This window comes from Crenobacter sp. CS_VA4 (assembly GCF_055597485.1).
Genome location: NZ_JBVMAE010000011.1, coordinates 1 through 113025, shown reverse-complemented (window position 1 = coordinate 113025; position 113025 = coordinate 1). Strand labels below are relative to the sequence as shown.

Below are 113025 nucleotides of genomic sequence, written 5' to 3'. Positions count from 1 at the left end.
CGCGGCGGCGCGCCCATACCGTCACCTCGTGGCCGGCCTTGAGCAGATTGAGCACGCACGGCTTGCCCATGATGCCAAGCCCGATATAACCGATATTCATTGTCTAGCTCCCCTGGCGTTCCGGCCGACGCCACGCAGACTGGCGTTCGCTTCCGGAAGCGTTGTTGTGAATTCGAATGTGCGTTTAGCCTAATGAAAAGCGGCCGGCTCGGCCAGCGACAGTCGCGACCGAAGCGCGGCGGTACAGCCGCGCGCAAGGGAAGAGTCGGGGTCGGGAAAGTTGGCTCAGCCGGGCAGCGGCGGCCGGCTGTCGCGCCAGTCGTCGATCGTGGTGTCGGCCGCCGCGGCGCCCTGTCGTTCAAGAAAGTGCACGAAGGCCAGCACCTCGGCCACCGCCCGGTACAGCTCCGGCGGGATGTGCTGGTCGAGGTCGACCTGCATCAACAGCGACACCAGCGCCGGCGAATCGTGCACAAACACCCCGGCCTCGCGCGCCCGCGCGATCAGCCTGTCGGCCAGCTCACCGTAGCCCTTCGCCACCACCTGCGGCGCGCGACTGCCCTGCCGGTAACGCAGCGCCACCGCCGAGCGGCGGTCCGACTTATCCGGGCTTGTGCTCATCGTTCACCGTCATCAGGGAAAGGGACAGGCCGGCGGCAGCCAGGCTGGATTGTAGCCGCTCTTGGTGTTCTCGGATCAGCGCGGCGGTATCCGGGTCGTCGGCGTTAAAACGCAACTGCAGCGCGCCGCCGCTCAGGTTCAGATTGGCGTTGATGCCGCCGAGCCTCGGCAGCTGCAAGGCCAGCTGGGTTTGCCAGCCGCGTTCGGCAGCCTCGCCATCCTGCCCGCCGGCCTCGCGCTCGTCCACGCGCTGCTCGGTGATGCTCAGCGCCGCCACCGCGCCCGGCCAGGGTTGCAGCGCCAGCGTCAGCGTATGCTGTTCCAGCGTGTCGAGCTGGCGCTGCACCAGCTGGCCGAGCTCGTTCGCCGCCGCGCGGACATTGTCGCTGGCCGGGCGCAGCGTGCCCGGGGTGTCGGCCGGTTCCGCCTCGACGAACAACGACGGAAAGGAAAACTTCTGCAACGCCAACGGCGAGCTCGGCATCAGCCGCGCCTGCGGCTCGGCGCGCAGCGCCATGAGTGGCAGTTTGCCCTCCAGCCACGCCTTCAGGTGCGACTCGTAGAACAGCCCGCTGCGGCCGATCACGGTCTTCAACGCTTCGGCCAACTGCGCCGGCGCCTCGCCCTCCGCGCTCGCCGCCAGCAGCATCAAGGGCGCGCTGGCGTTACCGGTGGCCGGCTGCATACCCGTTCGCGGCTGTGGATCGCGCGACGCGCTCAATAGCTCGGTCAGGTAGCGCGACGCCGGGCTCAGCGTCACCGCGGTCAGGCCCTTGCCGGGCTGCGCCTCCGGCTCGGCGGCGCCGACCAGCGCGAAGGTCAGCACCGGCGTGGTGCTCGCCACCCGCAGCGTCAGCGTGTCGCTCTTGAGCGAAGCGCGCGCAGGCAGGTCGAGCGTGAACAGGCTGTCCTTGATCACCGCGATGAATCGCTGGCCGTCGAGCCGCTCGGCCACTTGGGCGACCACCTCCTCGCCCGGCTTGAGCGGCGGCAGACGCGCCGGCAGCACGCTCGCCTCGAGCAGCAGGCGGCTTTCGCTCTGCAGGCGCGCGTTCGCCAGCGCCAGGACCGGGGCGAGCGCAGGATTGACGGGATTGATCATTCGGCGGGGCTGTTGCGGTACAACGAGGCGATCAGTTCGGCTTCGCTATGCGAGATGCCGCAGCGCGAGGCGACCTCGCTGGCGGACAGGCCCAGGCGGACCAGGTCGATGGCGTGATTGTAAGGCGAATCGGACGACGACACGGGCACCGGCATCGCGGTCTTGCCGTTGCGCACGGACGTCTGCGCGGTCTTGGCCGACAGCGCATGCACCTGTTCGGATAAGGTATGCAGATCGCGCTGAAGGTTCGAGATCTGGCGCTGCAAGGCGTCCTGTTGGCTAGCGTGCTGGACGCTGCGCAACGTGCGGAACACCCACACGGCCAGCCCGCACGACACCAGCAGGGCCAACCCAACTAGCAACCACAATACTCCGTTCACGCCCGTACCCCTTCTCTTCGCCGTCGCTGACTAGCGGGACGCACCTCTCTCGGCACGACCAGCAGAATCGCGCCCATCGGCACGGCGGTACCGGAGCGCGCTTTTTCACCTATCTCAGTGTAAACCATCACCTTGTCGACGGCGTTAGCGATACGCTGAACCGAGGCGCTGCCAGTTGCGATTGGCTTGCAGGAGCGACTGCTGTTCCGCCTCCAGATCGCGAAACTGCTCATCCAACTGATTCCGGCCCTGTTCAAGCAGTGGAATCAGCGCCTCCAGCCGGGCCGCGCACGCCAGCATCTTGGCCTTCTCTTCCGCCGACGGCGCTTGCCTGCTCAGTTCTGCCAGGCAGGCAGCCTCCAGTTGATGGCGCTCGGCCAGCAGAGCCGGCAGGGCTTCCCAACTCCCGGTCTCGCACACCGGTACCAACTGTTCGGTCAGTACTTGGTAACGGTCGAACAAGGCGGTGCGATCAACCATGCGATGGCACCTCATTGCCCGCCTTGACGTGCTCCTGACGGGCGATCTGCTGCCAGCCTTCGAGCAGCGTCTGCAACAGACCGACTACCTCCTGCAGCTCCTCCTCACGGTTGGTTAGGTGACCATCGGTCACCTTCTGCTTCGCGTAGACGTACAGCTCGTTCAGCGACACCGAGATTTCCCCGCCCTTTTCATAGTTGAGCGTCGCGCGCAGGCCCTCGAGGATGTCACTGACCTTGTTGACCATCTTGCCCTTGAGCGGGACGTTGCTGGTGCGAATCGCCAGCTGCGCCTGCTGCAGCGCCTCGATCGCGCCCTCATACAACAGCACGATCAACTCCAGCGGGGTCGCGCCCAACACCTTGGTTTCGAGCGCATCGCTTTCATAAGCCTTCTGGAACTGCTGCAGCTGTCGATTCATCGCCATTACCATTTACTTATATCCCCAGAGCAGAGCGAACATTGTTAAGCGACGCCTGCATCGTCGCCAGCGACGCGTTCAGTGCCGAATACTGTGCCGTCAATGCCTTCTGACGCTGGTCGAGCTGCGTCTGCATGCCTTGCTGACGGTTGGTCGCGTAGGTTTGCTGACGGGTCAGCGAGGCCTTGCGCGACACCAGCAGGCCATCGTAGCTACCCGGCTGACCGGTGCCGCTGGTTTCCAGGCTGCTAATGTAGTCGACCAGTTTCTGGCCAGGACCATTTTGCAGCATCTTGGTCATGCCAGCCGGATCACTCTGCAGCGCCTTGGCAAACTTGGTCTTATCGAGCGTCAGCTTGCCACCGGCGTCTTGCTTAATACCGATCTGGGTCAGCGGCGAGCCATCCGCCGATGTTGGCGAGCCGTTGGCATTGTACGGAGCGGTCACCTGCGCCAACAAGCCGCTGCGAATCGAGGCCAACATCGAGTCGGCCCCCCAGCTCCCCTTCTTCAAGGAGCCCACATTGTCGATCGCCTTGTTATAGGCATCGACCATGGCCTGTACCTTGGCGGTGATCGCATCGGTATCGGACTGCACATTCACCGCGGCACTACCCAGCTTGTTCAAGGTCAGCGTCAGGCCCGGCATGCCGTCGGTCACCGTGTTGCTCTGGCTCTGCATAGATACGCCGTTCAGCGTATACAGGGCGTTCTGCGCCGCCTGGGTGGTCGAACTGACGCTGGCACCGGGATTGCCGTTCAGTGCGGCGGTCAGGTCCGGATCCAGCGTAAAGGCCCCGGCGGCAGTGCCGGTCTTCTGCCCCATGATCACCAAGTTGTATTTCCCGGTCGGCTGCTTGGTAACAGGGTCCAGCACCGGTGATGCCAATGCGTTGACACCGAGCGCCGAACTATTGATCGCCGAAACCAAGTCATTGAGCGAAGCACCGCCGGTCTTGCCAGACAGGTCAACCGTCTTCCCCGGCAAGACAGTGATTTTCCGGTTCAAGCCCGGGATCACCGCCGCGGGGTCGCTGACGTTCGAGCCAGACAGAGTCGTGGTCTGCGGCGCAGCCAGCTGGTTGACGGTAATCTGGTATTGACCGTTGGGAGTGCTACCGTCCGAGGTGGCACCAACAATGCTGGGATCACTCGAACTGGTCTTGCTGACTTTGAGGAAGTCGACGGCTGTCAGCTTCTGCATCGCACTCTTCAGGCTGTCGAGGTTCGACTGGAACGAGCCCAGATCGGAGATCTGGTTGTTGATCTTGCTCAACTTGGCCTTGACCGCATTGATCGGCCCCTGCTCGGTCGACATCAGCTGCTGTACCAGCGACGTCACATCAATGCCCAGCCCATTGGGGGTAACGTAAGAACTCATGACTTCCTCCGCTCAAAAATAGATGGTGGCCGTCAGGCCTTGTCGCGCACCAGTAGGCCCTGCAGCCGATCGAGAGCTTGTGCCAGCCGCACAGCCTCCTCCGACGGGATTTGGCGAATCACTTCCTTGGTCGAGCGGTCGACGACACGCACCACTCGCTCCTCCGTTTCCTCATCGGTCGTGAATTGCAAGTCACTATTGAACAAGGACACATTGTCATTCAGTTTTTTCAAGCTGTCCTGAATCACTTGTTCATTGGCGGGGTTGCGCTGCTCGCTCCCCAGATTGGAGGCCACTTCGCCCTCGCGAGCGTTCACGACGGGCACGGCCTTGCCGGTGTCGGGCACTGTGGCCAAGGCCTGGTTGCCGGAAAACTGGGGCAACTGCTCGGGGGCCCGTGCCGTGACCGGCTGCACGGCCGGAGTCACTAGCGGCAAGAAATTCGTTTGCATGACCAATATCCTTCAATCAAGCGAAAAAGCCCCGGCACAAACCGGGGCCCCTTGATACGGCTAGCGAGGCTAAGCCCCAGCCAATTAACGCAGCAGGCTCAGTGCGCCCTGCGGCAGCTGGTTGGCCTGCGACAGCATCGCGGTGCCGGCTTGCTGGATGATCTGGTTACGGGTCAGCGTAGCCGATTCAGCCGCGAAGTCGGTGTCCATGATGCGGCTCTTCGAAGCCGACATGTTTTCCGAGTAGACCTGCAGGTTGCTTACCACCGCCGAGAAGCGGTTCTGCACCGCGCCCAGCGTAGCGCGCGCATCGGTGAGGGTCTTGATCAAGGCGTCAGCGTTGGTCAGGAAGGTCTGCGCGTTGGTCTGGCTGGTCAGATCGATGGTGCCAGCCGCGCCAGCGCCGGTCCAAGCGCTCAGGTTGGCAGACGTAATGGTGATTCGGTCGGACGCCGTGGCGGCACCCGCGCCAACCTGGAAGGTGATGCCGGAACCGGCGGCGGTATCGAACAGGGCGGTACCGTTGAACGTGGCGGCGTTGATCACGCGGGAGTTTTCAGCGGTCAGCTGGTCCACTTCTTTCTGGATCTGCGCACGATCGCTGGTTTGCAGCGTGCCGTTAGCCGACTGCACGGCCAGTTCGCGGATACGCGACATGTTGTCGTTCAGCTGCGACAGCGCACCTTCGGCGGTCTGCGCCAGCGAGATGCCATCGTTCGCGTTGCGCACGGCCTGGTTGGAACCGCGGATCTGATTGTTCATGCCGGTGGCGATCGCCAGACCGGCCGCGTCGTCCTTGGCGCTGTTGACGCGCAGGCCGGAAGACAGGCGTTGCAGCGAGGTCTGCAGCGCACTGCCCGAGGTGTTCAGGTTACGCTGGGCGTTCAGCGAGGCGATATTGGTATTAACGACGAACATGGGAAGGACTCCTAATGTCGGTATTCATTGACGGGTGTCGTTGCGCGGCAACGAAACCGTCACCGCTCTCCCAGACTATCGGCGTACCCGACAGCGACTTTAGCGAACGGCGTGAAATTTTTTTCTCCGTTATGCCAAACGGCAGGCAGCTAGAATCGCTCATTAAAGTTAGAAGCAATAATCCCGCTCAGCGCACTGTCACCATCAGCACAAGGAACACGGCAAGACAGGAATACAACACAGGGAAGGTTTTAGCTTCGCTGAAACTCTGCGGCCTCGTCTTGATAGCGACTCTTTAAAGTTTTCGCAGAGGAGGCAGATAGATATTCTATCTGCTTGGCGCTTCGGCCAACCTGAACAAGGACCTCCCATGCCCACCACTGCTCCGGCTGACAGCCAGACGGATTCGCTCATCGCGCACGCACGCGCGCACTTCGACAACTGGCGCTATCAGGAGTGCCTAGACACGCTAGAGGGGGCCGGCGAACCCCACAGCGTCAAGGCACTGGCGCTCAAAGGGCAGGCACTCGCCCAGCTCGGCCAGGACAAGGCGGCATTCGAGGCCGCCAACGCGGCACTCGTTCTCGAACCCGATAGTGAAACGCTAGCGCTAATCATCCATCTACTGCTGAACGCTGGCGAGTACGAGCGCGCGCTGCGCCATCTGAAATTGCAGGCCAGGCTCGAAGGCACATCGTCGTCGCTCAACACCTTGATCTGGGAAAAGACGCTGAAGGCCCGGCTGTGCGACTGGTCGGATTACGCAAAACTCGACGACCATCTCGTGCGCATGCTCGCCGATGGCCACGCCTGCCAATATCCGTTTCATATCCTCAACCTGCCGGGCCCTGCCTCGATCCAGCTGGTGAACAACGTACGCGCCGCTCATATAGGCTTCAGCCGCTATTACGACGACGCGTTTCCCATCCGGCAATTCGACGCGATGCCGAAGCGTCCGCGCATCGGCTACCTGAGCAACGACTTCTACAATCACGCCACCTCGTTCCTGTTTTCCGGCGTGCTCGAGGCGCACGACCGATCACAATTCGAGATTGTCGGCATCACCTGGGGCTGCGCCAACCGTAGTAGCGACGAGTTCAAGCAGCGAACCTTTGCCCAGTTCGACGAGACGATAGACATCGACAACCTGTCTAATATCGAGGCCGCGCGGCGGATCCACGAAGCAGGCATCGACATTCTGGTCGATATGAAGGGATATACCCGTGACAACCGGGTCGATATCCTGGCGTTCCGCCCGGCGCCGATCCAGGTCAACTACCTGGGCTTCCCGGGCACGATGGGCACGCCGTTCCACGACTACATCGTCGCCGACCCGTTCCTGATCCCGGAAGAACAGCGTCACTTCTACACCGAATTCATCGCCTACCTGCCCGACAGCTACCAACCTAACGACAGTCGCCGACCAGTTAGCCCGCGACAAACTAGCCGTGCCGACCATGGCTTGGCCGATGACAGCTTCGTATTCTGCTCGTTCAACCAGAGCTATAAGCTGCATCCGGAACTGTTCGCGCTCTGGTGCGAGATCCTCAAAGCCGTACCGGACAGCCGATTGTGGTTGTGGGTCGACACCATCGAGGCGCGTCACAACCTGCTGCGCGAGGCCGAAGCACGCGGCGTCGATCCGCGACGCCTGGTGTTTGCCGATGCCAAGGCCAACGACGTTCACCTCGAGCGGCTGCGTCACGCCGACCTGTTCCTCGACACCTTCCCGATCAACGCCCATACCACCGCCAGCGACGCGCTGTTCGCCGGCGTGCCGGTACTGACCTGCGCCGGTGAAACCTTTGCGTCGCGGGTGGCGGGCAGCCTGCTCTCCGCCATCCCCGCCACCGATCTGATCTGCAGCGACTTCGACGAATATTTCCAGAAGGCGGTACTGTATGCTAGCGACCGCGAAGCGGCCGCACAGACCAAGGCACAACTGAGCGAGATCATTAAAACGACCCCGCTGTACCACACCGAAAACTACACAAGACACCTCGAGAGTGCGTATCACACCATGATTCAGAACCACATCCAGGGTAGTCATCAAGACTTTTTTGTCCCCCGTCATGATCGGGGCTGAGCAACCGAGCAAGGGCTCTCGAGCGTAGCCCCTTTCGGCAGCCAGCGGCTACACGGCAAAGAACCGGCTCTTTGCCGGCCGCGCAACAATAAATTGGACGCTAAATGAAGGCAGTCATTCTTGCGGGTGGACTGGGTACCCGTATCAGCGAAGAGTCCCACCTTCGCCCGAAACCGATGATAGAAATCGGCGGGCGGCCGATCCTCTGGCACATCATGAAGATTTATTCCCATCATGGCGTGAACGACTTCGTCATCTGCCTGGGTTACAAGGGCTACATGATCAAGGAATACTTCGCGAACTATTTCCTGCATATGTCGGACGTCACCTTCGACATGAAGGAAAACGCGATGACGGTGCACCAGAAGCATGCCGAACCGTGGCGTGTGACCCTGGTCGACACCGGCGAGCACGCCATGACCGGCGGCCGCCTGAAACGCGTCCGTGACTATCTGGACGACGATGAACCGTTCTGCTTCACCTACGGTGACGGCGTCGCCGACATCGACATCGGCGCCGAAATTGCCTTCCACCGCGAGCACAAGCGATTGGCCACCGTGGCGGCGGTACAGCCGCCGGGGCGCTACGGTGCGTTGCGCCGCGACGGCAACAGCGTGGTCGGTTTCCAGGAGAAACCGCCCGGCGACGATGGCGCGTGGATCAACGGCGGCTTCTTCGTGCTGTCCCCGTCGGTGATCGACTACATCGAGGCCGACGACACCCCCTGGGAAGGCGCTCCGCTGGAGACGCTGGCGGCCAAGGGCCAGTTGCAGTCCTACGAACACCACGGCTTCTGGCAGCCGATGGACACCCTGCGCGACAAGACCTATCTGGAATCGCTGTGGCAATCGGGCAAGGCGCCGTGGAAACTATGGTGAGTCCGAATCCGGCGATCTGGGCGGGGCGACGCGTCTTTGTCACCGGCCACACCGGCTTCAAGGGCGGCTGGCTTGCGCTGTGGCTGCACAGTCTGGGCGCCGAGGTAGTCGGCTATGCGCTGCCGCCGACGAGCTCCCCCGACCTGTTCACCCTGGCCGGCGTGGTGGACACGCTGAGCGGCCAGCATCTGGCCGACCTGCGCGATGCCGAACGCCTGACGCAGGCGCTCCGCCAGGCCGAACCCGAGGTGGTCCTACACCTGGCCGCGCAGCCCTTGGTGCGCGCCTCGTACCGCGACCCGGTCGACACCTTCGCGACCAACGTGATGGGCACCGTCAACCTGCTGGAAGCGGTCCGCCAGTGCGCCAGCGTGAAAGCCGTGGTCATCGTGACGACCGACAAATGCTACGAGAACCAGGAATGGGCGTGGGGCTACCGGGAAAACGACCCGCTGGGCGGCCATGACCCGTACAGCGCGTCCAAGGCCTGCACCGAGATCGTCGCGGCCAGCTACCGTCGGGCCTTCTTCCAGCATGGCCCACTGTTGGCGACCGCCCGCGCCGGCAATGTGATCGGCGGTGGCGACTGGTCGGAAGACCGGCTCGTGCCGGATGCGGTGCGCGCCGTGGGCAAGCACGAGCCGCTAGTCATCCGCTCGCCGCACGCCACCCGGCCTTGGCAACATGTACTGGAGCCGCTCAACGGCTATCTGGTGTTGGCCGAACGGCTGCTCGCCGGCGATACCGCTTGTGCCGGCGCCTGGAACTTCGGCCCGGACAGCAGCGCCAACCTGAGCGTCGCCAAGCTACTCGACGGCCTACAGCGCTACTGGCCGCAGCTGAACTGGCGCCTCGACGACAACGCCAGCCAGGCACCGCACGAGGCCAATCTGCTGTACCTCGACTCCAGCCTGGCCCGTCAGCGACTGGGCTGGCAACCGGTGTGGTCGCTGGAAGAGACGCTGGAACAGACCGCCAGCTGGTACCAGCAGGTCACGGCCGAACCGAGCATGGCGCGCCGGTACTGCGAACGCCAGATCCAGCGCTTTAGTGCGGCCGCCCGTGGAGAGCAGCGATGAGCCGCTTTACCACTTCCCGCACCCCGCTTTCAGGACTGGTCGAGGTAACTCGCCAAGTGCTGCCGGATCATCGCGGCGCGTTCTCCCGGCTGTTCTGTGCCGAAGAACTGCACCCACATGGCTTCGATGGCCCGGTTGCCCAGATCAACCATTCGTATACCCGACATCGCGGTACCGTGCGCGGCATGCACTATCAGCGCGCACCGTTCGCCGAGATCAAGCTGGTGAATTGCGTCCGTGGCCGGGTACTGGATATCGCGGTCGATCTGCGGCGCGACTCGCCGACCTTCCTGCGCTGGCATGCCGTCGAGCTGTCGGCCGAACGGCACAACGCCCTGCTGATCCCGCCGGGCTTCGCGCATGGCTTCCAGACGCTGGAAGACGACTGCGAGCTAATCTACCTGCACTCCCAGCCGTATCAGGCCGATGCGGAAGGCGGCATCAACCCGACGGATAGCCGGCTGGCGATAGCCTGGCCGCTGCCTGTCAGCGAATGCTCCGAGCGCGACCGTAACCATCCCCCTCTGACGACTTCTTTTTCGGGGCTAGCCCTATGAACTGCCGCCACTGCGGAACTGAGCTGACACTGCCGTTGATCGACCTGGGCACCGCACCGCCGTCCAACTCCTACCTTGCCAAGGAAGACCTGGGCAAACTGGAAAAGACCCATCCGCTGCGCGTATTGGTCTGCGAACAGTGCTGGCTGGTGCAAACCGAAGACCACGCCCGCCCGGAAGACTTCTTCTCGTCCGACTACGCCTACTTCAGCGCATTCTCGAGCAGCTGGCTGCGCCACGCCCAGCAGTACGTGAACGAAATGAACGAATGGCTTGAGCTGGGCCCGCACAGCCAGGTGGTCGAAATCGCGGCCAACGACGGCTATCTGCTGCAATACGTGCGCGAGCGCGGCATCCCGTGCTACGGCGTCGAGCCGACCGCCAGCACCGCCGCGGCGGCGCGCGGCCGTGGCATCGAGATCATCGAAGAATTCTTCGGGGTGGCGCTGGCCGAGCAACTGGCGACCGCCGGCCGCCAGGCCGACCTGGTCGCCGCCAACAATGTGCTGGCGCACGTGCCCGACATCAACGACTTCGTGCAGGGCTTCGCCCGCCTGCTCAAGCCGCACGGTGTCGCCACCTTCGAGTTTCCCTACCTGCGCCACCTGATCGACGACCAGCAGTTCGACACCATCTATCACGAGCATTTTTCGTACCTGTCGCTGTCGGCGGTATACACCATCTTCGCGGCGAACGGTCTACAGGTGTTCGATGCCGCCCACTTGCCGACCCATGGCGGCAGCCTGCGGGTGTTCGCCCAGCGCGCCGACACCGGTACACGGCCGGTTCGGCCAACGGTTGCCGAACTGATCCATGCCGAAGCGGCCGGCGGCCTGCAGGGCCCCGGCTATTACCTCGAGCTGCAGCAGCAGGCCGAACGGATCCGCGACGAGCTGGTGAGTTGGCTGACCTCCTGCCGCGAGCAGGGACTACGGGTGGCCGCCTACGGCGCCGCCGCCAAGGGCAATACCCTGCTGAACTTTGCCGGCATCACCCCCGAACTGATCGCCTATGTGGCAGACGGCAACCCGGCCAAACAGGGCAAGCTGCTGCCGGGCAGCCATATCCCGATCGTGTCCGAGGCCGAGCTGCGCGCCGATCGACCGGATGTCGTGCTATTGCTGCCCTGGAACCTGAAGACCGAGCTGACCGAGCAACTGGCCTATGTGCGCAGCTGGGGCGGCCGGCTCGCCGTCGCGGTACCGAAGGTGGAGCTGCTATGAGCGCGCCACGAATTTTCTATACCAAGCCGTCGATCACCGAGCGCGAGGTCGAGTACGCCACCGACGCCGCACGAAACGGCTGGGGCGACCGTTGCTACGCCTACATCGAGCGCTTCGAGCAACTGTTCGCCAGCCATATCCAGGCGCCGTACTGCATCGCCACCTCCAGCTGCACCGGCGCGATGCACATGGGCCTGGCGGCGCTGGGCATCGGCGTGGGCGACGAGGTGATACTCGCCGACACCAACTGGATCGCCACCGCGGCGCCGATCAAGCACCTGGGCGCCACCCCGGTGTTCGTCGACATCCTGGCGGACAGCTGGTGCCTCGACCCCGAGCGGGTCGAGGCAGCGATCACCCCGAAGACCCGCGCGATCATCGCCACCCATCTGTACGGCAATCTGTGCGACATGGATGCGCTGCTGGCGATCGGCGAGCGTCACGGCATCCCGGTGATCGAGGACGCCGCCGAGGCGATCGGCTCGAGCTGGCGCGGCAAGCCGGCCGGCTCGCTGGGACGCTTCGGCACCTTCTCGTTCCACGGCACCAAGACGCTGACCACCGGCGAAGGCGGCATGTTCGTCACGCATGACCGCGAGCTCTACCAGCGCGTGCTGGCGCTGAGCAACCACGGCCGCACCCCGGGCGGCAAGCAATTCTGGCCGGAGTTCATCGGTTTCAAGTACAAGATGTCGAATATCCAGGCGGCGATCGGTTGCGCGCAGTTGGAACGGATCGATGCCTTGATCGCCCGCAAGCGTGAGATCTTCGCCTCTTATCGTAAGCGTTTGACACCTCTGCCGGAGCTGATGCTCAACCCTGAGCCGCAACATGCGCGCAATGGCTGCTGGATGCCAACCATCGTGTTCGACACCACGCTTGGACTGAAACGCGAGGCGCTGCTACAAGCCTTCTCCCGCCATGAAGTGGATGCGCGGGTATTTTTCTACCCATTGAGCCAGACCGAGCTGTTTGGCCAAGCACCAGGCATTACGCCTAACAGCTACGACATTGCCGAGCGCGCGATCAACCTGCCGTCCTACCACGACATGAGCCAGGCAGACATCGACACGGTGTGTGATGTGGTGATCGACATCGTCCAGAGCGCCGCAACCGGAGCTGCGTCATGAGCCGCCTGCTGAGCCCAAGCCAGGTCGAGGCCTTTCGCGACGACGGCATCCTGGTGTTGCCGAGCTTCTACCCGGCCGCTCAACTGGAGCCGATCCAGCGTGCGATCTACGACATCATCGGGCTGGTGATCGACAAGTACCGACTGGATATTCCGCGCGCACCGTTTGCTTCGGCCAACTTCGACGACGGCTATCAGGCCCTGATCCGCTGCAATCGCCGCTACGGCGGCGAGGTGTACGACGCGGTCAAGCAGATCCCGGCGTTTATCCGGCTCCTGGCCGATCCGCGCCATGAAACGCTGTTCGCCGAGCTGCGCGACGACGCCCAGCCGGCGATCGCAGCGGGTGGCTACGGCATCCGCATCGACAATCCGTTCGAGGACAAATTCCGCGCCAACTGGCATCAGGAATACCCGGCGCAGCTGCGCAGTCTGGACGGTCTGGTGTTCTGGAGCCCGCTGGTGCCGATCACGCCGGAACTGGGCCCGGTGGTGTTCTGCCCGGGCTCGCACCGTGAGGGACCGTTGGCGGTACGCGCCAGCGACCCCAGCAATCCGGAGAAGTCCGGCGCCTATGCGCTGGTGCTCGATAACGAGGCCGCATACACCTCGCGCTACCCGCAAATCGCCCCGCTGACCCAGCCCGGCGACCTGGTCATCGTCGACTTCCTGGTACTGCACGCCTCGGGCTTTAACCAGGGCCAGCGCTCGCGCTGGTCGATGCAGTTTCGCTATTTCAATTACCGGGAGCCGACCGGTCGCCGCCATGGCTGGAAAGGCTCCTATGCCAGCGGCGTGGACTTCCGGACCGTCCATCCCGAGCTTTGCGTGAAAGACTAATATGGACTCGTTGCAGTGCAATGTTTGCCAGGCCCCGCTGGCGGGCGCTGTGTACACCTCGCTCCCGGATCAGGCGCTGTCCTCGCTGAACCGCAACCTGGATGGCCAGCTCAAGGTGTTCTCGTGCACCCAGTGCGGCCACGTCCAGACCAGCGAGCTGTACAACAGCCAGAGCTACTACGACAACGACTACCACATCCTGACCGGCAGCGAGGACGAGGATCAGATCTACAGCGTCACGCCCGGCCAGCCACCGCTGTTCCGTACTCAGCATCAGGTCAACCTGCTGCTAGCCAAGCTCGACCTGCAAGAAGGCGCGCGCCTGCTCGACTACGGTTGCGCCAAGAGTTCGACGATGCGTGCGCTGCAAGAGCAGCGCCCCGACCTCGCGATTCACCTGTTCGACGTCAGCGACCGCTACCAGGCGTTCTGGGCGAAGTTTCTCACCAAGGAGCGCTGCGCAACCTACGAGCTCCCGCGGCAATGGGCCGGCACCTTCGACGTCATCACCTCGTTCTTTTCGCTGGAACATATCCAGGAGCTGGCCGACACCCTGCAGAAGATGCGCCGGCTGCTGCGCGAGCAGGGCCGGCTCTACGCCATCGTGCCGAATGTGTTCACCAATATCGGCGACTTCCTGGTCGCGGATCACGTCAACCACTTCAGCCACACCTCGATAGAGCAGCTGCTCGCGCTGCACGGCTTCGAGCTGATCGAGCTGGATGAGCACAGCCACCGCGGCGCCTTCGTGATCGTGGCCAAGGCAGCCGCGGCCCCCCTCGCCCAACGGCCAAGCCCGGCCGAGGTCGACCGTGTCCGCGCCGCCACCGAGACCATCAGCCGCTTCTGGCGCAACGCCGAGACCGACCTGCGCCGCTTCGAAGCCGCCCACGCCGAGCACACCGCCGCGATCTATGGCGCGGGATTCTACGGCAGCTACATCGCCAGCCGCCTGGCGCAGCCGGAAAGGGTCCAGGCCTTCGTCGATCAGAACCCGTACCTGCAGGGCACCGTGCTGGTGGAGAAGCCGGTCGTCGCGCTCGATCGCCTCCCTGACGGCATCCGGGCGATCTACCTCGCGGTCAACCCGGCCAGCGCCGCGGCGGTCAAGGCGGACATCGAGCAGAAATTCCCCAACCGCTTCAGCTTCTTCCAGTTTCAGCCATGATCCGCACCGAAACCGTCGTGTTGCGCGCCTGGCAGGACAGCGATATCCCCGCGCTGCAGGTGCTACGCAACGATATTTCGTTGCAGCAGGCGTTGATGAGCATTCCGCGCCCCAACTCGCCTGGAGCGGTGCGCGACTGGCTGAACCGGAAAACGCAATCGGCCGATTCAGTGTTCTTCGTCCTGGCCGATAAAGACTCGGACGCCGTGCTCGGCTATGCGCAGCTCGCTAAGCTCGACACGGTGCATCGGCATGCGGCGCTGGGGATCTGCCTGTCGCCCGCGCAGCATGGCGCTGGCGTCGCCGCCGAGGCCTGCCGGGGGCTGTTTGCCTATGCCCTGCATACGTTGGGGCTGCGCAAGATCGTGCTGGAGGTGCTGGCCGGCAATGGCCGGGCCATCCGGTTCTACCAAAAAATCGGCTTTGCCGAAGTGGGCCGCTGGAAGGACCACTTCCTGCAGGATCAACACTGGCACGACGTGCTGCTGATGGAAAAAGTACTGGTCCCATGAACGTCATCATCTCCCAGCCCATGCTGTTTCCGTGGGTCGGACTGCTCGAGCAGATCAGTCTGGCGGACGTGTTCGTCAACTACGCCGATGTGCAGTTTTCCAAAGGCAGCTTCACCAACCGGGTGCAGATCAAGGACGCGACCGGTTCGCGCTGGCTGACCGTGCCGTTGGAGCGTTTTCATCTCGGCGACGATATCGACCGGGTACGGCCCAAGCCGCGGGCGTCATGGCAAGACAGTCACTTGAGTCTGCTGGCGAGCGCCTATCAGGATGCGCCGTATAGGCAGGACATGCTGAGTCTTGTCGAGCAGGTATACGCCACGCCGCATCAGAACATCGGCGAACTGGCGCTGGCCTCGATGCTGGCGGTATGTGACTACCTGGAAATCCCGTTGCGCAACAAGTTGGCCGATTCGCGTGATCTGGACATCGGCGGCAGCAGCAGCGAACGGGTCCTGGCGATCGTGATGGCGTTACACGGCAAGAAATACATCACCGGCCACGGCGCCCGCCGCTACCTAGCCCATGAACTGTTCGAAGCCAACGGCGTCGCCGTGAAATACATGAATTACGCCATGCAGCCCTATCCGCAGCAGCATGGCGCGTTTACCCCCTATGTCAGCAGCCTCGATCTGATCGCCAATACGGGCGTGTCAGGCAGGCGCTTTATTAAACCAAGCACCGTAGATTGGCGAGAGTTTGCACATGAGTGAAATCCAGAAATTCCAAGCTGAAGTAGCCGAAAACATTCAGTCGCTTGGACAGGACAAAGATTTGCAGGCGCTGTCGCGGGTTTGGTTGCGTGAAATCACCCCGCACAAATACCCTTACAACTTCACCTGGATGGGCCGCCCGATCATCCAGTGCCCGCAAGACATCGTGGCGATGCAGGAACTGATCTGGAACATCAAGCCGGACCTGATCATCGAAACCGGCATCGCCCACGGCGGTTCGCTGATCTTCTCCGCCTCGATGCTGGAACTGCTCGCGGTATCGGGCCATGGAGACGGTCAGGTACTGGGCATCGACATCGACATCCGCGCCCACAACCGCGAGGCGATCACCAACCACCCGATGAGCCGGCGCATCACCATGCTGGAGGGCTCCAGCATCGACGAGAACATCATCAAGCAGGTCAAAGAATTTGCCGCCGGCAAACAACGCGTGCTGGTGGTGCTCGATTCGAACCATACCCACGAACACGTGTTGGCCGAACTGAACGCCTACGCCAACCTGACCAGCGTCGGCAGCTACTGCGTGGTGTTCGACACCCTGATCGAGGACATGCCGAACTCGTTCTTCGACAACCGGCCGTGGGGCGTCGGCGACAACCCGAAGACCGCCGTGCACGAGTTCCTGGCACAGCACCCGGAGTTCGTCATCGACCGCGACATCCAGCACAAGCTGCTGATTACCGTTGCCCCTGACGGCTATCTGAAGCGTATCGCCTAACCACCGGGAGCGAAGCCTTGTCAACCCAAGAGCATAAAGACATCGTTCTTAGCATTTGCATCCCCACCTTCAACCGCGCCCGCTATCTCGAGAGCCTGCTCGGTGAGGTCGTCGCCAACATCCAGAAACTCGAATTCAGTTATGAGATTCTGATCGGCGACAACTGCTCGGAAGACGCCACATCACAGATTGTCGAGCGCTTCAGCAGCCAGTTGAACATCCGGTATTTTCGCCGCCTGAGCAATATCGGCAGCGGCGAGAACCTCAACCAGCTCTATCGCAGCGCCAAGGGCCGCTACTGCCTGTATCTGGCCGACGACGACCTGCCGATCCTCGACGAGGTCAGCAACAATATCGCGACGCTCGATGCCAATCCCGGCGTAGGGGTGATCTTTGCCCCGTGGGCCATCCACGACAAGCCCAGCGGGGAGGACGTCAGCCAGTTCTATACGCTGGACGGCGACTACCTGATCGAGACGCGTGACTACTCGAAGCTGTTGGCCCTCTTGGTGACGCGGCACATCTTCCCCGAGATCTATATGGCTCGGCGCGAAGTGCTGACCTCGCTGTACTTCACGCCGAATAAATACGCGTTCTGGGCCTTCGTGCATATTGCCGAGATGCTCGGTCGCTATTCCGTCTATTTCAGCGCCAAGCCGTTTTATCGCTCGGTTTCACGCTACTTCGAGGATGAGACGCGCACCCAGGCGGGCATGGAAGAAGTCAAAGACGCCTGGGATCGCTACCGCGGGGGGCTGGAATACCTGTTCGGCAAGTTCGCCGGTGACCTGTCGACCGAAGAGAAGGCTGAATGGCAGGGAGCCATCGACCAGTTCATCCTGCTGCGCATGAGCGTCGCGCTGCGGATCAGAACCCAGGAGGGGAAGGACTGGATCGACAATTACTTCATCGCCAACCGGATCAAGTGCCTGGGTGGGGAACAGCACCTGCCGGCACCGTATGATTTTTATCGGGTCAACGCCGCGTTCGAACACTTTGCGACGCTGACACCGTTTCTGCCGCAACAGGCTAAACGGGCGTATCTGCAGAGTGCACCGCCGAAGTTCTTCAACTACGCGCAGCAGTTCGACAGCACCGAGTTTCTGGTGCTTGAAAGCGAGCACGCGGACATCCCGGAGAACACCCTGGTGCTAAGCCAGGAGAACAGCCGTCCGCTGGCGCATCGAGCGCTGCCCGGGATGATCTGCCTGTCGGAAGGCGAACTGCTGGCGCAATTCCCCTAGGCCTTGCCGATCCCGGCCGGGAGAGCCAGCTGCGACGCATCTCGCGCAGCAGCCGGCGCTCCCGGCTTTTTCGCGTCAAAACAGCGCGCCAAACAACTTGCTGACCCGCTCCATCGCCGTGCTGGCATGTTCGGGGTCGAACGCCTCGGCGCTGCCGTTGCCCTCGCCGATCCGCTTGCCCGCGGCCCAGCCGGTCACCCCGCACAGATGCGCGTACGGAATGCCCAGCTCACGCGCCAGCGCCGCCTCCGGCATGCCGGTCATGCCGACGATGTCGGCGCCGTCGCGTTCAACCCGGGCGATCTCGGCTGCCGTGGAAAGTCGCGGCCCCTGGCTGCACGCGTACACGCCGCCGTCCACCACGTCGACCCCGGCGGTCTCGGCCGCGTCGAGCAGGCGCCGGCGCAACGCCGCGTCGTACGGCTCGCTGAAGTCGGCGTGCGTCACCGGCCGGCCGGCGCCTTCGAAGTAGGTCTGCTTGCGCCCCCAGGTGTAATCGATGATGTCGTTCGGCACCACCAGCATGCCCGGTACCATGTCCGGACGGATGCCGGCGACGGCGCCGATCGCCAGCACGCCGCGGATCCCCTGTTCCTGCAGCGCCCACAGGTTGGCACGATAGTTTATTTCGTGCGGCGCCAACGAATGGCCGTAGCCGTGGCGGGCGATGAACACCACGCTCTGGCTGCCGATACGACCGAAGGTCAGCGCGCAGGACGGGTCGCCGTACGGGGTGCGCACGACGCGGCGGTGTTCGACGTCGAGTTCGGGCAGGCGGGCCAGGCCGCTGCCGCCGATAATGGCCAGCATGATGCTCTCCTTATTGACGCCGCCAACAACCCCCTCCTGGCGTTGTTGCACTGCCTTGCCGTACTGCTTGTACTGTCTGGGCAGCGCGCCTAGCCAGGATCGCTGTGCTGGGCTTTGTTAGCGGCTCTTATTCTGTCTTGCAGGATTCGGTGAATGCTGCGCACGGGTGATGCTGATGTAATCCTACTCCGAAAAAACACACCCCGCGCCAGCAACGCCGAGGCGGGGTGTGTCTGTAGCGTCTGAAAAAAACTCCTGAACTAAGGATTCTGCAAGTTCATGCTTTTCACTAGGGTCCCCCGCGACATCTTCTTCATCTCACGAACGCTGCGAGCTGGCATCGTTTCAGCTCCTAGGTTCCAATAGAAAAATCTTCTGAACTGACAGCTCTCATCAAGAGTATTCGGATGAAAGGTTAGCTTAAAGCTCCTCGAGTTTCACCTCGACCGACACCTTGCCATCGGCCAGACGACGCTCGGCTAACTCCTTGAGTTCGGTGTCTACTAATCGGTCGCAGACCGCTTCCCATGCATCCGCCGGTAACAGGTACGCCACCGGTTTATTGCGTTTGAGCACGACCACCGGCATCCCTTCGGCCGCGTTGATAATGGCGTTCGGGTTGATCTTCAGCTCACTGATCCCGACCGAGAACGGGGCAAGGAGGGTGTCCATGACCTTTCCCCATCTCGGGATACCAAACATTAGTTAGCATGATGGCCAAGGAGCCCTCATGCGCAAGTCCCGTTTCACCGAAGAACAGATCATCGCCATCCTCAAGGCAGCCGAGGCCGGCATGACCGTTGTCGAGCTTTGCCGCAATCACGGCATTTCCGACGCCATCTTCTACAAGTGGCTCGCCAAGTTTCGGCGGCATGGACGTGTCCGAAGCCCGTCGCCTCAAGCAACTCGAAGACGAGAACAAGCGCCTTAAGCGGCTGGTCGCCGATCAGGCCCTCGACATCCAGATGCTCAAGGAAGTCCTGACAAAAACTGAGCCGGCCCGCCCAACGTTGTGCCGCTGCCCGCCAGTTGATCGCGGTCTTCGGCATTTCTGAGCGTCGGGCCTGTGCCTAGATGCAGGTCGCACGCAAGACGTTGCGCCGTCAGCCTGCACTGCGCTACGCGTGCGTCTGCGTGAGCTAGCCGAGCAACGGCGCCGCTTCGGCGCACCCCGTTTGCATGTGTTGCTGCAGTGGGAAGGTTGGCGGGGCAATCACAAGCGGGTGGAACGGGTGTACCGCGAGGAAGGCTTGTCACTGCGATTGCGTCGGCGCAAGAAGCGCCCAGCCATCTACGCGTGGTGCTGCCGTTGGCCGACGGGCCCGACCAGCGTTGGGCGATGGACTTCGTGGCGGATGGCTTATGGAACAGCCAGCGTATCCGTCTGCTGACCATCGTCGACACTTGGCACCGGGAGACGGTGTGGATCGAGGTGGATCATTCGCTATCGGGCACCAGAGTGGCAAGAGTACTGGAGCAGCTGCGCTTGTGCGGCCGTTGCCCGGTCTTGATTCAGGTGGACAAACGGGTGGCCACCTCGGCCATTGGATGGCCACGCTCGGTCACCTGCTTGACGGCTTCAATCTTGAATTTTCAGGGAAACGCTTGCTCTTGGCACCTCCTGTTGGGTGATCTGCTTCGGGAATTCTGGACTACGGTGGGCGTTAGTTTTTCGGCAAACTTTTCTGGGTACCAACAGGAGGTTTGTCATGAAGCGGAAGCACTTCTCGGTCGAACAGATCGTGGCAATTCTGAAGCAGGCCGAGGCCGGCCTGCCCGTCGCCGGCCTGATCCGGCAGGTTGGCATCTCCGAGCAGACCTTTTACCGCTGGAAGAAACAGTATGCCGGCCTGCAGTCGGACCAGGTCCGTGAGCTGAAGCTGCTGCAGGACGAGAACGCCCGCCTCAAGAAGCTGGTCGCCGAGCTGAGCCTGGACAAGGCGATCCTGCAAGACATTGCCGCAAAAAAGTGGCCCGGCCCGCGCTGAAACGGGACGCCGTGGCCTACATCGTCGGCCACTACCGCACCAGTACGCGTCGGGCCTGCCGGTTGGTCAGGCAACACCACAGCAGTTACTCCTACCGGAGTGGCAAGGATCCGCAAGTCGCGCTACGGCTCCGGATGCGCGAGCTCTCCCAGATCCGGGTACGCTATGGCTACCGTCGTCTGCATGTACTGCTGAAACGGGAAGGCTGGCAGCTGGGTAAGCACAAGATGTACCGGGTCTACCGCGAGGAACGGCTGCAATTGCGTGCCAAGCTGCCCAAGCGCCGCAAGAGGGTGGTCGCGCGACGGGATCGCTGCCAACCGACCCGGCCCAACGAAGTCTGGGGATTGGACTTTGTGTCGGATCAACTGGCCAATGGCACGCGGATCCGGGCTTTGACCGTGGTAGATCGGTTTAGCCGGGAATCCCTGGCCATTGAAGTGGGACACCGCCTAGGCGCGGAACAGGTCGTCGCCACCTTAGAATCAGCTGGTGACGCAGCGCCAGGCGGCCCCCCGCTACCTGTTCACCGACAATGGCAGCGAGTTTACCGGGCGATTATTGGACCTGTGGGCTTATCACCACCGGGTTCAGCTTGACTTCAGCCGACCGGGCAAGCCCACTGATAACGGCTTGGTCGAATCCTTCAATGGCTCGTTCCGGGATGAATGCCTGAATCTGCACTGGTTTGGGTCATTGGCCGAGGCCAGGCAACTCATCGAGGCGTGACGGCAGGACTACAATGAGAGTCGGCCTCACATGGCGTTGGGCAATATGGCGCCAGCTTTATATGCCCGCCAGTCGGTCCTTCGGAGGCCGGTCGATGGGCGGGATTGCGCCGAAGACTAACGCTGAACCCCGTCTAGAAAATCAAAGCAGATCATTGGGCCTCAGTGTGCGACTCACGAGGTGTCTAGGAAAGCGGGGGCGATTCACGAGATCCAATCCGTACAAAGCTTGTTACTGTCACCTAAGTAATCGAGCACCCAAGATAGGGCGATTGAACTGTTATCACCATGCCAAGCTACGCAGCAGGGACTAGGCGCTTTCGCATTGACTATTTCTTTTTCCAGCAGTGCACCAGACCCGATGTAGGGCCGCGCAATGTGGATGGGAAGGTAACCGATGCCTAGCCCTTCAACAAAACAGTTGATCGCCCTCATCCAGTCCGGTACGACCAATCTTCTTTGTCCCGGCAATAGCCAAGTCGTGCGCTTGGGGATTTGCCTTGATGTATCTTCTAAGCATATAGATGGAAACAATGAAAGGTCTTTGTCAGTTAAGGGAACTTCGACAGTAGCCAGAGGATGCTCTTCACTTACTAAAAAGCTCCATTCGATTGACCCCATATCGCGATAGTGAAAGTCTCCTCCAACCGGAACAGCGGTAGTCGCGCCGATAGCAATATCACTTCTTCCTGTTGCCAGTGCTTCCCAAACACCATTGAAGACTTCGATTCTTATGATGAGCTCGATATCATCGAAATTTCGATAGAAATCTTCTATTAATTCACCAATTTTATTTGCATTAACAATGTTATCAAGAACGATGGAGAGACTGGGCTTCCAGCCATTGGCTACACGTAACGTTTCTCGCTTGACTTCCTCCATCTTGCTCATCAGATATCGCGCTTCAGTCAAGAAGTGCGAGCCGGCATTGCTCAACGTAACGCTACGGTGATGACGATGAAACAGAGCGACTCCCAGCTCTTGTTCGAGCTGCTTGACTGCGTAACTAATTGCAGAGGGCACTTTATGAAGAACCTTTGATGCGGCTGTGAAGCTGCCAGCCCTGGCTACGGCATCAACAAGAACTAAAGACTCTCCAGAAAGCATCAACCCTTCTCCTGTGAATTTTTTTGATGACAGCTGTGAAATTATACTGCTTGGGCTTTTGCGATTGCAAATGGATACTGGCTGCAGTGATGGCAATGCCAATTAACTGCGCCTAATCAGCACTTGCTTGCATGTTGATCATGTACTTGGCCCCGTTCAGCCAGCATGAGATCAACATTATATTTTATCCATTAATAATGAGTATTTGACATGAACAATGTTGTCGGGCTTGGCTTGGTTGCAATCATCGGCGGTTGTGCGGTAGCGCTGCAGGGACAGTTTATGGGGCTTCTGGAAAGAAGCATTGGCACCAGCGGTGGCGTCTTCATTAATTATGCTAGTGGCGCATTGATTGCCACCTTGATGCTATTTTTGTTTCAAGGCGGGAATATTAAGGCATGGTCAGAAGTGCCATGGTATGCGCTTACGGCAGGCATTCTAGGGCTGGTTATTGCCGGATCAATTGGATATACCGCGCCAAGACTGGGGCTTACAACGGCTTTCACTATTATTGTTGCGTCGCAATTCATCGTTTCAATTGCTCTTGACCATTTTGGCTGGCTTGGTGCAACGGTTCGTCCGCTTGAGCTTAATAGAATCCTTGGTGCAGGAGCGCTCATTCTTGGCGTATGGTTAACATCAAAATAAGCCCCCCTAATCTTTCATGCTCTATTTGGGTCGCGCCATTTGATGATCTGGGTATTGCAGAGGGAGAGGGAATATATCTATACGGGGCGAGCTAGCATCATCGCTTTAAGTGGCGTCACTGTAGAGATGTAGTCAATGGTATGCAAGTTTTTTTGCATACCATTGATTATTATTTCGAACCAATATGAATTGACTTGATTGAATTTATTGACGTCATTTCTTGATGTAGTGGTTTGCTTCTGGTGTTTCACCTCCCAGTCTTTGGCTGTCTTTCAGACATAGCTAGCCAACAACAATATAAGCGGTTTCTAATTTGCCATGTGGTTGACTAGTTCACTCAGCCAGGGACGAAATCCTATGCATCTACTAAATTCGTCTAGATTGCGATTTTTTTATTTATTAATTTATTAGCACGTGACTAAATAAAGAAATCATGATTTCTTTATGTTTCCATGTTCTACAGCCCCTGTGGTGTGAATTAATTTAACTATTGCTATGAAAATTTGTCGCTTCACGAACAGGCGGTTCTGACGTAATTTCATCCCTCCAATATGCTATTGGCATTGGCACTAATGAGGTAGCATTAGTGTTTCGTATTAAAGCCTTTGTCTTTTGCGGAGGGGGAAGATGTCTCCCAGTGATACTGTTGTGCGTCTCATTCTGAATACAGACGGGGTCATTACCTTCAATTCTGGCGATCAAATCGAGGTTCTTCCGGGGAGGAAGTCGCCAATCCACATTAATTTCAAAAGCACTCTTTCGCATAATAAGGTGAGAGAGACAATAGCCACGTTGCTTGCTGAAAGAATGAAGGATGATAAAGTTGACTATGTGTGCGGCTTAGAAAGTGGTGGAAGTTACTTTGCTGCCAAATGTTCGGATGTGCTGGGAGTGCCTTTATCCCTTTATAGGAAGGCTGAAAAACAATATGCAGACAAAGGCAAGCTAGCCGGGACTGACCCCAAAAAGGGTAATGTCATTGCAATAGTCGATGATACTCTTGTTTCGGGAAAAACAGTCAGCCCAGTGGTTGAATATATGAAAGGGTTTTCAGATAAGGTTTTTGTCTATGTTATTTTAAGTTACGGACTGGATAGGCAAATTCAAGACTCGCTAAATGTGGAAAGAGTAACTTCAATCTCACAAGTGGCTGATCTTGTAAAGGCAGGGAAAGATATAGGATGCTTTTCCTTGAGAGATGAAATTGAGATTGCATCATTTATAAACAATCAGGCAAAAGAAAGAGAGATGGCGTAATATGAGCGAAGATATCATTGTTATCCTTGATTTTGGAAGTCAATATACACACCTCATCAAGGTTGCCTTCGAGTCCATCGGTGTGGCTACCGATATTGTTCCAGCTGATATTAATCATAGACAATATTCAAGCAATGACTTCCGCACCATTAAAGGTGTTATTTTCTCAGGCGGTGCATCCTCGGTTAAGTATAATGATATAGATTTTGATAAAAACTGGCTTGAGAGTGGAGTGCCGATTCTGGGGTTGTGCTATGGGCATCAGCTGTTGGCAACCCTAAGTGGCGGTACGGTTGGCAAAGCAACTTCGGAATTTGGGGATACCAAGATTCATACGCTCAGCAGTAGCATCTTGTTTGACGATGTTTCGACTGAGCCGTTTACAGTCTGGATGAGCCACAATGATTCTGTACTAGATACTCCAAGTGGACTGAGAGTCACTGCACGCAGTGCAAATGGTGTCATTGCCGCATTTGAAGACAAGGAACGACAGCAGTATGGGCTGCAGTTCCATCCGGAGGTTTCTCACACCGAGAATGGGATTAAGCTGCTTTCAAATTTCGCCACAAAAATTTGCGGCTTTGAGGCAACTTCTGCATGGAGCCCAGCTGCCTATGTTGAACGTAAATCATTAGAAATCAGAGAGGCCGTAGGCAGCAAAAAAGTGATTGTGGGCCTTTCCGGTGGTGTCGATTCATATACGATGACTAAGCTTTTGAGGGAATCGCTTGGTAAGGAACAGCTGATCGCCATTTATGTTGATAGTGGCTTGATGCCTACTCAGACAGAGTCTGAAGTTAGAAGATTTTGTCATGAAAACGATATCAACCTGTCAGTGATTCAAGAGCAAGAGCGATTTTTCCGCGATCTGCAAGGCGTTACAGAAGCATTTGACAAATGCAAAGCTATTGGCAAAGCCTTTATTGATGCATTTGAAGTGGTGGCTAATCAGCATAAAGCAGATATTTTTGCTCAAGGCACAATCTGGTCTGATGTCGTAGAAAGTGGTGTCACCAAATTTTCATCGCAGATCAAGCCCCATCACAACGTTGGTGGCCTGCCTGAGAAGTTAAACTTTGAACTTCTGGAACCATTGCGTGAGCTTTTCAAGAATCAAGTTCGCCAGATTGCAGCATACTATGACCTGCCTGATTATGTAGTTCATAAGAAAGTCTTTCCTGGGCCAGGATTTGCCATCCGTGTGCAGGGTGAGGTAACTCGACAGAAAGTTGAACTTGTTCGAAAGTCCACTGAGATTATTGAAGATGTCGTAAACAACTCCGTTATTTCTCGTGATTTGTGGATGGCTTTTAGTATCATTGTTGATGTTCCTAGCCTTGGCGTTAAGGGGGATAAGCACGTAAAGAATGAACATGCCATTGTTATCCGTGTGATAGAGTCATCCAATTCTATGACTGCGAATTTTTCGAGAAGCATTTTCCCCTATCTGGCGGAAATCTCGAAGAAAATTACGGACGAGATGGAAATTGGCAGGGTTGTTTATGATATTACAGACAAGCCACCTGCAACTATTGAATGGCAATAATTAATTAAGCGACATTTAACAAATTACCTACTCCCCGCTCTTAGAGCGGGGAGTAGCTTTAATTTTTCAATTACAATATGAATAACCTTCTAAGAAAAATTGTTTCCGGCGGTCAAACTGGTGCAGACCGTGCAGCTCTAGATGCGGCACTAAATAATAGTTTTGCGTGTGGCGGTTGGTGTCCAAGTGGCAGACTTGCGGAAGATGGAGTTATTCCTTTGAAGTACCCATTGATTGAGTTGGAAAACTCTGGATATGAGGAGAGGACACTAAAAAATCTATTAGATAGTGATGGGACTGCTGTTATCTACTTTGGGGAATTATCAGGAGGCACGAAAGATACTGTTGAATGGTGTCGCAATAGAAGCAAGCCCGTCTTGACACTTGATGCCAGCAAATTCTCGACTAATAGCGCAGCCAACCACTTGAGAGAGTTTATTAATGAACACCAAATAGCCATCCTGAATGTTGCAGGACCAAGACAAAGCAAACAGCCTCGAGCATATGACTTTACGTATAATTTAATCTGCCTGGCAATCCTGGGACATTAAACCCATAGCATGCAAGAGCACTCACAGCCCTTGAGAAAGATCTATGATGAAAAACATTGGGAGTTTATTGGCCCTGTGCGGAGCTCTGCTTTTGAGCAGTGATGCTCTTGTTATAAGGCTTATTGGATCAACAGATGCTTGGTTACTTGTTTTTTGGCGTGGAGCATTGATGTCTTTAAGTGCTATTTTGGCATGCATAGTTCTTCAGAGTGGTAGATCATTATTATTGAGATCGCTCGGCACGATCAAGTTTTGGATTATATCTAGCTGTTATGCTTTGTCTTCCGCATTATTTATTTTGGCACTTGATAATAGCCCTGTTGCAAATGTACTCTTTATTATTTCTCTTGTACCTTTCTTTTCAGCGATCCTTGCATGGATTTTTTTCAAAGAAACTGTTTCCTTCTCGACATGGATGGTTATGTGTGTGGCACTTTTTGGCATACTATTAGTGCTAGGAGATGGATTCCACGGGGGTGCTTTGTGGGGGATGGTTCTCGCGACGTTTAGCTCAATTGCAATGAGCGTCGCATTGGTGCTATCTCGACACAGTGAAGCAAGTATGGTACTAGCCCCGGCTGGTGGTGGTTTTATAGCCGTATGTTCAATTGCCCCATTTTTAAGTACCTTTCTGTTTTCCAACACCCACCAGTGGAGTTTGATGATCTTAGAAGGAGCCGCAATTGTGCCGCTTTCATTAGGCTTGATAGCGTTAAGTCTCCGTTTTATCCCTGCTTCTAATGTCGGGCTATATTTGCTTCTTGAAACGGCACTAGGTCCGGCCTGGGTGTCGTTAGCACTGGATGAGACACCTTCACGGCTCGCTCTAGGAGGGGGAGGGATTGTTGTTATTTCTTTGCTTCTGTATACAGTTTTATCACTAACAGTACCCCGGCGGCATGACCAGCAAGATATTCATTCCAATAGCTCTGCCCCTGCGTAGATAAGCGTAACTTTGTCTAGGTCCAGCGCCTTCGGGACACCCTTTTTTATGACGCCAATGTTATCGATACTGATTACTTTTTCGAGCACTTCAGCCCCCTAGTTCACAGCCACATGCTTATGTGGGCAGGTTACCATGCTTAGGGCATTTTTATTTCAAGCCGAGCAACGGTCGCCTAATACCGCACAGCGAACGGCAGCTTCTGACCGATTTTGTTGAAAAACTAGCTACCGGGGCTGACCGCCGGCAGAATCATCATGTCGGCGAGCGAAGGGGCATGCAGCATGATGGGGCAGCTATCGAGTGGGCAGGAGCGCCTGTTTTACTCGTTCAATCTGGAAGATCACGTCCCCCTCAACCACCTTTTGCGCAGCATCGATCGTTGTCTTGACCTCAGCGATCTGCGCCAACACCTCGCAGATTTCTACAGCCCGATTGGGCGCCCCTCGATTGATCCTGAACTGATGATCCGCATGCTGATCGTCGGCTACTGCTATGGCATCCGTTCCGAGCGGCGATTGTGTGAAGAGGTGCATTTGAACCTGGCTTATCGCTGGTTCTGCCGCTTGGGACTGGAAGATGAAGTGCCCAATCACTCGACGTTTTCCAAGAATCGACATGGCCGTTTTCGGGAGAGCGGTCTGTTTCGCTGGCTGTTTAATGAAGTGTTGCGTCGCTGCATGGACGCAGGCCTAGTCAAGGGCGAAGGGTTTGCCGTAGACGCCAGCATCATTAAAGCGGACGCGAGCAGACAGCGCGGCGTAGCTGGAAATGAAGAGGTCAACTGGAGCGATCCGGGGCTTCGCACTCGTGCCGTACGTGAGTACCTCCGCGCACTGGATGGCGATGCGCAGGCGGAAACGCTACCTAAGCGTGTTTCGCTGACCGATCCTCAGGCCCGCTGGACAGCAGCGCCGGGCGGTCCCGCCTTCTTCGCCTACTCCACGAACTACCTGATCGATACCGAGCACGGCGTGATTCTGGATGTGGAAGCCACGCCGGCTCATCGCACTGCCGAAGTCGAGTCCACCAAGACGATGGTTGAGCGCGTCGAAGAACAGTTCGACATCACGCCTGCACGCCTCATTGGCGACACAGCCTATGGGACAGCCCCAATGCTGGCCTGGATGGTCGAAGAAAAGGACATCGAACCGCATGTGCCGGTGTGGGACAAAACCGAACGCATGAACGACAGCTTCTCGAGTAACGACTTCCAATGGGATGAAACGGCAGGAGAATACCGCTGCCCTGCCGGCCGCCCCCTGCGCAGTGAGTGGCGGGCCTTCAAGCACCAGCGCTCGCACATCACCAAGGCCAATACCGTCATCTACCGTTCCAGTCAGGCTGACTGCGCAACCTGTCCGATGAAAGCGCAATGCTGCCCCAATACACCGATTCGCAAGATTGCCCGCAGTATCCATGAAGCCGCTCGGGATGTAGCCCGACGCCTAGCGCACACGCCGGAGTACCTCCGCTCGCGCTGCGAACGCAAAAAGGTCGAGATGCTGTTCGCGCACCTCAAACGGATCCTGAGAGTTGATCGTTTGAGACTACGTGGATTGACTGGGGCGACCGACGAATTCACGCTCGCTGCGACGGTGCAGAATCTGCGCCGGATGGCAAAATTGGCACCCCATGGACCACCCGTGACGGGATAGGTGCGCCTGCTTGATGCAGAAACCCACCGATTAACCCCAAACGCTGAGCTTGAAGGCTCTGTGGAACATCAAAGAGCCGCTGAAAGTGGCGCATCGGCCTCGCCGGTTGCCATTCATGCATGTCCGCTTGCCTGCCACAAACTTAGTTTTTCAACAGAATCGACCAAATCCCGACACTCAGAGTCAAAACTTACATATCCAATAAATCTTTTGAAGGTAGCTACGATAACAACATAAAACCCCCTGATGGCGACATCAGGGGGTTTCCGTTAGTGCCGTGCTCGGAACATTCAAGCCGCTCACAGACTTTAGCAAAGGCTAGCAAGCCCAGCTAAACGCCTCCGTTCGCGACATTGTTCTACGTTCGCAAGTTTGTTCTACGTTCGCGACTTTTTTTAAGAGCTACAGTGCCAAGACTTGGCCAAACGGCTTACTTCAGCGCGTAGATCGCCGGCAGGTTGCGCCAGGCGCCACGCACGTCCATGCCGTAGCCGAATACGTAGCGATCCGGCATGTCGATGCCGACGTAGTCGGCCTTGAGCGGCTTGTCCTTGTTGATCATCTTGTCGGCGAACACCGCACAGTGGAACGACTTGGCGCCCATTGCCAGCACGCGGTCGCGGATCGCGGCCATGGTGTGGCCTTCGTCGAGGATGTCGTCGAGCACCAGCACCACGCGGTCGCGCACGTCTTCCTTCGGCGCCATCTTCCACAGCAGTTCGCCGCCCTGGGTCTTGTCGCCGTAGCGAGACACGTGCACGTAGTCGAAGTCGAGCGGGAAGGCGAGCTTCGGCAGTAGTTGACCGGTGAACACCACCGCGCCGCCCATCACCGCCAGCACCAGCGGGTAGGTGTTGCCGAGGTCTTCGGTGATCTCGGCAGCCATCCGATCGACCGCGGCGGTCACTTCCTCGGCGGTGAACAGCACGTCGGCGCTGTTGAGGATACCGTTGGCTTCAGCAATATTGGGCATAGCAACTCCTAACGACAAAAGCGTGAAAACGCCCCTGAGCGGGGCGTCGAATTTGGCCTGACTGATTTCTCTAGCAATCAAGAGACTTCAAGTAACCGGCGAATTCTACTCCGACCTCGGGATGCTTGCAGCCATACGCAATGGTCGCCTTCAAATAACCCAATTTGGAACCACAGTCGTAGCGGATGCCCTCGAACGGCAAGGCCAGCACCGGCTCCTCTTTCAACAGCGCGGCGATGCCGTCGGTGAGCTGGATCTCGCCGCCGGCGCCCGGGCGGGTCTCGCGCAGCTTGTCGAAGATGCGCGGTGTCAGGATGTAGCGGCCGACCACCGCCAGCGTCGATGGCGCGACGTCCGGGTGCGGCTTCTCGACGATGCTGCTCACCTGCTGACGGCCGTCGGCCAGCTGGTCGACCTCGACGATGCCGTACGAGCCGGTCTCCTCGCGTGCGACGTTCTCGACGCCGAGCACCGACGCGCCGGTCGCCTCGTACAGTTTCACCATCTGTTCCATCGCGCCCGGCTCGCCGTCGACCAGGTCGTCGGCGAGGATCACCGCGAACGGTTCGTCGCCGACCGCCGGCCGGGCGCACAGCACCGCGTGGCCGAGGCCGAGCGCCTCGGTCTGGCGGATGTACAGGCAGCTGACGTGCGGCGGCAGGATTTCCTGCACCAGCGCGAGCAGCTTGTGCTTGTTGCGGATTTCCAGTTCGTTTTCCAGCTCGTACGCCTTGTCGAAGTGGTCCTCGATGCTGCGCTTGTTGCGGCCGGTGACGAAGATCATCTCGGTGATGCCGGCGGCGACCGCCTCTTCGACCGCGTACTGGATCAGCGGCTTGTCGACGATAGGCAGCATCTCTTTCGGGCTGGCCTTGGTCGCTGGCAGGAAACGGGTGCCCATGCCGGCCACCGGGAAGACTGCCTTGGTAATCTTTTTCGTCATCTTGCTCACGTCATCGTGTGATTGTAGTACCGGCCATTTTACCCATACGAGGCGGCCGGTCCAAAATCAGATTAAATAGCAGCCAGTCAGCCGCCCAACAGCGCCTGCAGCCCGGCCTCGTCGAGCACCGCCACCCCGAGCTCCTCGGCACGGGCGAGCTTGCTGCCGGCCGCCTCGCCGGCGACCACGTAGTCGGTCTTCTTCGACACGCTGCCGGCCACCTTGCCGCCGGCCGCCTCGATCAGCGCACGGGCCTGGTCGCGGCTCAAGCTGGGCAGCGTGCCGGTCAGCACCAGCGTCTTGCCGTCCAGCACCCGCTGCGCCGACGCCTCCGCCGCCGGCAGTGCGGCGAGCAGCTCGGTGCGCAAGGCGTCGAGCGCGCTCAGCCGCTCGCGATGGCCCGGCAGGTCCAGCCAATCGGCCAGCGCGTTGACCACCTCGGCCGGCAGCGCCAGCTCGATCAGCTGGCGGCGTGGCAGCTCGGCCAGTGCCGCGAGGCCGGCGACCTGCTCGGCCAGCTGCTGCGCGCGGATCTCGGTCAGCTTGGGGATGCCGAGCCTGGCCAGCAGCAGCGCCGGCTCGAGCCGTTCTGCCAACCGGGGCATTGGTGCATGCTCGTCCTGCGGCGCGACGCCGGCTTTGAGCAGCGCGTCGAGCCCCGCCTCGTTGTTCGGCTCGGCGAAGAACTCGGCGATCGACTCGGCGACCACCGCGCCGATGTCGGGCAAGGCGGCGAGCAAGGCCGCCGGCGCGCGGCGCACATAGTCGAGCCTTCCCAGCCAGTCGGCCAGCGTCTTGGCGGTCGACTCGCCGACGTGGCGGATGCCGAGCGCGAACAGCAGCCGCGCCAGCGGCGGCGTCTTGCTGGCGGCGATGCCGGCGAGCAGGTTCTCCGCCCACTTGGTCGCCACCTTGCCCTGCTGCACCGTCTCCGGCACCACGCCGTCGCGTTCGTCGGCACGGCGCTTCATCTCCAGCAGATCGGCTAGCGTCAGCCTGTACAGGTCGGCGACGCCGTTCACATACTCGAGATCGACCAGGTTCTCGACGTAGCGCTCGCCGAGGCCGTCGATGTCCATCATCCGCCGCCCGGCGAAATGCTGGATCGCCTGGCTGCGCTGCGCGCGGCAGATCAGCCCGCCGGAGCAGCGCGCGATCGCCTCGCCCTCCTCGCGCACCACGTGGCTGCCGCACACCGGGCACGCTACCGGCAGCCGGTACGCCGGGTAGCGCGGCTCCTCGGCGATATTGAACAGGTCGGCGCCGTCGGCCGCCGACTGCATCGGCCGGCGCTCCAGCACCACCGACACCACTTCCGGGATCACGTCGCCGGCACGGCGCACCACCACCGTGTCGCCGACGCGCACGTCCTTACGGCGCACCTCGTCCTCGTTGTGCAGGGTGGCGTTGGTCACCGTCACCCCGCCGACGAACACCGGCTGCAGCCGCGCCACCGGCGTCAGCGCGCCGGTTCGGCCGACCTGCACGTCGATCGCCTCGACCACGGTCAGCGCCTCCTCGGCCGGGAACTTGTGCGCGATCGCCCAGCGCGGCGCGCGCGATACGAAGCCGAGCTCGTCCTGCTGTGCGAGCCGGTTGACCTTGTAGACCACGCCGTCGATGTCGAACGGCAGGCCGGCGCGCCGGGCGTGCACCTGTTCGTAGTAGCCGGCGAGCTCGGCGACGCCGTTGAGCACCGGACGCAGACTGACCTCCGGCACCGGCAGCCCCAGTTCGGACAACCAGGCGAGCTCGGCGGCGTGGCTGCCCGGCCAGGTCGCGCCGTCGACCTGCGCGATCGCGTACGCGAAGAACGACAGCCGCCGCCGGGCGGTGATCTTGGAGTCGAGCTGACGCAGGCTACCGGCGGCGGCGTTGCGCGGATTGGCGAAGGTCTTGTCGCCGCGCGCAATCTGGTCGGCGTTCAATTGTTCAAAATCGCGCTTAAACATCAGCACCTCGCCGCGCACCTCCAGCAAGGCCGGCGGCTGCGCGGTATTCAGCCGCAGCGGGATGCTGCGCACGGTGCGCACGTTCGCGGTGACGTTCTCGCCGGTGACGCCGTCGCCGCGGGTGGCCGCCTGCGTGAGCACGCCATTGCGGTACACCAGGCTGATCGCCAGGCCGTCGAACTTCGGCTCGGCGACATACTCGACGCGATCGACACCGAGCCCCTTGCGCACCCGTTCGTCGAAGGCGAGAAGCTCGGCATGTCGTTCGGCCAACGCCGCCAGCGTCAGGTCAGAAAACGCGTTGTTCAGCGACAGCATCGGCACCGCGTGGGTGACCGGTTCGAACGCCGAGAGCGGCGCGCCGCCAACCCGCGCCGTCGGCGAATCGGGGTGTTTCAGTGCGGGGTGGGCGAGCTCGAGCGCCTCGAGTTCGCGCAGCAAGCGGTCGTACTCGGCGTCGGGCACGCTCGGCGCGTCGAGCACGTAGTACTCGTGGCTGTAGCGGTTGAGCAGCGCGGTCAGCTCGGCGACGCGTGCGGCCGGATCGATCAGGGACATGGTGGCCTCGTCAACGCAGCGGGCCGGCGCACTGGCCGGCCCGGAAACTCTCAATGTGTGTGGGTGCAGGCTTAGGCGAACAGCCGCAGTGCGGCTTCCCCGCCCGGCGCCAGCTCGCGCTCGTGCATGCGCTCGTAGATCTGCGCCAGCTGCTGGCGGATCCGCGCCAGGCCCGCATCGGTCAGCGGCCGGCGGTTGTCGTCGACCAGCTGGCCGCCGAACTCGTGCGCCAGGCTGCGCGCGAACGCCAGCGCCTGGTCGAACGAGGCGACGCCGCCCTCGACGCGCGGCACGTCGTAGACCAGCGTCAGCGCGGCGAACGGCTTGTCGAGCAGGGTGTGCGGGGTGAACGGCGTCTGGTCGGAGGCGGTCAGCGTGTACAGCGTATTGCCGTGGTCCGACAGGTAGTGGAATGCGCCGTCCGGCTCCAGCGTGAAGCCGGCCGCCTCGACCACGTCGCGCAGCCGGCTGCCGGCCACCGGCGCGTTCGGCGCGATATTGATGCCGATCATCACGTCGACCTCGGCGCAGAACTGGTCGAGCTCGCGCGCCGCGGTGAGCTGCTCGTGGCGATGCGGGAAGCTCACCGCCGCCTCGTGCGCGTCGGCGAACTGGGCGACCTGCTGGCAGAACTGGCCGAGGTCGGCCTCGGACAGCACGCCGCTGCGGTCGACCAGCTGCAGGCCGATGCGGAACGCCACGTAGCGCACGCCCGGCAGCGCCTCGACCGGCTGCCAGCGGCCCTGCTCGGTGCAACCGATCATCTGCACCCGGCGGGTGGTATTGAAGCGCGGCACGCTGGAAAGCGCGTGCGGCGTGGCCAGCGCCACGTCGGCGATGAAGTCGAGCGAGGCGTCGAGCCAGGCCAGATCGACGTACTTGAGTTCGTCCACGTCCATCACCGGCTCGGCGCGCGCGCGCGGAGCTTCCTCGGCGTGCTCCTCTTCTGCCTCGGCCGGCGGCGCGTCGTCAACGGCCGCCGCTTGCGCCGGCTCGGCGCTGAACGCGGTCGGTTCGATCCGCTCGGCGACAGCCGGCGCGGCCCCCGCCAGCACCGGCTCGAGCCGGTCGGCCTTCACGCCGTCGCGCACATGGTTCTTCGGCACTTCGAGCAACACGTCGGGATGCTGACGCGCGAACGCCTGGCGCGTTTTGCGGCGGAAACGCCATTCCTGGAACACATTGAAGCCGAAGACCAGGGCAATGATGGCGGCGCCGAGCACCAGGAGACCTATTTGCAATTCGCTCATGTCGGGATCCGGACGGGTTCGGTTGGAATGAGGGCCATTATAGCGAAACCCATTTGGGGTGCCACGGCAGTGGCCGCTTTCATTTATTTCTAATTAGAACTAAACTTGTCGGAACTATTTGGATAGCGCTATGACAAATCACGCCAAGGAAGCCTTCCTGCCGCTCGTGCGTGAACTGGCTGAGACCTTCCTAGCCTTCGAACAGTTCTCCGATACGCATGTCCGCGAGCTGGGGCTGACGCCACCGCAGTTCGACGTGGTGGCGACGCTGGGCAATACCGAAGGCATGACCGCCAAGGAGCTGTCGGAAAAGACGCTGATCACCAAGGGGACGCTGACCGGGGTGATCGACCGGCTGATCGACAAGGGCCTGGTGTCGCGCGCCACCCCGCCGGGCGACCGGCGCTGCGTGACGATCCGGCTGACCGCGGCCGGCAGCGCGCTGTTCGATCACGTGTTTCCGGCGCATATGGCGCACATGCAGGCGGCGTTTGCCTGTTTCAATGCAACCGAACTCGGGGAAATCCGCCGCGAACTGCGTCGCCTCGGCGACGCGTTCCGTTCGGCCAACCCCGACCACACGGAGAAACCCCACCGTGCAGATTGACCGCTATTCCCGACCCGCGATCGCGATGCACTGGCTGGCCGCGCTCTTGATCGTCGGCAGCTTCGCGCTCGGCCTCTATATGGCCGGCCTGCCGCTGTCGCCGACCAAGTTCAAGCTCATTGCCTGGCACAAGTGGATCGGCATCGGCATCCTGGCGCTGACCGCGCTGCGCCTAGCGTACCGGCTGCTGAAAGGCGCGCCGCCGCTGCCGGCCAGCACCCGCGGCCTGATGCGCACCGCCGCGCACGCCGGCCACCTCGCGCTGTATCTGTTGATGTTCGTCATCCCGCTGACCGGCTGGGTGATGAGCTCGGCGTACGGTTTCCCGGTGGTGCTGTTCAAGCTCTGGCAGCTGCCCGACCTGGTCGGCCGCGACGAGGCGCTCGGCGATGCGCTGAAGACCGTGCACCAGTGGCTCAACTGGTCGCTGGCCGTCTGTGTGGCCGGTCACCTGGCCGCCGCCGTCAAGCACCATATCGTCGACCGCGACGGGTTGCTGTGGCGGATGAGCCCACACGCGCCGCGCCGTTTGCGCAGCTAACAAAAACCCCTTGGCGTTGTTGTGCTGCCTTGCCGTACGACTTGTACTGTCTGCGGCAGCACGCCTAGCCAAGGCCGCTACGCTGATTTTTGTTAGCTGCGCGTGAACCCGCTTTCCCCCTGACCCTCGATACAGGAACCCTTATGCGACTGATCACCGCCCTGACCCTCGCCGCGCTGCCCGCGCTGGCCCTCGCCCAGCCGATCGACCCGGCCAAGAGCCAGATCGGCTTCACGATGAAGCAGCTGAACGTGCCGGTCGACGGCCAGTTCAAGGCGTATACCGCCAACGTCGACTTCAATCCGGCCAAAGCCGCCGCCGGCCGCGCCGACATCACCATCCAGACCCGCTCGATCGGCCTGCCGACCCGCGACGCCGAAGCCGAGGCGAAGAAGAAGGACTGGTTCAACGTCGCGCAGTTCCCGACCGCGCGCTTCGTGTCGAGCAGCATCAAGCCGCTCGGCGGCAACCGCTACCAGTTCAGCGGCAAGCTGACCCTGAAGGGCGTGACCCGCGACGTGTCCGCGCCATTCACCGCCAAGAGCGCCGGCGGCCTGACGCTGGTCGAGGGCGTGCTGCCGATCTCGCGCACCGCGTACAAGATCGGCGAGGGCGAATGGGCCGACGACGGCACCGTCGCCGACGAGGTGCAGATCAAATTCAAGGTCGCCCTGCGCGGCTGATTCCCGACAACATACCGCCACAACCCACGGAGACACCGATGAAGTTCAGCCAGACCCTGCTCGCCACCGTCCTTGCCGGCCTCGCCGCCAGCGCCTTCGCCGCCCCGGTGACCTACGCGGTCGACCCGACCCACACCTATGCCGGCTATGAAGTCAGCCACATGGGCTTCTCGCTGCAATCGGGTGCGTTCACCCAGACGAGCGGCACCGTGGTGCTCGACAGCGCCGCCAAGAAGGGCAGCGTCGACATCAGCATCGACGCCAACTCGCTGAACAGCTACCTGCCGGCCCGCGACAAGCACCTGAAGAGCGCCGACTTCTTCAACATTGCCAAGTACCCGACCATCACCTTCAAGTCGAACGACCTGGTGTTCAACGGCGACCAGCTCGCCGAAGTGAAAGGCAACTTGACGCTGTTGGGCGTGACTAAGCCGGTCACCCTGAAGGTCACCAACTTCCGCGGTGGTAAGCACCCGATGGCCGGCAAACAGGCCTATGGCGCCAACGCCGAAGCCACCATCAAGCGCAGCGACTTCGGCATGGACAAGATGGTGCCGGGGATCGGCGACAACGTGACGCTGAACATCGCAATCGAAGCGATCGCCGCCAGCTGAGCACGCCACTTCGGCCAAGCTTAAGCCGAACGCATCGGCCCCATCACCAACACCCCGTCTCTACGGGGTGTTTTGTTTGGCCCCCGCCGCGCTACGTAGCGAGCGCTCCCCCGTCATGACCTTGGCGTACAATCCGGGCAACCCCATTACCGCAGCATCACCTCGTCATGCTCCGTCTTCTCGCCCTGCTCGGCGCCCTGATCGCGCTGACCGCCTGCGCCACCGAACCCGCCGCCGCGCCATTGCGCGTCGCCATCGACATCGGCCACTCGCTCGCCCATCCGGGGACCACCGGCGCCAGCGGCACGACCGAATTCAAGTACAACCGCGAACTGGCCCACCGCGTCGTCGCTCGCCTGCAACAGCAGGGCGTGATGCCGACCCTGATCGGCGACGCCGGCGACATGACGGACCCGGCGGAGCGCACTCGGCTCGCCGCCGACCAGCAGTTGTTCGTCTCGCTGCACCACGACTCCGTCCAGCCCCAGTACCTGCCGATGGCCGACCGGTTTCATGGCTACTCGCTGTTCGTGTCGCGCAAGAATCCCAAGCCGGAAGCCAGCCTCGCTTGCGCGCGTGAAATCGCCCGGCGTCTCCAGGCCGCCGGCCTGACTCCGTCGCTGCACCACGCCGAGGCGATTCCGGGCGAAAACCGCCCGCTCGCCGACAAGGCACTCGGGATCTACTGGTTCGACGAGCTGGTGGTGCTGAAGAGCGCACGCCAGCCGGCGCTGCTGATCGAGTCGGGCGTGATCGTGAATCCGAAGGAAGAGGCGTGGCTGGCGTCGGAGAACGGCCGCAACACCCTGGCCGGCGCCATCGCCGGCGGCATTCGCCGATGCCAGCCGCTGCTCGACTGACGCCCGGCCGAAATGGACAAGAGACCCGACCGGGCCCCCTATGGAGTGATGCTTACTGCAGTTTGCTATTCAGGCAGCCGGAACTCTTGCACTCGCGCTTGCGGTCGTTGAGGAATTGCACCCGCTCGATCGTGGTCGAAGCGGCACAGTCGAGGTTGGCGAAGAAACCGCGGCCGTCGCGGTAGCTGCAGTTGTCGTTACGGTTGCGTATCCAGCCTAGCTGGCTGCTCTTCAGCTGTTTTTTGCCGTTGCTGTCGAGCAACTTGGCCAGTTCGCCGTAGCCATCGTTCAGGTCCTTGTCCGCCTGCAGGTAGACCTTGTTCAGACAGTACAGGTCGTCAAAATCGTTTTTCGGCTTGTCGCAGCTCGAATTGGCCAGCGCCGTAGCGGACAGCCCGAGCAGGGCCAGCGCAGCGATGAGCTTCATCATCATCCACTCCCCATCGCCATAAAAGGTGCGTCAAGGCTAACAGCCAGCCGGATCGCCATCAAGACAACGTCATTTCCTGTCAATCGCCTGGGAGATCAGTTGTTCAGCCGGAACGGCATCGGCACGATCAGCCACGACTCGACCGGCTGGTCGCCCTCGCGCGCCGGCACGAAGCGCCAGCGTTCGACCGCCAGTTGCGCGGCACGGTCGAGCCGGGCGAAGCCGCTGGAGCGGGCGACCTGCACCTCGAGCGGCGAGCCGTCGCGGCCGACCCGCACCTTCAACTCGACCCGGCCCTGCTCGCCGAGCTCGCGCGAGCGGGCCGGGTAGTCGGGCGGCGGGTTGTCCAGATACGCGGAACGGAAGCGTGCCGGGGTGAAGTCGCTGCCGGACTGGCCACCGGGGGCGCCGCTGGTAGCCGCCCCCCGCTTGGCCGAAGCGCCGGTGGCACCGGAACGGCCCGTCTCGGTCGGTGTGGTAGCCGGGCCTTGCACCGTGATCATCGCCGGCTCCCGCGGTGCGGATTTCACGGTTTGCTCCGCGATAGCGGACTCGGCGACCAGTGCCGGCCGGATCATGGAAGAAGGCAACGGAGTCGGCGTCGCCCGTTGGCGGGTAGACAGTGCAGTGGCCGGCGACTTGGCCGCGGCGGCGGGACCAGGACCCGTCCCCGGCTCCAGCCCGACCTGCAACGGCGCCGTCACACCGGGCGGCGAGGCAACCGGCCTCGGGCCGAGCAGCAACAACAGCACCGCGTGCGCCGCCAGCGAGACGATGATCGCCAGCAGGAAGCCGCGCGGAGCCAGCGCCCTAGCCATGACTATCTCCATCTCAACAGCACATTGGCCGGATGGTAGCAGCGGCGCACTCGGCGTCGCAGATAGGCAAGAGAGGCACGACCTCAGGCGACCTCGCGCATCTTCAGCGCCTCCACGATGTCGACCGCGACGATCCGGCTGACGCCCTGCTCCTGCATCGTCACGCCGACCAGCTGTTCGGCCATCTCCATCGTCAGGCGGTTGTGCGAGATGTAGAGGAACTGGGTGCGCTCGGCCATCCGCTTCACCAGGTCGCAGAAGCGGCTGGTGTTGGCGTCGTCGAGCGGCGCATCGACCTCGTCGAGCAGACAGAACGGCGCCGGGTTCAGGCTGAACAAGGAGAACACCAGGCTCATCGCGGTCAGCGCCTTCTCGCCGCCGGACAATAGGTGAATCGTGCTGTTCTTCTTGCCCGGCGGCTGCGCGATGATCTGGATGCCGGCGTCGAGCAGGTCCTCGCCGGTCAGCGTCAGTTCGGCGCGGCCGCCGCCGAACAAGAGTGGGAAGAACTCGCTCATCTTGGCGTTGACCGCGTCGTAGGTGGCCTGCAGCATCTCGCGGGTCTCGCCGTCGATCTTGGCGATCGCCTCCTCCAGCGTCGCCATCGCCTGCGCCAGGTCCTCGGACTGGTCGCGCAGGTAGTCGCCGCGCTTCTTCGCCTCTTCCAGCTCGTCGAGTGCCGCCAGGTTGACCGCGCCGAGGCCTTCCAGCGCGCGGGCGATGCGGGCGATCTCGGCGGCGAGCGCGTTCGGCTTCACCGCGTCGGTCAGGTCCGCCAGCAACGCCGCCTCGTCGGCCTTCGCCTCGTTGAGCTCCTCGTTGAAGCGCTCCACCGCGAGGCGCGCCTCCTGCTCCTTCAGCAGCCAAGCTTGGCGCGCGTCGCGGATCGCCGGCAGCGCGGCGTGCGCCTGCTGCTGCTGCTGGGTCAGCTGACGCAGCTTCTCGGTCAGGCCGTTCAGCGTGTCGCGGCTCGCCGCCACGCTCTGCTCGTGCAGCTCGCGCTCGGCCAGCGCCAGCTGCAGCGCATCCTCGGGCAGCGCCTCCTCGCCGGCCTCGGCCTCCAGCGTCAGCGTCTCGAGCCGTTCGGCCAACAGCTCGTCGCGGTCGGAGAGCTCCTGGGCGCGCCGCGCCAATTCGCCGCTCTTCTGTTCCGAGGTCGACAAGGCAAGGCGTGCCTCGTGCACCAGCCGCTCGGCGTCGCGGGTCTTGTTGCGCGCCAGGTTCAGCCCGGTCTCGGCGTCGAGCCGCGCGATGCGCGCATCCTCCAGCGCCTCGACCAGCTCCTCCAGCGTGATCGCGGCCTCTTCGGCGACGATCTCCGATTCGGCGATCGTCTCGACGGCGGCGCTGCGCTCGTCGGCCAGACGCTCGCGCTCGGCATTGATCGCGGCGAGCCGCGCCGCGCCCTGGCGCGCCGCCTGGTCGAGCCGCACGTGCTCGAGCGTCGCCGCGTTCAGCTCCGCCTCCAGCCGGGTCAGCGAGCCCTTCTGCGCGCGCACCGCTTCGGCCAACATGCCGGCCATGCTGACCAGCGATTCGCGGCGCCGTTGCAGCCGCTCGAGCTCCGGTGCGATCGCCTCGACCCGGGCTTGCGCCGCCTCGCAGGCGGCCTTGCGCGCCAAGAGGCTGTCGCCGCTCGCCTCGCTGTGGAACAGCACGCTCGCGGCGAATACCCGGTGGCCATCCGGCGTCAGCCAGCATTCGCCGGCGGCCAGCTCGCCGCGCCGGGCGATCGCCACGGCTAGCGAGTCGGCGCAGTACACCCCGGCCAGCCAGTCGGCCAGCGCCGCGTCGAACGGGGCCTGGACGCTCAACTTGGCGAGCAAGGTTGGGCGGCCGTTTGCCGCCGCAACGTTGGCCGAAACGCCGTCGACCAAGGCCAGCGCCGCCGGCGGCGCCTCGCCCGGCAGCGCGGCCGCGCGCGCGGCCAGCCGCTCGTCCAGCACCGCCTCGAACGCGGTCTGCCACTCAGCCGGCACCGTCACCGCCTGCCAGAGCAACGGCGCGTCGGCCAGCTTCTGTTCTGCCAACCAGCCCTGCAGCGCCTCGCCGGCCGACTCGCGCGCCAGCATCGCCGCCAAGGCGCCCGCCTCGGCCTCGGCGCGGGCGTGCTCGGCACGCCGCTGGCTCAGGTTCTCGTCGAGCTTCTCGCGCTCGCTGGCGAGATCGGCCAGCTTCGCCTCGTCGGCGGACACCCGGGCGCGCACCGCGTCGAGCGCGCTCTTGGCCCGCTCGACCTCGGCCTGCGCCGCCGCCAGCGCTGCGGTTTCGGGCAGGTTCAGATCGGCCAATTCCTTGGCTAGCGCCGCCTCGCGGCCGGCCAGCTGCTCCAGGCTGCGCCCCAGGTGTTCGCGCTGCTGGCGCGCCAGGTCGCGCTCGCGGGTCAGGTTGGCCTGCCGGGCGACCAGCTCGTTCAGCGCCTGCTCGTGGCGGCGGAACTCGGCCTCGGCGGTCGGCAGGCTGTCGGCGCCGTCCTCCAAGCCCATCTGCGCCTCTTCGAGCGCCAGCATCGCCTCCTCGCGGCGCGGCAGCCATTCGTCGAGCTCCTGCTCGACCGCGCTCTTGTGTTCGGCCAGCGTTTGCCGCTCGTTGCGCGCCGCGGACAGCTCGCGCTCGATCCGCTCGCGGTTCTGCAAGCGGTGGCGCTGCTGTTCCTCGAGGCGCGCCAGCTGCGCGTTGGCGTCGGACAGCTGCTGCTGCGCCGCCTGCACCGCGTCGCTGGCGGCATAGTGCTGCTCGCGCAGCAGCTCCAGCTCGGCCTCGACTCCGGTCGCCATCGCGTCGAGCTCAGCTTCCTGCGTTTCCAGCCTTGCCAGCTCGGAGCGCGCCGCCGCCTCGTTGCGCGCCGCCTCCTCGCGCCGTGCCAGCGCCAACAGGTTCTGCTTGTGCGTCAACGCACCGCGCAGGTCGTGGTATTGCGACGCCACTTCGGCCTGTTCGCTCAGGCGCTCGACCTGGCGCTCCAGCTCCTGCTGCAGGTCGGCGATCCGCTCCAGGTTGTCGCGGGTGTCGGCCAGGCGGTTCTCGGTCTCGCGGCGGCGTTCCTTGTACTTGGAGACGCCGGCCGCTTCCTCGAGGTAGGCGCGCAGCTCTTCCGGGCGCGCCTCGATGATGCGCGAGATCATCCCCTGCTCGATCACCGCGTAGCCGCGTGCACCGACGCCGGTACCGAGGAACAGGTCGGTGATGTCGCGACGGCGCACCTGCTGGTTATTGATGTAGTAGCTCGATTCGCCCTGGCGGGTCAGCACCCGCTTGATCGACACCTCGGCGTACTGGCCCCACGGCCCGGTGAGCGCGCCGTCGCCGTTGTCGAACACCAGCTCGACCGAGGCGCGGCCGACTGGCTTGCGCGTGGTCGAGCCGTTGAAGATCACGTCCTGCATCGATTCGCCGCGCAGCTGCTTGGCGCTCGATTCGCCGAGCACCCAGCGCACCGCGTCGATCACGTTGGACTTGCCGCAACCGTTCGGGCCGATCACCGCGACCAGCTGGCCCGGTACCGGGATCGCGGTCGGGTCGACAAAGGATTTGAATCCGGCAAGCTTGATGTGGGTCAGTCGCAAAGCGGCCTCGAAGCGGGAAAAGTCGTCAGAAGCGGCGATTTTAGCAAGCCTTGCGCGAGCCGGGTCGTCCAAGCGTGCGAACGGGCGTACGCCAGCGCGGCAAAATCATGACAAAAGGCTAGCGATGACACTATTTCCATGACTGGTTTCGCCGCCCGCGCCGTGAGGCTGTGCCATAATGCCTGCTATGGAACCGCTATCGCTTGCCGACCAATTTCTGCTCGCCATGCCCAATATGGCCGACCCGCTGTTCGCCCACGCTCTGGTGTACGTCTGCGAGCACGGTGAACACGGCGCGATGGGCGTGATCGTCAACAAGCCCTCGGGCATCGCCCTGGCGCAACTGTTCGAACAGATCGGCCTGCCGATCAGCGACGAACAGGCCGGCCTGCCGGTGTACTTCGGCGGCCCGGTGCACCCGGATCGCGGCTTCGTGCTGCACACGCCGGTGGGCAGCTGGCAGTCTAGCCTCTTGGTCACCGACGACCTGGCGCTGACCACCTCGAAGGACGTGCTCGCCGCGGTGTCCAAGGGTGAAGGCCCGGACACGCTGCTGGTGTCGCTCGGCTATTCCGGCTGGGAAAGCGGCCAGCTCGAGGAAGAAATCTCGCAGAACGCCTGGCTGACCGTGCCGGCCCGCCCGGAGATCATCTTTGCCCACGCCCCGGAAGAACGCTACGACGCCGCGATGGCGCTGCTCGGCTTCGACCCCTCCTTGCTGTCCGGCGAGATAGGGCATGCCTGATAAACCCCCTCACGGCACCGCACTGGCGTTCGACTTCGGCGAGGCGCGCATCGGCGTCGCCGTCGGCGAGCTCGAGCTCGCGATCGCCCACCCGCTCGAAACCATCGCCACCGAGGCCAACGACGCGCGCTTCGCCCGGATCGCCGCCTTGATCGCCGAATGGCGCCCGGCGCAGCTGGTGGTCGGCCTGCCCACCCACAGCGACGGAACCGAGCACGAGATGACCCGGCTGGCGAAGAAGTTCGCCCAACGCCTGAAGGGCCGCTTCAACCTGCCGGTGTGGCTGGTCGACGAGCGGCTGACCTCGGTGGTGGCCGAGTCGCTGTTGGCCGAAGCCGGCCTGAGCGGACGCCGCCAGAAGCCGGCGCTCGACCAGGTCGCCGCGCAGGCGATCCTGACCACCTGGTTCGACGAGCCCGGCCAAGCGCTATAGCGTCACCGATGCGCAACAGACAGCGCCGCCGCTGTCGTTTCCTGGTTCTATACCCCGCCTTACTCGATCGAGACCCGGCCGGCGCGGCTGATTCTCGGCGTACTGACGCTGCCATTCGGCTGGAGCCTGGTGCAGCGCCTACGCCCCAGTGCCGGCTTACTCGCCCGGAGACCCGCGGAGGCCTCGAAAAGCTGTCGTGAGCGGCACGCAGGCGAGGCGGACGGAGCACAGAAACCGGAGTGGACTTAATGTCCATGAGGATTTCTGATCGCTGGGCGTATCACAGATACGCACGCAGACCGTCCAACGAAGCATCCGTGCCGCGCAACAAGTTTTTCGAGGTTCTCGCACATGACTACACGCCTGATCGGACTGATCATCTTCATAATCGGCCTCGCCGCCTTAGGCTATCTGTGGCGGCTCGGCAGCCGCGGCGCCGCATCGGCCAACTGGCCGACCGCCACCGGCACCGTGCTCGACAGCCGAGTCGACATGCGCTTTCGCACCGGCGGCGGCGATAGCGCCAACCGCGAGTCCTATCTCGGCCTGGTTCGCTACCGCTACAGCGTCGGCGGCCAGGACTACGAGTCGACCAACCGCCGCTTCCCCAACCCCGGCTACGGCATGAATGAGAGCGAAGCCGCCGCGGTGGTCGCCCGCTACCCTACGGGCAGCGTGGTCCGGGTCTACTACAATCCGGCCAAGCCGGCCGAGGCCTGCCTGGAAACCGGCGAACACTGGACCGCGTGGGCCGGCAAGGCGATCGCGCTGGTGATCGCCGCCGCCGGCGCGATGATGCTGCTGCGCGGCTGAGTTCGGCCGGCCTTATAACCGCAGGGCAAGTTGGCCCGGCCGCGACAGCGGCACCCGATAGGCCGGATGCCGACTTGATGCTTGAGCAGGCTAGGCTGCGCGGCCCCCACCCCTAGAGCAAGCCAAGCGAATAACCATTAGCCATATTCCTCAAGGAAATATAGCGTGGCGATTGTATTCGTTCACGGCCCTGGCAAAACCGGTTAGCATAAGCTATCGGGTTACCCTCCCCGCTTACCTACTGAATCGCACGGTTACCCTCGTGATACGCCTAGAAAATCTGGAAAAAACCTTTATCGTCGACGGCCGAGCCGTGCCGGCCTTGCGCGGCATCGCGCTCGACGTGCCGGCCGGCGAGGTGTTCGGCATCATCGGCCGCTCCGGCGCCGGCAAGAGCACGCTGATCCGCATGCTCAACCTCTTGGAACGCCCTGACAGCGGCCGCATCGTCATCGACGGCCAGGACGTCACCGCGCTGTCAGAGGCCGAACTGCGCGGCATGCGCCAGCAGGTCGGCATGGTGTTCCAGCACTTCAACCTGCTGTCCTCGCGCACCGTTGCCGACAACGTCCGCCTGCCGCTCGAGCTGACCGCCAGCGGCAGCCGCGCCGAGCAGAACGCCCGGGTCGACGAGTTGCTCGAGCTGGTCGGCCTGTCCGCGCACCGCGACAAATACCCGAGCCAGCTGTCCGGCGGCCAGAAACAGCGCGTCGGCATCGCCCGCGCCTTGGCCAACCGCCCCAAGCTGCTGCTGTGCGACGAGGCGACCAGCGCGCTCGACCCGCAGACCACCCAGTCGATCCTCGACCTGATCGCCGACATCAACCGTAAGCTCAAGCTGACCGTGGTGCTGATCACCCACGAGATGGGCGTGATCCGCCGCATCGCCGACCGCGTCGCGGTGATCGACGCCGGCCGCATCGTCGAGATCGGCCCGGTCGCCGAGGTGTTCCTGCACCCGCAGCAGCCGGCGACGCAGAGCATGGTCGCCGAGCTGTCGCACGCCGACGAGCTGGAAGACTCCGGCCTGCTCTCCAGCGCCACCGGCGCGGTGTGGCGGCTGACCTTCGTCGGCGCCACCACCCACGAGCCGATCCTGTTCGACACCGCGCACCGCTACGGTCTGTCGTTCAGCCTGCTGCAGGGCACGGTGTCGCGGCTGAAGGACCTGCCCTACGGCCAGCTGGTGGTCGAATGGCAGGGTGAAACGGACAAGTTGGCCGAAGCCCGCGCAGGGCTGACGGCGCGTAATGTGGTGGTGGAGGTATTGCGGTGATGGGACTCGATTGGAGCATTCTGGACTGGGGCGAAATCGCCCTCGCCAGCTGGGACACGCTGCGGATGATGGGCTGGTCGCTGCTGTTCACCGTGCTGTTCGGCCTGCCACTCGGCGTGCTGCTGTTTTTGACCTCGCGCCGCCAGCTGTTGCAGAACAACTGGTTCAACAGGGCACTGTCCTTCGTCGCCAACGTGCTGCGTTCGCTGCCGTTCCTGATCCTGCTGGTGGTGATGATTCCGCTGACCGCTTGGCTGGTCGGCACCTCCTTGGGCGTCGAGGGCGCGATCCCGCCGCTGGTGGTCGGCGCCACGCCGTTCTTCGCTCGCCTGGTCGAAAACGCGCTGCGCGAGGTCGACCGCGGCGTGATCGAGGCGGTGCAGTCGCTCGGCGCGAGCCGCCGGCAGATCGTCTGGAAGGTGTTGCTGCCCGAGGCCCGTCCGGGCCTGCTCGCCGCCGTTACCGTCACTGCGATCACGCTGGTGTCGTACACCGCGATGTCCGGCGTGATCGGCGGCGGCGGTCTCGGTGATCTCGCGATCCGCTACGGTTATCAGCGCTTCCAGACCGAGGTGATGATCGTCACCGTGCTGATCCTGATCGTGCTGGTGCAGTTGCTGCAGATGTTCGGCGACTGGCTGGTCGCCCGCGTCTCGCGCAAATGATTTCACGCCGGGCCGCCACGCTGGCCCGGCAGGTTTTTGCAGTCCCCGTCTCACTGGAAATCCTAGGAACGAAACAATGAAGAAGACCCTGATCTCGCTCGCGCTGGCTGCCAGCGCCTTTGCCGGCGCCGCCGTGGCCGGTGAAAAACTGGTCGTCGCCGCCAGCCCGGTGCCGCACGCCGAAATCCTCGAGCACATCAAGCCGGCGCTCGCCAAGCAGGGCGTCGACCTCGAGGTGAAGGTGTTCACCGACTATGTGCAGCCGAACGTGCAGTTGGCTGAAAAGCGCGTCGACGCCAACTTCTTCCAGCACAAGCCCTACCTCGATGAGTTCAACAAGAACAAGAAGACCAACCTGGTGCCGGTGACCGCCGTGCACGTCGAGCCGTTCGGCGCGTACTCGAAGAAGGTGAAGTCGGTCGCCCAGCTGCCGGACGGCGCGACCGTGGCGATCCCGAACGACCCGTCCAACGGCGCCCGCGCGCTGCTGTTGCTGCAGAACAACGGCCTGATCAAGCTGAAGGACCCGAACAACCTGCTCGCCACCTCGCGCGACGTGGTGTCCAACCCGAAACACCTGAAGTTCCGCGAACTGGAAGCCGCCACGCTGCCGCGCGTGCTCGACCAGGTCGATCTGGCGTTGATCAACACCAACTACGCGCTGGAGGCGAAGCTCAACCCGACCAAGGACGCGCTGTTCATCGAAGGCAAGCAGTCGCCGTACGCTAACCTGCTGGTCGCCCGTCCGGACAACAAGAACAGCGCCGCGATGCAGAAACTCGCCCGCGAACTCAACAGCGCCGACGTGAAGAGCTTCCTCGCCAGCAAGTACAAGGGCGCGATCGTTCCGGCGTTCTGATCCCCCTTCTGTCACATCCGCATGCAGCCACCCGCCTGGGTGGCTGTTTTTTTGCCCCTGTAGTTGCATTTGTACTTACAAAATAAATATAAATATTCATTTAAATGAATAGGACATCCTGAATAACAGGAATAAATCCCGGCCAAGCACTACCGGCATCACTGCTTAATATTCATTAACAGTTCACGGCAACGATTAACAGTTTCCGCGTTGATCTCTTTTCCGCCGCATGCAAATCTTCAAGCATGAGAAACGATATCGCCATGGCGCTGATTATTCCGTATTTTTTCGCACGCGCTTGAAACCGCGGCAGGAGGACCGACATGAAACCGCTGCTGAAGAAATGCCTGATCTATTCGCTGACCGCGCTGACGCTGGCGCAGCTGGCCGCCTGTGTGGTCGTTCCGGCCCGCCCTTATTACTATGATTCGCCTCATCCGCACTACTGGCATCACCACGATTATGATTAATGCGAATCTCCCTTCTCTCACCGACCGCCGTGCCAAACACGGCGGTTTTTGCTGATTGGCGATCGTCGCCATTAATCACCCGATAGCAACCAACCCATTAATCCGGATTTTTACATTAGGAAATATTCGGTAACCAAAGCCCTGACAAAACGGGATTGCCTGTTTAATTGGCAGACTGAATACTAGGGGCGTATTCAATGCATCGCATTGGAAACCGCCTAATCGAGATGAAAATAAAATGACTAGCTTCCGAAAAACCCTAAGCATCGCCCTATTCAGTGTCCTGGCCGCTGGCTTCGCCAGCAGCGCGATGGCCGAAACCGCCTGGCAGCACAACCACCCGCGCCGCGTCGAGGTGAACCACCGCCTCGCCAACCAGAACCACCGCATCAACCAGGAAGTGCGCGAGGGCGAGCTGTCGCACCGGCAGGCCAAGGGCCTGCACCGTGAAGACCAGCAGATCCGCCAGGAAGAACGCGATATGGCGAGCCAGAACCATGGCCACCTCACCAAGCAGGAACAGCGCACGCTGAACCAGCAGGAAAATGCCGTCAGCCGCCAGATCGGTCAGTAAGGCGGCGCGCCGGGCTGGCCAGCGCTTCGGCCAAGCCGGCTTAATGGCCGGCTGCCCACAGACCAAGAACAACCCTTCCGGAGACAAGCACCATGCTCAAGAAATCGCTGATCGGCGCGCTGGTCGTTGCCATCCTGCTGCCGCTGACCGCCTGCGCCTACCCGCCGCCGAACTGGCAACCGCCCCCGCCGGCACCGCGCTGGCAAGGCGGCCCTCCGCCGAACTGGAACCCGGCGCAGCACCCCTACTACCTGCACGCGATGAGCGACCTGCGGATGGCGCGCGCCTACCTCAACCGTCCGGACTACGACCCGGTCGCGCACGATGAGCGCATCGCGGTCAACGAGATCGACGCCGCGATCGGGCTGATGCGCCAGGCCGCTTTCGACGACGGCAAGAACCCGAACCAGCAGTTCCCGATTGATGCCAACCTGCGCCCGACCGACCGCTTCCACCAGGCGCTGATCCTGCTCGGCAAGGCCCGCCAGGACGCCAGCCACGAGGAAGATGACCCCTATCTGCGCGACCTGCAGCGCCGCATCGTCCAGCACATCGGCAATGCCCAGCGCGCGGTCAATATGGCGATCAACGACGCCTTGCGCTGAGCCGAGCGTCACGCCCCCATCGACCACCGTCACCGTACGGCGGTTTTTTCATGCCGGCCGGTTCGGCCAACCTTGCCAGCACCGCGATCTGTTTATGTGCCGCGCAACTGGCCGTAGCAGCTGGTCAGCCACGCATCGAGCCGTTCCAACTCACTGAAGAAGGCCTGCTGCTCGTTATCGGCCACCGCGACTCCCATCTTGCCCGCCCTCTCCAGCACCTCGGCCGACTGGCCCAGTGCACTGGCCCCAACCATCCGGCTGGCCCCCTTGATACGATGGGCAAACCAGGCAATCTGCTCCGCGTCCTGTTGTCGCAACGCCAGACGTAGCCCCTCGACATCGTCGTCATTGCTGCCCAAGAAGTCGCGCAATATTTCTTGCTCGACCGCCAGGTCCCCTTCGCTATAGACGGCAAGCATGGCTTGGTCGAGCGGTGGCAAGGCCGCCTGGTCTCGAGATGCCGGCTCCTCCTGTCCGGAACGACTCGTTGCCGAAGGGAGGTCCTCCGGATAGCCGCCGGTTAGCCAGCGCCCCAGTGCTTCCGATAGCGCAGCCAAACCCAGCGGCTTGGTGAGAAAGTCATCCATACCGGCGGCCTGGGTGCGTTGGACCTCCTCCTGCCCGGCATTGGCGGTGCACGCAATGATCGGCATGCGGGGCTGTCCCTGCTCCCTCTCCAGCCGGCGCACCTCACAAGCCAATTGGTAGCCGTCCATCTCCGGCATGTGGCAATCGGTGAGGATCAGGCCATAGCGCTTGTGCTGCCATTGCCGCAGCGCCTCGACGCCGTTCTCGGCCCAGTCTGCTCGGTAACCCAGTTTCTGCAGCTGTTTGAGGGTGAGTTTGCGGTTGGTCGGATTGTCTTCCACAAACAGGATCGGCAACAGATTGGCCGCGGCTTCCTGCAGCGGTTTCACCGACGCGGCGCGCGGCGACACCGCCTGGCCGGCCATGACCCTTGCCGGGATTTGCAATCGCGCAATCGTCCCCTTACCCAGTTCGCTTTCCAGCTCCACCTGCCCCCCCATCAACTCGGCGAGCCGGCGGCAGATCGCCAGACCGAGCCCGCTGCCCCCGAAGCGCCGCGTCGTGGTGGATTCCGCCTGGGTAAAGGGTTCGAACAGCTTGGCCATGTTTTCCGCGCTCATCCCGATCCCGCTATCGTGGACTTCGAAAACCAGCACTTGATGGGCATCCGCCATCGGGCCCGCGGTCGTCAGCCGCACCGCGATCGTCCCCTGCGAAGTAAATTTGATCGCATTGCTCAAGAAGTTCTGCAATATCTGGCGTACCCGCAACGGATCCGCCTCCACCGTCGTCGCGACCTCAGGGGCCACCCAGCTTTGCAGATACAGCCCGCCATTGGAGGCCGTCTCGCGATACAGGGAAACGACCTGTTCGATGAGAATCCGCGGGGCCACCGGTTCCGGATTGATGTCGAGCTTGCTGGCCTCGATCTTGGAAAAGTCCAGGATGTCATCGATCAGGCGTAGCAGGGTCTGCGCCGACTCCTGGATGGTGACGACCGTGTCCTGCTGTTCCGCGTCGAGCGACATGCCTTCCAGCAATTCCAGCATGCCCAGCACCCCGTTCATCGGGGTACGGATCTCATGGCTCATCGTCGCCAGGAAGGCGCTCTTGGCATGGTTGGCCTGATCGGCCTGATCGCGCGCCCAGCGAAGGGCGATTTCCGAGACTTTGCGTTCGGTGGTGTCAAGACAAGCGAGCAACATGCCGTTCCCATCGATCGAGCGCCCCTCCAGCTGAACCCAGATGGTCTCACCATTACGCTGCCTCAGGAACTGCCATTCACCATGGACCTCCCCACGGTTGTCCCTGCCTCGGAGCAAGGCGTCGCGAAACAGCCCCCACTCCGCTTCGTCAGCGAACAGCCCGCGAAGAGGGCGCCCTTCCATGCCTTGTTCGGAGAAGCCGAAGAGCTTGCAGGCGGCCTCGTTGGCACGACGAATCGAGAAATCGGTATCCAGGCGCAGCAAGCCCACCGGTGAGGCACTGTAGATCGCCTCTTCGTCCCGCAAGACCTCGAGCAATTGCTGCTCGCTGATCTTTCGTTTGTCCTCTTCCTCGTAATACCCCAGCGTTCTGGCAAACACATGCAGCAGCGCCGCGATGTCGGTAACGCATGGCCGATACAAGACGATATAGGCCTTCAGCGTTCCCCCGAGCTCGGCCGGCCAGCACATCCAGCCGGGCAGGCTGGTGATAGCCCGCTGTACATCCTCCAACTCTTGTCCAGGGTGGTCGACGTGCTCCGGCAGCAACCCGGCCAGTACCCGGCTGCCGTGTGGCGGTGCAGGACCACGACTGATCAGACAACCGGTCTCCGCCAGCGAAAAGCGGATGAGGGTCTCGAGCAGCGCGTCGAACACGGTCGGGCGTGCCCCCCCTTCCAGCAGCATGTTTTCAATCTGGGAGATGGCCGACAGCAGGGCCAGGCTGTGCTCCAGCGAGAGTTCGGTCTGCCGGCGCTTGTTTTCGTTGCGGATGACCAGCAACGCCAGGGCCTCCCCCTCCGATGCCACCGAGCTGGCGGTGATGCTGGCATGGAACGTCGCCCCATCCTGGCACCGTCCTGTGGCTTGATCGCGACGTCGTAGCAACAGACTGGCGACCTCCAGCCCCTCAGGCTGGCCGTTGAGCGTCAGGAACCGGGTAATGTCTTGGCGGACCATGCTGTCGACGGGGAAGCCGAACATCCGGACCGCCCCTTGATTGGCCATCAGAATCTGATTGTCGTGCCGGATCGCGAAAATGGCTTCATCGGTGGAGTCGAGGACGCGCTGCACAAAATACAGCGGCCGCATCACTCGGCGCGCCAGCACATACAGCAAGGCCGCGAGCAAGAGCACGGTCAGGCCGGCCAACACCAAGGTACGCAGCAGTTCGCCGCGGTAATGGCGGATGCTGTCCTCGGTCTCTATAGCGCTGAGGTGCGACACCTCCCGGAACAGCTGGCTGGCCTCGATCAGCAGCCGGCTATTCAAGACAATGGCCGCTTGCCGCTGCTCGGCGCTGATCGTCGCCCCCGGCTGCGCCAAGCGCGCGACCTGGCTCTCGCTGCTCGTGCCTAACTGGCGGGCCAGTTCGGCGGTCTCGATCAACTGGCGGTGCAGCGTCTCGCTTTGCATGGCGCGGACGGTCTGCCGCAAGCGTTCGAACAGCAGGTCGGCCCGCTCAGCCACCGCACGCTGCTCAGACTCTTCGGTGCTGTTGAGCCGCCGGCCCAGTTCGGCCCGGACCTGCAGCGCGCTGCCCTGTGCGCGCAGGCTGCGGCTGAGAAACCAGGTGTTGAGCTTGGCATCGGTCAAGCGGGTCATTTCCGGGTTGGACTGGGCGCCCAGCACAAAGCCGCTCTCGACCAACAGGGCATCCACACTGTCGAGCAAGTGCGTCACCGCCAGCGCGTACCCGAAGCCCAGTGCCTCCTCCCGCCGAAACGGTCGGACGGTCAGCGCACGATCCACCTCCAGACGGAGGCGTTGCAGGTTGTCGATGGCCTGGAGGACCTTGACGCCCGGCACGCTCAGCGCGACCCCGTCGATCTGTTGCAGCCCACGCTGCAAGGCGGATTCGCTGCTCTGCTGGAGCGCCTTCAACTGCACTAATTCCTGTGCGGACGGCGCCGTCTCCCGGGCCAGCAGCACGCGCGTCTGAGTGCTCTCTTGCTGGATCAGATCGGCCGCCGCGTAGAGCAGTGTGCTGGACTGGTTCAACTTGTCCAGGCGTGACGCGAGACGATACTGGTCGAGCGAGCCGCTCAGCAGGATGCTGAAGATGACGGCCAGGATGACGCACAGCCCAGCCACGATCCCGATGACCGCTCGACTGATGGCCCGGGTCTGATTGACGCTGGCGTAAGGGGGGCGCATTGCTTCCTTTCTGTCTTAGAGCCTATTCATAATCTTGCTGCGCGGCCCTGATCGGGGCTCATGCGCTCGGCGTGCGAATCTAGTGATTCGCTCAGCGATCGGAAATCCTCATGGACACCACGTCCATTCCGGTTTCTGCGCTGCTCTTCACCCCGCTGAGGCCCGCTCGCGACAGATTCTGAACAGGCTCTTATTCGTCGCTGCTTTCTTCCACCACGACGGCAATGCGCGACACGCCGTAACGGTCATGATGCTCGCGCAGCACCTCTAACTGAGTGGCCGTGATCCGACTGCCGGCGGGCAGCAGCAGGTGGCCGCTCTCGCCGAACAGGTCCTTGGCCAGCAAGGCACCGGCGGGAACATGCCACAATTCGATTTCTTGTAACGAGCCGGGATCCGGGGAGACAGCCATCGGGGCTCGAGCAGACTGCTGGCGGGCAAACTCGGTTTCGTCGAGTTCAGCGGCGTAATACGCGAAGGGGTCGACTGGCGGACGCGGACGCGACATGACCAGGCTGATCGCCTGCTCCACGTCGGCGGGCTTGGGCGGCTTCACGATGAAGTCGTCAGCGTGCAGCTGCACGGCCTGCACCACATTGACGCGGTCGGAGTAGGCGGACAGAAACAGGAAGGGCAGATTGGGCGAATTGATCGTGTGCCCGCAACGCAGCTCCTTGAGCAGATCGAGCCCATTCATCGGGCGCATCTCGATATCGCAGATGATCAGGTCCACCACGCGGACCTCCAGCAGGCGTAACGCCGTCGTGCCGTCTTGGGCCTGCGAGATCAGCTCCGGACGAAACCCCATGGCCTTCAGGCCCTGGACCATCAGGGTGCGGACCAGCGCCTGATCGTCGACGAGCAGCACCCGTAATTTTGCGTAGTCGATAGCCATATCAATACCCCTTAATATTCAAAGCCAACACTATGACGATAGACTAATTATCGACGGCTTTGAATGGCATTTGCGATACTCGAGGCGCTAAGGACCCAATGCCTTCGATTACTGACAAAAACGAGTATGGCTCGTCGCATTCCATGCCGGTGCCAACACAGGAGGGCGCCAGCTGCGCGGCAACGGGGGTTGTTATCTAGAGGCTCTAATGCTGCATCGCTCGATTGGCAGTGCCGCTTCGCTGGTCTAGCGTGGGATAAGAGCCGCTAAGATGGCGACGAGGGGACGACGATGGCAGGACGGACCAGGATCGGGCTGGTGATGGCCGGTGGCGGGGCGCGCGCCGCCTACCAGGCCGGCGTGCTGCTGGCGGTGGCCAAGCTGTTACCGGCCGGCGTCGGCAATCCGTTTTCGATCATCTGCGGCAGTTCGGCCGGTGCGATCAACGCCGCCGGCCTCGCCTGCGGCGCCGCCGAGTTCCGCCGTACCGCGATCGCCCTGTCGCAAGCCTGGCAACGGTTGCACGTGCCGATGATCTACCGCGCCGACGTCGGCTTCTTCGTGCGACGGGGCCTGCACTGGGGGCTGTCGCTGGTCAGCGGCGGCCTCGGCCCATACAACCCGCGCGCGCTGCTCGACAACGCGCCGCTGCGCGAGTTGCTGTCTGGCTTCATGCGGCTCGACCAGCTCGGCCCGGCGATCGCCAGCGGCGCACTCGACGCGCTCGGCATCACCGCCTCGAGCTACAGCACCGGCCATTCGGTGACGTTCTTCGACGGCCGCCCGGAGCTGACCGGCTGGCAGCGCCAGATACGCGCCGGGGTACGTGCCACACTGACGCTCGACCACCTGCTCGCCACCTCGGCGATCCCGATCCTGTTTCCTGCGCAGCGCATCGCCGAGCACTACTACTGCGACGGGGCAATCCGCCAGCTGGCGCCGCTGTCGCCGGCACTGCACCTGGGCGCACAAAAGCTGTTCGTGATCAGCCTGTCCGGCGCGCACCTGCCGAACCCGCACCACGGCCCCTGGCACTACCCGTCGCTCGCACAGGTGTTCGGCCACCTGCTCAACAGCGTGTTCTTCGACGGCATGGCCAGCGACATCGAGCGGCTCAGCCGGATCAACCAGACCGTGTCACTGCTGCCGCCGGACCTCTTGGCGCAGCACGCCACGCCGCTGCACCGGGTCGAGGTGTTCACGCTGGCACCGAGCCGGCCGCTGGAAGAGATCGCACAGGAGCACGCCCACGAGTTCCCGGCCATGCTGCGCTTTCTGCTGTCAGGCACCGGCGCCACCCAGCCGCACGGCCTGTCGCTGGTAACGTATCTGCTGTTCGAACCGGGCTTCTGTCACGCGCTGGTCGAGCTGGGCTACCACGACGCGCTGGCCCGCCGCGACGCGATCCGCGCCTTCCTGGAGCTGCCCGGCGGCGCCCCGGCGACCGGGCTCGCCGATTGACGCGGCCGGACCCGGCTGCTTATGCTGCCCCTCCCATCATCGACCAGACTGCTCCGACCTCACCATGCGCCTGATCCTCGCCATCCTGGTTCCCTGGCTACAGTTCCTCACCATCGGCCGACCGTTCGCCGGGCTGTTCTGCCTGGTGCTGCAGCTAACGCTGATCGGCTGGATCCCGGCAGCGATCTGGTCGGCGTATGCACTGAGCCAGTACAAGACCGACCAGAAGATCGCCCGGGCGATGGGACGGCACCGCTGGGCCACGCGGGTTGGCGCTTCGGCCAAGCTGACCCGGTCGCGGCCCGGCCCAGAGCTTTACCATAGCGTTCGATAGCCGTCCGCGATCACCGTCAGCGCAAAATAGCCGAACAGCACGGCCGAGCCGACATTGCAGTACAGCACCAGTCGGTTGCCGAGCAGGTGCCGGCCGCGGCCGGCCAGAAGCGCCAGAAACCCACTCCAGACCAGTCCGCCGGCGAAGAACCCGCCGAGGAACACACCGTTCATCAACGCCGAGCCGTCGGTGGACTGGGCGATGATCGCGCCGCCCACCGCGGCGAACCAGAAGAGCGAGGTCGGCGAGGCCAGCGCCATGCCCAGACCGCGCAGCAGCTCGCGCCGGGCCGACCAGGCCGCGCTACCTGCGGCGCGCTCGCCCGCTAGCGACCCGGCGTCTTGCCGCGATGCCTGCCAGGCCGCCAGCGCCATCCGCCAGGACAGCCAAATCAGCACCGCCCCGCCGCCCAGCCACAGCAGCCAGCGCACTGAGGTGTAATTGAACAGCAGCGCCAGGCCACACAGCGACAGCAGCGCGTAAAACAGGTCGCCGAAGCAGGACCCCAGGCCCACCAGGAAGGCAGGCCGCGTTCCGGACCGCATGCCGGTGTTGATCAGCGCGGTATTGACGACGCCCAGATCCAGGCACAGCGACAGCGAGAGCAGAAAACCCTTGAGGATGACCGCGAACATGGGGTAGGGCCTTGTGCAAAGTGAGCAATGCCGCAAGGTAACGCGCCCGCTGCCTGGCGGTATTGTCAAAAATTGATCTGGCGGAATTGCCCCGGGGTCATCCCACAGAAGCGGGAAAAGGTCCGGGTGAAGTGGGCCTGGTCGGCAAAGCCGGCTTCGAGCGCCACCTCGGCGATCGGCCGACCGGCACGCAGCAACCGGCGTGCCAGGCCGAGGCGTTGCTGCATCAGCCAGGCCAGCGGCGGCAGACCGACCAGACGATGAAACGAGCGCACCAGATGGGCCGGCGAGATGCCTTCCGCGGCCGCCAGCGCCTCGAGGCTCGGCACCGTGCTCAGGTCGCTGAGCAGCCAGTCCTGTACCCGCGTCGCCCGCGCCAGGTCGAGCGGCAGGCGGGTCGGCGCCGCCTTGTGCTTCGCCTGTTCAAGCAGTAGCGACAGCAGCGTCACGCAGCCCTCTTCCGCTTCCGCACCACGCGTCTGCGCGACGGCGCCCAGCGCCCGGACTAGCCCGGCATCACGCGCACAAGGTTGGCCGAAAGCGAACGGGGTGTGGAAATAGTGCTCGAACGCCGCCGGCTGCACATAGAACGACAGACAGCGCCAGGCCCCGTCGCTGACCGCGCGACTTGCCTGCACCTCCCCCGGGTTGTAGGTAGTCAGCGTCGCGGTATCGGCCTCGAAGGTCTTGCCGTCCAGCCACACCTGTTCCAGTCCGTTCAGGCTGGCGCTGATCACGAACTCGTCGTGGCTGTGCTTGGGAAAGCCCTGGGACGGCACGCTCACCAGGGCGAGTTCGAGAAAATCGTTGCGAAAGGAGATCATTTTTTCAGGAACGCGAGACGCGCCAGAGCCGGGCCACCGCCCAGCCTGACGCGATCCGGCCTCAGCTCAGCGGCAGCGTCAACACGCCGGCCGCGCCGGCACGCTCGCGCAGCGCCGCGTACCACGCCTCGAGACGCGGCCGGCCTTCGCTCGGCAGCTCGAGGTTCAGCCAGTTGTGCACCGAGCAGCCGACTGCGATGTCGGCGAGGGTGAACACATCGCCGGTCAGGAACGGCGCGTCGGCCAGCCGCTGCTCAAGCATAGGCAGCAACAGTTCGGTCTTCTGCCGCGACGCCTCGATCGCCGCCGGGTTGCGCTCGGCCGCCGGGGTGCGGATCAGCCCGGCGAACGCCGGCGTCAGCGCCGGCTGCAAGGTGGTCGCCTGCCAGTCGAGCCAACGCTCGACGTCGGCGCGCTGCTGGAGACCGGCCGGGTACAGCGGCGTGTCCCCCTGCTTCGCGGCGAGATAGCGCAGGATCGCGTTCGACTCCCACAGCACGAAACCGTCGTCCTCGATGGTCGGCACCAGGCCGTTCGGGTTCAGCGCGCGATACTCCGGTGTGGTCACCACGCCGAACTGCCGGCCAGCGTCGAGCCGCTCGAAACCGATGCCCAGCTCCTGCGCTGCCCACACCACCTTCTTCACATTGGTGGAATTGATCCTGCCCCAGATCCGCAACATGCCGTCCCCTTGTTGAACCGTTAACGTCCGAAAGCGTCAGTGTAGCGCCGCGCCATGACGTCCGGGAACCGCGCACAACAAAACAGCCACCCGAGGGTGGCTGTCGATCACGGCAGAGGCAAACGCTCAGCGCTTGCCGCGCGGCTTGCTGCTCGCGGCGGTGCCGGCGGTGGTGCGGCTGCCCGGCTTGTTGCCCTTAGGCTTGCGCGCGGCAGCCGGTGGCGCATCCTGGAAGCGTTGGGTCGGGTGGTGGGCGGTGCGCGCGGTGTTGAAGCGCTGGCCCGGGCGGGCCGGACCGCTGCCTGGTGGGGTCGGCGGGATCAGATGGTGCTTGCCGTAGCCGATCAGGTCCTGGCGGCCCATGTCGAGCAGCGCGCCGTGGATGATTTCCCAGTTTTCCGGCGCGTGGTAGCGCAGGAAGGCCTTGTGCAGCTTGCGGCGGTAGCCGTCGCGCACCACGTCGACCTTCTCGGAGCTGCGCGCCAGTTTCTTCAGCGGGTTGCGGCGGGTATGCCACATCGTCGTCGCCATCGCCATCGGCGTCGGCATGAAGGTCTGCACCTGGTCGAGGCGGAAGTTGTTCTTCTTCAGCCACAGCGCCAGATTCATCATGTCCTCGTCGGTAGTGCCCGGGTGCGCGGCGATGAAGTACGGGATCAGGTACTGTTCCTTGCCGGCCTCCTTCGAGAACTTCTCGAACAGCTCCTTGAACTTGTCGTAGCTGCCCATGCCCGGCTTCATCATCTTGGAGAGCGGGCCCTCCTCGGTGTGCTCCGGCGCGATCTTCAGATAGCCGCCGACGTGGTACTTGACCAGCTCCTTGATGTACTCGGGCGACTTCACCGCCAGGTCGTAGCGCAGGCCCGACTGGATGTTGATCTTCTTCACCCCCGGCAGCGCACGTGCCTTGCGGTACAGCTGGATCAGGCTGCTGTGGTCGGTGTTGAGGTTCTCGCAGATGTCCGGGTACACGCACGAGAGCTTGCGACAGGACTTCTCGATCTTCGGGTCTTTGCAGGACAGCCGGTACATGTTTGCGGTCGGGCCGCCGAGGTCGGAGATGTGGCCGGTGAAGCCCTCGGTCTTGTCGCGGATTTCCTCGATCTCTTTCAGGATCGACTCTTCCGAACGGCTCTGGATGATGCGGCCCTCGTGCTCGGTGATCGAGCAGAAGGTGCAGCCGCCGAAACAGCCGCGCATGATGTTGACCGAGTACTTGATCATCTCCCAAGCCGGGATATGTGCCTTGCCGTAGGCCGGGTGTGGATTGCGCGCGTAAGGTTGGCCGAACACGAAGTCCATCTCTTCGGTGGTCAGCGGGATCGGCGGCGGGGTCAGCCAGACGTCGCGCTCGCCGTGCAGCTGTACCAGCGCTCGGGCATTGCCCGGGTTCGATTCCAGGTGCAGGGTGCGGCTGGCGTGCGCGTACAACACCGGGTCGTAGGCGACCGCCTCGAACGACGGGATGCGCACCACGGTCTTGGCGCGCTGCGCGCGGCGGATCGCCACTCGGTCGTGCACGTTCATGAACTTGATCGGCTGGACTGTCATGGCCTGGGCCGTCGCGCCGCTCGCCTCGGCCTGCTTGGCCGCCTGCTCGGGGATTTCTTCGTAGGGGTTGATGTGCGCGTCGACCCGGCCCGGGACGTCGACGGTGGTCGAATCCATCTCTTCCCACTCGTCGTTCGGCTTCCAGCCGTGCGGCACGATGAAGGCGGTGCCGCGCACGTCGCGCATCTCGGACAGCTTCTCACCGGCGGCGGCGCGGTGGGCGATCTCGACCAGCGCGCGCTCGGCGTTGCCGTACAAGAGGATGTCGGCCTTGGAGTTGACCAGCACCGACGGGCGCACCTTGTCGCTCCAGTAGTCGTAGTGCGCGATGCGGCGCAGGCTCGCCTCGATGCTACCGATCATCACGCCGACGCCCGGGTAGGCCTCGCGGCAGCGCTGCGCGTACACCGTCACCGCGCGATCGGGGCGCTTGTTCGGCTCGCCGTGCGGGGTGTACGCATCGTCCGAGCGCGGCTTCTTGTCGGCGGTGTAGCGGTTGATCATCGAGTCCATATTGCCGGCGGTCACGCCGAAGAACAGGTTCGGCTTGCCCAGCTCGCGGAACGCGTCGGCGCTGTGCCAGTCCGGCTGTGCAATGATGCCGACGCGGAAACCCTGCGCCTCCAGGAGACGCCCCACCAGCGCCATGCCGAAGCTTGGGTGGTCGATGTAGCAGTCGCCCGACACCAGGATGATGTCGCAGGAATCCCAGCCGAGCTCGTCCATTTCAGCGCGGCTCATCGGCAGGAACTTGGCGGTGCCGAAGCGCTGCGCCCAGTACTTGCGGTAGGAAGTGATCGGTTTGACGTTGCTGGTCGGTGGCGTGTTCATGGTGGGTGTGGTTTCCGGCAAGGCGCGCATTATGCCAGAAAAGCGCGCTGGGCTCAGCAAAAATCCTGCTCAATCAATCATCTACGCAAAAACGGCAGACCGGGTCGGCGGTCTGCCGTTTGTGGGTCCAAGGTTGGCCGAAAGCGCGGCTCAGTGGCTGTTCTTACCGGCTTCGGCGAGGCGGCGCTTATGCTCGCGCTCGTTCTTCAAGTCCTCGCGCTCCTTGATGCGGCGCGCTTCGCGGGCCTTCGACTCCTCTTCCCAGACGCGCCATTCGTCCGGGGTCTCCAGCGTGATCCGGCCGATCGCGCCAGCGCGAAAATCGGTCAGCACGATCTCGGCGGCCTTCTGGATATTGACTCGGCCGCCGCCGAGCATCGCGCCGCGGCGGCGGCCGATCGCGTCGAGCACCTCGACGTCCTGCTGGCCGTCGACGCCGTCCTTCAGGCCGTAGCGCGCCACCAGCTCGTTCGGGTAGTTGGCGATCAGGTAGGTCAACAGCACCAGCGCGACCTCTTCCTCGTCCATCGCGTTGCGGCCGACCGCGCCGCTGGCGGCGAGGTTGTAGCCGCCCTCTTCGACGATGATCTTCGGCCACAGCATGCCCGGGGTGTCGAACAGCCAGAAGCCGTCGGCGAGGATGATGCGCTGCTCGCCCTTGGTCACGCCCGGCTCGTTGCCGGCCTTGGCGACCTTGCGGCCGGTCATCGTGTTGATCAGCGTCGACTTGCCGACGTTGGGGATGCCGCAGATCAGCACGCGCAGCGGCCGCTCGACGCTGCCGCGGTTCGGCACCAGGTCGAGACAGGCGTCGATCAGCTTCTTGGCCGGCGAGCGCTCGCCGGCGTCCATGCCGATCGCCTGGGTGTGGCTCTTACCCTTGTAGTAGTCGATCCACTGCCGGGTACGTTGCGGGTCGGCCAGGTCCTGCTTATTGAGGATCTTCAGCGCCGGCTTGCCGCGGGTCAGCTGCGCGATCATCGGGTTGGCGCTGGACGCCGGCAGACGCGCATCGAGCATCTCGATCACTACGTCGATGTCCTTGACGCGTTCGGCCACCGCCTTCTTGGCCTTGTTCATGTGGCCTGGGAACCATTGGATCGCCATCGGTTTATCGCTTTCGTAAAGGGTCGAGCAAGGACGTCAGTCCGTTCAGCTGGATTTCGTGCGCCAGCGCCAGCAGTCGGCCGATCTCGCCGGGCGGAAATCCCTGACGGGCGAACCAGTCGAGGTAGTTTTCCGGCAGGTCGGCCAACAGCGTGCCCTTGTACTTGCCAAACGGCATGCGCAGGGTCACCAGGGTTTCCAAATCAGCGGCTTGCATCGCGGGAGGACTCGTCGGGAAGGGGCGCATTGTGCCAAAGCGCGCGGCGCTTGGCGAGCGCGGACCAAAAAGCGTTGATGCCGGTCAAGCCGGCTGGACGACGATGTACTAGGCCGTCGTCAATTGGTGCGACGATGATCTGTCTGACGGCATTTCGATTACGGCCGGTTCGCGCAGAGCCGTTGCACGGGTGCCTCGCGGTGCCCGTTTTTTTATAGCTGAATCGCCTTGCCGTCGTTGAACACCAAATAGCCCTTCACCACCCGGTAGATGAACCAGATCCAGGTGATGCCGAGGATCAGGAAACCCACCAGCACCACCGTCAGCAAGCCGCCGACCAGGTAACCCGCCAGCGCCCACCAGAAGGTCTTGATCTGCCAGCGGAAGTGGCTCTCGTAACGGGTGCCGATCATGTCCGGCAGCTTGACGTAGTTGACCACCACGCCGACGATCGCGGTCACCCCGACGAACAGGCTGATCGCCTGCAGTACGTACACCGCCATCGTCAGGTTGCTCAATTTGTGGTCGTCGATCCGGCTGATCACCGGTTGTTCCGGGGTTTGGTACATGCAGTCTCCTTCAGGGTATTCAGTCCGCCGCCAGCCCAAGCGTAGCGAACAGCCCAGTCAGACGGCGCCGCGCCGCGCGGTGCGCCCGGCGGCTGGTATCAACCAGCCCGGCCGCGGCGCCGCTGGCCGCCGGCTCGGCCGCGCACCAGCCGCGCAGCACGCCGCGTTCGGCCGGCAGCGCCGCCGGCAGCAGCACCGGCGCGGCCGAGCTCACGGTCAGGCCGAAGCGTTGCGCCAGCTCCTGCAAGCGCCGGTTGGCCTCGTCGAGCTCGGGCAGCTGTGCCGGCGTCACCAGCACGTGGGTCAGCCCCAATACCGCAATCCGCGCCGCCAGCCAGTCGGCCGCGTCGGAGAGCCGCGCCGCCGTCGGCGCTTCTCCCAGATTAGCGCGCAGTGTGGCGCTGAGCATCGCGAGCAGCCGGATGTCCGGCAGCAGCGCCTCGGACAGGCGCAGCGGCGCGAGCTCCAGCGCTTCGGCCGGCGGCAGCTGCGGCGTGCCCGGTGCGGCGTGCTCGACGTCGGTCAACAGCGCCAGCGCGCACAGGCGCTGGGCGCTCCCCAACGTCAGGCTGGCTCGGGCGATGGACAGCGTGTCTCGGACTTCGTTCATGAGTGATCTCCTAGTCTGGCGTTATCCAGGCGGCGGAAGATCATCTGCGAGAAAAACAAATGCCGCCTGGTAGCGGCGGCATTTGTCGGGAATGTGTTCTGTATTTAGTGTGCACGCGTTCCCTGGTGCCGCCGTGACGAGCGGTACCAATAAAACGAAACGGAGGAGAAGGCGTGCTGGGGATTCATGCGTATCATGCTGCGCCCCATCGCGGCCGGCTGTCAACCCTGCGGCCATGACAGCGGACAAAAAACCGGCGCGGGGCTATGCCCGGCGCCCGGTTCGGTCGACCTAATAACTTGAAATGGCCCTCAAAGCGTCGCGAGCGGGCGTCAGCTCGGGGCGGACAGCGCGCAGGAACCGGAATGTACTGGAGTACATGAGGATTCCTGACAGCTGAGCGAATCAATAGATTCGCACGCCGACTGCCTAACTCGAGATCACGCCTGCGCAGCAGCTTTGCGGGCCGGTTCTTACATGTTCGGGTAGTTCGGCCCGCCTCCCCCCTCCGGCGTCACCCAGTTGATGTTCTGGGTCGGGTCCTTGATGTCACAGGTCTTGCAGTGCACGCAGTTCTGCGCGTTGATCTGCAGGCGCGGTGTGCCCTCCTCGCGGCCGACGATCTCGTACACGCCGGCCGGGCAGTAGCGCTGCTCCGGCGCGTCGTATTCGGCGAGGTTGACCTCGATCGGAATCCGCTTGTCCTTCAGCTGCAGGTGCGCCGGCTGGTCTTCGCTGTGGTTGGTGTTGGAGATGAACACCGACGACAGCTTATCGAAGGTCAGCACCCCGTCCGGTTTCGGATAGTCGATTGGGATGCACTCGGCGGCCGGTTTCAGCGTCTCGTTGTCGGCATGCTTGTGACGCAACGTCCACGGCGCGCGGCCGCGGAACAGATAGGTGTCGAGCGCCGAGTAGATGAACGCCGGCCACAGCCCCCAGCGGAACGACGGGCGGATGTTGCGCACCTTCCACAGCTCGTCGTACAGCCAGCTCTGCTTGACCTTGGCGCTGTACGCAGTCGCCTCCAAGCCCGCGCCGCCCGACTCGCCGGCCAACACCTCGACCACCGCCTCGGCGGCGAGCATCGCCGACTTCATCGCGGTGTGCGTGCCCTTGATCTTCGGCACGTTCAGGAAGCCGGCGGTGTCGCCGACCAGCACGCCGCCCGGGAAGGTCAGCTTCGGCAGGCTCTGGATGCCGCCCTCGCTCAAGGCGCGCGCGCCGTACGAGATGCGCCGCGCGCCCTCGAACACCGGCTTGATGTCCGGATGGGTCTTGAAGCGCTGGAACTCCTCATATGGCGACAGGTAGGGGTTCTGGTAGTCGAGGCCGACCACGAAGCCGACCACCACCTGGTTATCTTCCAGGTGATAGAGGAACGAGCCGCCGTAGGTAGCGGTGTCCATCGGCCAACCGACGGTGTGGGTGATGCTGCCGGGCTGGTGGTTCTCCGGCTTCACCTCCCACAGCTCCTTGATGCCGATGCCGTAGGTCTGCGGATCGGCGCCGTCGCGCAGTTTGAAGCGCTCGAACAGCGTCTTGGTCAGCGAGCCGCGACAGCCTTCGGCGAAGATGGTCTGCTTGGCCCACAGCTCCATGCCGGGTTCGCCTTCCAGCTCACCATTCTTGCCGGTGCCGACGTTGCCGGTGGCGACGCCCTTCACCGAGCCGTCGGCGTTATACAGCACCTCGGCGGCGGCGAAGCCCGGGTAGATCTCCACCCCGAGCGCCTCGGCCTGCTCGCCGAGCCAGCGACAGAAGTTGCCGAGGCTGACGATGTAGTTGCCGTGGTTGTGCATCTGCGGCGGCGTCGGTAGCTGCACCGATTCGGTCTCGGTCAGGAACAGGAAGCGGTCTTTCGTCGCCGGGGTGTTCAGCGGCGCGCCCTTTTCCTTCCAGTCCGGGATCAGCTCGTTCAGCGCCTTGGGCTCGATCACCGCGCCCGACAGGATGTGCGCGCCGATCTCCGAGCCCTTCTCGAGCAGGCAGACGCTGATGTCGCGGCCCTGCTGTTCGGCCAACTGCTTGACGCGGATCGCGGCGCTCAGGCCGGATGGCCCGCCGCCGACCACCACCACGTCGTATTCCATGTATTCGCGTTCCACCGTGTCTCCTTTGCGCGGTGCGTCATTGCCTAATGATCGAATCATGCAATGAGTCGTGGTCGGGCGTCAAAATCAAACAAGCGTTTAAACGGTGCCGACCGCCTGCAGCGTGGCGATTTCGCCCTCGTCGTAACCGAGTTCGGCCAACACCGCGGCGGTGTGCTCGCCGAGTTTGGGCGGCGCCTGCCGGTACTGCGGCGGCGTCGCCGACAGCCGGATCGGGCACGCCACCAGCGGCACCGCCTGGCCGGCCGCGTCGGTGAGCTCGATCCGCATGCCGCGCGCGACGGCCTGCGGGTCGGCGAACGCCTCGGCCACCGAGTTGATCGGGCCGCACGGCACGCCGGCCGCGTCGAGCCGGTTCAGCCAATCATCGCGCGTGCCGGCGCAAAACGCCTCGGCCAAACGGCCTACCAGCTCGTCGCGGTGCGCGACCCGCGCCGGGTTGGTCGCGAAGCGCTGGTCCTGTGCCAGAGACGGCTGACCGATCAGCTCGGCGACCGCGCGGAACTGCTTGTCGTTGCCGCAGGCGAGGATGAAATGGCCGTCGGCGGCGGCGAACACCTGATAGGGCACGATGTTTGGATGGGCATTGCCGAGCCGGGGCGGCGTGGTGCCGCTGACCAGATGGTTCATGCCGACGTTGGCGAGCATCGCCAGCGCGCAGTCGAACAAGGCCATATCGATGTACTGGCCGCGGCCGGTGTGGTGCCGGGAGAGCAGCGCCGCCTGCACCGCGTTGGCGGCGTAGAGGCCGGTGAACAGGTCGGTGACCGCCACGCCGACCTTGTGCGGCTCGCCATCGGCCGGGCCTGTGATGCTCATCAGCCCGCTCATCCCCTGCACGATGTAGTCGTAGCCGGGCGCCGCGGCGTACGGGCCGTCCTGGCCGAAGCCGGTGATCGAGCAGTACACCAGGCGCGGGTTGCGCGCGGCGAGCGTTTCGTAATCGAGACCGTATTTCGCGAGGCCGCCGACCTTGTAGTTTTCCAGCAGCACGTCGGCCTGCTCGGCGAGGCGCTGCACGATCGCCTGCCCGTCCGGGCGGGTGATGTCGACGGTGACCGAGCGCTTGCCGCGGTTGGTGGCGAGAAAGTACGCGGCGGTGCCGTCCGGCAGGCTGGGCGGCGCCCATTGCCGGGTGTCGTCGCCGAGGCCGGGGCGTTCGACCTTGATCACGTCGGCGCCGAGGTCGGCCAGCAGCTGGCTGGCCCACGGCCCGGCGAGCACACGGGAGAGATCCAGCACCTTGATGCCGGACAGCGCGCCTTGGCCTTGCATGGGGTGGTCCTTTGTAGAGGGATTCGGCCAACGTTGAGCTTGTTGGAATCGAGGTTGGCCGAGTGGGTGGTTTTTATTGAAGCGGCACAGGGCATTGAAGCATCCGCCTCGCCGGCGCGGTCCTGCTCCGAACGCGATCACAAACATCCCATGAGCCAGCCGGGGCCCTTCCGCCGCGCCGTCCGGGAGACGTTCGGCGAGGTCTTAAGCCGCCGTCTGTTTGAGCGATTCGACGTTAGCGAATCGCGAGTTCGGCGGCGCCTCGCCGGGCGTTTCCCGGGCGGAAGCAAGCGGCGGCGGGGCTCGCCTTTTCTTTGCTTACTTTCTTTTGGCGAAGCAAAAGAAAGTAAGGCCGCGCCGGCGAGGCGGATCGCTCAGCCATCTGTAATGGTTCGGTCAACCTCATGCAGCCCCAGGTTGGCCGAACCACACCGACAGGCCAATCAGAACGCCGCGATCCCGGTCTGCGCGCGCCCCAACACCAGCGCGTGCACGTCGTGCGTGCCCTCGTAGGTGTTCACCGCCTCCAGGTTCATCATATGCCGGATCACGTGGAATTCGTCCGAGATACCGTTGCCGCCGTGCATGTCGCGGGCGACGCGGGCGATCGCCAGCGCCTTGCCGGCGTTGTTGCGCTTGATCAGCGAGATCATCTCCGGCGCGGCCTGATCCGTATCCATCAGCCGGCCGACCTGCAGGCAGGCCTCGAGGCCGAGCGCGATCTCGGTCTGCATGTCGGCGAGCTTCAGCTGGATCAGCTGGGTGGCGGCGAGCGGCCGGCCGAACTGCTGGCGGTCGAGCGTGTACTGGCGCGCGGCGTGCCAGCAGAACTCGGCGGCGCCCATCGCGCCCCAGGCGATGCCGAAGCGCGCCTTGTTCAGGCAGCCGAACGGCCCCTTCAGCCCCTTCACGCCCGGCAGCAGGTTGGCGTCCGGCACGAACACCTCGTCCATCACGATCTCGCCGGTGACCGACGCGCGCAGGGAGAACTTGCCGTGGATCACCGGCGTCGTCAGGCCGTCCATGCCGCGCTCGAGCAGGAAGCCACGGATCTCGCCGGCGTCGTCCTTGGCCCACACCACGCACAGGTCGGCGATCGGGCTGTTGGTGATCCACAGCTTGCTGCCCTTCAACACCCAGCCGCCGTCGACCTTCTTGGCGCGGGTCTTCATCCCGCCCGGGTCGGAGCCGGCGTCCGGCTCGGTCAGGCCGAAGCAGCCGACCAGTTCCCCGCGGGCGAGCTTCTCCAGATACTTGTCCTTCTGCTCGTCCGAGCCGTACGCCCAGATCGGATGCATCACCAGGGACGACTGCACGCTCATCGCCGAGCGGTAGCCGGAGTCGACCCGCTCGACCTCGCGGGCGATCAGGCCGTACGCGACGTGGCTGAGACCGGCGCAACCGTAGCCGTCGATGGTGCAGCCGAGCAAGCCCAGCTCGCCCATCTCGGACAGGATCTCGCGGTCGAAGCGCTCCTCACGGTTGGCGGTGAGCACGCGCGGCATCAGCTGCTCCTGGCAGAACGCGTGCGCGGTGTCGCGCACCAGCCTCTCCTCTTCGGTCAGCCGCGATTCGAGCAGCAGCGGGTCTTCCCAGGCAAACGCGGCGCGGTGTTGGGTGGCAGCCATCGGGTCTCTCCTTTGTCGTGGTCCGGCCGTATTCGGCCGGTTAAAATGTTCCGCCAAGCGGAATCGTATTCTGCAATGCAGAACAACATACTCCGTCGTTCTCACCATGTAAAGCAACTCTTTACAGCCCTAACAGCACGGGTATCCTTGCGCCATGGAAAATACTTCGCACGATCCGTTGTCCGCCGACCCGGCGGACGACGATAAGGATCGCCTGTTCGTCACCGCCCTGGCCCGCGGGCTGGCGGTACTCGGCGCGTTCCGCCCCGGTGAGGCCGGCCTGTCCAACCAGGAACTGGCGGCGCGCACCGGCCTGCCCAAGTCGACCGTGTCGCGGCTCACCTACACGCTGACCCGGCTCGGCTACCTGGCGCAGGAGGCCGACAGCGGCTACTACCGCCTTGGCCTGTCGGTGCTGGCGCTCGGCTCGGTGGTGTTGGCGAGCTACGACATCCGCAGCATCGCCGCGCCCTTGATGCGCGATTTTGCGCTCAAGCACAACGTCTCGGTCAGCCTGGCGATGCGCGAGGGCACCGACATGCTCTATCTCGAGACCTGCCGCAGCCCGGCACGGGTGACGGTGCAGCTGACCGTCGGTTCGCGCGTGCCGATCGCCACCACCGCGATCGGCCGGGCGTTCTACGCCGGGCTGTCCGAGCACGAACGCGACTCGCTCGACGCGCAGTTGGCCGAACGCTACGTCGACGACTGGCCGGAATTGCACAAGCGGCTGCAGCAGAGCCTGGCGCAGTACCGCGCCTGCGGCTATGCGGTGTCGTGGGGCGAGTACGGCCCGGAGGTGATGGCGATCGGCGTGCCGCTGCCGTCGCCGACGCCGGGCCAGCCGCCGTTCGCACTGAACGCCAGCGGCCCAAGCCTGCTGTTCACCCCGAGCGTGCTCGAGCACGAGATCGCACCGGCGTTGGTCGAACTCGCCCAATCGGTCGTTCCGACCTTGTAACAGCGCGCGAGGCTGGGTGCCTCGTCCGAATGAACGAAAAAAAGCCGGACGCGATGTCCGGCTTTTTGTTGATGGCTTAACGGGCACTGTCTACCACACCCGGGGGCGTGGCGGCGTCGCCACGGCACGGCGCGATCTACGCGCGTCCGCCGTGAATATAGTTGACCAGCTGGTCGATCACATACTGCTGTTCGACGATGGTGGCGTGCACCAGGTCACCGATCGACACCACGCCGAGCACGGTATTTTCTCTGTCGAGCACCGGCAGGTGGCGAATGTGCTTTTCGGTCATCAGCGCCATGCAGTGCTCGACCGTGCTCTCCGGCGTCACGTACAGCACCTTGCTGGTCATGATGTCACGCACCCGGGTGCCGGCCGAGGTGCGGCCCTGCAGCACGATGCGCCGGGCGTAGTCGCGCTCGGAGAAGATCCCCTGCACCTCGCCGCCCTCCATCACCAGCACCGCCCCGACATTGTGTTCCGCCATCACCTGCAGCGTCTGGAACACCGTGGCGTCCGGGCTGACGAAGATCAATTCCTGGCGGGCCTTGTTAGCTAGTATCTGGCCGGCATTCAGCATGGCAAATCCCCTTTGCGCTGGAATAAAACAACCCTGCAAACACTATAGCAACTCGGCCGCGCCTCGCCCGGCCAGCGCACTGACCGCGCGTCCTAAACCTTACTCGGCGCGGATCATCGTGCCGACGCCGGCGTCGGTCAGTATCTCCAGCAGGAGCGCATGCGGCACCCGGCCGTCGATGATGTGCACCGCGTTGACGCCGTTCTTCGCCGCGTCGAGCGCCGAGCTGATCTTCGGCAGCATGCCGCCGGAGATGGTGCCGTCGGCGAACAACGCGTCGATCTTCTTGGCGGTCAGCCCGGTCAGCAGCTGGCCCTGCTTGTCGAGCACGCCCGGGGTGTTGGTCATCAGCACCAGCTTCTCGGCGCGCAAGGTTTCGGCCAGCTTGCCGGCCACGAGATCCGCGTTGATGTTGTACGCCTCGCCGTCGAGGCCGACGCCGATCGGCGCGACCACCGGGATAAAGTCCTGGCTATCGAGCAGCGACACCAGCGCCGGGTCGATCGACTCGATCTCGCCGACCTGGCCAATGTCGATCGCGCCGGCGTCCGGCGACTTCAGGAACAGCTTCCTGGCGCGGATGAAGTGGCCGTCCTTGCCGGTCAGGCCCACCGCCTTGCCGCCGTGCTTGTTGATCAGCGACACGATCTCCTTATTGACCAGGCCGCCGAGCACCATCTCGACCACGTCCATCGTCTCGGAGTCGGTGACGCGCATGCCCTGCACGAACTCGCCCTGCTTGCCGACCTTTTCCAGCAGCTCATTGATCTGCGGGCCGCCGCCGTGCACCACCACCGGGTTCAGGCCGACCAGCTTGAGCATCACCACGTCCTTGGCGAAGCCTTCCTTCAGCTTGTCGTCGGTCATCGCGTTGCCGCCGTACTTGATCACCAGGGTCTTGCCGGCAAATTGCCGGATATAAGGCAGGGCTTCGGCAAGAATCCGCGCCTGTTCGCTGGCCGTCACGGTCATGATTGCTCCTCTGTTTATCGCAGGTTTTCCGTTGCCTGCCATTCTACCTACGCCACCTGCTGAATTTTCATTTATTAATCTTGCGGACGGTAGTAACGCGCGGTAAAGTGCCCGTCAAATTGCTGAAAAACGGTTCACTACCATGACGAACACGACCCGCTGGCAACGCAAGAAAGACGTCCGCCCCGGCGAAATCCTCGACGCCGCACTGACGCTGTTCGTCGAGAAGGGCTTTCGCGCCACCAAGCTCGAGGACATCGCCCGCGCCGCCGGCGTGACCAAGGGCACGCCGTATCTGTACTTCGCCAACAAGGAAGAGATCTTCAAGGCGGTGGTGCGCGAGACCCAGGTCGCCAACCTCTCAAGGCTGAAGGCGCTGAGCGAACAGCACAGCGGCCCGACCCGCGAACTGTTGTTCGCCTTCGTCGAGCGCTGGTGGCAGGACGTCGGTGCCACCCCGTCCGGCGGCCTGTGCAAGCTGATCATGGCCGAGGCGGCTAACTTCCCGGAGCTCGCGCAGTTCTACTACAGCGAGGTGATCCTGCCGGCGCGGCAGATGATCGCGCAGGTGCTGGAGCGCGGCATCGTCCGCGGCGAATTCCGCGCGGTGCCAATCGAGGCCACCGTCGAGACGCTGCTCGCACCGCTGATCCAGCGGCTGATCTGGGCGCACTCGTTCGCCATCGTGCCGGGCTGCTGCTCGGCCGCCGACGCCGACCCGCGCGAACAGCTGATGCACGGGCTCAACCTGATGCTGCACGGCCTGCTGCCACGCAACTGACACAACAATAAAGACCACCCACGAGGAAGTACCATGTTTGACGCCGCCCGGCCGCTGTTGCTGGCCACGCTGATCACCGCCCTTGCCGCCTGCAGCAAGGCGCCGCCGCCCGTCGAGGAAGTCCGCCCGGTGCGCTACGCCGTGGTCGGCGACGACGCGTCGCTGCCGAGCGAACGCTTCGCCGGCGAGATCCGGGCGCGTCAGGAGACGAAGCTCGGTTTCCGGGTCGCCGGCAAGGTGGTCGACAAGCTGGTCAGCGCCGGCGAGCACGTGAAGAAGGGCCAGGCGATCGCCCGGCTCGACGCGCACGACTACGCGCTCGACCTGTCGGCCAAGCGCGCGCAGCTGTCCGCGGCCGAGAACGACCTGGCGCAGAAGGAGGCGGACCTGAAGCGCTTTAGCGAACTGCTCGACAAGCACTTCATCAGTCAGGCGCAGGTCGACCAGCAGAGCAACGCGGTCAGCGCCGCGCGTGCTCAGCTGACCGCAGCGCGCGCGTCGGCCGATGTCAGCAGCAACCAGACCGGCTACGCCACGTTGACCGCCGTCGCCGACGGCATCGTCACCGAGATCAGCGCCGAACCGGGCCTGGTGGTGTCGGCCGGCCAGCCGGTGGCGACGCTCGCCGCCGACGGTGCGCGCGAGGCGGCGATAGCGGTGCCGGAGAACAAGCTCGCCGCGCTGCGCGCCGCCAAGTCGTTCACCGTGACCCTTTGGGCGGCCAACAAGAGCTACACGGGCAGGCTGCGCGAGCTCGCCGGTGCGGCCGACCCGGCCACCCGCACCTACGCCGCGCGGATCGCGCTCGACGCGCCGGACGACGCGGTGAAGCTCGGCATGACCGCCAGCGTCGGCCTGCCGAGCCAGGACAACGACCCGCTGACCCGCCTGCCGCTGACCGCCTTGCTCGACGAGCAGGGCAAGCACTACGTCTGGGTGATCGACCCGAGCACCCGCAAGGTTGGCCGAAAGCCGGTGACCGTCGCGACGATAGGCGCCGACTGGGTCGCGCTCGCCGGCGGCGTCGCGCGCGGCCAGCAGGTGGTGACCGCCGGCGTGCACCTGTTGCGTGACGGCCAGCGCGTCAGCCTGCTCAAGGAGTAAGCGGCGTGTCGAAAAAACTCAATCTTTCCGCCTGGGCGCTCAACAACCAGCCGCTGGTGCGCTACCTGATCGTGATGCTGATGGTGGCCGGAGTCTGGGCGTACACCCAGCTCGGCCAGAAGGAAGACCCGGAATTCACCTTCAAGGCGATGGTGGTGCAGCTGACGTGGCCGGGCGCCACCGCCGACGAGACCGAACAGCAGGTCACCGACCGGATCGAGAAGAAGCTGCAGGAGATGGCCGAGCTCGATTACGTGAAGAGCTTCACCAAGCCGGGCGAGGCGCAGTTCGTGCTCAGCTTGCGCGAGGACACCCCGGCGAAGAAGGTGCCGGAGCTGTGGTACCAGGTGCGCAAGAAGCTCGGCGACATCAAGTCGACGCTGCCGTCCGGCGTGCAGGGGCCGTTCTTCAACGACGAGTTCGGCGACACCTTCGGCAACCTGTACGCGGTCACCGGCGACGGCTTCAGCGACGAGGACCTGCGCCGCTACGTCGACGACGCGCGCCACGAGCTGTTGCGCGTGCCCGACGTCGCCAAGGTCAACATCGTCGGCGAGCAGGACGAGCGCATCTACGTCGACCTCGATACGGCCAAGCTCGCCACGCTCGGTCTCGACGCGCGGCAGATCTGGCAGGCGCTGGCCGAACAGAACGCGCTGAGCCCGGCCGGCACCTTCGACACCGCGTCGGACCGGATCTTCGTGCGCGTCAGCGGCGCCTACCGCAGCGTCGACGCGGTCGCCAACACGCCGATCCGCGCCAACGGCCAGACCTTCCGCGTTGGCGACATCGCCCGCGTCAGCCGCGGCTTCATCAACCCGCCCACCTTCAAGATGCGCTTCGACGGCAAGCCGGCGCTTGGCCTCGCGATCAGCATGAAGGATGGCGGCGACGTGCTGAAGCTCGGCACCAACCTGAACGCGACGATGGCGCAGATCCGCGCCAAGCTGCCGGTCGGCGTCGAGATCCACGCGGTGTCCGACCAGCCGAAGGTGGTGAAGGACTCGGTCAACGAGTTCATGCACTCCTTGGCCGAGGCGGTGATCATCGTGCTGGCGGTGAGCTTCTTCAGCCTCGGGATGCGCACCGGCGTGGTGGTGGCGTTGTCGATCCCGCTGGTGCTGGCGATGACCTTCGTCGCGATGTACTTCTTCAAGATCGACCTGCAGCGCATCTCGCTCGGCTCGCTGATCATCGCGCTGGGCCTGCTCGTCGACGACGCGATCATCGCGGTCGAGATGATGGCGCTGAAGCTCGAGGAGGGCTGGAAGCGCTTCGACGCCGCCACCTACGCGTACACCAGCACCGCGTTCCCGATGCTGACCGGCACCCTGATCACCGCCGCCACCTTCATCCCGGTCGGCCTCGCCAAGTCGAACGCCGGCGAATACGTGTGGAGCCTGTTCGCGGTGGTCGGCATCGCGCTGATCCTGTCGTGGATCGTCGCGGTGGTGTTCACGCCGTATCTGGGTTACAAGCTGTTGCCAAACAACCTGGCCAACCACGGCCACGACAGCCCGTACGACAAGCCGTTCTACCAGCGCTTCAGGCGTCTCGTGACCTGGTGCCTGGAGCACCGCAAGCTGGTGATCGTGGTGACCTTCGCCGCGTTCTTGCTGTCGCTCGGCGCGTTCAAGCTGTTCGTGCAGCAGCAGTTCTTCCCGTCGTCGAACCGGCCCGAGCTGATGGTCGATATGTGGCTGCCGCAGGGCGCGAGCTACGCGGCGACCGAACGCGAGGTGAAGAAGCTCGAAGGCAAGCTGAAAGGCGACGCCCATATCGACGGCGTCACCAGCTACATCGGTGGCGGCAGCCCGCGCTTTTACCTGCCGCTCGACCAGCAGCAGCCGCATCTGAACTACGCGCAGCTGATGGTGATGACCCGCGACGAGAAGGTGCGCGAGGACGTCAAGCACAAGCTGGAGAACCTGTTCGACACCGACTTCCCGCTGGTGCGCGGCCGGGTGACCCGGCTCGAGAACGGCCCGCCGGTCGGCTACGCGGTGCAGTTCCGCGTGATGGGCGAAGATCACGGCAAGGTGTGCCAGATCGCGGCCAAGGTGGAAGACTTGCTGCGCGCCAACCCGGGCACCCGCCATGTCAACAACGACTGGGGCGAGCAGCTGAAGGCCTTGCGCGTGACGATAGACCAGGACAAGGCGCGCGCGCTCGGCGTGTCGACGCAGGGCCTGGCGCAGCAGCTCAAGACGCTGATCTCCGGCACCTCGGTCACCGATTACCGCGACGGTGACCGAACCATCGGCGTGGTCGCCCGTCTGAACGAGGGCGAACGCAAGGACCCGGCGGGCCTCGGCAACCTGATGATCCAGACCGCCAGCGGCCGCTACGTGCCGCTCGCGCAGATCGGCCAGATCAGCTACGCGCCGGAGGAGAGCATCATCTGGCGCCGCAATCGCCTGGCGACGATCACGGTGCGCGCCGACGTGGCCGACGGCGTGCAGGCGTCGGACATCTCGCTGGCGCTGTGGCCGAAGCTGCAGCAGCTCGAGAAGACGCTACCGCTCGGCTACCACATCGAGCTCGGCGGTTCGCTCGAGTCGAGCCAGCGCTCGCAGCAGGCGATCAACGCGGTCGCTCCGTTGATGCTGGTGATCGTGGTGACGCTGTTGATGCTGCAGCTCAAGAGCTTCCAGCGCACCGTGATGGTGCTGTTGACCGCGCCGCTCGGGATGATCGGCGTCACCTTGACACTGATCATGTTCCACGCGCCGTTCGGCTTCGTCGCGATGCTCGGGGTGATCGCGCTGGCCGGCATGATCATGCGCAACTCGGTGATCCTGGTCGACCAGATCGAGCAGCACATCCAGGACGGCTACGACCGTTATGAAGCCATCATCGATTCCACGGTGCGGCGCTTCCGGCCTATCATGCTGACCGCATTGGCGGCGATCCTGGCGATGATCCCGCTGACCCGCAGCACCTTCTGGGGGCCGATGGCGGTCGCGATCATGGGCGGCCTGTTGGTCGCCACCGTGCTGACGCTGCTGTTCCTGCCGGCGCTGTACGCGCAATGGTTCCGGGTGCTGCGGCCCGCGCCACACGAACAAGAATGACGAGAATTCGCATGAGCCCAAGAAGACTTACCCCCCTCGCCGGCCTCCTCGCGCTGACGCTGGCGCTGCCGGCCGGCGCGTACGACCTGGTCGGCGCCTGGCAGGCGGCGCGCGACTACGACTCCGGCTTCTCGGCCGCGCGCAACCAGCGCGACGCCGGCCAGGAGCAGCAGGCGCAGGGGCTGTCGCTGCTGTTGCCGCAGGTGGGCCTGTCGGCCAACTACAATGCCACCAACACCATGAAGCCGGCCGGGATTCCCAGCTTCGAAAGCCACGGCTACGGCGTGCAGCTGACCCAGCCGCTGTTCGACGTCGGCAAGTACACCGGCTACCAGAAGGGCAAGATCGGCACCGCGCTCGCCAACACGCAGTTCTCGGCCGCCGAGCAGCAGCTGATCGTCAACGTGGCGCAGGCCTACTTCGACGTACTGTTGGCGCGCGACACGCTTGACGCGCAGCGCGCCGCCAAGAGCGCGTTCGCCACCCAGCTCGAGCAGGCGAAGGCGGCGTTCCAAGTCGGCACCGCCACCATCGTCGACACCTACGAGGCGCAGGCCGGCTTTGATTCCGCCGCCGCCAAGGAGATCGTCGCGGTCAGCGACCTGGAGGTGAAGGAAAACGCGTTTCGCAAGCTGACCGGGCTCGACCCGAAGGGCATCCAGCGCGTCAACGAGCCGCTGACGCTGACCCCGCCGACCCCGGCCACGCTCGACGCGTGGCAGAGCCAGGCGCTGGCGAGCAGCCTCGACGTGAAGGGCAAGGAACAGTCGCTGGAACTGGCGAAGCAGGACGTCACCGCCAAGAAGGGCCAGCACCTGCCGACCGTGGCGCTGACCGCCGGCTACCAGGACACCATCAGCAACTCGCCGTTTGCCGTCCTGCAAGGCCAGCAGAGCCAGCGCGGCAGCACGGTCGGCGTGCAGCTGACGATGCCGCTGTTCGCCGGCGGCGGCATCAACTCGCAGGTACGCGAGGCGGTGGCGAAGGAGGCGCAGGCGCGCGACGACCTGGAAGCGACGCGTCGCCAGGTGAACGAGAACGTGCGCCGCGCCTACCTCGGCGTCACCAACGGCGCCGCGCTGGTGCGCGCGCAGGAGCAGCTGTTGGTGTCGGCCAAGGCCAAGCTCGACTCGACCAAGCTCGGCAAGGAAGTCGGCGTGCGCACCAATATCGACCTGGTGCAGGCCGAGCAGTCGTACTACGAGACGGTGCAGAGCCTGGCGAGCGCGCGCTATTCCTACCTGAACGCGCGGCTGCAGCTGGCGCAGGCGGCAGGCACCTTGGAGCCGCCGGTACTGATCGACGTGAACCGCTCGATCGGTCAGAGCACGGTGGCGCCGGCGCTGTCGGATGCGACGCCGGTGCGGAAGGTGAAGTCGACCAAGAAGCCCGGCTGAGTACTGCTTCGGCCAACGTTGAGCCCGCCTCTTTGGCGGGCTTTTTGTTGTCGGATCTTCGTAGGAGCCGCTTGATTGGGCTGTGGCTTTGTCGGTCTCGCCCGACCGGCGACCTACTTTTCTTGCTTCGCCAAGAAAAGTAGGCAAAAGAAGGCGACCCCAGTGCGCTGGCCTTCGGCTTCCCTCGCGCCTGCCAAGCGGCCAGGCGCCGCCGAACTCGCGGGCGGCTAACGTCCGCCCACTCGAACAAGCGGCGGCTTAAGACCTGCCCGCTTGACGATCGCTCGGCAGCGCAAAGGGGGATGGGCAGGATGATTGCGGCGGAAGTGGATTTGGAAGGTTAAAAGCGACGGCAGGTTTGTGGACTTACTCGCCAAGGTTGGCCGAAATCGACCTTAGCCAGCTAGATCAAACTCGAGCTCTTTCGACTGACCTTATGGGTTATTCACAGCAAGACACCATCTGGTGGTTTTATCCACAACCACCAATCGCTCTCGCACTTTGCTGATTTTCCAAACCAACTCACGACTGCCACCTACGACCACCCCATCCCCTTCGACGCCGCCGAGGACGGCGCGGCCAACGGGGGAAGTCGGCGAGCACTGTCCGAGTGCCGGCTTTAGCCGGCGCGAGTTGCGCAGCCGCCCGTTGGTCGCGGCGTCCGCAGGGCAGCCCGCGACAGCGGGCCGGCGTCGTGGGGTCGCCTTTTCTTTGGGTACTTTCTTTTGGCGAAGCAAAAGAAAGTACCCCGCCCCGCCGGGCGGGACCGGCGCTGCCCGCAGCCTCCACTACGTTGGCCGAAACACACGATGGGTTATGGCATAAACGCCTTTACCCATCCTACGTGCTGCAAGCGCTGGGAGATGAACGCGGCGAACACAACCGACTTCAATACCCCGATGCTGACCGCCTGCCAGCAGGTCGCCGTATAGGGGAACATCAGCGGGAATAGCGGGTTGAAGAGCCTGGGTAGAGATAACGCTCGGCTGACCGGTAAATTGACGACAACGGACGATGTGGTTGCCGGGGACAAGAGCCTAATCAACCACATTCATCCTAATGATTCCGGAGGCACGACAGGAATGCCACTATGATAGAGTCGCCATATCTTATGAGGAGGCACTCCCCCTTTATGTCCAATACAAACCGTTACGGGCTCTCCAGGACCATACCTGAGCCAGTTAAACGTCAAGTACGACAAGAGTGCGGATTCGGATGCGTAATTTGCGGGTCTTGCCTAATCCAATATGAACACTTCTCACCGCCGTTCACAGATGCTCAAGAACATAACCCGGCAGGAATAGCACTACTTTGTCCCCAGTGCCACGATAAGAAAACAAGGGGCTTCATGGACCCCCACGAAGTCTTACGGGCAAGAGCACAGCCCTATTGCAAGATCAATGGCACTTCTCGCGAGAAGAACCTGTTCTCAGTCCGCCATCAAGCAATAAAAATAGGAGGCTCTTGGTTGAGAAACTGCCAGATTCCAATCCTCTGTGCGGGCTTGCCACTACTGCATTTTTCGAGGGACCCCGCTACTGGGACACTCCTCTTCTCAGGACTCTTCTTCGACTCAACGGGCCGACCAACTCTTGTTATTAAAGAGAACGAGTGGATACCGTTTGTATCAAACTGGGATGTTGAGATAGCCGGTGGTTCCTTAGCAATCCGATCAGCCCCAGGTCAAGTCTCTCTTCTATTACAAGTCGAACACGGTCAAGGAATCATCGTGGAACGGTTAAATGCCTTGGTGTTTGGTCGAAGACTTGTTGCGGATGCTGAGAAACTCCAACTTCTCGACTCAGAAGATAATTTAATCTTCACAATGTCAGACTGCCTCATGGATAACTGCCATGTAGGCATGTCGATCTAGCGTACTGAAACCCTTCCACTCCGCCCCACCTCCACCATGCCCCGACAATTCGGGGCATGGACGCTTTCTCGCCCCGCAAACCGGCGACTACGCCGGCTCCCGCACTGACACCTTGGCCAACGCGGCCTGCCTGCGGCTGGCGCCGCCGCTGGGCAGCTACTTGAGTGACCGGACGCCCTGCCCCTGCTCCGTTTCGCCCGCTTCGGCCAACGCAGGGCTTATCCACAGCCCGCCACCCACCCGCGAAATGATCCACAGGCGCGGCTCGCACCGACCGGGCTTGGCCGAACGTCACAGCTAAGCGCTACGTCGGCGACTCCGCCGCCCGCACCTGCCGCAAATGGTGATAGACCGTGTGCACCGACACGCCGAGCTGCTCCGCCGTGACCCGTACCGCGTCCTTGATGCCGAACACCTCGCGCGCATGCAGCGCCTGCACCACCTGCCGGTTGCGCGCCCCGCCCGGCTGCGCCGCGTCGACCTCGGCGATGGTGCCCGCCACCACCTTGTCGAGCATGTCGTCGACGCCGTGCACGAACATCTCCGGCGTGAAGCCGCCGTCGCCCTTCGCCGGCACGTCGAACACCGGCTCGTCGCCCGGCAGCAGGCCCTGGATGAACTCCAGCAAGGGCACGTTCAAATTCATGTGGATACACAACAGCCCGATGATGCGCCGCTCCTCGTTGCGGATCGCGATGGTGATCGAGCGCATCTGCGCGCCGCCGGGGCTCTTCGTGTAGTAGACCTTGGTGTGGCGCGCGCCGCTGCGCTCGAGCTTGTCGAGCATCCGCCGCGCCAGCTCGGACAGCGCCGAGCCCTCCTGACGGCCGCTCAGCGCGCCGCACACCTTGATCACCGAGTGCTCGATGTCTTCCAGCGAGTGCAGCACGAACTCGACATGTTGGCCGAACAGCGTCGCCAGGCCGTCCAGTGCCACCCGGTAATGGTTGAGCAGCGCCCAGTCGGCGCGGCTCAGCGGCAGCCGGGCGAAATCGAGTGCATCGTTCTGGTTCATCATCATCCGTTCAAATTTTTTTGAATGCGTTGTAACCGGTACCGCGCCAGCTTCCTCACCACGGGCAGCGCGACACCGGTCCGGCTAAGCCGATGAACACGCGGTGTTTCCCCGTAGCGCGTGACATCGTCGTGCCGGCAGCGGCCGTCGTCGCGGCCACGTCAAAATGTTCGTTTATTTTCGTATTGTGCTTAATTTAAGTTCGTTTGTGTTCAATTTTGTGTCAAAATTGACCTTGCCAATAGCAAGTCTCCGGTTTCGTTCAATAATTTTTGAAACACCCTCATCGACAAGACCGGGAGTCTACCCATGAACGCGCCTGCTACCACCGTCGAACTGCCCGCGCAGCTCTGCAGCCGCCGCTGGATTTTGCCGAGCGGCTGGCTAGGCTCAAGTGTGGCTGCGCTACGTGCTGGTGCCCGGGCTGACCGGCGACGCGGCGAAGATAGACCGGTACCGGACACGCCGCCCCGAGCAAACGCATCCGGGGTCTGACTACCGTCTGCCCCGCGGGTAAACCGGCCCGAAGCGCGGCGATCGCCGTGCTTGCAGCGGCCGGATAGTGCTTACCACCACCTACCCTTAGAATTTGGACAGATCTTTATGAGCAACGACATCCTCGTCATCAATTGCGGCAGTTCTTCGCTGAAGTTTGCCCTGATCAATCCGCAGACGCAGGAGGCGCTGCTCACCGGCCTGGCCGAGAAGCTCGGCCTGCCGGACGCCTACATCACCGTGAAATACGACGGGCTCAAGGAAACCGCCGAGCTCGACGAGGGCAACCACGCCGGCGCGATGCACGCGATCATCGCGGCCTTGAAGACGCGCAACCTGTTCGACCAGGTCGCCGCGGTCGGCCACCGCGTCGTGCACGGCGGCGAGAAGTTCAAGGCATCGACCTTGATCGATGAGCACGTGATCGCCGAGATCGAGGCGTGCGCCAAGCTCGCGCCGCTGCACAACCCGGCCAACCTGCTGGGCATCCGCACCGCGATCGAGTGTTTCCCGACCTTGAAGCAGGTCGTCGTATTCGACACCGCCTTCCACCAGACCATGCCGGAACACGCCTACCTGTACGCGGTGCCGATGGCGCTGTACCGCGAGCACGGCGTGCGCCGCTACGGCTTCCACGGCACCAGCCACCGCTACGTATCGGCCGAGGCGGCCAAGGTGCTCGGCCTGCCGCTCTCTAACAGCGCGATCGTCGTCGCCCACCTCGGCAACGGCGCGTCGGCCGCCGCAGTGCTGAACGGCCGGAGCGTCGACACCACGATGGGCCTGACCCCGCTCGAGGGCCTGGTGATGGGCACCCGCTCCGGCGACATCGACCCGGGCGCGCTCGCCTATATCGGCGCAGAGCTGGGCCTCGACCTCGACGGCGTCACCGACTTGCTCAACAAGCAGAGCGGCTTGCTCGGCCTGTCCGAGCTGTCGAACGACTGCCGCGAGATCGAGGATGCCGCCGCCGAGGGCCACAAGGGCGCTCTCTTGGCGCTCGACGTGTTCTGCTATCGCCTCGCCAAGCAGATCGCCGCGCTGACCGTGTCGCTCGGCCGCCTCGACGCGCTGGTGTTCACCGGCGGCATCGGCGAGAACTCGTCGATCATCCGCGCCAAGGTGATCGCCCGACTCGGCTTCCTCGGCCTGACCTTGGATGCCGCCGCCAACGAGGCGGCGATCCGCGGCAAGGCGGGCAAGATCAGCGGGCAGCACGGCCCGGCCGCGCTGGTGATCAACACCAACGAAGAGCTGATGATCGCGCTCGACACCGCCGCGCTGACCGCCTGAAGGACCCTGCGATGCAAAACTTCTATCTGACCCCGATCGGCAGCCAGGCCGGCCTGACCAGCGTGTCGCTCGGCGTGATCCGCGCGCTCGAGCGCGTCGGCCTGCGCCCGGGCTTCTTCAAGCCGGTCGCGCAGCCTAGCCACGGCGACGAGATCCCGGAGGTGTCCAGCCACTTCGCCCGCGAGCTGTTCCACCTGTCCCCGGCCGCGCCGCTAGCGATGGCCCGCGTCGAGGCGCTGATCGGCCAGGGCAATAGCGACCAGCTGATGGAAGAGCTGGTCGCGCTCTACCAGCAGTCGGCGCAGAACGTCGACGCGGTGGTGATCGAGGGGCTGACCCCGGACTCCGAACGCGGCTTCGTCGCCGGCCTGAACGCGGCGATCGCGCGCAACCTGAACGCCGACCTGATCTTCGTCGTCAACGCCGCGCAGGCCGACGCGCGCGGCGTCGCCGATCAGCTCGACATCGCGCTGCAGGAATTCGGCGGCCAGGCCAAGCTGGCCGGTTACGTGCTCAACAAGCTGCCGGAAGGCACCGACGTCGACTCGTTCGCGCGCGCGGTCGCACAGGCCAGCCGCCAGCCGGCCGCCGCCAAGCCGCTGTTGCTCGGCGCGGTGCCGTACGAGGCGGAGCTCGCCGCGCCGCGGATGCTCGACGTCGCGCGTTTCCTGAAGGCGCGCGTGGTCAGCGAGGGCAAGTTGGCCGAAACCCGGGTTCGCGACATCGTCGTCGCCGCGCGCTCGGCGACGCATATGCTCGAACGGCTGAAGCCGGGCGCGCTGATCGTCGGCCCGGGCGACCGCACCGACGTGATGCTGGTGTCGGCGCTGACCGCGTTGAAGGGCGTGCCGCTCGCCGGCCTGCTGCTGACCTGCGATTCGCTGCCCGAGCCGGCGGTGCAGTCGCTGGTGAACCCGGCGCTGTCGTCGGGCATCCCTATCCTGCTCACCGACGCGGACACCTACACCACCGCCAGCCTGCTCGCCAACCAGAGCCCGCACGTGCCGTCCGACGACCTGGCGCGGATGGAGCGGGTGGTCGACTTCGTCGCCGAACACCTGGCGGTCGAGCCCTTGAAGCTGCGCGCCGGCGAACCCGCCGAGCCGCGCTTCCCGCCACCGGCGTTCCGCTTCCGCCTGATCGAGCAGGCGCGCGCCGCCAACCGCCGCATCGTGCTGCCCGAGGGCGACGAGCCGCGCACCATCCGCGCCGCGGTGATCTGCCACGAGAAGGGCATCGCCCGCTGCGTGCTGCTCGGCAAGCCGGAGAAGATCCGCGACGTGGCCGAGGCGCAGGGCATCTGCCTGCCGGCGTCGCTCGAGCTGCTCGACCCGGACTCGATCCGCGGCCACTACATCGCGCCGATGGTCGAACTGCGCAAGAGCAAGGGCCTGAACGCGCCGATGGCAGAGGCGCAGCTGGAAGACCCGGTGGTGCTCGGCACGATGATGCTCGCCACCGGCGAGGTCGACGGCCTGGTGTCCGGCGCGGTGCACACCACCGCCAGCACGGTGCGCCCGGCGCTACAACTGATCAAGACCGCGCCGACCGCGGCCCTGGTGTCGAGCGTGTTCTTCATGCTGATGCCGGACCAGGTGTTCGTATACGGCGACTGCGCGATCAACCCGGACCCGTCGGCCGAGCAGCTGGCCGACATCGCGATCCAGTCGGCCGATTCGGCCAAGGCGTTCGGCATCGAGCCGCGCGTGGCGATGATCTCGTACTCGACCGGCAGCTCCGGCTCGGGTTCGGACGTGGAAAAGGTCCGCGAGGCGACCCAGATCGCGCGCGCGAAGCGCCCGGGCCTCGCGATCGACGGCCCGATGCAGTACGACGCCGCCAGCGTCGCCAGCGTCGGCCTGCAGAAGGCGCCGGACAGCCCGGTCGCCGGCCGCGCCAACGTGTTCGTGTTCCCGGACCTGAACACCGGCAACACCACCTACAAGGCGGTGCAGCGTTCGGCCAACGTGGTGTCGGTCGGCCCTATGCTGCAGGGCCTGCGCAAGCCGGTGAACGACCTGTCGCGCGGCGCGCTGGTCGACGACATCGTCTACACGATCGCACTGACCGCGATCCAAGCGGTGCAGATGGAGAGCCCGGCAGCCTGATCGGTCGGTCGTCTTCACCAAGCAAAACGGCAAGCAATGGCTTGCCGTTTTGTTTTGGGGCTCGCAAAGCCCGAGGTGTTCGCATTTGCCGCCAATGGCCTGGTTCATTGCCGTTGTTTGTTGAACTTTGCCCGTGACGGGAAAGTCGACCCGTCGCATCGGCTGTGCAGCAGCATGACTGAGCACCTCGATGTCGGTCACGCGGCAAAGAGTCCAATGCGCTTCACGCGCCCCGGCATCTGCCATGTATGCAAAGGAATTCAGGATGTATTTACGATGTGCTGTTGCGGGCTTGTTGGCCGCAGGCGCTATAAGGTAGCACGTGCACTCGCTGGAAAGCTTTGTTTTATATAACCTTTCCAGCATGAGCACTGTACGCACCCCTCCTTCATTGAACTGGCTGATCGATAAGCGGGCAAGACTTCTTGGTGACTTGTTAGGACTTGAGAAGTCTCTGTGTATGCAAATTGGAAGGCTTGATGAAGAGATTCAGAATGCGCGGCGGGCGTTAGAAATTGCCCTGGAGCAACGCATTGTGCAACCCAAGCATCTGCAGGCTTCTATCGAGGATACAAAAGCCAGGTTGCAGGCAATTGATATTGCGTTAAAAATGCACGATATTCAGATCGATCCAGATATTATTCTGCCGATTCGCACTTATAAGCCGAGGGTTAATTGCCGTCATGGTGAGCTTACTCGTCTTATAATTGAAAAGCTCCATCAAGCCGCTGGCCGGCCATTGCCTGTCAACGAAATTTCTGCATATATAGCATCAATCTGGGGAATAGAAGTTGACACCAGGCTGAACACGAGCGTGGCCAACCGCCTGAAAAATATGTATACCGCAGGTCGAGTTAATAGGGTTTATAAGGCACATTGGATTTTGCCTGGTTATTCTAGTGATAGTCAGGCTTGATGCAAAATTTCATCTACACGATGATGTCCCTGCCAATATCCCCGCCACCATAGAGATGGCCCTTTGTGAAATACTGTGGAAAGCAGCAACTCAAGCTTTTTCTCTAAAGTAACTCGTCTAGTATCATCCCGCCAAGCCATCTCGACAGCTCGATCGGCCAGGTATTTTGGCGTGGCACGATGTGAGACTCCTTTTACCCAACGCCGCATTCGTGAAAAATAGCTTTCGCATTGATTGTCGTTAACTCCATCATCTGAAGAAAATTCGATCGAGTGAACAACGGTCTGGTGATGCCATTTTCTTCTCTTTGTCAAAGGGTCAACCTGGTCACCGAACTGAGCATATGCTTGATTTTCATCCGTCATAATAAGAGTCCCTGGTGCGATGAACCGATTGGCAAGTGACAGGGCATCAATCTGGTTTTCACTTTTGCAAATAGCAGTTATGGTGCGCTCTGCCCCCAGCCCCTTGGTTGCGGACACCTGGCGCAGCACCATGACAATGCGACGATTCTTCCGTTTTTCCCAATTAATCCGGTTGGTACGCGAACGTGGAGGCTGCTCGTTACCATTGCTCTTCTCTTTTCCGAATTTTTCTTTTACTCGTCCTGCAATATCAATAACGCGGTCTGTTTTCCTACGCCGACGGCCAAATCTTGGCATGCCGCAAAAGTGCGCTCCATCAATCTGAACCACTCCCGATAGTGGTTCTAGATCTTGAGCCGTCATGAGTGCTTCACGGAGCTTTCCAGTAAAAACATGAGCTGTTTTAACTTGTACATCCATATCTCGTGAAAGACGGTCAACAGAGATGCTATTCGCAGAATTAATAAAAGTCATCAATCCAAGGAGCATCTGTTTGAACTTCATCTTGTGCCCATGAAATGGCGTTCCGGAGGTGACTGAGAAATAACCATTGCAGTCTTTACACCTCCATTGCCATCGCTGCCGACGAAAGTAGTGGCGGTTACTAGATCCGCAATGGGGGCAAACTTGGCTACTCTCGGATTTCCATCGGATTTTGCAAAAATAGGAGTGGCATTGCTCTTCTGACATCATTGCGATGCCCATCACAGTCAGGTCACGCATAGCGGCCGACTTCATAAAATGTTGAGCCATTGATATTCGGGTCCGGTATAGGTTCTCCCCCGAGGCTGCGATATCTAAGACGCAGCTCGACCCACTCCCTGATTGGTTCGGGAAGTGACCGGATCAGACGGCCGCAACGATCCCTCTCAAAGAAAAATTCGAGCTTGACATCGTTACTGACTACACCGATACTGACTCAAACGCGTACCCTAACGTGTCTGTAGTACAGCACCTTCAAGCTCAGATATCCTCGCCAAAGGAAATCTGGGCTTTGTGCTTTCTGGCTTCCGGATTTGCTACCTCTCTGTATTACGTCAAGCCATCTTCATCTCCTTCGCCTCAATTTCCACTTGGACGGCGTACTCTGCATGATCAAGCACCACTGGTTCTAGCTTTGCCTAACCCGGTGAAGGTGAATGTACCTACTTGGTTTAGTCATCGACATTGGGACTCTCTTCCGTCTGAGGGGCTGGGCCTGCTGATTGATGAAACTGTTTATCAAGCCAAGCATCTACTTGCGCCTCATCCCAACGGCGCAAACGTCCAAGTCTGATGTATGGGGGGACTTGCTCTCGGGCGATCAAATCCTCCAGCATTCTCGGGCTCACACCGAGTTTCTCCGCAAATTCACGAGCGCCAATGAGCCTTTTCATATCAAATTCCGCGTTGATGCATACTCATGCATGCAAGTGCTGTGGCTACTGCCTTCATGCAAAACATCCCTAGATTCAAGCATAAAAAATCCATCTTGACAAAATACGCAATAATAACAATGAGTTAGGGTTATTTAATTCAATAAGAAGCATTGATTGCACAAAAAAGTTATCACTAGCGATAATGCTTTGAATTAAAAAAGAAAAGCCAGCTGAATAGCTGGCTTCGGTACCTCGGAGGTCGGTTCTCCTACTTCGGCTTCCGCAGTACGTCCATTAACGTCTCCGCTTGGTCGATAAACTGTTCTGTCAACAGAGTGTACGTATCATCTCCAAAACCCTGAACATCAATCATGTTCCCGCGCTCATGAGATAAACCTCTGAGGAACCAGTGGCAGCCAGAGGTACGGAGCTGATCAAGATACACATGGTATAGTGGCCACAACTCAGGGATGAGCTCCACGCTCCAGTATTGGCCCGGCACCGGAGGTGGTTTTTCCAGCCATCTCATTGAGAACCTCGCTACTCGTTGGACCGTTCTGATAACTCACGTGACACTCTTGCTAGCGCTAGCCTGCAGTCGAACCAACCCGTCTTCCAGCGCGTTTTCTGCTTTTGCCAATTGTTTGCGGTATCGGGTAGCTTGCATGATCAGTAAGCTGCTGCTCAAGAACAGCAAACTGCCGCCAATGCCATTGATCACAAGCAGTGCCTGGCTTCGCTCCTGACTCGCAAGCCGATCAATTTCCTTCTGCATCGAATCGGCCTCACGTTCCAATACACGTGTGGCTGCTCCACGTGGTAGTGCGAGTATTTTTGCATGCAGTTCCCGCTGCTGGTTGTGCAATCCCTCGCTTCGGGCGGGTGGTAGCAGCTGCGCGTTGACTAAGCCCCAGAGTGCCACCGCAGCAGCGGTCCAGCTTACTACCGCTAAGCTAGTCAATAGAATCAAGCGCGCTCCAGTTGCCAAACGGCTCCACAGCGGAGTTCGCAGTACACCTGTTTGGTTAAGGAACTCTCCCCAGCCCTGCAGGAACCTTTCTTGCCTATTGGTCGACTGGTTAAGCATGCCAACCAACCAAGCCTGATTAGTTGCCTCTGCGCTAAACAATGTCAGCCGATGTCCTGGGCGCACGGTGCTCCTTGTGTTTGCCAAACGCAATGGAAACTCTCTCCCCTGATCATCGCAGAGCCAAATCTCCTGCCGTTTGATGTTGTGCACGTGAACATCGGGTACGCAGATGTAACCGCCATACGGACCGATATAGCCACTGCGGCTATTCATAGAGACCTTTGCTTCGCTCCAAGTCTGGCGATCTACTACCTGCCAAGTTCTGGATCGAAGTTGGACAGCGAGTCCGTTAACGCCTACCACCATGCTAGATGGACTTTGCGGTCTACCGGTAATGTCGTTCATACCTACCATGTCATCTACTATTCAACACTTAGTGTCACTTATAGTTATCATTTATGCAACTATGGTGCGTGGAGGTGCTATGCGCAAGGCGCGATGCTGGTCTGCATGGAAAAATCCTCCAAGCCAACTTCTGCTCGCGCCGTATTCGCCCGTAACCTGCGACTTGCCAGGCGCTTGAGGGACGTTTCACAAGAAGCACTTGCCCTTCAAGCCGGCCTCAGTCGTACGTACGTTTCTGAGATTGAGCGCGGTGAACGAAACGTGTCGATAGATAACATGGGCCTACTTGCTGAGGCTCTAGGCGTACCATTGCGCGACCTGGTTGATCCCGAAATGTTTGGAAGCTTTTCCAAAGACTCGGATCACAAGTAGGAAAATGAAAGCACATTAGAGCTTCAAAAACACAGCATGCTGATGTAATATTTTGATGCAGGATTATTCAATGGAGTGAAGAAGTATGGCTTTCGAATTGCTGCATGCCGTGATTCACAGTTTTACAAAAGAAGCAAACACATCAGACGTCACTGAAGTAGTAAAGAAAGAAGTGTTATTAGATAGCGAACTTCCTGCTGTCATTTCCCTTGTTACAGGAGTGGTCCGCCTTTTGGGAAAGGCCGGGAATGCAGTTTCATACGGTCAATTTGGTGATGACATGCGGCAAGGGCCGTTCCCCGCGACCTTTGATACCTACACCGCTAATATTACTGACCAGAATTCCTTTTTGCTGCTTAGTCATACGGCATTGGACGAACTTGTTACTCAGGCGAAAGATGAATCTCTCTCGACTGGTGGACATATCTTAGTTGCCCAATATAACAATGACTCCACCCCATTTACCGTAGTGGCAATGATTAAGCAGAAAGGCGGAGTCAGTCTTAATAAAGACTATGTTCCAATTGAAATAACAGAAATTGATTTAACGAAGGTGCATCAAGCTGCAAGAATTAATTTGTCGCGATATTCAGAGGTAAGTAACCTTCCTTCCGCTATCGATGAACAAGATGAAGATGATGTCGATCTTACATACTTATGTTTTCTGGGACAGGGCAGGAATAATCAAGCATCTGGATATTTTGTGAAGGCTTTGGGATGTACAAAAGGTATTGCATCCTCTCGTGCAACTCAGAATGCGATCAAAGCAGTTGAGAAATATTTCTCCGAATCGGCCTTGAAAAAATATAGAACCAGGGCTCGTGATGCTGTCGTGACTTACTTGCAAAAAAAACTTGCAACGGGAGAGAACGCGTCACTTGATGAAATTTGCCATGCTGCAAGCAGTTGCGTTCCCGCAGAAGAACAAGAAAATATTGCGCAATTGAAGGAATTTTTGAATAACGAGCAGAATCAGGTTCCAGCTCAGTTTTCCGTGCACGAATCAACCTTGAAAAAGAAAATAAGAATTAAGGCCGATGCTGGAAATTGGGCGATTCAGTTCGAACAGCAGATATTGGGAACTACCCCTGACTCTATTATTTGCTACAATAAGGACAGTAAAACTCTAACTATCAGCTCCCTGACTGATCAACTAGTCAAATCAATTGAAGCAGAAATACAGTCTCGAGCTGGCGACTAAGGGCGAAAGATGTTTCACCAAGTAGTCGAATTATACAGAAAATTAGGAAAACCCCCTGTAGAACAGGGGGGCTTTTCTTATGAAGGAACTGTCTCCGAAGAAGTAATCGCTCTCCTGAATGAAATGGAGAGTCTACCAGAACATTTTGGTGTATTTTCAGTACGAAACATTACTGGAAGCACAGTGGATGTTGAATTTTCGTTACCTGGATCCGAGCATGGAAGATTCCACTCATCGTTGGCCGAATTTCTTAAGGCATCGCCTTCCATAGAGTTCGGAGTCGTTCCCGGTCAGTACTACATATGTGATATCGATTTTTACTCTCAAGATGAAAATATTCCGTCTGAGATAAAAAATCTAACAGAATGCTGTGAATTTATCAGGTTACTTTCAGTGCTGGCCAGCGAAAACTCTTCAGATTCAGGAGTAGGCGGTGTAAATAAACTTGTTTTTGTTTTAGCTGCAGACGGCAAGTCACCATCCAAAACATTCACAGTACGTACAAAAGTTGATCGAGAGATTCTGGATAAACCCATACCACATTTGAATTTGTTGCGAGCATTGATTTCTGATTCAAGAAGAGATTTGATTCATGTTGAAGAGCGCAGGATGATTCTTCAAATAGCCATTGCGGAAGTCCTTTCTACTGCAGAGGAAGGGGTAAATAATTTTACCCATCTCACGAGGCAATGGAAAGAAGTGCTACGCAAATACCGCCACAATTTTCAAGCATTTCTGCATCAATACTCCTTTGAGAAAATTAGAAAAGAAATCGCGTCTGCAGAAATAGATCATGCAACTAAACTAAGTGGAGTTTTAGGTGATATTGCTGGCAAGTTGCTAGCTCTTCCAGTGTCTCTTGGCGCAATCATACTTTTGCGCGGGGCCAAGACCCTTGAAGAGTTCATTGTCATTGCAATTGGGCTGTGTGTGGTTACAGTTGTCTTTGTTGGTGTTCTTCTAAATCAATGGCTGCAAGTTGATCGGCTACGTGGAAGTTTTAATATAATATTTGGACAATACGATGAGAAGCTCGATTCATTCCCGAAGAGATTGAGAGCGCCAGTTACTGATGCAAAGAGAAAAATCAGAAAACAAGGATTTGCATTGAGCATTACATTTATTGTCTTTGGATTTATTGCATTATTTCCATTGCTCGGTACTGTATATGTTACACACGACAAATATGGGAATGAAATTCTAAGCTACGCACGGCACATTATTACCTTGCTGACCAGTTATCTTTGAGTTGCGCTACATAATATAGTCCGTGGTACTTATCGTCTTTTGTTTTTGCTTTTTCTTGATTTCCGTTCTTCTCGCTTAAGCTTCTGCACTTCCTTGTTCCATTGCTCTGAAGCTATGGCTGTTTGCTTATACATGCCTGTTGTGCTTTTGAAGCTGGATAGTAATTTTAGCAAAACTGGTGACGCCTCAATCCTTTCTTTTTCAAGATAGAATTTCATCCTATTTGATTCGGTAAATACAAAAATTGCTGTGCACAAAATACTTATTTGATACCAAAGTGATTTGGCCGGTGTGAAAGCATTGTTTAATATTTGCCACCAAACGTAGAATGAACCAACATACGCCAGCAAGAACAAAAGCGACATGATCAGTATTGTTTTCTGTGAAATTTTTCTCCCGGCTATTGATAGTTTCCCACATTTTAACATGGCAGAAATTCCATAAAGAAAAAATGGAACGCCAAGCCCCGCTACATCAAAGTTTAAGAAGCTATATTTGGATGGGGCGAGATAATTAATGGCAATAATGCTTGCACCCAATACCCCGCATATTATTAAGTCACTTTTTATTGTTTCATAAAATGCTTGCATAAAAGGCGAGTTTTTCTTGATAATTGCCAAGAAAAAATCAAATAAAATTAAAGTCGCACACCCCCACATTGAAGTTCCCACACCCATTCTGTAAAGATTGAGCAGCAACCCATCATTGTGCAGACTCATTTCCCAGATCATTGAAACAGAAATAACAGCAATGAGTATATATTTCATGTTGCAAGCGCTTTCAATTTTTTGCCTACTGATGGCATACCCATCTTCAGGGTTATCAGATATCTGATGCTTGTTCTTAAGCATTGCCTACCATACAGGAAAGCACTAAAACCTCACGAAACCCCCGACAAGTCAGCTTCCAACTCGCGAACAGCAGCACTAATACGCATTTTAAATAGCTCCGAAATGCGCTTATCACTTAATTTTTTAATCTTCGCAGCGCCGAGTATAATCGATAGCACGGCACGTTGGTCGTCCACTGACATAGAGTCAAAATTGGGTATGTACTTGTGGGATGTTTTATCTTTTCGCTTACTTTCGTAGTAAGTTTTAATTAGAGATTTTGGCTGTATTAATCCTTTAAGGCCAAATCTGCGAATCATAACTTCAATCGTTTTATTAACGGCCCGAAGGCGATCTGTTGTCGTGATTTGCGAGAAATAAAAAACCCATCCCATCCTTCGCCCTTCAAATATGCAGCCCGTAATGCGTAGGTTTAATCTCCACTGACAAAGGGAGATTGCCGCAACCATGTCTGCCGGCCCTCTCGCTCTAGCTAATTTGTGTCTGTATGCAGTGAATATGCTTGCTAACGATGATTCAAACTTAAGAATGCTTTCTCGTCGGATTGAGACAAAACCACCATTGATTTCATAGCCCAAAAAAGTAAATGACTCTGAAAGCTGTGCAATCTTAGATTTTGAACCCGGGATGTCAGGTTTATGGGGCGTGAGACCAAGGCTGCTTAGGGCTGCTAACACTTGATCAGCAATTTCATTGGCTGCGCCTGCGGGAGTAAGAATTAAAATATCATCAACATAGCGACTATACCAAATATCAGTTCTGGCTTTGTAGCGGCTATCGATAGATAGAAGGGCGATCTCCGCTAGGACATTTGATATTGCCAGACCCTGTGGAACACCGATGACATTAGGCTTACTCCCCTTGCTTCCTTTGCTTTCTGGAACAGTGGGAGTCTCAATTGAAGCCTTTATCAACGCCAATATTTGTGGCTTCCGAATTTTCTTCTTGAGCGCATTAAAAATTACAGAGTGAGGAATCGAGGGATAGAAATTTTTGAGGTCGATTTTTATGTATTCAGCGTACTTGCCGCTAGCAAGTGCGCCTTGCAACGAGTCGATTGAAGCTTGTGGTAGCGCCATTGAGGCCTCGGGGAATACCTGGCCAAGGAAGTCACACAAGGCTCTCAGGACTATCCGGTCGCGAGCTGTGGGAATAGAGATGAGACGTGGAGGGACATTTTGTCCCTTCGAGATCAGTTTTTCTTTGAATGCGGTAAATTTGTAGGTCCCCGCGTGAACCTTTGACGTTATTACATCAATTTCGGCCTTCAGGATGGGCTCGAGCTTATATGGTCGGATTCGATCTATTCCAATCGCACTCGACTGAATAACCTTATCAAGGTATAGTTTTCTCAGGTTGCGCAGCGCGAATGTTTTATTAAATATCTTAGCTGCACTCAAACCAACCACCACAAGATCAATGGGGCCAAATAAAGCGACAGCGTTATTGCTATCCTGGCCATCAAGTAGAGTCGCGCCTCTAAAATCTCAAGCCAAGTAGGCTTACGTGTCGTAAGCGACTTCGCATTTAAGGTGCGGAAAATCTTATCGTCAATTTCTTTGTGATTCTCGACGGCGGACAACAAATCATGATAGCGCTCAAGATCACTACTGCTAATTGAGCCATTCGCGTGTAGTTGATCATACAGGCGCTGTAGATCGAGGTAGTTTTTGCGCATTGCAATGGAGCGCCCTCGGAAGTCGCGGTTGGCAACTGCCATGGATATTCCAAGAAGTGCAATGGAAAGTACAGTCGATGCCACATCTGTGTCTTTGCCAAGAATGTGTGGATACCTGATAGTTAGCACGCCAAGGGTTGCACTCAAGATCGCGTACCAAACGAGCAAAAGCTGAGAGTGAAAATCGAGCCAAGAAAGGCGAATGTGCGCCTCAATGCGAGCCTTGTAGGTGAACCAGACCTTGTCGTGCACAGACTATCTCCAAGCGGATGGGAAGAGCGAGTGAGTTTGAGAATTATTAAACATCCCTGGTGGGATCAGTGGGCCGAAGCCCAACGGCTTGCGCCGTTATTTATCAGAGCCGCCCTTACTTACGTAAGAGGAGGATCCCGCCCTTCCCATTGGCATTATATCTGACTTGAGCTGTATGTGGGCTAACTAGGAGGCGTCAACCGACAGAGGGCGAAGCAGGAGGCCCACCAATGTAAAGCGCGACGTGCAAGAAATATTCTTGCCACGTCGCGCCGTAACTCAATTGAGAAATTTTGGTTGTGCTTCTGCTACCTTATAGCGGCCGCAGGCTGTTTTGCCTCGTCGATTCAGGCCAAGACCATTTGCACCGCTGTTGCCGATGCCAAGACTGGCCGCCTCTTGTTGCAGCAGGGGCAGTGCAGCGAACGATACACACCCGCCTCGACATTCAAGATCGCCCTGAGCGTCATGGGGTTCGATTCGGGATTTCTCAAAGACGAACATACGCCGACTCTGCCGTTCCGCGCCGGCGACCCGGATTGGGGCGGCGACAACTGGCGTCAGCCGACCGATGCGGTGCGCTGGCTGAAATATTCGGTCGTGTGGTTCTCGCAGCGCATCACCCATGCCCTTGGTGAGCGCCGCCTGCAGCAGTACGCGACCGCGTTCGGCTATGGCAACGCCGATTTCTCGGGCGATCCGGGCAAGAGCAATGGCCTTGAGCGCAGCTGGATCAGCTCTTCATTGAAGATATCGCCATTGGAGCAGATCGCTTTCCTGAGGAGACTGGTCAACCGCGAGCTGCCCGTCACGCCCCATGCCTTGGACATGACGTTCAAGGTCGTGGAAAAGACCTCGCTGCCTGGCGGATGGGAGGCCCAGGGCAAGACCGGCATGGCCTATCCGAGGCTGGCGAATGGCACTTTCGATGAAGCTCACCCCTATGGTTGGTTCGTCGGCTGGGCGAAAAAAGGTGATCGCTCGTTAGTGTTTGCGCGCCTCATTCAGGACGACAGAAAAGAGCCAGGCACAGCCGGAGTACGGTCACGCGACGCCTTCTTGAAGGAGCTACCGACCTTGGCGGATGGGCTGGTCCATTAATAGTGCTTAGGGTGGATAAAGGCGCTTGCGCCATAACCCATCACGTCTTCGGCCAACGTTGGTGTGAAAGGTGGCCTTTGTCGGTCTCGCCCGACTGGCGAGGTACTTTCTTTGCTTCGTCAAAGAAAGTACCCAAAGAAAGACGACCCCGATGCACTGGCCTTCGGCTTCCCTCGCGCCTGCCAAGCGGCCAGGCGCCGCCGAACTCGCGCCGCGCTAACGTCGCGGCACTCGAACAAGCGGCGGCTTAAAACCTGGCCGCTTGACGATCGCTCGGCAGCGCAAAGGGGGATGGGCAGGATGATTGCAGCGACACTGAACGCCAAGATTCAAAACCGCGATGGGGCTCAGGGCAGCTACTACATCAACGTTGGCCGAATCCGTCCTACAGAGATGAAGGCGAGGTCTTTCGGCCAACCTTTACCCTTATCCACAGCAAGCCGTCGATCTCAGCCTTTATCCACAACCATCAATCGCTCCAACACCCCCTGACTTTCCCGCCCCGTCACGACGGCTACCTACTGCCATCCCTTTCCCTTCGACGCCGCCGAGGACGACGCGGCCAACGGGGGTAGTCGGCGAGCACTGTCCGAGTGCCGGCTTCAGCCGGCGCGAGTTGCGCAGCCGCCCGTTGGCCGTGGCGCCCGCAGGGCAGCCCGCGTCAGCGGGCCGGCGTCGTGGGGTCGCCTTTTCTTTGGATACTTTCTTTTGGCGAAGCAAAAGAAAGTATCCCGCCCCGCCGGGCGGGACCGGCGCAGCTACAGTCCTCACCAACGTCGGCCGAAAGCACTACACCGGCGCAGTACGGATCCGCTGCGCCAGCTCGGCGATCTCGCGGGTCGCCTCTTGCAGCGCGCGCAGGCCGGCGTCGCGGCTCGGCGGCCCGTCGTCGACCGGCGCGCTGCCCGACTGCTCGAGCCGTAGCAGCAGCTGCCCGGCGGCGTCGACGCAACGCCGCACCTCCGGCTCGCCGCGGCGCGCCGGCAGCGCGTTGAACAGATGCGTCAGCGCGGCGATCTGCGATACCAATAAATAACTCTTCAGGATCAACTCGCTCAGCGCGTGTTCGGCGCGCCGCTTCGACAGGGGCTCGAGCAGCATCCGCTCGTGCGTGGCCGACAGCGTCGACAGCGCGGTCAGCGTCTCGCGCCGCAGCAACCGGTAGTCGAGGTTGTCCGGCTCGGTCGGACCCAGCGCGGTCGCGAGGTAGCGGCGGCTGGCGTCGAGCACCTGGCGCAGCTGCGGCACGACCAGTTGCGACTCCCAGAACGGGAACAGCCAGCTCGCCACCGCGGCGATCGCCGCACCGATCACCGTGTCGAGCGCGCGCTCGCCGATCAGCGCCATCTCGGACGGCACCAGGAAGTGATAGAGCAGCAGCACCTCGATCGAGGTGAAGAACACGCTCGCCAGGTAGTTGAGCTGCATCAGCCCGAAGCTCAGCCACAGGCTGACGATCATCAGCCCGAACAGCACCCGTTGATCGTGGACGAACAGCAGCAGTAGCACGGTGGCGGCGCAGCCGGCGAGCGTGCCGAGCAGCCGGCTGCGGCCGCGCTGGCGGCTCAGCCCGAAGCCGGGCCGCAGCGCCACCAGCACGGTCAGCAGGATCCAGTTGCCGTGGCCGCCGGGCATCAGATCGCGGCTGACGAAGAGCGCCGCCGCCATCGCCAGCGTGAAGCGCAGCGCGTAGCGCAAGGCCGAGCTGGCGAACGACAGCGAGGTGCGCGAGAAGCCGAAATCGCTCTCGCTGCGAAACCGGGCGACCACCTCGTCGACCGGCAGCGCGGTGGTGTTGGTCAGCGCGCCGGTGTCGTCGTGCAGCTTGCCGATCATCCGGCTGATCACCGAGACGCGCTGCTGGCTGGTCAGCAGCGCGGCGAACGCCTCCGGCGCGCGCTCGGGCAAGCCGGCCGCACGCGCCGCGTCGATGTCGTAGGCGAGCGCGCGCAGCTCGGCCTTGACGCTGTAGCGCGAGCGCGACAACCGGCTGTTGCCGACCGCCTCGGCGCAGGCCTCGACGTCGAGCGCGGTCTTCTGCATCAGGTCGCGCAGGAAGTCGAGCGTGTCGCCGTCGGCGAAATGCGCGCGCAGCAGGCCGAAGTCGGTCTGCGCCGCCAGCACCATGTCGTGCAGGTCGATCACGTCGATGAACAGGTTGAACAGGCGCGAGCGGCGCGCGCCGAGGCGCTCGGGGTCACGCCCGGCCATCGCGTTGAGCACCAGGTCGCGCGCGTTCTGCTGGGTGGTCTCGACCACCATCTGCGCGGCCAAGAGCTCCCGATAGCAGGCGTCGAGCGGCACCGCCGGGTCGTAGCAGTCGGCGCGCCGGTCGAAATAGCGGGCGGTGGCGAACAGGCATTCGGCCAAGGCACGCTGCCACATCTGGTAGCGCAGCCACTGGCACACCGCCAGGCTGTAATAGGTGTAGCCGAGGCCGCCGAGCGTCAGCGCGGCGAGATAGCCCAGCTGCTGCTGCAGCGGCCCCTGCTGAGTCATGCCGATCACCATCACCAGCATCGCGTTCAGGCCGATCACCGACGCCTTCTGGCCGAACGCCACCGCGAACGCGCCGGCGAAGCTGATCAAGAGCACGGTCGGCCAGAGCAGGGCCGGATGAGCGAGACCCAGCAAGGTCCAGCCGGCCGTCAGCGACACGATCAGCGCGCAGCCGAGCATCTCGCGGTGCTTGCGCCGCAACGGTCCGGGCACGTCGATCAGGCCGACGCACAGCGCGCCGATCGCGCAGGCCATGCCGATGGCGATCTGGTCGAAGCCGATCATCAGCACCACCGCGGGCGCGACGATGCCGACGGTCATCCGAAGAGCGGTGAAGAAGTGCTGGCTGTAGAGGAAACGACGGATCGCGACGGAATCGAGCATGGGATCTGGGGTCGACTTGAAGTGGGCCAGCCTGCCAATTGTAGCGCAGCCGGCGGACGGGCCGCAGCCGATCTGGCCAGGCTTGGTGCCGCTCACAGGACGAGGCCTCGCCGGGTTTTACCGGAGGCCCGCCCTATGACAAATACCGTGAATGGACGGCCCCGATCACACCCGCGCCACACCGTTTGGCGGCAAGTGTTTAATTTTTTAAAATGGCTGTAGCTTTTTTCTAGACATGTCGTAGAATATTTTCACGACCGGGGCACAGGACTCGCCCCCGAGGCCAGAGCAAAACACGATATCTGAGGAGACCCCCATGAGCCCGCAAGAACTGCTGCAACGCAAGGCCGACGCGACCCCGCGTGGTGTTGGCGTAATGTGTAATTTCTTCGCCGACAAGGCGAAGAACGCCGAAATCTGGGACACCGAAGGCAAGCGTTACATCGATTTCGCCGGCGGCATCGGGGTGCTCAACACCGGCCACCTGCACCCGAAGGTGCAGGCCGCCGTCGAAGCGCAGCTGAAGAGCTTCAGCCACAGCTGCTACCAGGTGGTGCCGTACGAGAGCTACATCCGCCTGGCCGAACAACTGAACACGCTGACCCCGGGCAACTTCGCTAAGAAGACCGCGTTCTTCAGCACCGGCGCCGAGGCCGTAGAAAACGCCATCAAGATCGCCCGCGCCGCCACCGGCCGCAGCGGCGTGATCGCCTTCGGCGGCGGCTTCCACGGCCGCACCATGATGGGCATGGCGCTGACCGGCAAGGTCGTGCCGTACAAGGTCGGCTTCGGCCCGTTCCCGGGCGAGATCTTCCACGCCCCGTTCCCGAACGCACTGCACGGCGTGTCGACCGCCGACTCGCTCGTCGGCATCGAGAAGCTGTTTAAGTGCGACGTCGACCCGGCTCGCGTCGCCGCGATCATCTTCGAACCGGTGCAGGGCGAAGGCGGCTTCTACCAGGCACCGGCCGACTGGGTCGAAGCGCTGCGCGCGCTGTGCGACAAGCACGGCATCCTGCTGATCGCCGACGAGGTGCAGACCGGCTTCGCCCGCACCGGCAAGCTGTTCGCGATGGATCACTACAAGGTCGCCGCCGACATCATCACCCAGGCCAAGAGCCTGGCCGGCGGCTTCCCGCTGTCGGCGGTGACCGGTCGCGCCGAGATCATGGACGCGCCGGCCCCGGGCGGCCTCGGCGGCACCTACGCCGGCAACCCGCTGGCGGTCGCCGCCGCCGAAGCGGTGATCCAGGTGATCCAGGAAGAAAAGCTGGTCGAACGCGCCAACCGCCTGGGCGACCTATTGAAGGAAAAGCTCAACGGCCTGAAGAAAGCCATCCCGCAGATCGCCGAAGTGCGCGGCCCCGGTGCAATGGTCGCGGTCGAGTTCAACAAGCCGGGCAGCCACGAGCCGGACACCGACTTCACCAAGAAGGTGCAGACCAAGGCCCTGGAATCCGGCCTGCTGCTGCTCACCTGCGGCGTGTACGGCAATGTGGTGCGCTTCCTGTTCCCGCTGACCATCGAAGACGCGGTGTTCGACGAGGCGCTCGCCAAGCTGGAAGCCGCGCTGAAAGCCTGATTGATGTTACCCGGCGCTTCGGCCAAGCCCGAAGCGCCACGGATGGAGATGAAAATGAGCCAATCCAAACTGACACTAAACGACCCGTCGCTGCTGCGCTTCCAGTGTTACATCAACGGTGAATGGAGCGACGCCGACAGCGGCGAGACCATCGCCGTCAACAACCCGGCCACCGGCGAGATCATCGGCAGCGTGCCGAAGATGGGCGCGGCCGAAGCGACCCGCGCGGTCGAGACCGCGCACGCCGCGTTCAAGCTGTGGAAGAAAAAATCGGCCAAGGAACGCTCGGTGCTGCTGCGCCGCTGGTTCGACCTGATGATGGCGAACCAGGAAGACCTGGCGAAGATCCTCACCGTCGAGCAGGGCAAGCCGCTCGCCGAAGCCAAGGGCGAGATCGCCTACGGCGCCTCGTATATCGAGTGGTACGCCGAGGAAGGCAAGCGCCTGTACGGCGACACCATCCCGGCACCGCAGGGCGACCGCCGCATCCTGGTCACCAAGGAGCCGATCGGCGTGTGCGCGGCGATCACGCCGTGGAACTTCCCGAACGCGATGATCACCCGCAAGGCCGCCCCGGCGCTGGCCGCCGGCTGCACCATCGTGGTCCGCCCGGCTTCGCAGACCCCGCTGTCGGCGCTGGCGATCGCGGTGCTGGCCGAACGCGCCGGCATCCCGGCCGGGGTGTTCTCGGTGCTGACCGGCGGCTCGACCACGATCGGCGGCGTGCTGACCGGCCACGACCTGGTGAAGAAATTCAGCTTCACCGGCTCGACCGAGGTCGGCCGCCAGCTGATCGCGCAATGCGCCACCACGGTGAAGAAGGTGTCGATGGAACTGGGCGGCAACGCGCCGTTCATCGTGTTCGACGATGCCGATCTCGACGCCGCGGTCGAGGGCGCGATGATCTCGAAGTACCGCAATGCCGGCCAGACCTGCGTCTGCGCTAACCGCCTGTACGTACAGGACGGCGTCTACGACGCCTTCGTCGAGAAGTTCTCCGCCGCGGTCGCCAAGCTCAAGGTCGGTAACGGCCTGGAAGCCGGCGTGACCCAGGGCCCGCTGATCGACCTGAACGCGGTGAAGAAGATCGAGGAGCACATCGCCGACGCGTTGGCCAAGGGTGGCAAGCTGGTCGCCGGCGGCAAGCCGCATTCGCTCGGCCACAGCTTCTTCGAGCCGACCGTGGTGCGCGACGTCACCGCCGCGATGAAGGTCGCCCGCGAAGAAACCTTCGGCCCGCTCGCACCGGTGTTCCGCTTCAAAACCGAAGAGGAAGCGATCGCGCTGGCGAACGACACCGAGTTCGGCCTCGCCAGCTACTTCTACGCCCGCGACGTCGGCCGCATCTTCCGCGTCTCCGAGGGGCTGGAGTACGGCATGGTCGCGGCCAACACCGGCCTCTTATCCAACGAGGCGGCACCGTTCGGCGGCGTGAAGCAGTCGGGCCTGGGCCGCGAAGGCTCGAAGTACGGCATCGAAGACTATCTGGAAATCAAGTATCTGTGTCTCGCCGGTCTCGACCGGTAAGTAGCAGGGTTGGCGTGCATCGCGTAAAGCGAATTAGGGCCGGAGTCCCCCTCCGGCCCGCTTTTTTTTTTGCCCCAGTTAACTGCGCAAGCAGGGACCTGACCGGCGCCCCTCTACAGCGATCTCGCCGACCAGGCCCCATCGCGCGCCGGCTTAACACCCGGCAGCGCGGTGGGTCGTGCAGCCTTGTCTATCGCTCGAACCGGCCGGTGGCCCATCTCACCGAAGGCGCTGCTCCTGCATTGATCAGCAGTATTAACAAACGCAACGCGATTATTACACCCAACCCTTATTTAATATTGTCGCAACCGTGCACGACTATAACCAGGCAAAACGGCAATAATAAATACAGCCCCGATTTCAAACCAATACGCCCAGTGTTTCTACTGATCGACAGTGGCGAAATTCAACCAACTGTCCCAACCGTATCGCTCGATGAAACGGCAAATAGCACACTCCCTTTGCGACGGCGAAAAACCCTGTCTATTCTTTCTTCACAGCCCAATCCCCTAGGCTGCGGTTTGCTCTGTTGCATTAAAAGAGCAGCGGGCAGATTAAATACGATGCACACCGTTCAATTGCCCCCCTGATTAGGATATTTGACATGGCCGCACCACGCTATTTCTCGTTCATGCAACAGCCCGGGCAGGAATTCATCTTCGAGCTAACCGACCAGCGCATGATTGACCAAGCCCTGAGAATTCTGTCCGGGAAAGAAACAAACGAAGTCCATGTGAAGGGCCAGATTAACAGGAGCAAGGCCCCCTACAATCCGAACTGGGATTTCTACCACGACCCGGCCACGATCAGTTTCTTCACGCAGGCGATCGAGGTGTGTGACGCGAATATGCAGTACGCCGATGACCGCCTGGACGAGGCCTGCGGCGCGTTTCTGCCCGGCTGCCACTGGTGCCCCTGGGATTCGAAGCTGGTCCGCGAGGTGACCAAGGGCTGATCCCGAGCCCGCCCCTCAGCCCCTGCCAAGAAGGCGGTCATGACAATGCCGGCTCGAACTTGGGGGCCGGCATTATTGCTTCAATGGCCGCACGGGAAAGGCCCGCCTTCGATCCGTCGCGCCGATACACGGCGGTAGCCTAAGCGGCCGGCAAAGGACTTCCCCGACAAAACACAGGCCTGCCGCCGCATCCCTAGCCTAGACAAATGCAAAGTCAAATAGCTACAGGACAAAAGGTCGGCATTTATTACCCGGCGGCAATGCACGACAACCAATATAAAACCACCGCAACCCCGCGATGACCTCTCCTTGGGAGCGGCATCGCCGACCTCCTTTCCCTAGCCTTGATTCACCCTGGTCGACTTACGCTCTCCGGTTTATAAATTGCGCGCAATTATCAATGCCCGATCCGGCAATTGCGAAAAAAGGCCAGTCCCCTCTTTACCGCCGCCCATTAGCGGCTGGTGTCATCGAGAATGCCCTGCTAATTTGAAAACTGGCATACCCGCCCTTCATTCGCCGGGCGGCTGCAGTCATTCAAGGCAAAGGAGCGCTCGATGGATCTGACACCCCTACTCCAATCAATCCAGAGCAGCCTGGGCCAGAATCTCCCCAGCGTGCTCGGGGCGGTGGGCATTTTTGTGATCGGCTGGCTGGTGGCGGTAACGGTGCGCGCGAGTGCACTGAAGGGGCTGTCGGCCATCACACTGAACAACTGGCTCAAGAACAAGGCCAATCTGAATGTGGATCTGGAACGCTATATCGCAGTGATCTTGTTTTGGCTGATCCTACTGATCACGCTCGTCGCCGTGTTCAACTCGGTGCACCTGGAGCGCGCCTCCGAGCCATTCAACACGCTGATCACGCAGACTCTCGGCTTTCTGCCGCGCATCGTCGCCGCGCTGCTGCTGGCACTCTTGGCGTGGGTGATCGGTACCGTGGCCCGCGCTGTCGTGACCAGGACCTTGAGCACGACCGGACTCGACAAGAGGCTAGGCACGGAAGCCCGGGTAAGCTCGATGAGTAGCCATGTCGGCAACGTGCTGTTCTGGCTGATCATCCTGCTGTTCATTCCGACCATCCTGGAGGCGCTGCAACTACACGGGCTGCTTGAACCGTTCCAGGCGATGCTCAACAAGCTGCTCGGCATCCTGCCCAATGTGCTCGCGGCGCTGACCATCGGCGTGGTCGGCTGGCTGGTCGCCAGGCTGCTGCGCGATCTGGTCGGCAACTTGCTGAGCGCCGGCGAGGTGGACAAGCTCGGCGAACAGGCCGGGCTGACGGGCCGTATGGGGCTGTCGAAGCTCGTCGGCACCGTCGTCTATATTTTCGTGTTCGTACCGGCACTGATCGCGGCGCTGGACGCGCTGCAAATGCACGCCATCTCGGACCCGGCCAGGCAGATGCTGGGCATGTTCATGGCAGCAATCCCGAACATCATCGCCGCCGCCGTCATCCTGGCCCTGACCTATTATGTGGCGCGATTCGTGGCTCGCCTGCTCACCAGTCTGGCGGAGGGCTTGGGCATCGACACGATTCCGGAACGGATCGGCATCGCCAAGGCCTTTTCCGGTGACCTCAAACTCTCCGGTCTGCTCGGCAAGCTGGTGCTGTTCTTCGCGATGCTGTTCGCCTCGGCCGAGGCCGCGAACCGGCTGGGGTTCACCGGCGTGCGGGAGCTGGTGAGCAATTTCATCCAGTTCGGTGGCCAGATACTGCTCGGCTCGGTCATCCTGTTTGTCGGCCTCTGGCTGGCCAACCTGGCCTACGATGGCATCTACCGTGCCAACGGCGAGGGTGCCAAGGGGCTGGCCCGCATCGCCCAGGTGGCGATCCTCGGTCTGGTCACCGCCATGGGCCTACGTGCGATGGGGATTGCCGACGCGATCGTCGACCTCGCCTTCGGCCTGGTACTGGGCGCGATCGCCGTCGCGGTGGCGCTGTCCTTCGGCCTCGGCGGGCGCGAAGCGGCCGGCCGGCAGATGGAGCATTGGCTGAGCAAGTGGCGCAAGGAACCGTGATGGTCTGCCGCCTCGGCGGGATCCCGGACCAGGGGAACGCTTCGACGCCGATGGGGCTGGCCGAACCAAGCTAAACCACCATAGCAAAGGGCGCCCCGCGGGGCGCCCTTTTCACGTTGGCCGAAACCGAACTCAGTGCAGCTGGCGGCTGGCGCGATGGCTGAGCGGAATGCCGACCTCGGCCAGGCACTCGGCCAGGTCGCTGTAGGCAAACTCGCGATCCGGTGCCACGTCCGGCACCAGCAGCCACGGCGACGTGCCGAGCAGTGCGCCGTCAGCGGCGTTGACGATCTGCACGTTGAACGCGGTCTGCTCCGGCTGGTACTCGGCCACCGCCTCGAGCTTGTCGATGCCGCCGATCTGGCCGGCGACCAGGGCCACGGTCAGGCCGAGGCGCTTGCGGTTCCAGGCGCGCACGCCGGCCGACAGCGCCTCCCACCACGGCATGGGCGCGAACAGCTCGGCCTCGCCGTATTCCATCTCGGCGGCGATCGCCTGCTGCACCAGCGGCATCGCCGCGTCGAGCGCCTTGCGGCCGAACAGCCGCGCCTGCTCGAGCGACAGCGTGCCACGCTCGACCAGGAACGGAATCCAGCACAACACCAGCTGCGGCTCGGCGGTCTTGCTCGCCGCGTCGAAGGTGGCGCGCGACGCATCCGGGTCGGACGGCGCGAAGTCGCAGCCGGCGTCCATCACCGGCGCCAGGTGTACCAGCTGCTGGCAGGCGCGCTCGTTGAGCATGTCGACGTTGAACACGGTCGGCGACAGCCACAGCACCGCCTTTTCCGGCACCTCGAGCGCTTCGGCCAGGGCCGCCTCGACCCGTTCCAACAGCGGGAAGTGCCACCAGAAACCGCCCTGCGCCCGCGAGAGCGCGAACGGCAGCGCCCACAACTCGTACGAGGCGATGATGCCGTCCTCGCGCACCACCTCCGGGAAGGCGATGCAGTCGCGCGCGGTGCCGATCAGCAGCTCGCGCGCCGCCGGTTCGGTAAGCAGCGCCAGCTGCGCCTCGGTGAACACCGCCTGGTCGCCGCCGGACAGCGCCATCTGCACCGCGGCGGCGAGCTGCATCTTCTCCAGCGGTTTTTCCAGCGCGGCGCGCGCCTGCTCGGTCAGGGCCTTGATGCGGCTGGCGCGCTCGACCGGCGGCAGCGGCTCGGTCGGGCCGGCCTTGAACTCGCGCTGCTTCACGCCGGCCTCGCGCTCGGCGTAGGCGGCGCTGAGACGACGATACGCGTCCATCGCCGCGTCGCAGATCCGTTGCAGTTCGGCGGCGGTCGGCAGCGGCTCTTCCCAGAAGTTGAAGTCGAACAGCCTGAAGCCTTCGTTGCAGACGTAGTGGGTGATGTTTTCCTGCTCGTCGTACAGCACCACGCTGGCAAAGCCGTCGGCGTCGCGGCCGGTGAACGGCGTCTCGTCGTTGCCCACCAGCCGGCAGACGAAGGCCGGCACCTCGGTGTGCACCACGTATTCGTACGGCTCCAGCGCCTTGTCATCCACCGCATCGCCAAAGATGAAGCGATTGGGCACGAACGGGTCGCCCTGGATCGGCCGGTTTTTCGGATGGGGTTTCATTGTCGGTAACGCCTAGCGCCAAGAAGCAAACCGCCAATTTTACCCCGCCTTGGCGGGCTTGACGAAGCCTTCCGTCAGGCGGCCGAGTTCTCGCCCCGGCCGGCGGAGCTTGATGGGGCGGCTGACCGACCTAGCAGCTCAGCCCGTAATGCTGGTACACCTCGTCGCGCTGCCAGCCGAGCGACTGGTAGAGCCGCTGCGCCGGCAGGTTGACCTGCTCGGTCGCCAGCTTCAGCCGGCGCACACCATGCTGTTCGGCCATGGTCCGGGCGGCGAGCAGCAGCGCCCGGCCGACGCCGAGCCGGCGCGCCGCCGCGCTGACGAACAGGTCGTTGAGGATCCATAGCGGCGCCATGCCGATCGACGAAAAGCTCGGGTAGAGCTGGCAGAAGCCGAGCGGCTCGCCGCCCTGTTCGGCCAACAATAGCCGCGACTCGCCCGCGGTCAACCGCGCGGCGAGAAACGCCCGCGCCGCGGCGAGGTCGGCCGGCTGACGGTAAAACTGCCGGTACTGGTCGAACAGCACGGCCAGCGCATCGAGGTCGGTCGAACCGGCCGGGCGGACATGGACGCTCATGGCAGTGCCTCCCGCGCGGCGGCGGTCAACGCCGACAGCGCCGTGCGCTGACGCCCCCCACTATCGAAATTGTCCGGCGCCAGCCAGCGCTCGAACGCGTCGCGCAGCACCGGCCACTCTCCGTCGAGGATCGAGAACCAGGCGGTGTCGCGGTTGCGGCCGCGGTCGACGCGCGCCTGGCGGAACACCCCCTCGAACTGGAAACCGAGCCGCAGCGCCGCCTGCCACGACGGCTTGTTCAGCGCGTTGCACTTCCACTCGTAGCGGCGGTAACCGAGCGCGAACGCGTGCGCCATCATCAGGAACATCGCTTCGGTCGCGGCCAGGGTGCGCTGCATCCGCGGCGAGAAATTCAGGTGGCCGACCTCGATCACCCCGCCGGACGGGTCTATGCGCAGATAGCTCGCCACGCCGAGCGCCTCGCCGGTCTCGGCGTCGACGGCGGTGTAGAACAGCGGGTCGTCCTGCGCGGCCATCTGCGCCAGCCAGTCGCGGTAGTCGGCCAGCCGTTCGAACGGGCCGTAGGTCACGTAGCTCCAGTTGCGCACGGCGCCGGGCAGCTGCATCGCCGCCCACAGCGATTCGGCGTGGAGGGCCGGGTCGAGCGGTTCGAGCCGACAGTAGCGGCCGCTAAGCACGGTACGCGGCGGGCGCGGCGCGCCCTGCCAGGCCGGCACCGGCAAGCCGAGCGGCTGGCCGAATTCGTTCGGTTCCGACGCCGGCTCGCGAATCTGCAACAGAGTGATGCTCATCGGTTCTTCCTTGTGGGTGCGACGCCGAAACTCGGCTCGGCGCCGCGGGATCTTCGCCGCCCCGCAACGGGACGGCATAGTGGTCAACGCCGCCAGCGGTCGCGTAGCTGCTCCAGCGCTTCCTGCTCGTCGCGGCAACGCTCGCGGGCCTGCCGCTGCATGCCCTGCCACCACAGCGCACCGAGGCGACGCAGCGCGTTCAACAAAGGTTGGCCGAAGCGGGCGAGCGGGCCGGCAACCGGATAGGAACTCTGCATGATGGTCTCCCGGTGGTCAGCAGTCACAGGCGAGCGCCGGCGCCGCTTGCGGCATCTGCCCCGGCTCGTCACCGCTCGCGACCGGATGGCCGTCGCGCTTCCAGAAGTCCAGGCCGCCGAGCAGCTCCTTCACGCGCAGGCCGTGCTTCGCCAGCTTGTACGCGCCCTTGGTCGAGCCGTTACAGCCGATGCCGTCGCAATACACCACGTAGGTCTTGCTGCGATCGAGCGCGGCGGTACTCACCTCATCCATCGTGCGGTGCGGAAAGCTGATCGCCCCCGGGATATGGCCGGCGTGGTAGTGCCCGGTCGAGCGGGCGTCGACCACCACGATGGCGTCGATGCCGTTGCGCAGGTCTTCGGCGACATCCCAAGCGTCGGCGTGGTAGTGCAGCTTGGCGAGCATGAAATCGGCCGACACGGCGGCATCCGGGGCGGGGAATTCGAGTACCAGCGAGGCGGTGGTCATGGGGGCTCCTAGGGGGTGGCAGACAATTCAATTCGGATATCTGCTAGGCTAGGGAAAAACCGGTCCCCCGGTAAGAGCCACTCGGACGATATATGACAGAACCACTTTCAGGCACACGGCTGGCCCAGCCGGACTGGATCACCGAATCGCTGGCGCTCGGCCTCGCCGAACCGGGCCACGAGCCGCTGCAGCGGCGCCTCTACCGGCTGCTGCGCGGCGGCATCCAGCTCGGCCGCCTGCCCGGCGGCAGCGCGCTGCCCGCCAGCCGGGCGCTGGCCGGCGCGCTCGGCATCGGCCGCAACACCGTGCTGGCCGCCTACGATCAGTTGTTGGCCGAAGGCTTTCTGGAAACCCGCCATGGCGCCGGCACTTTCGTCGCCCGGCTCGCGCTCGGCCAGGTGCAACAGGCCTCCCGCCCGGCCACCGCGTCCAGCCTGTCGCAACGCGGTGCACGGCTGCTCGCGCAGAGCCAGGGGCCGATCGGCGAATCGGGTGCGTTCGCGCCATGCGTGCCGGCGCTCGACCTGTTCCCGCGCGACGTCTGGCAGGGCCTGCTGCAACGCCACCAACGCCAGGCACCGAGCGAGTGGTTCAACTACCAGGACGGCGGCGGTCTGCCGGCGCTGCGCGAGGCGCTGTGCGACTACCTGCAGCTGTCGCGCTCGGTGCGCTGCCAGCCCGAGCAGATCCTGATCGTCAACGGCGCGAAACAGGCGCTCGACCTGATCGCCGGCCTGTTGACCGACCCTGGCGACACCGCCTGGATGGAGGAGCCCGGCTACCGCGGCGCGCAGGCCAGCCTGCTCAACGCCGGGCTAAACGTGGTGCCGGTGCCGGTCGACGCCGAGGGGATGAACCCGGCGCTCGCTCCACCGGGACCGGCACCGCGGCTGATCTACACCACGCCGTCGCACCAGCTGCCGACCGGGGTGACGATGTCGCTGGCACGCCGGCTGGCGCTGCTGGCACAGGCCGAGGCGCAGCAAAGCTGGATCATCGAAGACGACTACGACAGCGAGTTCCGCTACAGCTCGCAACCGGTCGCGGCGCTGCAGGGCTTGGCCGAAAGCGAACGGGTGCTGTACCTGGGCACCTTCAGCAAGGTGATGTACCCGGGGCTGCGGCTCGGCTACCTGGTACTGCCGCCGGCGCTGGTCGAGCCGTTCCGCACCACACAGGCGCGCCGCTACCCGGAGGGCCACTACCCGCTGCAGGCGGCGCTGGCCGAATTCATCGCCCGCGGCCACTTCTCCCGCCATATCCGCCGCATGCGCGAGTGCTACCGGCAGCGCCAGCAGTACCTGCGCGACAGCCTGGCCCCCGCCTTGGTGCACGGACTCGAGCTGTCGCCGGGCGAGTCGGGCATGCACCTGGTCGCCTGGCTGCCGCCGGGCAGCGATGAGGACGCGCTGGTCGATGTCGGCGACCGCCACAAGGTGATCCTGCGTCCGCTGGCGCGCCACTACCTCGGCACGCCGAAACGCCATGGCCTGGTGCTGGGCTATGCCGGTGTCCCGGAGGCCGAGATTCGCCACGCCGGCGGCTTGCTGGCCGGCTGGCTGTCACCGTTACTGAAGGGATGAAGATGGAAAAGCCCGCACTGCTGATCAGCCGCTGCCTGCTCGGCGAACCGGTGCGCTACGACGGCCAGGGCAGGCCGTTGCAACAGGACGAGTTGGCACAGTTGGCCGAACGCTTCCGGCTGGTGCCGGTCTGTCCCGAGCAACTGGGCGGCCTGCCGACCCCGCGCCCGCCCGCCGAGCTGCAAGGGGGAGACGGCGAAGCGGCGATGTTCGGTGCGGCCCGGGTCATTACGGTAACGGGAGAGGATCAGACGGCGGCCTTTATCGCCGGCGCACGGCAGGCAGTGCTGATCGCCGGCGAGCAACAGACACGGGGCGCACTGTTGAAGGCCGACAGCCCGTCCTGTGGCCACCGCAACGTCTACGACGGCAGTTTCCGTGGAATTCGGATCGCCGGCCGGGGGAGTCGCCGCGGCAACGTTGGCCGAAGCGGGGCTGACGCTGTTCGACGAGCACCAGCTCGACGCGCTGCTGACCGTGCCCGATTAGTTGAACTTGTAGCTGTACGACAGGTTATAGCGCACGTTGTAGCGCTCGCTCAGCCCGGCCGGCGCCGCCACCGGGTGGGACAACGACAGGTCGACCAGATAGTGGCGGCTGTCGCTGACCCGCGCTCCCATGCCCGCGCTGCCGATACTGGCCGAGGCGATCCCCGGTGTGTTCCAGCTGGTGCGTGCATGTTCGCCAAACAGATAAACCTGGATGTCGTTCAACCAGTTGGCCGACCAGCTGAAGCGCTTGGCCAGCTCGAGCGAAGCCGCCCAGCCCTTGTCGCCGCCGATTGCACCCGGGTCGAACGCCCGACCGAAACGGTTGCCGCCGAAGCTCAGCTGCTCGGACGACGGCAGCACATCGTCGCTAAACTGCGCCACGCCCGACAGCTGACTGCTGTAACCGCTACCCCAATCGTCGTAGCGGCCGAGCCCCAGCAAGAGCTTCTGATAAGCGAGATCTACCTGCGACGACTGGCGCGATGCGCCGGCGGTGTCAAAGCCGTGGTTGTACGCCAGGTTGGCGCTGTTGCGGCCGGCCCCCGTGGCCTGCACCGCGTCCACGGTCAGCGTCGCCGCGCGGGTGTGCGTATCGTTCGCCAACTCCAAATCGCCGCCCTGCAAGTGGAAACGGTCGGAATCGCGTGCCGCCTGCACCCCCAGCGCCGCGTTGACCAATAGCTTGCCGCTGACCACCAAGGGGTAGCTCAGCGCTACACTTACCTTCTCCTGCACCACCTCGCGCTGAAAATCGCCGATTGGCGTCGCCACCAGCGCGTCGTAGCGGTTGCGGTAATCGCTGTAGTCAGCCACCAGCTTCAAGCCGTTCACCGCCACCGGCACCGTTTCGCGAACACCAACGTAACGCTCCCGGTCCTTGTTGCTCGGGATCAAGACGCTGACCACCGTCTGTTCGGCCAACGGCGTCATCCCATTCAGCGTGGCGATCAGAGTGCCGCGGATCCCCGGGTGGTTGGTCTCCAGCGCCACACTGCTGCTGAACGGCACACGGTCGGTCACGATCTGCGCCGCCGTCGCACCGTCCGTGGTGGTCGGCGGGTTGATCGTCACCGTCGACGGCGCCCCCGGCAACGTCGCCAGCAAGCCGGCGACCCGCTCAAACGTCGGCCGCGTCAGTGGCCGTTCGTCAAGCAATCCCCCCGCCACCTTCCGTACCATCGCCTCGGCATTGCCGGCCTTGCCGTCTGGTTTCAACTCGCTGACGTAGCCCTCCACCACGACCAGGCGCACATTGCCATCGGCAAAGTCCTGTTCCGGCACATAGCAGTACGACAACACATAGCCGCGCTGCTTGTATTCATCGGTGATGCTAGCCGCCAGCACTCCCAACTGCTGCAGCGTCAACGGCTTGCCGGCCGTGGCCGCCAGCCGCGGCGCCACCAGGCTGAGCGGCACCGCATTCATGCCCTGTACCTGGTAATGACGCGGCACGATTGAGATCTGTTCGGGAGAAGAAGACGTCTGCGTCTGCACCGGCGGAGTGACGGGTTCGTTTACTCTGGGAAGCGCCCGCGAACCCGGGATCAGCTCAGGGCGTGGCAACGTGTCGAGCGGATTACCGCGCACCGGCCGCTCATCGGCCAACGCACAGTTGATCGACAGCAGCACCAGCCATGGTACGTAGCGATACCTTAGAACCACACGCTCCCCTTGATCAGAATGGCGCGTTCCCCCGCCACTGGTCCTGTCGACCAGCACGCGGAGGAACATCAGCCGTCATGTTTATTTTTGTGCGGTCAGCCCGCCAAGCCCGCCCAGCGGAGTCAGCACCGGGCCAAGCAGCGATGCCAAAGGATTCGGCGCCCCCTGCCCCGCAGCGGTATTCCCCGGTTTACCCGACTTGCCGTTCCCCGTCGTTCCGCCACCCAAACCCGAGGTCAGCCCACCGATCGGCAGCGCCGAGGTCACCGTGCCGAGTAGGTTGCCGGCCCCTGCTCCATTGCCACCCGCTGCACCGGGGACCGCCCCCAATACCTGGCCGACCACCGGCAAGCCGCCCGCACCACCCGTCACACTGGACAGCACCGGTCCCGACACCGGCAGACCACCAGCGCTACCGCCGCCGGCTCCGCCAACACTAGCCAATACCGGACCGACCATCGGCAAGCCGCCCGCACCACCGCCAGCAGCACCCGTCACGCCGGACAGCACCGGGCCGACTACTGGCAGCCCGGACACGGGATTCGCGCCCCCCAGCCCACCCAGAATCGGCAGGCCAGCGCCACCGGCCGGCGCGGTCACCAAGCCGCCGGCAGCACCGGCAACCGGGTTGTCATGGCCGGCAGCACCGATCGTGTCGCCGGCCTGCCCCACGGCACCGCCGACGGTCGCCAGCAGCCCGGCTACCGGCGCCCCGAGGCCGCTAGTCTGTCCTACCGTGCCGGTAAGCCCGGCCACGGTCCCAACTAGCGGCTTGACGACATAACTGCCGGCCGTGGTCAACGCCACTACCGGTGCGGAACCCTCCAGCCCGTCGAGCAGCCCCCCGACTTTCGACACCACCTTACCGGTCGTATCGACCGCACCGGCTGCCGTGCCCAGCAGCGGGCTCACCAACGGCACCGAAGAGACGCCGGGCGTCGTAGCCAAGGCCGCCACGATAGTGCTCGCCGTCGACACCGCCTTGCCAGCATCATTAGCTGCGACCGGAATAATCCCCAGTGTAGTACCCAGAGGGTCAGCTGTCGTCGTCAGTTTGCCCAGCCCCTGGTTGATCCCCGACGATACGTCGCCGACCGTAGCGCCGACACCGCTCACCGTCGCGCCGACCGCCGCCGGCAGGCCGTTACCCAGCATCGGCGGGCTTATCGACGATATCTGGTCGCCGATCGCCGACAGCACGCTACCGGTAGCACCGCCGCTTTTACCGGCATTCGTGATCAGCGCATCGGTAGCCGCTACCGGCCCATTTCCGCCGGGACCACCGCTCCCCGACCCGCCACTGTTACTCCCCCCTCCCCCCGAGCTACCGCCGGCGCCGCCGCCGTCCGCCACACCACCAGCCGAGCCACCACCGCTGCCGTCGCTGCCACCACCACCTGTCACGCCGCCATGTGTCGCCGCGGACGTTTTCACTCCACCCGCGGCCGAACCACTTCCCGATGCGCATCCCGTCAGGCTCGCTGCCAACAGAGTCGCCAGCAGCCATTGCCGATTGATCCGTTCCATTGCCCTCTCCTTTTCACCAAATGCTGAAAGTGACATAAGCATCCATTGATGCCAGCTGACTTACAGTCTGGAATACCGAATAAGGAAAGCAATCGAGATGACGATGAAATGTTTTGAAGCGATTGTGACAGGTGAGAAAAGCAAACAATCAAAAAATGCCATTGGCTTTGCCGAGAACCATCCTTCCGGCCACTCTTAAACCGTCTGACTTAGAATGCCGTACGCACTTGCAGCGAAGTCAAAGTCATGACATTAACGCTGACAAGAGCAAGCACGGATACATTTGATGACGTCTTGACGATGCTTCCGGCGCGCAGCCGATTTCGCACACAAGGAAGCGAGATGAGCGACCAAAGGCATCCTCACGACGATGGATGGAGAACAAAGGAGAAACCGACAGCTAGGTCGAATGAACCAGGGCAAACTGCCCCGTCCCGCCGCAGTAACGCCGACGAACGGTGGCCGGCACAACGGACGTCTGGAAGCTTATCCAACGGCTTGGGCCGAGTTTGGGGGCAATTTGCTCGATAGTGCCGCGATCAAATCGCAAGTGCGGAGGCGGTGATCGATCGAGAGTTCGTGAACGGTGGCTGGCGGTAAGTTTATGACGCGCTAAAGCACAAAGCCCCGACTCGATGAGCCGGGGCTTTGGGTGCTTCGCAGCCGAGCTGCAAAGCGAATGGGGAGTCTGGCGGTGACCTACTTTCACATGGC

At 62.2% G+C, this 113025-nt stretch carries 101 protein-coding genes, 1 other RNA gene and 5 pseudogenes (1 of these 107 only partly in view); 55 read left to right on the top strand and 52 right to left on the bottom strand.

The window, feature by feature from the left end; translation table 11 throughout:
* The 9 genes from ACZ2IA_RS12455 to ACZ2IA_RS12415 form a co-directional block, all read right to left on the bottom strand.
* On the bottom strand, positions 1-100 hold the start of the coding sequence (locus ACZ2IA_RS12455; RefSeq protein ID WP_470292900.1) for an NAD(P)-dependent oxidoreductase. 767 nt of this gene lie to the left of the window's left edge; 100 of the gene's 867 nt are visible here — the first part of the coding sequence; the start codon lies at positions 98-100; its stop codon lies beyond the left edge, outside the window.
* A 185-nt stretch (positions 101-285) separates the two neighbouring features.
* Positions 286-621, bottom strand: a complete 336-nt coding sequence (locus ACZ2IA_RS12450) for an EscU/YscU/HrcU family type III secretion system export apparatus switch protein (RefSeq protein WP_470292899.1) — start codon at positions 619-621, stop codon at positions 286-288.
* On the bottom strand, positions 602-1723 hold the full coding sequence (gene fliK / locus ACZ2IA_RS12445; protein WP_470292898.1) for a flagellar hook-length control protein FliK: 1122 nt from the start codon (positions 1721-1723) through the stop codon (positions 602-604). Before fliK ends, ACZ2IA_RS12450 begins: the two co-directional genes overlap by 20 nt.
* Positions 1720-2103 carry a DUF2802 domain-containing protein gene (locus tag ACZ2IA_RS12440; protein WP_470292897.1) on the bottom strand — a complete coding sequence of 128 codons (384 nt, stop codon included), beginning with the start codon at positions 2101-2103 and terminating at the stop codon, positions 1720-1722. Before ACZ2IA_RS12440 ends, fliK begins: the two co-directional genes overlap by 4 nt.
* A 144-nt stretch (positions 2104-2247) precedes the next feature.
* Positions 2248-2583, bottom strand: coding sequence for a hypothetical protein (locus ACZ2IA_RS12435; RefSeq protein ID WP_470292896.1), 336 nt, complete (start codon positions 2581-2583; stop codon positions 2248-2250).
* Positions 2576-3010, bottom strand: coding sequence for a flagellar export chaperone FliS (gene fliS / locus ACZ2IA_RS12430; protein ID WP_470292895.1), 435 nt, complete (start codon positions 3008-3010; stop codon positions 2576-2578). Before fliS ends, ACZ2IA_RS12435 begins: the two co-directional genes overlap by 8 nt.
* A gap of 10 nt (positions 3011-3020) precedes the next feature.
* Complete coding sequence (gene fliD, locus ACZ2IA_RS12425) at positions 3021-4385, bottom strand: flagellar filament capping protein FliD (RefSeq protein ID WP_470292894.1); 1365 nt, start codon at positions 4383-4385, stop codon at positions 3021-3023.
* Between the two features lie 32 nt (positions 4386-4417).
* Positions 4418-4837, bottom strand: coding sequence for a flagellar protein FlaG (locus tag ACZ2IA_RS12420; protein WP_470292893.1), 420 nt, complete (start codon positions 4835-4837; stop codon positions 4418-4420).
* Between the two features lie 84 nt (positions 4838-4921).
* Positions 4922-5755: a flagellin N-terminal helical domain-containing protein gene (locus ACZ2IA_RS12415; protein ID WP_470292892.1), complete on the bottom strand. Its 834-nt coding sequence runs from the start codon at positions 5753-5755 to the stop codon at positions 4922-4924.
* A 370-nt stretch (positions 5756-6125) separates the two neighbouring features.
* Between ACZ2IA_RS12415 and ACZ2IA_RS12410 the strand changes: the two genes are divergently transcribed.
* From ACZ2IA_RS12410 to ACZ2IA_RS12355, 12 genes are all read left to right on the top strand, one after another.
* Positions 6126-7841: an O-linked N-acetylglucosamine transferase, SPINDLY family protein gene (locus ACZ2IA_RS12410; RefSeq protein ID WP_470292891.1), complete on the top strand. Its 1716-nt coding sequence runs from the start codon at positions 6126-6128 to the stop codon at positions 7839-7841.
* Between the two features lie 104 nt (positions 7842-7945).
* Positions 7946-8719, top strand: coding sequence for a glucose-1-phosphate cytidylyltransferase (gene rfbF / locus ACZ2IA_RS12405; protein WP_470292890.1), 774 nt, complete (start codon positions 7946-7948; stop codon positions 8717-8719).
* Entirely contained in the window at positions 8716-9798 is a 1083-nt protein-coding gene (gene rfbG, locus ACZ2IA_RS12400; protein ID WP_470292889.1) for a CDP-glucose 4,6-dehydratase, read from the top strand. Before rfbF ends, rfbG begins: the two co-directional genes overlap by 4 nt.
* Positions 9795-10355, top strand: coding sequence for a dTDP-4-dehydrorhamnose 3,5-epimerase family protein (locus ACZ2IA_RS12395; RefSeq protein WP_470292888.1), 561 nt, complete (start codon positions 9795-9797; stop codon positions 10353-10355). The genes rfbG and ACZ2IA_RS12395 overlap by 4 nt, the downstream gene beginning before the upstream one ends.
* Positions 10352-11578 (top strand): methyltransferase domain-containing protein, encoded by a 1227-nt coding sequence (locus ACZ2IA_RS12390; protein WP_470292887.1) that lies wholly within the window; start codon positions 10352-10354, stop codon positions 11576-11578. The genes ACZ2IA_RS12395 and ACZ2IA_RS12390 overlap by 4 nt, the downstream gene beginning before the upstream one ends.
* A complete protein-coding gene (locus ACZ2IA_RS12385; RefSeq protein ID WP_470292886.1) occupies positions 11575-12708 on the top strand; it encodes a DegT/DnrJ/EryC1/StrS family aminotransferase in 1134 nt (377 codons plus the stop codon). The genes ACZ2IA_RS12390 and ACZ2IA_RS12385 overlap by 4 nt, the downstream gene beginning before the upstream one ends.
* On the top strand, positions 12705-13547 hold the full coding sequence (locus ACZ2IA_RS12380) for a phytanoyl-CoA dioxygenase family protein (protein WP_470292885.1): 843 nt from the start codon (positions 12705-12707) through the stop codon (positions 13545-13547). The genes ACZ2IA_RS12385 and ACZ2IA_RS12380 overlap by 4 nt, the downstream gene beginning before the upstream one ends.
* A gap of 49 nt (positions 13548-13596) precedes the next feature.
* On the top strand, positions 13597-14715 hold the full coding sequence (locus tag ACZ2IA_RS12375; protein WP_470292884.1) for a class I SAM-dependent methyltransferase: 1119 nt from the start codon (positions 13597-13599) through the stop codon (positions 14713-14715).
* Positions 14712-15227, top strand: coding sequence for a GNAT family N-acetyltransferase (locus tag ACZ2IA_RS12370; RefSeq protein WP_470292883.1), 516 nt, complete (start codon positions 14712-14714; stop codon positions 15225-15227). The genes ACZ2IA_RS12375 and ACZ2IA_RS12370 overlap by 4 nt, the downstream gene beginning before the upstream one ends.
* Positions 15224-15940, top strand: a complete 717-nt coding sequence (locus ACZ2IA_RS12365) for a WbqC family protein (protein ID WP_470292882.1) — start codon at positions 15224-15226, stop codon at positions 15938-15940. Before ACZ2IA_RS12370 ends, ACZ2IA_RS12365 begins: the two co-directional genes overlap by 4 nt.
* The gene (locus tag ACZ2IA_RS12360; RefSeq protein ID WP_470292881.1) at positions 15933-16679 is read left to right on the top strand and encodes a cephalosporin hydroxylase family protein; all 747 of its coding nucleotides are present in this window, start codon (positions 15933-15935) and stop codon (positions 16677-16679) included. The genes ACZ2IA_RS12365 and ACZ2IA_RS12360 overlap by 8 nt, the downstream gene beginning before the upstream one ends.
* 17 nt (positions 16680-16696) lie before the next feature.
* Positions 16697-17923, top strand: coding sequence for a glycosyltransferase family 2 protein (locus tag ACZ2IA_RS12355; RefSeq protein ID WP_470292880.1), 1227 nt, complete (start codon positions 16697-16699; stop codon positions 17921-17923).
* Between the two features lie 75 nt (positions 17924-17998).
* Here the strand turns inward: ACZ2IA_RS12355 and ACZ2IA_RS12350 are convergent, their stop codons facing one another.
* Positions 17999-18733, bottom strand: coding sequence for an S-methyl-5'-thioinosine phosphorylase (locus ACZ2IA_RS12350; protein ID WP_470292879.1), 735 nt, complete (start codon positions 18731-18733; stop codon positions 17999-18001).
* Positions 18734-19153: 420 nt separating this feature from the next.
* On the bottom strand, positions 19154-19405 hold the full coding sequence (locus ACZ2IA_RS12345; RefSeq protein ID WP_470292878.1) for a type II toxin-antitoxin system Phd/YefM family antitoxin: 252 nt from the start codon (positions 19403-19405) through the stop codon (positions 19154-19156).
* Between the two features lie 58 nt (positions 19406-19463).
* Between ACZ2IA_RS12345 and ACZ2IA_RS12340 the strand changes: the two genes are divergently transcribed.
* Both ACZ2IA_RS12340 and ACZ2IA_RS12335 read left to right on the top strand, forming a co-directional pair.
* Complete coding sequence (locus ACZ2IA_RS12340) at positions 19464-19664, top strand: transposase (RefSeq protein ID WP_470292877.1); 201 nt, start codon at positions 19464-19466, stop codon at positions 19662-19664.
* A 193-nt stretch (positions 19665-19857) separates the two neighbouring features.
* The gene (locus ACZ2IA_RS12335; protein WP_470292876.1) at positions 19858-20124 is read left to right on the top strand and encodes a helix-turn-helix domain-containing protein; all 267 of its coding nucleotides are present in this window, start codon (positions 19858-19860) and stop codon (positions 20122-20124) included.
* Between the two features lie 130 nt (positions 20125-20254).
* Here ACZ2IA_RS12335 and ACZ2IA_RS12330 read toward each other — a convergent pair.
* Positions 20255-20379: pseudogene (locus ACZ2IA_RS12330) on the bottom strand (transposase); the annotation flags it as partial.
* 63 nt (positions 20380-20442) lie between these two features.
* On the opposite strand from ACZ2IA_RS12330, the pseudogene ACZ2IA_RS12325 reads away from it, so the two are divergent.
* Positions 20443-21570 (top strand): annotated as a pseudogene (locus ACZ2IA_RS12325) (IS3 family transposase).
* 83 nt (positions 21571-21653) lie between these two features.
* Here ACZ2IA_RS12325 and punR read toward each other — a convergent pair.
* The gene (gene punR, locus ACZ2IA_RS12320) at positions 21654-22556 is read right to left on the bottom strand and encodes a DNA-binding transcriptional activator PunR (protein WP_470292875.1); all 903 of its coding nucleotides are present in this window, start codon (positions 22554-22556) and stop codon (positions 21654-21656) included.
* A gap of 210 nt (positions 22557-22766) precedes the next feature.
* Between punR and ACZ2IA_RS12315 the strand changes: the two genes are divergently transcribed.
* From ACZ2IA_RS12315 to ACZ2IA_RS12290, 6 genes are all read left to right on the top strand, one after another.
* Positions 22767-23204, top strand: a complete 438-nt coding sequence (locus ACZ2IA_RS12315; protein WP_470292874.1) for a DMT family transporter — start codon at positions 22767-22769, stop codon at positions 23202-23204.
* Positions 23205-23831: 627 nt separating this feature from the next.
* The gene (locus ACZ2IA_RS12310) at positions 23832-24461 is read left to right on the top strand and encodes a phosphoribosyltransferase family protein (RefSeq protein ID WP_470292873.1); all 630 of its coding nucleotides are present in this window, start codon (positions 23832-23834) and stop codon (positions 24459-24461) included.
* Between the two features lies 1 nt (position 24462).
* A complete protein-coding gene (guaA, locus tag ACZ2IA_RS12305; RefSeq protein WP_470292872.1) occupies positions 24463-26007 on the top strand; it encodes a glutamine-hydrolyzing GMP synthase in 1545 nt (514 codons plus the stop codon).
* A gap of 77 nt (positions 26008-26084) precedes the next feature.
* Positions 26085-26558, top strand: coding sequence for a putative molybdenum carrier protein (locus ACZ2IA_RS12300; protein WP_470292871.1), 474 nt, complete (start codon positions 26085-26087; stop codon positions 26556-26558).
* A gap of 43 nt (positions 26559-26601) precedes the next feature.
* Positions 26602-27501, top strand: coding sequence for a DMT family transporter (locus ACZ2IA_RS12295; RefSeq protein ID WP_470292870.1), 900 nt, complete (start codon positions 26602-26604; stop codon positions 27499-27501).
* A gap of 284 nt (positions 27502-27785) precedes the next feature.
* Positions 27786-29159 carry a transposase gene (locus ACZ2IA_RS12290; RefSeq protein ID WP_470292943.1) on the top strand — a complete coding sequence of 458 codons (1374 nt, stop codon included), beginning with the start codon at positions 27786-27788 and terminating at the stop codon, positions 29157-29159.
* A gap of 430 nt (positions 29160-29589) precedes the next feature.
* Here ACZ2IA_RS12290 and ACZ2IA_RS12285 read toward each other — a convergent pair whose 3' ends face one another.
* The 4 genes from ACZ2IA_RS12285 to ACZ2IA_RS12270 all read right to left on the bottom strand — a co-directional run bounded on the left by ACZ2IA_RS12285 (position 29590) and on the right by ACZ2IA_RS12270 (position 34835).
* The gene (locus ACZ2IA_RS12285; protein WP_470292869.1) at positions 29590-30132 is read right to left on the bottom strand and encodes a hypoxanthine-guanine phosphoribosyltransferase; all 543 of its coding nucleotides are present in this window, start codon (positions 30130-30132) and stop codon (positions 29590-29592) included.
* 70 nt (positions 30133-30202) lie between these two features.
* A complete protein-coding gene (gene galU, locus ACZ2IA_RS12280; RefSeq protein ID WP_470292868.1) occupies positions 30203-31075 on the bottom strand; it encodes a UTP--glucose-1-phosphate uridylyltransferase GalU in 873 nt (290 codons plus the stop codon).
* A gap of 86 nt (positions 31076-31161) precedes the next feature.
* The gene (gene ligA, locus ACZ2IA_RS12275) at positions 31162-33585 is read right to left on the bottom strand and encodes an NAD-dependent DNA ligase LigA (RefSeq protein WP_470292867.1); all 2424 of its coding nucleotides are present in this window, start codon (positions 33583-33585) and stop codon (positions 31162-31164) included.
* A 71-nt stretch (positions 33586-33656) separates the two neighbouring features.
* The gene (locus ACZ2IA_RS12270) at positions 33657-34835 is read right to left on the bottom strand and encodes a cell division protein ZipA C-terminal FtsZ-binding domain-containing protein (protein WP_470292866.1); all 1179 of its coding nucleotides are present in this window, start codon (positions 34833-34835) and stop codon (positions 33657-33659) included.
* Between the two features lie 130 nt (positions 34836-34965).
* Between ACZ2IA_RS12270 and ACZ2IA_RS12265 the strand changes: the two genes are divergently transcribed.
* From ACZ2IA_RS12265 to ACZ2IA_RS12245, 5 genes are all read left to right on the top strand, one after another.
* The gene (locus tag ACZ2IA_RS12265; protein WP_470292865.1) at positions 34966-35442 is read left to right on the top strand and encodes a MarR family winged helix-turn-helix transcriptional regulator; all 477 of its coding nucleotides are present in this window, start codon (positions 34966-34968) and stop codon (positions 35440-35442) included.
* The gene (locus ACZ2IA_RS12260; protein WP_470292864.1) at positions 35432-35983 is read left to right on the top strand and encodes a cytochrome b; all 552 of its coding nucleotides are present in this window, start codon (positions 35432-35434) and stop codon (positions 35981-35983) included. The genes ACZ2IA_RS12265 and ACZ2IA_RS12260 overlap by 11 nt, the downstream gene beginning before the upstream one ends.
* Before the next feature lie 143 nt (positions 35984-36126).
* The gene (locus ACZ2IA_RS12255; protein ID WP_470292863.1) at positions 36127-36666 is read left to right on the top strand and encodes a YceI family protein; all 540 of its coding nucleotides are present in this window, start codon (positions 36127-36129) and stop codon (positions 36664-36666) included.
* A gap of 38 nt (positions 36667-36704) precedes the next feature.
* Positions 36705-37280, top strand: coding sequence for a YceI family protein (locus ACZ2IA_RS12250; RefSeq protein ID WP_470292862.1), 576 nt, complete (start codon positions 36705-36707; stop codon positions 37278-37280).
* 167 nt (positions 37281-37447) lie between these two features.
* Positions 37448-38140: an N-acetylmuramoyl-L-alanine amidase family protein gene (locus ACZ2IA_RS12245; protein WP_470292861.1), complete on the top strand. Its 693-nt coding sequence runs from the start codon at positions 37448-37450 to the stop codon at positions 38138-38140.
* 52 nt (positions 38141-38192) lie between these two features.
* Here the strand turns inward: ACZ2IA_RS12245 and ACZ2IA_RS12240 are convergent, their stop codons facing one another.
* The 3 genes from ACZ2IA_RS12240 to smc all read right to left on the bottom strand — a co-directional run bounded on the left by ACZ2IA_RS12240 (position 38193) and on the right by smc (position 42954).
* The gene (locus ACZ2IA_RS12240) at positions 38193-38570 is read right to left on the bottom strand and encodes a lysozyme inhibitor LprI family protein (RefSeq protein ID WP_470292860.1); all 378 of its coding nucleotides are present in this window, start codon (positions 38568-38570) and stop codon (positions 38193-38195) included.
* A gap of 95 nt (positions 38571-38665) precedes the next feature.
* Complete coding sequence (locus ACZ2IA_RS12235; RefSeq protein WP_470292859.1) at positions 38666-39388, bottom strand: energy transducer TonB; 723 nt, start codon at positions 39386-39388, stop codon at positions 38666-38668.
* Positions 39389-39471: 83 nt separating this feature from the next.
* Positions 39472-42954 (bottom strand): chromosome segregation protein SMC, encoded by a 3483-nt coding sequence (gene smc, locus ACZ2IA_RS12230; protein WP_470292858.1) that lies wholly within the window; start codon positions 42952-42954, stop codon positions 39472-39474.
* Between the two features lie 187 nt (positions 42955-43141).
* Here smc and ACZ2IA_RS12225 point away from each other — a divergent pair, with 187 nt between their 5' ends.
* The 9 genes from ACZ2IA_RS12225 (at position 43142) to ACZ2IA_RS12185 (ending at position 49394) form a co-directional block, all read left to right on the top strand.
* A complete protein-coding gene (locus ACZ2IA_RS12225; RefSeq protein WP_470292857.1) occupies positions 43142-43699 on the top strand; it encodes a YqgE/AlgH family protein in 558 nt (185 codons plus the stop codon).
* A complete protein-coding gene (gene ruvX, locus ACZ2IA_RS12220) occupies positions 43692-44132 on the top strand; it encodes a Holliday junction resolvase RuvX (RefSeq protein WP_470292856.1) in 441 nt (146 codons plus the stop codon). The genes ACZ2IA_RS12225 and ruvX overlap by 8 nt, the downstream gene beginning before the upstream one ends.
* Positions 44133-44483: 351 nt before the next feature.
* Positions 44484-44945: a DUF3592 domain-containing protein gene (locus ACZ2IA_RS12215; RefSeq protein WP_470292855.1), complete on the top strand. Its 462-nt coding sequence runs from the start codon at positions 44484-44486 to the stop codon at positions 44943-44945.
* A 262-nt stretch (positions 44946-45207) separates the two neighbouring features.
* Complete coding sequence (locus ACZ2IA_RS12210; RefSeq protein ID WP_470292854.1) at positions 45208-46221, top strand: methionine ABC transporter ATP-binding protein; 1014 nt, start codon at positions 45208-45210, stop codon at positions 46219-46221.
* On the top strand, positions 46221-46886 hold the full coding sequence (locus ACZ2IA_RS12205) for a methionine ABC transporter permease (protein WP_470292942.1): 666 nt from the start codon (positions 46221-46223) through the stop codon (positions 46884-46886). The genes ACZ2IA_RS12210 and ACZ2IA_RS12205 overlap by 1 nt, the downstream gene beginning before the upstream one ends.
* Positions 46887-46962: 76 nt before the next feature.
* Complete coding sequence (locus ACZ2IA_RS12200) at positions 46963-47745, top strand: MetQ/NlpA family ABC transporter substrate-binding protein (protein WP_470292853.1); 783 nt, start codon at positions 46963-46965, stop codon at positions 47743-47745.
* A gap of 323 nt (positions 47746-48068) precedes the next feature.
* On the top strand, positions 48069-48215 hold the full coding sequence (locus ACZ2IA_RS12195; protein WP_470292852.1) for a hypothetical protein: 147 nt from the start codon (positions 48069-48071) through the stop codon (positions 48213-48215).
* Between the two features lie 238 nt (positions 48216-48453).
* Positions 48454-48789 (top strand): hypothetical protein, encoded by a 336-nt coding sequence (locus ACZ2IA_RS12190; RefSeq protein WP_470292851.1) that lies wholly within the window; start codon positions 48454-48456, stop codon positions 48787-48789.
* 92 nt (positions 48790-48881) lie between these two features.
* Entirely contained in the window at positions 48882-49394 is a 513-nt protein-coding gene (locus ACZ2IA_RS12185) for a hypothetical protein (protein WP_470292850.1), read from the top strand.
* Between the two features lie 92 nt (positions 49395-49486).
* Here ACZ2IA_RS12185 and ACZ2IA_RS12180 read toward each other — a convergent pair whose 3' ends face one another.
* On the bottom strand, positions 49487-53284 hold the full coding sequence (locus ACZ2IA_RS12180) for a hybrid sensor histidine kinase/response regulator (protein ID WP_470292849.1): 3798 nt from the start codon (positions 53282-53284) through the stop codon (positions 49487-49489).
* Positions 53285-53474: 190 nt separating this feature from the next.
* Entirely contained in the window at positions 53475-54179 is a 705-nt protein-coding gene (locus tag ACZ2IA_RS12175; RefSeq protein ID WP_470292848.1) for a response regulator, read from the bottom strand.
* A 291-nt stretch (positions 54180-54470) separates the two neighbouring features.
* Here ACZ2IA_RS12175 and ACZ2IA_RS12170 point away from each other — a divergent pair, with 291 nt between their 5' ends.
* Together ACZ2IA_RS12170 and ACZ2IA_RS12165 are read left to right on the top strand one after the other, a co-directional pair.
* Entirely contained in the window at positions 54471-55640 is a 1170-nt protein-coding gene (locus ACZ2IA_RS12170; protein ID WP_470292847.1) for a patatin-like phospholipase family protein, read from the top strand.
* Between the two features lie 64 nt (positions 55641-55704).
* A pseudogene (locus ACZ2IA_RS12165) lies at positions 55705-55890 on the top strand (YqaE/Pmp3 family membrane protein); the annotation flags it as partial.
* Positions 55891-55955: 65 nt separating this feature from the next.
* Here the strand turns inward: ACZ2IA_RS12165 and ACZ2IA_RS12160 are convergent.
* The 12 genes from ACZ2IA_RS12160 to ACZ2IA_RS12105 all read right to left on the bottom strand — a co-directional run bounded on the left by ACZ2IA_RS12160 (position 55956) and on the right by ACZ2IA_RS12105 (position 68017).
* Entirely contained in the window at positions 55956-56609 is a 654-nt protein-coding gene (locus ACZ2IA_RS12160; RefSeq protein WP_470292846.1) for a LysE family translocator, read from the bottom strand.
* Between the two features lie 65 nt (positions 56610-56674).
* Positions 56675-57433, bottom strand: a complete 759-nt coding sequence (locus ACZ2IA_RS12155; protein ID WP_470292845.1) for a helix-turn-helix transcriptional regulator — start codon at positions 57431-57433, stop codon at positions 56675-56677.
* A 61-nt stretch (positions 57434-57494) separates the two neighbouring features.
* Positions 57495-58115, bottom strand: a complete 621-nt coding sequence (locus ACZ2IA_RS12150) for a glutathione S-transferase family protein (RefSeq protein WP_470292844.1) — start codon at positions 58113-58115, stop codon at positions 57495-57497.
* A gap of 126 nt (positions 58116-58241) precedes the next feature.
* Positions 58242-60497 (bottom strand): YgiQ family radical SAM protein, encoded by a 2256-nt coding sequence (locus tag ACZ2IA_RS12145; protein WP_470292843.1) that lies wholly within the window; start codon positions 60495-60497, stop codon positions 58242-58244.
* A gap of 150 nt (positions 60498-60647) precedes the next feature.
* Positions 60648-61604: a ribosome biogenesis GTPase YlqF gene (gene ylqF, locus ACZ2IA_RS12140; protein WP_470292842.1), complete on the bottom strand. Its 957-nt coding sequence runs from the start codon at positions 61602-61604 to the stop codon at positions 60648-60650.
* Between the two features lie 4 nt (positions 61605-61608).
* Positions 61609-61821, bottom strand: coding sequence for a DUF3820 family protein (locus tag ACZ2IA_RS12135; RefSeq protein ID WP_470292841.1), 213 nt, complete (start codon positions 61819-61821; stop codon positions 61609-61611).
* A gap of 212 nt (positions 61822-62033) precedes the next feature.
* Positions 62034-62390 (bottom strand): DUF4870 family protein, encoded by a 357-nt coding sequence (locus ACZ2IA_RS12130; RefSeq protein ID WP_470292840.1) that lies wholly within the window; start codon positions 62388-62390, stop codon positions 62034-62036.
* A gap of 19 nt (positions 62391-62409) precedes the next feature.
* On the bottom strand, positions 62410-63000 hold the full coding sequence (locus ACZ2IA_RS12125) for a hypothetical protein (protein WP_470292839.1): 591 nt from the start codon (positions 62998-63000) through the stop codon (positions 62410-62412).
* 306 nt (positions 63001-63306) lie between these two features.
* Positions 63307-63381, bottom strand: a non-coding RNA gene (locus ACZ2IA_RS12120) — sX9 sRNA.
* Positions 63382-63473: 92 nt separating this feature from the next.
* A complete protein-coding gene (locus ACZ2IA_RS12115) occupies positions 63474-65093 on the bottom strand; it encodes an electron transfer flavoprotein-ubiquinone oxidoreductase (protein WP_470292941.1) in 1620 nt (539 codons plus the stop codon).
* A gap of 99 nt (positions 65094-65192) precedes the next feature.
* Positions 65193-66389 carry a CaiB/BaiF CoA transferase family protein gene (locus tag ACZ2IA_RS12110; protein ID WP_470292838.1) on the bottom strand — a complete coding sequence of 399 codons (1197 nt, stop codon included), beginning with the start codon at positions 66387-66389 and terminating at the stop codon, positions 65193-65195.
* Between the two features lie 443 nt (positions 66390-66832).
* Positions 66833-68017, bottom strand: a complete 1185-nt coding sequence (locus tag ACZ2IA_RS12105) for an acyl-CoA dehydrogenase (protein ID WP_470292837.1) — start codon at positions 68015-68017, stop codon at positions 66833-66835.
* A gap of 154 nt (positions 68018-68171) precedes the next feature.
* Between ACZ2IA_RS12105 and ACZ2IA_RS12100 the strand changes: the two genes are divergently transcribed.
* Complete coding sequence (locus ACZ2IA_RS12100; RefSeq protein WP_470292836.1) at positions 68172-68978, top strand: IclR family transcriptional regulator; 807 nt, start codon at positions 68172-68174, stop codon at positions 68976-68978.
* A gap of 136 nt (positions 68979-69114) precedes the next feature.
* Here ACZ2IA_RS12100 and ACZ2IA_RS12095 read toward each other — a convergent pair whose 3' ends face one another.
* Entirely contained in the window at positions 69115-69558 is a 444-nt protein-coding gene (locus tag ACZ2IA_RS12095; RefSeq protein WP_470292835.1) for a CBS domain-containing protein, read from the bottom strand.
* Positions 69559-69657: 99 nt separating this feature from the next.
* Positions 69658-70530, bottom strand: a complete 873-nt coding sequence (gene argB / locus ACZ2IA_RS12090; protein ID WP_470292834.1) for an acetylglutamate kinase — start codon at positions 70528-70530, stop codon at positions 69658-69660.
* A gap of 142 nt (positions 70531-70672) precedes the next feature.
* On the opposite strand from argB, the gene ACZ2IA_RS12085 reads away from it, so the two are divergent.
* From ACZ2IA_RS12085 to ACZ2IA_RS12070, 4 genes are read left to right on the top strand one after another with little or no spacing between them, the layout of a single operon-like run.
* Positions 70673-71311: a TetR/AcrR family transcriptional regulator gene (locus tag ACZ2IA_RS12085; protein ID WP_470292833.1), complete on the top strand. Its 639-nt coding sequence runs from the start codon at positions 70673-70675 to the stop codon at positions 71309-71311.
* A 33-nt stretch (positions 71312-71344) separates the two neighbouring features.
* Complete coding sequence (locus ACZ2IA_RS12080; RefSeq protein ID WP_470292832.1) at positions 71345-72415, top strand: efflux RND transporter periplasmic adaptor subunit; 1071 nt, start codon at positions 71345-71347, stop codon at positions 72413-72415.
* A gap of 5 nt (positions 72416-72420) precedes the next feature.
* The gene (locus ACZ2IA_RS12075; protein WP_470292831.1) at positions 72421-75489 is read left to right on the top strand and encodes an efflux RND transporter permease subunit; all 3069 of its coding nucleotides are present in this window, start codon (positions 72421-72423) and stop codon (positions 75487-75489) included.
* Between the two features lie 11 nt (positions 75490-75500).
* On the top strand, positions 75501-76886 hold the full coding sequence (locus tag ACZ2IA_RS12070) for a TolC family outer membrane protein (RefSeq protein WP_470292830.1): 1386 nt from the start codon (positions 75501-75503) through the stop codon (positions 76884-76886).
* A gap of 2177 nt (positions 76887-79063) precedes the next feature.
* Here ACZ2IA_RS12070 and ACZ2IA_RS12065 read toward each other — a convergent pair.
* The gene (locus ACZ2IA_RS12065; protein WP_470292829.1) at positions 79064-79774 is read right to left on the bottom strand and encodes a helix-turn-helix transcriptional regulator; all 711 of its coding nucleotides are present in this window, start codon (positions 79772-79774) and stop codon (positions 79064-79066) included.
* 603 nt (positions 79775-80377) lie between these two features.
* Here ACZ2IA_RS12065 and ACZ2IA_RS12060 point away from each other — a divergent pair.
* The 3 genes from ACZ2IA_RS12060 to ACZ2IA_RS12050 all read left to right on the top strand — a co-directional run bounded on the left by ACZ2IA_RS12060 (position 80378) and on the right by ACZ2IA_RS12050 (position 84586).
* Positions 80378-81562, top strand: a complete 1185-nt coding sequence (locus ACZ2IA_RS12060) for an acetate/propionate family kinase (protein ID WP_470292828.1) — start codon at positions 80378-80380, stop codon at positions 81560-81562.
* Positions 81563-81573: 11 nt separating this feature from the next.
* Positions 81574-83670, top strand: a complete 2097-nt coding sequence (gene pta, locus ACZ2IA_RS12055; RefSeq protein WP_470292827.1) for a phosphate acetyltransferase — start codon at positions 81574-81576, stop codon at positions 83668-83670.
* Positions 83671-83992: 322 nt separating this feature from the next.
* The gene (locus ACZ2IA_RS12050) at positions 83993-84586 is read left to right on the top strand and encodes a hypothetical protein (protein WP_470292826.1); all 594 of its coding nucleotides are present in this window, start codon (positions 83993-83995) and stop codon (positions 84584-84586) included.
* Here ACZ2IA_RS12050 and ACZ2IA_RS12045 read toward each other — a convergent pair.
* The 4 genes and pseudogenes from ACZ2IA_RS12045 to ACZ2IA_RS12030 form a co-directional block, all read right to left on the bottom strand.
* A complete protein-coding gene (locus ACZ2IA_RS12045) occupies positions 84577-85455 on the bottom strand; it encodes an IS1595 family transposase (RefSeq protein ID WP_470292940.1) in 879 nt (292 codons plus the stop codon). The two genes, ACZ2IA_RS12050 and ACZ2IA_RS12045, sit on opposite strands and share 10 nt — an antisense overlap.
* 57 nt (positions 85456-85512) lie before the next feature.
* Positions 85513-85641 (bottom strand): annotated as a pseudogene (locus ACZ2IA_RS12040) (transposase); the annotation flags it as partial.
* 464 nt (positions 85642-86105) lie between these two features.
* Positions 86106-86327 carry a helix-turn-helix transcriptional regulator gene (locus tag ACZ2IA_RS12035; RefSeq protein WP_470292825.1) on the bottom strand — a complete coding sequence of 74 codons (222 nt, stop codon included), beginning with the start codon at positions 86325-86327 and terminating at the stop codon, positions 86106-86108.
* 547 nt (positions 86328-86874) lie between these two features.
* Entirely contained in the window at positions 86875-87612 is a 738-nt protein-coding gene (locus tag ACZ2IA_RS12030; RefSeq protein WP_470292824.1) for a hypothetical protein, read from the bottom strand.
* A gap of 225 nt (positions 87613-87837) precedes the next feature.
* Between ACZ2IA_RS12030 and ACZ2IA_RS12025 the strand changes: the two genes are divergently transcribed.
* The 3 genes from ACZ2IA_RS12025 (at position 87838) to ACZ2IA_RS12015 (ending at position 90565) form a co-directional block, all read left to right on the top strand.
* Complete coding sequence (locus ACZ2IA_RS12025) at positions 87838-88116, top strand: helix-turn-helix domain-containing protein (protein ID WP_470292823.1); 279 nt, start codon at positions 87838-87840, stop codon at positions 88114-88116.
* 85 nt (positions 88117-88201) lie between these two features.
* Positions 88202-89317 carry a nucleoid-associated protein gene (locus ACZ2IA_RS12020; protein ID WP_470292822.1) on the top strand — a complete coding sequence of 372 codons (1116 nt, stop codon included), beginning with the start codon at positions 88202-88204 and terminating at the stop codon, positions 89315-89317.
* Positions 89318-89326: 9 nt separating this feature from the next.
* Positions 89327-90565 (top strand): hypothetical protein, encoded by a 1239-nt coding sequence (locus ACZ2IA_RS12015; RefSeq protein ID WP_470292821.1) that lies wholly within the window; start codon positions 89327-89329, stop codon positions 90563-90565.
* A gap of 29 nt (positions 90566-90594) precedes the next feature.
* On the opposite strand, the gene ACZ2IA_RS12010 is transcribed toward ACZ2IA_RS12015, so the two are convergent.
* The 3 genes from ACZ2IA_RS12010 to ACZ2IA_RS12000 are packed head-to-tail and all read right to left on the bottom strand — an operon-like array spanning position 90595 to position 93346.
* A complete protein-coding gene (locus ACZ2IA_RS12010) occupies positions 90595-91416 on the bottom strand; it encodes a hypothetical protein (RefSeq protein ID WP_470292820.1) in 822 nt (273 codons plus the stop codon).
* A gap of 29 nt (positions 91417-91445) precedes the next feature.
* Positions 91446-92816, bottom strand: coding sequence for a reverse transcriptase domain-containing protein (locus ACZ2IA_RS12005; protein WP_470292819.1), 1371 nt, complete (start codon positions 92814-92816; stop codon positions 91446-91448).
* A complete protein-coding gene (locus tag ACZ2IA_RS12000) occupies positions 92813-93346 on the bottom strand; it encodes an SLATT domain-containing protein (protein ID WP_470292818.1) in 534 nt (177 codons plus the stop codon). Before ACZ2IA_RS12000 ends, ACZ2IA_RS12005 begins: the two co-directional genes overlap by 4 nt.
* 297 nt (positions 93347-93643) lie before the next feature.
* Between ACZ2IA_RS12000 and blaOXA the strand changes: the two genes are divergently transcribed.
* Positions 93644-94447 carry a class D beta-lactamase gene (gene blaOXA / locus ACZ2IA_RS11995; protein ID WP_470292817.1) on the top strand — a complete coding sequence of 268 codons (804 nt, stop codon included), beginning with the start codon at positions 93644-93646 and terminating at the stop codon, positions 94445-94447.
* A gap of 789 nt (positions 94448-95236) precedes the next feature.
* Here blaOXA and ACZ2IA_RS11990 read toward each other — a convergent pair.
* Entirely contained in the window at positions 95237-97330 is a 2094-nt protein-coding gene (locus ACZ2IA_RS11990; protein ID WP_470292816.1) for an FUSC family protein, read from the bottom strand.
* 316 nt (positions 97331-97646) lie between these two features.
* Here ACZ2IA_RS11990 and gabT point away from each other — a divergent pair, with 316 nt between their 5' ends.
* The 4 genes from gabT to ACZ2IA_RS11970 all read left to right on the top strand — a co-directional run bounded on the left by gabT (position 97647) and on the right by ACZ2IA_RS11970 (position 103415).
* On the top strand, positions 97647-98912 hold the full coding sequence (gene gabT / locus ACZ2IA_RS11985; protein WP_470292815.1) for a 4-aminobutyrate--2-oxoglutarate transaminase: 1266 nt from the start codon (positions 97647-97649) through the stop codon (positions 98910-98912).
* Between the two features lie 54 nt (positions 98913-98966).
* Positions 98967-100439 carry an NADP-dependent succinate-semialdehyde dehydrogenase gene (gene gabD / locus ACZ2IA_RS11980; protein ID WP_470292814.1) on the top strand — a complete coding sequence of 491 codons (1473 nt, stop codon included), beginning with the start codon at positions 98967-98969 and terminating at the stop codon, positions 100437-100439.
* Positions 100440-101043: 604 nt separating this feature from the next.
* Positions 101044-101394, top strand: coding sequence for a BP74-related protein (locus ACZ2IA_RS11975; RefSeq protein ID WP_470292813.1), 351 nt, complete (start codon positions 101044-101046; stop codon positions 101392-101394).
* Positions 101395-101951: 557 nt separating this feature from the next.
* Positions 101952-103415, top strand: coding sequence for a mechanosensitive ion channel (locus tag ACZ2IA_RS11970; RefSeq protein WP_470292812.1), 1464 nt, complete (start codon positions 101952-101954; stop codon positions 103413-103415).
* Positions 103416-103547: 132 nt separating this feature from the next.
* Here ACZ2IA_RS11970 and ACZ2IA_RS11965 read toward each other — a convergent pair whose 3' ends face one another.
* From ACZ2IA_RS11965 to ACZ2IA_RS11945, 5 genes are all read right to left on the bottom strand, one after another.
* Complete coding sequence (locus ACZ2IA_RS11965) at positions 103548-104993, bottom strand: hypothetical protein (RefSeq protein WP_470292811.1); 1446 nt, start codon at positions 104991-104993, stop codon at positions 103548-103550.
* 130 nt (positions 104994-105123) lie between these two features.
* Positions 105124-105570, bottom strand: coding sequence for a GNAT family N-acetyltransferase (locus ACZ2IA_RS11960; RefSeq protein ID WP_470292810.1), 447 nt, complete (start codon positions 105568-105570; stop codon positions 105124-105126).
* Positions 105567-106322, bottom strand: coding sequence for a GNAT family N-acetyltransferase (locus ACZ2IA_RS11955; RefSeq protein WP_470292809.1), 756 nt, complete (start codon positions 106320-106322; stop codon positions 105567-105569). Before ACZ2IA_RS11955 ends, ACZ2IA_RS11960 begins: the two co-directional genes overlap by 4 nt.
* Positions 106323-106405: 83 nt before the next feature.
* Positions 106406-106579, bottom strand: a complete 174-nt coding sequence (locus ACZ2IA_RS11950; protein WP_470292808.1) for a hypothetical protein — start codon at positions 106577-106579, stop codon at positions 106406-106408.
* 16 nt (positions 106580-106595) lie between these two features.
* On the bottom strand, positions 106596-107048 hold the full coding sequence (locus ACZ2IA_RS11945) for a rhodanese-like domain-containing protein (RefSeq protein WP_470292807.1): 453 nt from the start codon (positions 107046-107048) through the stop codon (positions 106596-106598).
* 92 nt (positions 107049-107140) lie between these two features.
* On the opposite strand from ACZ2IA_RS11945, the gene pdxR reads away from it, so the two are divergent.
* Both pdxR and ACZ2IA_RS11935 read left to right on the top strand, forming a co-directional pair.
* Positions 107141-108631, top strand: coding sequence for a MocR-like pyridoxine biosynthesis transcription factor PdxR (pdxR, locus tag ACZ2IA_RS11940; RefSeq protein ID WP_470292806.1), 1491 nt, complete (start codon positions 107141-107143; stop codon positions 108629-108631).
* Positions 108628-108978 (top strand): annotated as a pseudogene (locus ACZ2IA_RS11935) (2-thiouracil desulfurase family protein); the annotation flags it as partial. The gene pdxR and the pseudogene ACZ2IA_RS11935, both read left to right, overlap by 4 nt.
* Positions 108979-109116: 138 nt before the next feature.
* On the opposite strand, the gene ACZ2IA_RS11930 reads toward ACZ2IA_RS11935, so the two are convergent.
* Positions 109117-110784 carry a ShlB/FhaC/HecB family hemolysin secretion/activation protein gene (locus ACZ2IA_RS11930; RefSeq protein WP_470292805.1) on the bottom strand — a complete coding sequence of 556 codons (1668 nt, stop codon included), beginning with the start codon at positions 110782-110784 and terminating at the stop codon, positions 109117-109119.
* Between the two features lie 81 nt (positions 110785-110865).
* Positions 110866-112311 carry a collagen-like triple helix repeat-containing protein gene (locus tag ACZ2IA_RS11925; RefSeq protein ID WP_470292804.1) on the bottom strand — a complete coding sequence of 482 codons (1446 nt, stop codon included), beginning with the start codon at positions 112309-112311 and terminating at the stop codon, positions 110866-110868.
* Positions 112312-113025 lie beyond the last annotated feature (714 nt).

What these genes read in the sequence shown, in the direction of transcription:
- ACZ2IA_RS12250 (WP_470292862.1), top strand. Translation starts at nt 36,705, where the DNA reads ATGAAGTTCAGCCAGACCCTGCTCGCCACCGTCCTTGCCGGCCTCGCC.
- ligA (WP_470292867.1), bottom strand. Translation starts at nt 33,585, where the DNA reads ATGTCCCTGATCGATCCGGCCGCACGCGTCGCCGAGCTGACCGCGCTG.
- ACZ2IA_RS12395 (WP_470292888.1), top strand. Translation starts at nt 9,795, where the DNA reads ATGAGCCGCTTTACCACTTCCCGCACCCCGCTTTCAGGACTGGTCGAG.
- fliS (WP_470292895.1), bottom strand. Translation starts at nt 3,010, where the DNA reads ATGGCGATGAATCGACAGCTGCAGCAGTTCCAGAAGGCTTATGAAAGC.
- ACZ2IA_RS12070 (WP_470292830.1), top strand. Translation starts at nt 75,501, where the DNA reads ATGAGCCCAAGAAGACTTACCCCCCTCGCCGGCCTCCTCGCGCTGACG.
- ACZ2IA_RS12370 (WP_470292883.1), top strand. Translation starts at nt 14,712, where the DNA reads ATGATCCGCACCGAAACCGTCGTGTTGCGCGCCTGGCAGGACAGCGAT.
- ACZ2IA_RS12160 (WP_470292846.1), bottom strand. Translation starts at nt 56,609, where the DNA reads ATGTTCGCGGTCATCCTCAAGGGTTTTCTGCTCTCGCTGTCGCTGTGC.
- ACZ2IA_RS11945 (WP_470292807.1), bottom strand. Translation starts at nt 107,048, where the DNA reads ATGACCACCGCCTCGCTGGTACTCGAATTCCCCGCCCCGGATGCCGCC.
- ACZ2IA_RS12125 (WP_470292839.1), bottom strand. Translation starts at nt 63,000, where the DNA reads ATGAACGAAGTCCGAGACACGCTGTCCATCGCCCGAGCCAGCCTGACG.
- ACZ2IA_RS12085 (WP_470292833.1), top strand. Translation starts at nt 70,673, where the DNA reads ATGACGAACACGACCCGCTGGCAACGCAAGAAAGACGTCCGCCCCGGC.
- ACZ2IA_RS11990 (WP_470292816.1), bottom strand. Translation starts at nt 97,330, where the DNA reads ATGCTCGATTCCGTCGCGATCCGTCGTTTCCTCTACAGCCAGCACTTC.
- ACZ2IA_RS12060 (WP_470292828.1), top strand. Translation starts at nt 80,378, where the DNA reads ATGAGCAACGACATCCTCGTCATCAATTGCGGCAGTTCTTCGCTGAAG.
- ACZ2IA_RS12255 (WP_470292863.1), top strand. Translation starts at nt 36,127, where the DNA reads ATGCGACTGATCACCGCCCTGACCCTCGCCGCGCTGCCCGCGCTGGCC.
- ACZ2IA_RS12110 (WP_470292838.1), bottom strand. Translation starts at nt 66,389, where the DNA reads ATGCAAGGCCAAGGCGCGCTGTCCGGCATCAAGGTGCTGGATCTCTCC.
- ACZ2IA_RS12045 (WP_470292940.1), bottom strand. Translation starts at nt 85,455, where the DNA reads ATGAAGTTCAAACAGATGCTCCTTGGATTGATGACTTTTATTAATTCT.
- ACZ2IA_RS11960 (WP_470292810.1), bottom strand. Translation starts at nt 105,570, where the DNA reads ATGAGCGTCCATGTCCGCCCGGCCGGTTCGACCGACCTCGATGCGCTG.
- ACZ2IA_RS12180 (WP_470292849.1), bottom strand. Translation starts at nt 53,284, where the DNA reads ATGCGCCCCCCTTACGCCAGCGTCAATCAGACCCGGGCCATCAGTCGA.
- ACZ2IA_RS12345 (WP_470292878.1), bottom strand. Translation starts at nt 19,405, where the DNA reads ATGGACACCCTCCTTGCCCCGTTCTCGGTCGGGATCAGTGAGCTGAAG.
- ACZ2IA_RS12205 (WP_470292942.1), top strand. Translation starts at nt 46,221, where the DNA reads ATGGGACTCGATTGGAGCATTCTGGACTGGGGCGAAATCGCCCTCGCC.
- gabD (WP_470292814.1), top strand. Translation starts at nt 98,967, where the DNA reads ATGAGCCAATCCAAACTGACACTAAACGACCCGTCGCTGCTGCGCTTC.
- ACZ2IA_RS11925 (WP_470292804.1), bottom strand. Translation starts at nt 112,311, where the DNA reads ATGGAACGGATCAATCGGCAATGGCTGCTGGCGACTCTGTTGGCAGCG.
- guaA (WP_470292872.1), top strand. Translation starts at nt 24,463, where the DNA reads ATGAGCGAAGATATCATTGTTATCCTTGATTTTGGAAGTCAATATACA.
- ACZ2IA_RS12150 (WP_470292844.1), bottom strand. Translation starts at nt 58,115, where the DNA reads ATGTTGCGGATCTGGGGCAGGATCAATTCCACCAATGTGAAGAAGGTG.
- ACZ2IA_RS12240 (WP_470292860.1), bottom strand. Translation starts at nt 38,570, where the DNA reads ATGATGAAGCTCATCGCTGCGCTGGCCCTGCTCGGGCTGTCCGCTACG.
- ACZ2IA_RS12390 (WP_470292887.1), top strand. Translation starts at nt 10,352, where the DNA reads ATGAACTGCCGCCACTGCGGAACTGAGCTGACACTGCCGTTGATCGAC.
- ACZ2IA_RS12020 (WP_470292822.1), top strand. Translation starts at nt 88,202, where the DNA reads ATGGCTTTCGAATTGCTGCATGCCGTGATTCACAGTTTTACAAAAGAA.
- ACZ2IA_RS11965 (WP_470292811.1), bottom strand. Translation starts at nt 104,993, where the DNA reads ATGAAACCCCATCCGAAAAACCGGCCGATCCAGGGCGACCCGTTCGTG.
- ACZ2IA_RS11950 (WP_470292808.1), bottom strand. Translation starts at nt 106,579, where the DNA reads ATGCAGAGTTCCTATCCGGTTGCCGGCCCGCTCGCCCGCTTCGGCCAA.
- ACZ2IA_RS12195 (WP_470292852.1), top strand. Translation starts at nt 48,069, where the DNA reads ATGAAACCGCTGCTGAAGAAATGCCTGATCTATTCGCTGACCGCGCTG.
- ACZ2IA_RS12135 (WP_470292841.1), bottom strand. Translation starts at nt 61,821, where the DNA reads ATGCAAGCCGCTGATTTGGAAACCCTGGTGACCCTGCGCATGCCGTTT.
- ACZ2IA_RS12270 (WP_470292866.1), bottom strand. Translation starts at nt 34,835, where the DNA reads ATGAGCGAATTGCAAATAGGTCTCCTGGTGCTCGGCGCCGCCATCATT.
- rfbF (WP_470292890.1), top strand. Translation starts at nt 7,946, where the DNA reads ATGAAGGCAGTCATTCTTGCGGGTGGACTGGGTACCCGTATCAGCGAA.
- ACZ2IA_RS12105 (WP_470292837.1), bottom strand. Translation starts at nt 68,017, where the DNA reads ATGGCTGCCACCCAACACCGCGCCGCGTTTGCCTGGGAAGACCCGCTG.
- gabT (WP_470292815.1), top strand. Translation starts at nt 97,647, where the DNA reads ATGAGCCCGCAAGAACTGCTGCAACGCAAGGCCGACGCGACCCCGCGT.
- ACZ2IA_RS12385 (WP_470292886.1), top strand. Translation starts at nt 11,575, where the DNA reads ATGAGCGCGCCACGAATTTTCTATACCAAGCCGTCGATCACCGAGCGC.
- ACZ2IA_RS12435 (WP_470292896.1), bottom strand. Translation starts at nt 2,583, where the DNA reads ATGGTTGATCGCACCGCCTTGTTCGACCGTTACCAAGTACTGACCGAA.
- ACZ2IA_RS12095 (WP_470292835.1), bottom strand. Translation starts at nt 69,558, where the DNA reads ATGCTGAATGCCGGCCAGATACTAGCTAACAAGGCCCGCCAGGAATTG.
- ACZ2IA_RS12035 (WP_470292825.1), bottom strand. Translation starts at nt 86,327, where the DNA reads ATGAAAAGGCTCATTGGCGCTCGTGAATTTGCGGAGAAACTCGGTGTG.
- ACZ2IA_RS12225 (WP_470292857.1), top strand. Translation starts at nt 43,142, where the DNA reads ATGGAACCGCTATCGCTTGCCGACCAATTTCTGCTCGCCATGCCCAAT.
- galU (WP_470292868.1), bottom strand. Translation starts at nt 31,075, where the DNA reads ATGACGAAAAAGATTACCAAGGCAGTCTTCCCGGTGGCCGGCATGGGC.
- ACZ2IA_RS12300 (WP_470292871.1), top strand. Translation starts at nt 26,085, where the DNA reads ATGAATAACCTTCTAAGAAAAATTGTTTCCGGCGGTCAAACTGGTGCA.
- ruvX (WP_470292856.1), top strand. Translation starts at nt 43,692, where the DNA reads ATGCCTGATAAACCCCCTCACGGCACCGCACTGGCGTTCGACTTCGGC.
- ACZ2IA_RS12245 (WP_470292861.1), top strand. Translation starts at nt 37,448, where the DNA reads ATGCTCCGTCTTCTCGCCCTGCTCGGCGCCCTGATCGCGCTGACCGCC.
- ACZ2IA_RS12080 (WP_470292832.1), top strand. Translation starts at nt 71,345, where the DNA reads ATGTTTGACGCCGCCCGGCCGCTGTTGCTGGCCACGCTGATCACCGCC.
- ACZ2IA_RS11970 (WP_470292812.1), top strand. Translation starts at nt 101,952, where the DNA reads ATGGATCTGACACCCCTACTCCAATCAATCCAGAGCAGCCTGGGCCAG.
- ACZ2IA_RS12310 (WP_470292873.1), top strand. Translation starts at nt 23,832, where the DNA reads ATGTCTCCCAGTGATACTGTTGTGCGTCTCATTCTGAATACAGACGGG.
- ACZ2IA_RS12130 (WP_470292840.1), bottom strand. Translation starts at nt 62,390, where the DNA reads ATGTACCAAACCCCGGAACAACCGGTGATCAGCCGGATCGACGACCAC.
- ACZ2IA_RS12025 (WP_470292823.1), top strand. Translation starts at nt 87,838, where the DNA reads ATGCTGGTCTGCATGGAAAAATCCTCCAAGCCAACTTCTGCTCGCGCC.
- ACZ2IA_RS12015 (WP_470292821.1), top strand. Translation starts at nt 89,327, where the DNA reads ATGTTTCACCAAGTAGTCGAATTATACAGAAAATTAGGAAAACCCCCT.
- fliK (WP_470292898.1), bottom strand. Translation starts at nt 1,723, where the DNA reads ATGATCAATCCCGTCAATCCTGCGCTCGCCCCGGTCCTGGCGCTGGCG.
- ACZ2IA_RS12295 (WP_470292870.1), top strand. Translation starts at nt 26,602, where the DNA reads ATGATGAAAAACATTGGGAGTTTATTGGCCCTGTGCGGAGCTCTGCTT.
- ACZ2IA_RS12290 (WP_470292943.1), top strand. Translation starts at nt 27,786, where the DNA reads ATGATGGGGCAGCTATCGAGTGGGCAGGAGCGCCTGTTTTACTCGTTC.
- ACZ2IA_RS12185 (WP_470292850.1), top strand. Translation starts at nt 48,882, where the DNA reads ATGCTCAAGAAATCGCTGATCGGCGCGCTGGTCGTTGCCATCCTGCTG.
- ACZ2IA_RS12170 (WP_470292847.1), top strand. Translation starts at nt 54,471, where the DNA reads ATGGCAGGACGGACCAGGATCGGGCTGGTGATGGCCGGTGGCGGGGCG.
- ACZ2IA_RS12235 (WP_470292859.1), bottom strand. Translation starts at nt 39,388, where the DNA reads ATGGCTAGGGCGCTGGCTCCGCGCGGCTTCCTGCTGGCGATCATCGTC.
- ACZ2IA_RS12285 (WP_470292869.1), bottom strand. Translation starts at nt 30,132, where the DNA reads ATGCCCAATATTGCTGAAGCCAACGGTATCCTCAACAGCGCCGACGTG.
- ACZ2IA_RS12410 (WP_470292891.1), top strand. Translation starts at nt 6,126, where the DNA reads ATGCCCACCACTGCTCCGGCTGACAGCCAGACGGATTCGCTCATCGCG.
- ACZ2IA_RS12010 (WP_470292820.1), bottom strand. Translation starts at nt 91,416, where the DNA reads ATGCTTAAGAACAAGCATCAGATATCTGATAACCCTGAAGATGGGTAT.
- ACZ2IA_RS12360 (WP_470292881.1), top strand. Translation starts at nt 15,933, where the DNA reads ATGAGTGAAATCCAGAAATTCCAAGCTGAAGTAGCCGAAAACATTCAG.
- pta (WP_470292827.1), top strand. Translation starts at nt 81,574, where the DNA reads ATGCAAAACTTCTATCTGACCCCGATCGGCAGCCAGGCCGGCCTGACC.
- ACZ2IA_RS12145 (WP_470292843.1), bottom strand. Translation starts at nt 60,497, where the DNA reads ATGAACACGCCACCGACCAGCAACGTCAAACCGATCACTTCCTACCGC.
- ACZ2IA_RS12115 (WP_470292941.1), bottom strand. Translation starts at nt 65,093, where the DNA reads ATGGAATACGACGTGGTGGTGGTCGGCGGCGGGCCATCCGGCCTGAGC.
- ACZ2IA_RS11975 (WP_470292813.1), top strand. Translation starts at nt 101,044, where the DNA reads ATGGCCGCACCACGCTATTTCTCGTTCATGCAACAGCCCGGGCAGGAA.
- ACZ2IA_RS12100 (WP_470292836.1), top strand. Translation starts at nt 68,172, where the DNA reads ATGGAAAATACTTCGCACGATCCGTTGTCCGCCGACCCGGCGGACGAC.
- ACZ2IA_RS12065 (WP_470292829.1), bottom strand. Translation starts at nt 79,774, where the DNA reads ATGAACCAGAACGATGCACTCGATTTCGCCCGGCTGCCGCTGAGCCGC.
- ylqF (WP_470292842.1), bottom strand. Translation starts at nt 61,604, where the DNA reads ATGGCGATCCAATGGTTCCCAGGCCACATGAACAAGGCCAAGAAGGCG.
- ACZ2IA_RS12265 (WP_470292865.1), top strand. Translation starts at nt 34,966, where the DNA reads ATGACAAATCACGCCAAGGAAGCCTTCCTGCCGCTCGTGCGTGAACTG.
- ACZ2IA_RS12415 (WP_470292892.1), bottom strand. Translation starts at nt 5,755, where the DNA reads ATGTTCGTCGTTAATACCAATATCGCCTCGCTGAACGCCCAGCGTAAC.
- ACZ2IA_RS12175 (WP_470292848.1), bottom strand. Translation starts at nt 54,179, where the DNA reads ATGGCTATCGACTACGCAAAATTACGGGTGCTGCTCGTCGACGATCAG.
- argB (WP_470292834.1), bottom strand. Translation starts at nt 70,530, where the DNA reads ATGACCGTGACGGCCAGCGAACAGGCGCGGATTCTTGCCGAAGCCCTG.
- ACZ2IA_RS12365 (WP_470292882.1), top strand. Translation starts at nt 15,224, where the DNA reads ATGAACGTCATCATCTCCCAGCCCATGCTGTTTCCGTGGGTCGGACTG.
- ACZ2IA_RS12030 (WP_470292824.1), bottom strand. Translation starts at nt 87,612, where the DNA reads ATGAATAGCCGCAGTGGCTATATCGGTCCGTATGGCGGTTACATCTGC.
- ACZ2IA_RS12215 (WP_470292855.1), top strand. Translation starts at nt 44,484, where the DNA reads ATGACTACACGCCTGATCGGACTGATCATCTTCATAATCGGCCTCGCC.
- punR (WP_470292875.1), bottom strand. Translation starts at nt 22,556, where the DNA reads ATGCTTTCTGGAGAGTCTTTAGTTCTTGTTGATGCCGTAGCCAGGGCT.
- ACZ2IA_RS12200 (WP_470292853.1), top strand. Translation starts at nt 46,963, where the DNA reads ATGAAGAAGACCCTGATCTCGCTCGCGCTGGCTGCCAGCGCCTTTGCC.
- ACZ2IA_RS12380 (WP_470292885.1), top strand. Translation starts at nt 12,705, where the DNA reads ATGAGCCGCCTGCTGAGCCCAAGCCAGGTCGAGGCCTTTCGCGACGAC.
- ACZ2IA_RS12340 (WP_470292877.1), top strand. Translation starts at nt 19,464, where the DNA reads ATGCGCAAGTCCCGTTTCACCGAAGAACAGATCATCGCCATCCTCAAG.
- ACZ2IA_RS12190 (WP_470292851.1), top strand. Translation starts at nt 48,454, where the DNA reads ATGACTAGCTTCCGAAAAACCCTAAGCATCGCCCTATTCAGTGTCCTG.
- ACZ2IA_RS12420 (WP_470292893.1), bottom strand. Translation starts at nt 4,837, where the DNA reads ATGCAAACGAATTTCTTGCCGCTAGTGACTCCGGCCGTGCAGCCGGTC.
- ACZ2IA_RS12155 (WP_470292845.1), bottom strand. Translation starts at nt 57,433, where the DNA reads ATGATCTCCTTTCGCAACGATTTTCTCGAACTCGCCCTGGTGAGCGTG.
- fliD (WP_470292894.1), bottom strand. Translation starts at nt 4,385, where the DNA reads ATGAGTTCTTACGTTACCCCCAATGGGCTGGGCATTGATGTGACGTCG.
- ACZ2IA_RS12315 (WP_470292874.1), top strand. Translation starts at nt 22,767, where the DNA reads ATGAACAATGTTGTCGGGCTTGGCTTGGTTGCAATCATCGGCGGTTGT.
- ACZ2IA_RS12350 (WP_470292879.1), bottom strand. Translation starts at nt 18,733, where the DNA reads ATGCTGGCCATTATCGGCGGCAGCGGCCTGGCCCGCCTGCCCGAACTC.
- pdxR (WP_470292806.1), top strand. Translation starts at nt 107,141, where the DNA reads ATGACAGAACCACTTTCAGGCACACGGCTGGCCCAGCCGGACTGGATC.
- ACZ2IA_RS11955 (WP_470292809.1), bottom strand. Translation starts at nt 106,322, where the DNA reads ATGAGCATCACTCTGTTGCAGATTCGCGAGCCGGCGTCGGAACCGAAC.
- ACZ2IA_RS12450 (WP_470292899.1), bottom strand. Translation starts at nt 621, where the DNA reads ATGAGCACAAGCCCGGATAAGTCGGACCGCCGCTCGGCGGTGGCGCTG.